We start from the raw sequence: 115,343 nt of genomic DNA on the forward strand, positions 1-115,343 counted from the left end.
AGCGAATTCGACCTGACCCGCGCGCGCGGCAAACCCCTGCGTCTTGCGCGCCAGGGGCCCTTCCAGCGCAAAGGTCGCGGCGACGCGGTCGGCGAGCGAGCGCTTCGGGTCGAATAAGAGCGGTTCGTCTTTCACGGCATCGTCCTTCAGAAGAATTGCGCGAGACCCGAGTCCTGGGACTTCCGGCGCTCTTCGTAGCGCTTTTGAGCGGCTTCGCGCTCCTTCAGGCTTTCTTCGAATTTCTTTTGCTTGGCTTCACGCTCGGCGCGACGCTTTGCGGCCGTGGCTTCCGCCTCGTCCAAGCGCTTTTTCGCTTCGAGCTGCTTGGCGTTGTAGTACGCCTCGTTTTCGCTTTCAAGACGCGCGCGTTCGTCCGCCGCGTTTTCCGATTCGGCCGTCTTCGGCTCGATCGCGAGAGGCTCGGACGGAGCTTTCGGGGTCTTGGGTTCAATCGAAAGGGGTTCCGAGGGTGTCTTCGGGGTCTTGGGCGCAACGCGCACGGGCTCCGAGGGCGCCTTGCGTTCGCGCGGGACGAATTCGATCGGCTCCGAGGGCTTCTTCAAGAGGGGCTTCGGGAGCGTCACGGGTTCGGGCGCGGGCTTGGCGGCTTCGGCCGCGCGTTCCGCCTTGAGTTCGGCGTTTCTCGCCGTACGCACGACATCGTGGGCGCGCATCATCAAGCGACGCACTTCGCGCTCGCGCTCGTAACTCAAACGCTTCGCCTGATCGATGCAACGATTGACGAGGAACTTCCCGTAGCAGTGGAGTCGCACGTCGTCGACCGCTTTTTCAATGCGGGCGAGTTCGCGCTCGCCCTTCGCGATGACCTCTTCGGCTTCGTCCACCGTGCGGATGCGCCCTTCGCCCTTCCACGCGTCGTAAAACGAGTGATCTTCCAGAACGGCCTGCGCCTCGGCTGCCGCGCGTTCGCGACGAGCGAGCTCCTCGTCGGAGGGCGCGGGCCGCTCGGGCTGCGCTTCGGCGGGAGGCAAAAGCTTCGAGCGCATGTCGGTGACTTCAAGCGCGGCGACATTCGCCGACGTCAGGCATCCCGCTGCAACGACCAGCGAGGCCGCAAACGGGACGAGGTGTTCCGAAGGAGAAAAAACGGTCCGAAACATGGGAAAAAGCTCAATGAATGCAGGGAAAACATGCGAGACGTTCGGACGGCCCGCCTCGGTGAGGCCGCAGGGCGCGGGCTTGTCGTCCGAATCGCCCAATCGTCGGGGTCGAACGTAGCCCGAGTGTAGCAAATGGAGGGGCGCTCCCCCGCGCGCTCGGGAGGCGATCGGAAGGCAAGGCACACGCACGGGGCGGGTACGACGCCTCACGGCACGTGCTTTGTGCGCGCTTCCCGCTCGTCGAGGAGCATCCGGTAGCGCGCCACGGGCAAAAGCGCTTCGTCGAGCGCCTCGTGCCAGAAAGCGCGCGAGCGCGGATCGAGTCCCGAGAGTTTCTCAACCGCCACGTGTCGCACGAGCAGTTCGCGCATCGTCGACGAACCCGCATCGAGCCACATCGCCTCAAGCGCCCGTCGTCCCGCCTCGGGATCTTCGAGGTCGCGCAGGCGGCGCGCCACGAGATTCGAGACGAGAAACCCCAATACGTACTGCCAGTCGTAAAAGAGCGTCCCCTGCCGATAAAAGTGCGGCTTGTGCACCCAAACGTACCGGTCCGTCTCCAGTGTCGAATCGCCGAAATAGTGCCGCCAGCTTTCGTCCGAAAGCGCGTTCAGCTCCGCCGCCGAGAGCACCCGGTCGCGACGCTCGCGGTAGATGTGCGCAAGGAGCCGATGCCGGGCCGAGACCGCCAGAAGCAGGTTCGAGATCCGCTGCATCATCAGCCAAAGAAGCGGCTCTTCGTCCCGGGTTGCGGCATCGGATGCTTCCTCCGCCAGACCGCGAACGAGCAGCGTCTCGTAGACGTTTCCGGCGAGTTCGATCATCGAAAGCGGCACGAGCCGATCGCCCGCACTGCGCCTCTGAAGCACCCGATGCAGGTGGCCCGCCCCCAAAAGATGCGTCATCTGCGCTTCGCCCGCCGCGTTCGGGAACGTGTTGGCGATGATGCGCACGGCGCCCGCCGCCGGCATGTTGTCGCACCAGCCGCCGCCCGCTTTCATGGGCAATGTTTGGGCGTTGATCCAGCCTTTTTCGTGCGCCTCTTCGACGAACGCGGCAAAGCCCGGATCCGTGCGACCGAAGACGCGCGCGATGTCGGCGCGCATCACCTCGGGACCGCGTCCCGGCCCCCAGCGTCTCTCCGGCAAAGGGCACAGAAGGTGCGCCACCCGCATCGCACGTACTCCTAGACGGCGCGAGCGAAGCCGTACGGCTTCGCGCACGTCCTCGATGCGTTCGTCGAGCGCCTCGCTCATCGCGACGAAAATCTCCCGCTCGGTACGTTGCGCGAGAAGGGCCGCACCGTAGATGTCGCCCGCAAGACGCACGTTCGCATCCGCCTCGACGAGCTTCACGCGAAAGCCCGTTACGGCGTTCAGAAGATCGGCAAAGCTTGAAGCATGACTCGCCATCCAGCTGTTCATCGCTTCGAACGTCGTGCGACGTAAAACCGGGTCGTCGGAACTCTTCAGTACCGCAACGCTCGTGCCGAAGCTCTGCGACCGTTCGTGCCCTTCTGCGGTCGAGACTTCGATCGAACAGGTGCTCGTCAGATGGGTATGCAGAGCAAGGAGCGGTTCGAAGACGTCGCTCGAGAGCGACGTGGCGAACTCTTCAAGGGGCGGCGCCACGCGGTGGGCGGCCGAGCGGCTCGACTCCGCACGCAGCCTCCAGGCGCGAAGCGCCCGTCGGGCCTCGCCTCTCAACCGGGGCGAATCGACGGGAAGTTCGCACAAAACTTCAAAGAGGGGTTTGGCGCACGCCTCGAGTCGCCGCACGCGTTTGGCAACGCGACTGCGGGCCGATGCGATCGAGCCGTCCGAGGCGTTCAAGGCCAGACGTTCGCGCACGAGCGTCATCAGGGTAGTCGCGCCATCGGTCGTCTTTCCGTAGAGTTCGAGCGCTTCTTCGAGAAGCCGCAGATGCGCCTCCGACGGTTCCCCAGGAAATTCCTCCGCCCCGTTCGACGATCGAAAATCCGCCGCCACCCTCGTCGCCGCCTCAAAAGCGACGGCCGCAAGCTCAAAGGCCCGCGAAAGTATCTCGAAGTCGTCCGCGGCGCTTCGTAACCGCTCCTGCATGATCCCCTCCTTCTGCAATCCCTGCGCATGCGCTGCGTTCGGGCGACGTCGCGCCGGCGAATACTCAGGGGTTTTTACTAGTACCCCTACGGGTTATCCCTCTGCCTCGTTCTACGAGACCCGCCTGACCCGAACGCTTCGTGAGCATACACCGAACGGTCCTACGGAAAAATCCAGGGGTTTTTACTAGCTATTGGCCCGATCTTCCCTCCGACGGCTTCCCGCGTCTCTGCCGATGCGCTCAAACTTCCCACCGCGGTCGGGTGCGCGGCCCCGCTCTGCGCGGCTCTCGGAGACGGATCCCGTCCCGCGCGCACCGCCCCCGATTTTCCCGAAATTTTTCCCAACTCTTCTCCCGGAGTTACCCACCATGATCGGCATTCTCATCGGCACGCTGACGCTCGTTGTCGTCGGTTGGGCCATTCTTAAGGGCAAGTACGCGCCTCTCGTGCTCTTTACGAGCGGCGCCTTCATGCTCGCCTGCGCCGTCTTTTTCGACCTCGGTACGTTCCTGCCCAAAAAGGCGCTTCCGACCGGAAACGACTACCTCGATATCATCGAATTCATTCGCTACATGTTCTCGAACCGCCTGGCGGGTCTGGGGCTGCTCATCATGGTCATGGTCGGCTTTGCCTCCTACATGACCCACATCGGCGCGAACGACGCGTTCGTGAACATCGCGATCAAGCCGCTTTCGGCCATCAAGAGCCCGTACGCCATGGTGTTCGTCGCATTTCTGCTCGGCAAAGCCGTGTCGATGGTGATCACCTCGGCCGTGGGGCTCGGCGTACTGTGTCTCGCGCTCATGGGGCCGGCGCTTGCCGCGCTCGGGATGAACCGCAAGGCGATCGGCGCCGTTTTCGTCACCTCGGGCGCCGCGTCGCTCGTACTGCTCGGCGGCTCGACCGCCGCAGCCGCGAAGGCGTGCGAACTCACGATTCTCGACTACGTCTTTGTCTACAAGATCCCCGCCGGTCTCCCGACGGTGCTGGTGATGGGGCTCGCGCACGTTTTCTGGCAGCGCTACCTCGACCGCAAGGAAGGTTGGGTGCCGACCGAGCATCGCGGCGAAACGCTCGTCTTCGAAGAGGACGTCAAGCGTCCCTCGAGCGCCGCTCCGAAGATTTACGCCTTCCTGCCTTTCCTGCCGATGGTGCTCGTTGTGGTCTTCTCGCGCTACGTGATCGATTCGGTCAAGCTCGACATCTCGGCGCTCATTTTGCTCTGCGTCGTGATCGCGATGTTCTGCGAAGCGCTGCGTTGGAAATTCAACGCCGAAAAACTCGGTGCGGGTCTCAAAGTCTTTTTGCAGGCCATGGGCAAGTCAATGGCGGGCGTCGTTTCGCTCGTGATCGCCGCGGGCGTCTTTGCCGAAGGCTTCAAGGCGCTCGGCATGCTTGACGCGATCGTAAGTCTCGCTTCGACCGTGGGCGCGGGCGGCCTCGGCATGTCGGTGCTCTTTGTCCTCATCACAACCGCCGTCACCGTGATTGCGGGCTCGAACGGGGCGTCCTTCTATCCGCTCGTTGAAATGGTGCCGAAGATCGCCAAGGATCTCGGCGTCAATCCCGTGATGCTCGTTTTGCCGATGCACCAGGCCTCGACCATCGCGCGGCCGCTCTCGCCCGTCGCCGGTGTCGTCGTTGCGATCGCTGGGATGCTCAAGATGAGCCCGCTCGAACTTGTGAAGCGCGCGTCGGTTCCCTGCATTCTCGGTCTCATCGCACACCACCTCTTTGTTTTCTGGCTCTCGCTCTGACGAACACTTTCAAGACCACCCCATGACCTCAGATATCAATTCCGTTTTGCAGGCGCCCTCCTGGACGATGGACGATGCGTACGTCGACATCGGCGCCCCGCGCTACGAAGCAAGCTTCCGGCGCACGGGCGAACTCGTCGACGCGCTCGAAGCATCGAAATCTCCGATCGCGCACGATGCGCTCCCCGCCGCACTTTCCCTCTACGACGAAGCCGTGACGCTTTCCTCGTCGCTCGGCTCTTTTCTGAAGTGCCTCGGCGCAAAGGATTCCGGCAACGACGCGGTTCCCGCGGAGCAGAGCCGCCTCAACGCCCTGACGGCCCGCCTGGAGCGCGCCGCCGAGCCGCTTTTCGCCGCTCTTGAGGAAATCCCTGCCGACGATCCGATCCGCGCCGTTCCTCCCCTTTCCGATTGGGCCTTCGAACTTGAGGATGCCTCCCGCCACTGGAAGCGGCGCCTGAGCGCCTCCGACCGCGACTGGCTCGGCGCCTTCGAAGCCGAAGTTTTCAAGCCTCTCGGGGAAACCTTCAAGACGCTTCAGAAGGGCGTCGACTTCGAAGCCGAAAACGCGCACGGCGAAAAGGAACGGATCCGAGCCGCCAAACTCGTTTCCGTCATCAAGGGCGCTCCCGACCGGACGCTGCGCGCCAACGTGAATGCGGGGCTCAACGCCTCGTACGGCGCCCGAGCCGACCTCTATGCGGCGCTTCTCAACGCGTTGCACGGCTTTCGTCTGGCGGCCTTCGGGCGTGCGGGCGTCGAGCCGCTCTCGGTCTCTCTGCATCAGAACCGCATGAGCGAAGGGGCGCTTCGCGCGATGCGCGGCGCCATCCTCAAGCACATCGACACGGTGCGCGACGCCGTGCGCGTTCGCGCCCCCTACTTCGGCGACACGCGCCTCAAAATCTACGACCTGATGGCCCCCGCCCCCGAACGCGGCAAAACCGAAGTGCCGCCCCTGATTCCCTACGCCGAAGGGATCGGCATCGTGAAATCGGCGCTCGGGAACGTTCACCCCGACATGGCGGCCTTCATCGACATGATGCTCGAGCGCCGCTGGATCGACGCGGTGCTCTCCGACGCGAAGGTGGGAGGAGCCTTCTATTCGCGCTTCAACGAGTTCAAATGCCCTCGCGTTTTTTCGAGCTACACCGGAACGATCACGACCGTGCTTCAGCAGGGGCACGAGCTCGGGCACGCCTTCCACTACTGGGTGATGCGCGACCTTCCGACCGTCCAGACGGAATTCCCGATGACGCTCACGGAAACGGCGAGCACCTTCAACGAAGCGGTCATCCGCGCGCACCTGCTTGAAAAAGCCGCGTCGCGCGACGAGGTCTTCGGCATGCTCTGGCAGGAAATGCGCTCGTGCGCGAACTTCCTCATGAACACGATGGTGCGCATGGACTTCGAGCTTGCCTTCCTCAAGGAGCGCGCCTCGGGGGTTGTGTCCGCGCGCCGCTCGGTCGAACTCATGCGCCGCGCCTGGACGGACTGGTACGGCGACTCGACCGACGGGGCGGACGACTACCTCTGGGCCTACAAACTCCACTACTATAAGACCGATCAGCTCATCTACAACTACCCGTACACCGTCGGCTACCTCCTCTCGCAAGGCCTCATGCACGCGCTCGCAACGAAGGGCAAGGACTTCTATCCCTTCTACACGGCGCTCTTGCGCGATACGGGACGCATGACGGTCGACGGCATCATCGAAAAGCACTTCGGCGCCGACCCTGCGGGCGAAGCCTTCTGGGAAGACTGCCTCGCGGCTCCGCTTGCCGCCGTACGTCGCTTCAAGGCGGAGTTTTCAGACCCCAACGTCCGCTGACGATTTGAAGACACACCGCACCCCACAACCCGACCTTTCCGGAAGGAAACCCCTTCCGGAATTCAACCTTTTAGGAGAATCCTAATGAATCGCACGCTCACCGCGTCGGCCGCTGCCGCCGCGCTCCTTTGCACCGCCGCAACCGCCTTTGCCGCGGACGTTCAGATCTACGGCCGTGTCGACGCGGGCCTCAAGTACGTCCACCAGGAAGGCGGCAAGGACGACTTCACGCTGAATTCGGGCGGCCGCGCCCACAACCGCGTGGGTCTCAACATCAAGGAAGACCTCGGAAACGGTATGGAAGTGAAGGGGTACCTCGAAAACGGCTTCACACTCGACGACGGGTCGCTCGACACCGAAGGTCAGCTCTTCAACCGCCGTTCGATTCTCGCCGTCAAGGGCTCGTATGGCGAACTCGGTCTCGGGCGCATGGGTACCGTGCAGTCGACCGTGTCGCCCTATACGATGGGCCTCATCAAGTACGACCCCTTCGGCACCTCCTACTCGCAGGCCTCGATCGGTTCGACCTTCGCAAACACGAGCCGCATCAACAACGGCATCACCTGGATTTCGCCTCAATGGAACGGCTGGAAGGTCGGCGCCACCTACGGGATGGGCGACTCCTCGGATGAAGAAAAGTGGCAGGACCGCAACCACACGCTCGCGCTCGCCACGGACTACACGGGCGAAAACCTCTACGTGAGCTTTACGTTCGCGAACGTTCAGCGCGCCAACACGAGCACGACCGTGACCGACGACGCGCAGCTCTACGGCACGGGCGGCTGGTTCCGCTTCGTTCCGTCCGCTCGTCTCTTCTGGGGCGTGCAGTACCAGAAGAGCTGGGCCTCCGCCGCGGGCGTGGCCGCCTCCGATCTCTACGTCGATCCCGATGCCGAAACTCCCGAACACATCGACGGGATTTCGGGCGGTTTCGACGGCGTGAGCCTCCTGCTCGGCACCGATTACGTGACGGGTCCCCACAAGGTGATCGGCGGCGTGCAGTTCTTCGACGGCGAACTCGCCGACAACAAGGACGCCGACTACCGTCTGACGGTGCTTGCCGCCGCGTACGAATACAAGTTCGCGAAGACCGTTTGGGGCTACGTCGCCGCGACCACCTCCTTCGGTTCGGGCGACCTCGTGAAGCGCAGCATCGCCGACGCGGACTACGAAAACGACGCCTCCGAACTCATGGTCGGCATCAACTGGAACTTCTGATCGAAGGGCCGACACCCGTCCCGAAACGACGAAAGGGCCCGAATTCGGGCCTCTTTCGATCGTCGACCGTCGGTGAGGAAATAGGCATCGATTCCATCCGACCTCCGGAAGACGCCCCTGCGGGTGCGTTTCCCGGAGGTTTTTTCTCGGGGCTCGCCAAGCGAAGCGAGCGCTTGCTTACGCCGATTACCTCGAGTTACACCGATCTTTCAAGGCCGCTCTCAGTAGCGCTCCGTGACGGCGTTGGTTCCGTCCAGAATCGCCGCCTTGCCGTTTCCTTCCCAGGCACGAATCGCTTTTTCAAGCTTCTCGTCCATGCTTTGCTGGTTCGCGGCGATCCAGACGTTCAGACTTTCGTTGGGTTCGACGAGCTTGCAGCCTTCGATGTCTTTGATGAAGCGCCCGCTCTTCAATTCGTCGGCGGAAAGCGGGCGGAAGGCGAAACGCGCCTTCATGAGCCCGAGTCGAGGCGAGACGGAGACGTAGTAGCGGCGGTTCGGATCGAGTCGGGCGCGCAAAAGGTTCGAGCTTTCGCCGCCGACCACAAACGCGTAGTCGCCAGGCTCCAGCACCTGCTCGATCTTGTGACCCGATTCGAGAATGCCGATCGTTTCGGCCTTCCCATCCTTCTCGTACGCGATCGGCGCGGAAATGGCCATCCCGACATAGCTCGCGCGATAGAAGGTGACGACGCTCTTGCCGGCCGTAGCAACGCGCGCGACCGGCGCGTCGGCGGCGGCTTCGACGGGTTGCATGTAGCGGTAGGTCGAGCAGCCGCTCAAAAGCATCGCGCCCATGGCAAGGGAAAGGAGAAGTTTGACGTTCATGAAAACTCCTGAGGAGGTTGGTGGTGGTGAAAAAACGAGGGAATCGTGGAACAAAGCGAATAGGCGGGCGCCTTGCGGCGTCTGCCGACACACAAAGCCCCGCTTTCCTATCCATTCGGAAAACGGGGCTTTTAGAGTAAGCGACGACTTACTTCATCAAAGCATCGTCACGACCGCATCCTTCGGGAAGCGGCTCTTCGGACGCATGGCGTTCGAGTCGTTTTCGGCACGGTAGCCGAGCGCGAGCGCGACCACCGAACGGCGCTTTTCGGCACGAAGACCGAAGTCTTCGTCGAATCGATCGAAGAAGAGTCCGCCCAAAACGGTCGAGTCGATCCCGAGTTCGGCCGCGGCGAGCGTCGCAAAGCCGAGCGCGATGTGCGCCTGCTCGGAGGCCCATCGCTCGCCCGATGCTTCGGTACGGCAGTAGTTGAGCACGGCGCCGCGCCGCAGCGCGTCGATGTCTTCGAAGGCCGTCCCCGGAGCGAAGCGCCCGTCCGCCTTTTCCGCCTCGAGCAGGCGGTCAAGGTACGCGGGGTTCGTGAGGTCCTTTTCGATCGCAAAGACGATCACGCAATCGGCATCGCGCACGCGCTCCGCGTTGAAGTCCTTCACGGAAGGCATGAGGCGCGCCTTCGCTTCGGGCGAACGTACGACATAGAAGTGCCACGGCTGGATGTTGACCGAGGAGGGCGCAAGACGCAACACTTCAAGAAGCGCGTCGAGCCGATCGTCGGGAATGCGACGCGCCGGATCGTAGTGCTTCGCGGTGTAGCGCGAACGCATGCGCGCCAACAGGTTTTCGACGTCGCTCATCGATTACACCTCGCGAACGATTTCCGTGAGCGCCAGACGGGACTTCGGACGCGTCGCGTTCGAGTCGTTTTCGGCGCGGTACCCGAGACTCACGGCCGCAACGACCTTGAGGCCCTGCGACTTCGTGTCGAGAATACGATCGAGTTCGGCGCAGTCGATCCCTTCGAGCGCGGTCGAGTCGATGCCGTAGCTTTCGGCGGCGGCAAGCAAAAAGCCCATCGCGATGTAGCTCTGAGCCTGCTCCCAGGCGTGGAGCGACTCGGGCGTTTCGGAGTGCAGACCGACGAAGTGGCGACGCCCCGCGTCGAGCCCTTCGATCTTCGTTTCGTCGGCGTAGCGCCCGTCGGCGATTTCCTTGTCAAGCACGCGCTTGAACATCGCTTCGTCGTACGCGTCGCGGATCGTAAAGACGATCACGTCGCTCGCGAGCGTCACGCGCTCGCGGTTGAAGTCGAGAATCGCCGGAAGAAGCTTTTCCTTCTGCTCGGCCGTGCGGGCGTGGAAGTACACCCAGGGCTGCGAATTCACGGACGAAGGCGCGAGGCGCAGCACTTCGAAGAGCTTCTCCATCGTTTCGCGCGGAATCGCTTTCCCGCTGTAGTGCTTCGTCGTGTAGCGGGTGCGGGCGAGTTCAACAAAGTCCATTTGAAATCCCTCCTGTAGGAACCGTCGGACACCGGGAGCTCCGTTGCGAACGTGACGAACGGAAAGTCCCCGGAAAGGTTCAGTTCTCCCCAATCTTCGCACAGTGCGGGTTTTCCGGCACACCACCCGCGGTACGTGTTCGTGCGCTTCGAGGGGCCGCAACACCTCCCGACAAGCATCTCAAGCCCCGTCATGAAATCGTCATGACGTCTTAACGAAAGGATTACCGAACCGATACCGAACCGTCACGGTTCTGTCACGAGGCCTCCCGATAATGGCCCCTGTTTTACCGCATCCCTCGATCTTCGCATCGCTTTCGACCCATGCTCGAGCTCAAAAACATCACCAAGCGCTACGCCGACCGCACGATTCTCGCCGACGTCAATCTCTCGATCCGCAAGGGCGAGATCGTTTCGATCCTCGGTCCCTCGGGTTGCGGCAAAACGACGCTCCTCAACCTCATTCTCGGTCTCACGGACATCACGTCGGGGCGTCTCGTCTACGACGGCGAAGACCTCACCGACGTGCCGATGGAAAAGCGCGGCTTCAACATCGTCTTTCAGGACTACGCGCTCTTTCCGAACCTTAACGCCCGCGAAAACATCACGTACGGTCTCAGAAACTTCCCCGACCGTTCGAGCCCCGAGGAGGTGGACGAACTGATCGACCTCCTCGGGCTTCGGCGCCACCTCGATCAGTCCGTCGACTCGCTCTCGGGCGGTCAGAAGCAGCGCGTCGCGCTCGCGCGCACGCTCGTCATGAAGCCGCGCCTTCTGCTTCTTGACGAACCGCTCTCGGCCCTCGACGGCCTCATCAAAGAGTCGATCAAAGACCGCATCAAAACGATCGCCCGTCAGTTCGAACTCACGACCCTCATCGTGACGCACGACCCCGAAGAAGCGCTCACGCTCTCCGACAAGGTGCTCGTCATCAACGAAGGCCGGATCGCGCAGTTCGCTTCGCCCGTCGAAATCATGGCGAACCCCGCAGACGACTTCATCCGCCGCTTCATCCTTTCGCAGTTGACGATCAAGCGCGACAACATCTTCCGCCTCTTCGGGACGAGCCATCGCACGACGCCCGCCCTCAACCAGGCGCCCGCGCTGCGCTCCGAAGCGATGTAAGGAGAGCCCGATGTCGACCGCTTTTGCCGGAATTCTCGGGTCGGGCTCCGCGCGTTCGGGCGCCCGCATCGAGTACCGCATCGCCTTTGCGGCGATCGTTCTTCTGCTCGGGGCCGCACTCCTTTACCCGATCGCCACCGTCTTCTGGCAGTCCGTCGTGAAGGACGGCGCCTTCACGCTCTTGCACTGGACGACGCTTCTTGCGAAACCCTCCTTCCGGGAGATGATCGGCAACAGCTTTCTCGTCGCGGGTCTCTCGGCCCTGTGCTCGGCCGTGATCGCCTTTTTCGCCGCCTACGGGCTCACGTTTTCGAACGTTCACCCGAAGGTCAAGCGCCTGATGCACGTCGTGCTCCTTCTGCCGCTTTTTCTTCCCTCGATCACGTACGGCTTTGCGGTCATTTATTCGTTCGGCCGCATGGGGCTCGTGAGCCAGTTGCTGGGGCAGCTGCCTTTCTCGATTTACGGCTTCTGGGGGCTTCTGATCACGGATATCGTTTACACGCTCCCGCCCGCCTTTCTCGTTCTCTACAACGCCTTTCGCTACGTCGACCGGCGCTTCGTGATCGTCTCGCGCGTCATGGGCGACTCGCCCTTACGCACCTTCTGGCAGACGGCGCTTCGCCCGACGCTCGGCGCCTGCGTGTCCGCGTTCGTACTCGCCTTCTTTCTCGCCTTCACCGACTTCGGCATTCCCGTTTCGATTGCGGGCGAATACGAAGTGATCGCCACGGCGCTTTATTCGACCATGATGGGCGCGGTACCCGACTTTGGCGCGGGTGCGGTGATTGCGATTTCGATGCTCGTTCCGTCGGCTGCGGCCGTGCTTCTTCTGAAGCGCGCCGACCGGCTCAACTTCCGCTACAACCAGATTTCCGACGCGGCACCCGTGGAAAACCGCCTGCGCGACGCGCTCTGTCTTCTCTATTTCGCCGCAATCGGGTTCGTGCTTCTGTCGATCTTCGCGGTGATCTTCGTCGTGCCGTTCGTCGAATTCTGGCCCTACAAGCCCGTCTTCACCCTGGAGCACGTCAAGAGCGTCCTCTTCGAAGGGGACGTCTGGCCCCTCTACCTTCGCTCGATCGGCGTGGCGCTCGTTTCCGCCGCGATCGGTACGCTCGTTGCGTTCACGGCCGGGATGATCCGGGCGCGATCGGATTTGTCGGAGCGCTGCCGCACGGCGATGGACGGCTTTGCGATCCTCACCTCGACGCTGCCCGGCATGGTGCTCGGCGTCGGCTACCTCTTCGCCTTCAGCGGGACGCCTCTGCAAAACTCGCTCGCCATTCTCATTCTCGCCAACCTCGTGCACTTCCTCGCGACGCCCTACCTCATGTCGACGACGGCACTCTCGAAGATGAACGCCCGCTGGGAGACGACCGCACAGCTGATGGGCGACTCCTGGATGAAGAGCGTTCTGCGCATTCTCGTGCCGAACGCGAAAACGACGCTCATCCAGATGTTCGAAACGTACTTCATCAATTCGATGGTGACGATCTCGGCAATCGTCTTCCTGACGGGCACCCGCACGATGGTGCTCACGACCCGGATCAAAGAGCTTCAGTACTACGAACGGTTCGATGCGATCTTCGTCCTGTCGCTCCTCATTTTCCTCACGAACGTCGTCGCGAAACTCATCCTCGACCGTCTGGCCGAACGTTCCGCCCGGCACTCGCACTAACCCGAAACCGCGAACGCACGTCGTTCGAAAACCCCTCATTTCCCCTCAAAAGGAACAACGCACCATGACCACGCTTTCCACGGTTGCCCGCACGACCCTCCTCGCTTCGGTTGTTTTGGGCCTGGCCGCCTGCAACAACACCGACACGACGAAGAACGCCCCGGAAGCGGCCGCGAAAACCGCCGAAGCCGCGCCCGTCGTCATCTACACGAACGCCGACGAAGAAGCTCAGCAGGCGATGAAAAACGCCCTCGACAAAAACGGTCTCAAGGGCGCCTACCTGATGCAGGGCTTCGGCACCTCGGAATTGGGCGGCAAGCTCGTCGCCGAAGGCAAAGCGATCGAAGCCGACGTCGTCACGATCAGCACGTACTACCTCGAGTCGCTCCAGAAGCAGAAGTCGATGTTTGCGCCTCTCGGCTTTGCCGTTGAAACGCTCTCGCCCGTCCCCGACTACTACGCGCCGATTCTCGGCAACTGCGGGGCGCTCTTCGTGAACACCGAAGTGCTCAAGGCCGACGGCCTCAAGGCCCCGACCTCGATCGAAGAGCTCGCCGATCCCGTCTATGCGGGTCACATCTCGGTGCCCGACATCACCGGTTCCTCTACCTCCTGGCTGATGACCCAGGCGATGATCGCCGCCAAGGGCGAAGAGGCGGGTGCCGCCGTCATCCGCCAGATCGAAAAGAACGCGGGCGCGCATCTTGAAAAGTCGGGGTCCGCTCCCTTGAAGAAGATCCGCGCGGGTGAAGTGGCCGTGGGCTTCGGGCTGCGCCACCAGGCCGTGGCCGACAAAGCAAAGGGCCTCCCCGTCGACTACGTCGACCCGAAGGAAGGGAATTTCACGCTCTACGAAGCCGCGGCCGTGGTCGACAAGGGCGAGAAGACCAACCCCAACGCCCGCAAGGTGGTTGAAACGATCGTGAAGTTCGGTCGCCCCGAACTCCTCACCTACTACCCGGTTGCCCTCTACAAGGGCGAAACCGTGACGGCCGACAACAAGCCCGCGCATCCCGCGAGCTTCTCCGAACCCCTCACGGTCGAACTCCTTCAGAAGCACCAGAAGCTCGTGAAGGGCGAATAACGCCTCACGGAGCCGTGCCGCCCGGCGCACGCGCGCCGGGCCGCTTTTTTCCGATTTTTTCTTTTCATTCGCTTTTCTTCTTTTTCAACCGCCATGTCGAACCGCGACCCCAACACCTACAAGCTCCTCACCCCCGGCCCTCTCACCACCACCCTCACGGTGCGCGAAGCGATGCTCGTCGACCGCTGCACCTGGGACGACGACTACAAGTCGATGACGCAGGACATCCGCGCGCGTCTTCTCAAAATCGCGCACGCGGGCGACGACTACACGGCGGTCCTCATGCAGGGCTCGGGCACGTTCGGCGTCGAATCCGTGCTGAGTTCGCTCCCCGGTGCGAACGATCATGTGCTCGTTCTCGTCAACGGCGCCTACTCGAAGCGCATGTGCGAAATCCTCGCCCGTCACAAGATCGCCCACACGGCGCTCGAATTCGACTGGGCCGAAACGCCCGACACCGCCGCGGTCGAAGCGCACCTTGCCGCGCACCCCGAAGTGACGATGGTTTCGATGGTGCACAACGAAACGACGACGGGTCTTTTGAACGACATAGAGTCGGTCGCCCGCGTCGTGAAGGCGGCCGGCCGCACGATGATCGTCGACGCGATGAGCTCCTTCGGTGCCGTCGACATCGACGTCCCGGGGCTCGACCTCGACGTTGTCGTCTCCTCGGCCAACAAGTGCATTCAGGGCGTCCCGGGCTTTTCCTTCGTCATCGTGAAGAAAGCCGTGCTCGAAGCCTCGAAGGGCAACGCCCGCACGCTTTCGCTCGACCTCTACGACCAGTGGGCAACCCTGGAAAAAGACGGCGGCAAGTGGCGCTACACCTCGCCCACGCACGTCGTGGCGGCCTTCCATCAGGCGCTCCTCGAACTCGAGGCCGAAGGGGGCGTTGCCGCCCGCGGGAAGCGCTACGCCGAAATGAACCGCCGTCTGCGCGAAGGGATGGAAAAGCTCGGCTTCAGGGCCTACGTGACACCCGAACACCAGGGGCCGATCATCACGACCTTCTTCTACCCGTCGGACGACTTTTCGTTCGACGACATGTACGCGGCACTCAAACGCGAAGGCTATGTGATCTACCCCGGGAAGCTCACCGAACGCCCGAGCTTCCGTCTCGGCAACATCGGTGAAATTCACGCCGAAGACGTCGAAGCAATTCTCGAACTCTTCTCGAAGTACACGGCCTCGCACCGCGCCTGACGCGCTCCGTCCCCGCAAGAAACCCGATAACACACCAAGGAATCACACATGTCTCGCATTGAATGCGTCATCTTCGACTGGGCCGGCACGACGGTCGACTTCGGCAGCCTCTCGCCCGTTTCCGCCTTTCAGGAAGCCTTCCGCACGTTCGGCGTCGACGTGACCGAAGACGAAACTCGCGCCCCGATGGGGATGCTCAAGATCGACCACATCCGCACGATGCTCGCCATGCCCGAAGTGGCGAACCGCTGGCGCAGCGTCCGGGGCGCGAACCCGACGGAAGCCGACGCGCAAGCCGTCTACGAACGGTTCGAGCCCGCGCTCATGGCCGTCCTCGACCGACACTGCGATCCGAAGCCGGGGCTTCTCGAGTGCGTTGCCGAACTGCGCGCGCTCGGCATCAAGATCGGGAGCACGACGGGCTTTACCCGTGCGATGATGGACGTCGTCGAACCCGCGGCGCGCGCTGCGGGCTACGCGCCCGACGCCGTCATGACGGCCGAAGATACGGGCGGCTACGGCCGACCCTGGCCTTTCATGATCTTCAATAACATGAAGGTGCTCGGCGTCAAGTCCGTCACGCGCGTTCTCAAGGCGGGCGACACCGTCTCCGACATCGAAGAAGCGCTCGCCGCGGGCGTCATTCCCGTCGGCGTCGTCGAAGGCTCCTCTGTCATGGGGCTCTCCCGCCGCGAATGGGACGCGCTCGACGAAGAAGAGCGCGAAGCCTGCCGCGAAAAGACCCGCGCGGTCTTCGCCCGTGCGGGCGCGCGCTACGTCGTCAACAACCTGGCCGAACTCCCCGCGCTCGTTCGAGCGATCGAAGTTCGATGAGCCTCAACCCCTCGATGCGTCGAGGGGAATGCATCCCATCACGCGCAACGCCCTTTTTCGGGGTGTCGCGCGTTTGCGTTTTTCGGGAAAAGACCGGCCCGAGACGCTTTTCACACCCGATCCGGCACCGCACATCTTTTCGGAGAAACACCGCATCATGGCCTTTCCCTTCCGCCTTCAGTCGGGCGCCGAACCCCGCGCCATCGTTTTCGACCTCGACGAAACGCTCATCGCCTGCGATTCGACCCAATGCTGGACCGAGTGGCTCTACGAGACGGGCACCGTGACGGATCCCGCGTACCGAAACGCGACCCGCTCCATGGTCGAGCGTTACCGGGCGGGAACGCTCGACATCCGCGAATTCCTGCGCGACATGGCGCCCGCTCTCGAAGGCCTCACGCGCGAGGCGCTCGATCGGCTGATCGAGCGCTTCATCACCGAACGCATTCTCCCCAACGTCTATCCCGAAGGGCGCGCGCTCATCGCCGAAGCCCGCGCAGCGGGCTTGCACATCGGGATCATCTCGGCAACGGCCGCCTATCTCGTGCAGCCGATTGCTCTGCGACTCGGCGTGCATGAAGCGATCGGTATCGACCTTGCAACGAAGGACGGCATCCCGACGGACGAAGTCGTCGGCACGCCCTCCTTCCGGGAAGGGAAAATCGCGCGTCTTGCCGAGTGGCTTGAAAAGAAGAACGGCGAGGGGTACTTCACCGAAGGATCGTCCGAAGGGGCGCTTCCGCCCGTGACGCCCGCCGACGTCTTTTTCTTCACGGACAGCCGCAACGACCTGCCGCTGGCTCTGCACGCGGGCGGCTGCGCGCTCGTGAATCCCGATCCCACGATCCGCGCCGAGGGTCTGAAGCGCGGCTGGCCCGTCCTCGCGTGGAAGGTCTCCGACGGCAATCCGGCGTGATGAAGCTTGATGAGGCCTGATGAGCCCCGATCGGGGCTCGATCGAACGTTGATCGGCCCCCGAGGAAAAACCCCGAAATGTGATCCGCATCACGGATGCGCGAAGCGCTTTTTCCGAGAATGAATTTCGACCGTTCGAACGGGCGGGGAAGCCCCCGGGACGACCACCCGACGCTTTCCGCCCTCACGAGCAAAAGGCTCGGTTTTCAAAGGAGAAAGAGATGCTCAATCGTCGTCAGTTCTTGGGCTCGGCCGCTGCGGCCGCCGCCGTTTCGGGTATGACGGGCGCCTCCACGGCGCAGGCCGCGGTGCAGAAAAAAGAGATCGATCTCGTCATCATCGGGGGCGGTCTCGGGGGTCTTGCCGCCGCGAACGCCGCCGTCAACAAGGGCGTGAAGCCCCTCGTTCTCGAAAAGCTCCAGTTCCTCGGGGGCGCCGGGCTCTTCCCCGAAGGGTCGCTCGGCGTCAACACCCGCTACCAGAAGGAGCACGGGATCAAAACGACCGTGCAGCAGGTGCTCGACGCGGCGCTTCAGTACCACCACTACCGGTGCGACCCGGCCGTGCTTCGCGTTCTCATTGAAGAATCGCAGCGCACGATCGACGAAATTCAGGACATGGGCGTCGAATTCCGCGGCATTCGCACGATGTACGACAAGAGCGAATCGCTCATGACCTGGCACCTCTTCAAGGGCGGTGCGGCCGAAGTGATTCGTCGCTTCATCGACAACATCAAGGCGCGCGGCGGCGAAATCCTCACGCAGACGACCGCTCAGAAGCTCGTCGTCGAAAACGGCGCCGTCTGCGGCGTTGAAGCCGTTAACGCGAAGGGCGACAAGCTCATCATCCGTGCGAAGAAGGTGATCATCGCCACGGGCGGCTTTGCCGCCAACAAGGAAATGCTCGCGCAACACGTCTTCGATTCGTCCGCGCTCGGCATGGTCGAACCGATTTGGCTCCGCGGCCCGGTGGTCGACGGCCGCACGGGCGACGGCATCAAGATGGCTCAGCTCGTCGGTGCGGGCGTGGCGGGCATGCACACGGTTGCCGGGAACGCGCCGTACCTCCCCGACGTGCCCCCGATCAACCAGTTCTCGGGCCCGGACGAACTCAAGCAGGGTCGCTGCGCTCTTGCTCAACCCTGGCTCTGGGTCGATCACACGGGTCGCCGCTTCTTCAACGAATCGCGCGGTTCGGTCTTCGTCGACGTCTACAACGCCATGACGAGCGCGGGCGGCGTCCTCTACACGATCTTCGACCAGGAAAAGATGGATCGCATGATTCAGAAGGGGGCTGTTCTGCCCTTCAACGCAATCGTGCTCGCGGACGTGCCGCTTAAGGCCCTTCCGAAGACCTGGGAAATCGGTCGCGAACGCGGATGGGCCTTCAAGGCCGACACGATCGAAGAGCTCGCGCAGCAAATCGGCGTGCCGCCCGAAAACCTCATGGACACGATGAAGAAGGTCAACAGCTACGCCGAAAAGGGCGTCGACCCCGAATTCGGTCGCAAGAAGGAACACCTTGTCAAATTCAACTTGAAGAAAGGTCCCTACTACGCGCTCAAGGGCATCCGCGCCTTCTTCCTGACGTTGGGCGGCGTGACCGTGACGCCCGCCTTCGAAGCGAAGAATCCGCAGGGCGACGTGATCCGCAACCTCTACGTCGTGGGCCAGGACATCGGCGGTCTCTACGACTCGTCCTACGACCTGCGTTGCGAAGGTTCTGCCTCGTCCTTTGCCATGACGTCGGGGCGCGTTGCGGCCGAACACGCGATCGCCGCCATCGAAGCGGGCCGCTGATTCCGGCAGAGAGACGTTCCGGCCATACGGTCGGAACGTCCTCCCCCGCAATTCCACCCCCAGCCCCCGAAAACCCCGTAACCCGCCCCGGTTTGCGGGGTTTTCATTGTGGCGTTGAGAGAGGGACTCGTGCACAATGTGAGCGACTGAAAACGTTCGGTTTATTCGGCAACAAATGCGTTCATCCAACCTGCCATCCCGTTTTCCGGTCGCCCGTTCTCCGTTCGTGTCCGCTTCTTCCTACGCCGCCATGACCGAAATCTCCCTCGACGTCTTTCCCTGCGTGTACGGTTCCATCCCGTGGCTCGTGCCGCCCGACGAACCCGAGGCCGTTGCGTTTTTGCTCGAACACGGCACGCCCGTCGTGTTCGAGCGGGGCGAAAGCATCTTTTTCGGAGAGAAGCAACTGGTCTTTCTCATCGAATCCGGGCTCGTCGCGACGCTTCCCGGACGGGCGGCGGATTACCGCCGCGCGGTGGGGCTTTTCGGACCGCACACGATTCTCGGTGCGGTGCGCGCGCTCGGGCGCGGCTCGCGCGGGATGCCGCTCGACGCGCGGACGCTCACGCGCGTCTCGGCACGGAGCCTTCCGATCGGGGATTTCCTCGCCGCCGTTGAAGCAAAGCCCGAACTCCATATCCGCATGCTACAGAATTGCGTGCGCAAGTCCGAAAACCAGCTCGAAGGCGTCATCGTGAACGACCTTCTGCCCGTCGGCGTGCGGCTCCTCGTCCTTCTCGAAGTTCTGATGCGCGCGGGCGGCGCCCCGGAAGAGCCCGAAGCGGGGTTCGTGCCGCTACCCTTCGACGTAACGGTATCGGACCTGGCGACGATCGTGCACGCCACGCGCGAAATGACGAGCCGACTCCTGTCGGACGCCGTGCGCGAAGGGCTTCTCGACAAAAAGGGACGGCACCTTTACGTCGACCGACAGCGTGTCGCGCACGGAATCGTGCTTGCTCGGCGCGATCCCAAAGGAATCTGCGACGCTTGAGCCTTTCTCAGGGCAGCGTCTCGGGGAGGTGCCGCAGGGGCGAACCCGTATAGACCTGACGGGGACGCGCCAGGCGCAAGTCGTTGGACTCAAGGAGTTCGTTTTTCTGCGCGAACCAGCCGACGGTGCGCGCAATGGCGAAAATCGCCGTAAAGAGCGGCGTCGGAATGCCTATCGCCCGCTGCACGATCCCGGAATAGAAGTCGACGTTGGGGTAAAGGTGCCGTTCGATGAAATAGTCGTCCTCCAACGCAATCCGTTCGAGTTCGAGCGCAAGCGCGTAGGTCGGATCGTCGCGCAGCCCGAGTTCGTCGATCAGCTCGTGACAGATGTTGCGGATGATCCGGGCGCGGGGGTCGTAGTGTTTGTAGACCCGGTGCCCGAACCCGATGAGCCGCGTTTCTTTCGCTTTGACGCGACGAATGAAGTCGGGAATCGCCTTGACGCCGCCCGCCGCGCGCAGGCTTTCGAGCATCCGCAACGCGCTTTCGTTCGCACCCCCGTGGCGCGGCCCCGAAAGACACGCCACCCCCGCCGCCACCGCCTGGTAGGGATTTGCGCCCGCGCTCGCGCACAGACGCACGGTCGAGGTGGAGGCGTTTTGTTCGTGCTCGGCGTGAAGAATGAAGAGCGTGTCGACCGCTTTGACGGCGGCGGGCTTCGGCTCGTAGGGTTCAACGGGGAGCGCGAACATCATCTTCAAAAAGTTCGCCGCGTAGGAAAGCCGGTTGTCCGGGTATTCGAGGGGCCAGCCCATCGAGTAGCGGTAGCTCATCGCAACGAGCGTGGGCATTTTCGCGATCATCATGAGCGCGGCCTCGCGGTGCTGCTCCTGTTCGCTCATCGCAGGATCGAGCGGATAGAAGGCGGCCAGGGCCCCGATCAGCCCGACGAGAATCGACATCGGGTGCGCGTCGCGACGAAAACCGTTGAGAAGAAGCGACACCTGCTGATGCACCATCGTGTGGTGCACGATGCGGCTTCGGAATTCCCGCATTTCCTCCGCGCCCGGCAGCTCGCCTTTGAGCAAGAGCGCCGCCACCTGCAAAAAGTCGCACCGCGCGGCGAGTTCCTCGATCGGATAACCGCGGTAGGTGAGGCGCCCGGCTTCGCCGTCGACGAAACTCACGGCGCTTCGGCATGCGGCCGTACTCTGAAAGCCCGGGTCGTAGGTCGTGAGGTGCTCGGTTTTGTAGAGCGCCGAGGTGTCGATGGCGGGGGCGCCCTCGGTGCCGCGAATCACGTTGAGACGAATGGGGGCGCGACCGTCGTTCAACGTAAGAACGGCCTCGGTCGGGAAGGACGAGACGGAATCGGGGGTCGAAGGCGAAGAATGCGGATCGGTCATGAGCGTGAGTATCGGGCGCGCGGGCGTCCGAGCCGAAAAGAAGCCGAAAAACGCGTGCGGCCCCTCGGTCGGAGGCCCGCGCGCAAACCGCCTCATCCTACGCTTTCGGCTCGACGCGCGCCCGCGGGTTTTCCCTTCCGTCGCGAACTTCGATCCGGGCGGCACGGAGGGGATGCGGGCGGGCGATGCGCTTGGGGCCCGGGGATGCCGTCGGATTTGGACGAACCGTGCGGCAAACGGTACACTCTTTGCTTCGAATGTTCGATTTTTTCCTGACGAGCCCGTCCTCCGAGCGACGCCTGCGACGCCGTCCGAGCCCGGGCCCATACCACGAGGAGAACCTTGTGAAACCTCCCGTTTGCGTTACCGTTACGGGGCCCGCGGGGCAAATCGGCTACGCCGCCGTTTTCCGCATTGCCGCAGGTGCCATGCTCGGGCACGATCAGCCCGTTCATCTTCGACTGCTCGAGCGCGACAATCCGACGAGTCGCTCGAGTCTCAAAGGGCTCATGATGGAGCTCGCCGACTGCGCTTTCCCGCTCCTTGCGGGCATGAGCTCGACCACGGACCCGAAAGAAGCTTTCCGCGACGCCGACTACGCGCTCCTTTTCGGAGCCCGTCCCCGGGGACCCGGGATGGAACGCGCCGACCTCCTGCAGGCCAACGCCGCCATCTTCCGCGAGCACGGCAAAGCGCTCGACGCCGTGGCGAAGCGTTCCGTCAAGGTGCTCGTCGTCGGCAACCCCTGCAACACCAATGCCGCGATCGCCGCGAAGAGCGCTCCCTCTCTTTCTTCGAAGTGCTTCTCGGCGCTTTTGCGCCTTGACCAAAACCGCGCCCGCGCGATGCTCGCCGAAAAGACGGGCGCGCCCGTTCATCAGGTCCACCAGGTGACGGTTTGGGGCAACCACTCCCCGACCATGTTCCCCGACCTCACGCACGCGCGCATCAACGGCATGCGGGCGCTCGACCTCGTCGAACCCGACTGGGTCGAAAACGACTTCATCCCGACCGTCGCCCGACGCGGTTCGGCCGTCCTGCAGGCCCGCGGTGCGAGTTCCGCGGCCTCGGCCGCCGCGGCCGCGATCGACCACATGCGCGACTGGGCTTTGGGGTCTGCGGGCGAATGGGTGACGATGGGGGTGCCGTCCGACGGCTCCTACGGCATCCCCGAAGGGCTCGTTTTCGGCTTCCCTTGCGTGTGCCGCGGGGGCGACTACGAGATCATCCAGGGGATCGGCTTGGACGACGACGCGCGCATGCGGCTCGATCGCACGAAAGAGGAACTGCTCGGCGAACTCGAAGCCGTTCGCCCGATCCTCGAGCGATAAGGCTGCGAGAACATTTCGAGGGGCGTCTCGGGCAGAGCCCCCTCGACGCACCCGAAAACGAACACCCCGAAGTCCCGTCAAGGACGCTCGGGGTGTTTCTTTTTTCGAGCTGCGGTGCCCACCGAAAATTTGGAAGCACCGCGCTCGTTTTGCCTTCGGCCTTGCCGATCGCTTATTCGGCGGGCTCGACCTCAGGCAGAGGCTTCGTGATGCGCACCGACGCAATGCGGTTGCGTTCGAGCTGCAGCACTTCGAAGACAAGCCCTCGGATGACGATTGTGTCGCCCGTTTTCGGCATGCAGCCGAAGTGCTCCAAGAGGAGGCCCGCCACCGTGACGTAGTCGCCTTCATGGTCGACCAAACCCGTCACGTCCACGGTCTGCTCGACCGTCATGAGGTCGGTCGTGCCGTCGGCGATCCAGACGTTTTCGCCCGAGGCGACCATCGCGGCGCGGTCGCCTTCGTCGGGAAAGTCCCCGGCAATCGCTTCGAGAATGTCGTGCGAGGTCGCGAGCCCCTGGATCACGCCGAATTCGTCCGCAACGAGCACGAGCGGCGCGCGCGTTTTCTTGATGTCGCGCATCAGGCGGATCACCGTGATCGTTTCGGGCACCGTGATGACGGGACGCGTCTCGGCGATCGCGCGCAGCTTCTCTGTCGTCATCTCTTCGCGGATCATGTGCTTGGCTTTGACGTAGCCGACGACGTTCTCTAGCGTACCGTCGCAGACCGGGAAGGCGCCGTGGGGCATCGTGCGGATCTGCTCGGCGAGCTCGTCCATGGGCTTACGAAGATTGAGCCAGGCGATGTCGGAGCGCGGCGTCATGATCGTCTTGATCGAGCGGTCCGCAAGCGTCAGAACGCCCTCGACCATATGCCGTTCGTCGTCGCCGAAGGAGTGCGTCTGCGGGGCCATTTGTTCGGCCATCGTCGGCGCTTCTTCGTCCTTACTCGAACTCATGAGGCGAACGATCGCGTGGGTCGTGCGTTCGCGGAAGGGAACGCGCATCAGGTGCTTCGTCGAATTGCGGTTCGCCACCTGGTTGAAGGCTTCGATCATGATCGAGAAGCCGATCGCCGCGTAGAGGTAACCCTTCGGGATGTGGAACCCGAGCCCTTCGGCCACAAGGCTGAAGCCGATCATGAGGAGGAACGACAAACAGAGCACCACGACCGTCGGATGCTTGTTGACGAACTGCGTGAGCGGGCGGCTCGCGGCGATCATGACGATCATGGCCACGATCACGGCCGTCACCATGATGGCGAGTTCGTCGACCATGCCGACCGCCGTGATGATGGAGTCGAGCGAGAAGACCGCGTCGAGAAGGAGAATCTGCGCGATCACCATCCAGAAGCCCGCGCGGGCCGAACCGGAATTTTCCGCGTGCGGACGCGCTTCGAGGCGTTCGTGGAGTTCCATCGTCGCCTTGAAGAGAAGGAACACGCCGCCCGCGATGAGAATGAGATCGCGCGCAGAGAAGGGATGGCCGAACACGCTGAAAAGCGGATTCGTCAGGCTCACGAGCCAGGACATGATCGAAAGGAGCCCGATGCGCATGAAAAGCGCCATCGTGAGCCCGGTATAAACCGCTCGATTCTGTTGGCTTGCAGGAAGTTTTTTCGCGAGAATCGCGACGAAAACGAGATTGTCGATGCCGAGGACGACCTCGAGCACGATGAGGGTGAGAAGACCGGCCCAGAGCGCCGGATCAAACAAAAAGTCCATTCACTTTAATAGGTTGACGTCCGCACCGTCCGAAGGGCGGACCGGGAAAGCCTCCTCAAGAGTCCGATGCGGAACTCTCGAAGAGTCGGAACCCTAAAAATATCAGAGATTTCAAGCCTTATGGGTCGGTGGTTACGCGGGTTTGCACTTTTGCGCGGAGGCGCCTCGGGCGCTTGCGCGCTCCGAAACGAGGCTCCCGGGTAAACGGTCCGTGGTAGGATGACGGCCTTTCGTTTTTCTTTCACCGCTACCCACAATGCCGCTTTCCGAAGCGCGCGAGGCTCACCTCGCCCGACTGTTCGCCCGGGATCCGATTCTCCCGACCGATTCCGCTTGTGTCGCCGACGGCACGCGTGCCGGAGACGCGTTCGACGACTTTTCCCGCAGCACCCGCGGCGCGGCGCTTGTCGTCGACACGAACGTGCTGCTTGACCTCTACTACTGGAAGGATCCCCGTTCGGTCGAACTACGCTCGGCAATCGACGCCGGGCGGCTCGTTCCCGTTCGCGACCGCGCGTCCGTGCGGGAGTTGGCCGAAGTGCTCGACCGTCCCCGATTCGGGCTGGAGTTCGACGCGGTGAGTGCGCTCCTTGAGGCCTGGTGTAAAACGGCTCTCCCCGTTCCCGAAGTGCTCGTCGAGGAAGCGGGCCGAAAGCTCGTCGAAAAGCGCATCCTCTGCCGCGATCCGCTCGATCAGAAGTTTCTGGACCTTGCGGCCGCCGCCCGAGCGCTCGGGCTCGTGACGAAAGACAAGCTCGTTCTGCGCGCGGGAAAGAAACTCGCGCGGCTCGGCGTAAAAACCGCGCTCCCCGAAGACGTCGCGACGATTCTCTCTCGCGCGCCGAAAACCTTCTGACCGCCCGGCTTTCCGGCCTCAGAGCTTGTCGGGACCGTACCCCACAATGCGTCCCGTTTCGGGCATCGGTATGTCACCGAGCGATTCAAGATAGTGAGTGACCACATCCGCGTCGAGCGCGTCGTTCACGGGGATGTGCCGCGCCGCGGCGAACATCGCGAAGTCGTCGCCCCCGTCCGCGATGTATTGGAGAAGCGCCACGCGGTAGTGTTTGTTGGGATCGAGCGGCTGCCAGACTCCCTGCGCGTCGCGCACCTCGGCTGCAAGCAACCGCGAGCCGACGGGCTTTTCGGGATCGACCCGATAGCGCAGGCCCGCGGGCTGCATGAGGCGCGGTCCCTCCACGTCCTCATCCGAGAGACCGTGCTCAAGCGCGGCGAGAATCCCGCGACCGTCGATTTCGACGACGGCGATCGTGTTGCCGAAGGGATGAATTTCCTGGATCGACCCCCGATCGACCTTGCCGACCGGAAGGGACGAGCGTATGGCGCCGCCGTTCACAAGCGCAATTTCAACGCCGTAGGGACGTCCGAACGTGAGGATGGCGTCCGCCGTGAGCAACCCCGAGAGGCACTCTCCCCGACGGCACGAATCGATCCCGTCGGCGTAGCGGTTGGCGTTGCGGGCGACGGGCGTTTCGCGCAACTCCCGCAGCTTTTCCGCGGCGCGCCGCACTTCGGCTTCGAGGCGCGCGTCGCGCGGCATTTCGGGCGCAAGCCGAACGGGCGCCCCCGACCACGCGACCGCACGGCCCGCTTCGAAGCGCACTTCCAGGCGCCCGAGGTATTCGGTCGAGCGCTTCGCCTGCACGACGAGTACCGGATCGCCCGAAGGCGAATGTTCCACCGTCGGGTAGGGACCTTCGGCGTCTTCCTGGTCGCCGAGAAGACTGTGCGTATGACCGCCCACGATGACGTCGATCCCGTCGACCGCGCGCGCAAGCGCCCGATCCTCGGGGTAGCCTTCGTGCGTGATCGCAACGACGATTTCGACGCCTTCGCGCTTCAAGGCTTCGACCGCACGGCGCGCGGCCTCGGCTTCGTCGTCGAACCGGGTCTCGGGACAGGCTTTCGAAATCGCGACGACCTCGTCGTTCGCAAGCCCCACGATCCCGACCTTGACGCCGCGGATCGTTTTGACGACGTAGCCCGGAAGCTTCAGGTCCGAAAGCGCGCAGCCCTTCTCGGGCTGCAGGTTGGCGGCCAAAACGGGAAACGGCTCCTGCTCGATGAAGTCGGCCAGAGCCCGGCAACCGAGGTCGAACTCGTGGTTCCCGAGCGTGACCGCGTCCCAGGGCATGAAGGGGCTCATCGACGCGATGAGGTTCGGGCCCGACGTGCTGAAAAGGAGCGTCCCCTGCCAGCGGTCGCCCGCATCAAGCGCAATGACGTTGTCGGCCGCGGCTTTCGCGTCCCCAACCGCACGCGCGATGCGTGCGTAGCCGCCGAAACACGCCTCGTCGCGGTCGCAGGCGACGCCCCGCGGCGTCACACCCGCCGCAAAGGCGTGCGTGTCGTTGACGTGCAGGATCACAAGATCGAGCGCCTCGCCGGCGTCGCGCGCGTGAGCCGTATGAGCAGGCGCAGCAGCGACCGTCGTCCCGAGAACGAATGAGGAAAGGACGGCGCCCGCGCGGGCGGGCGCGGAGACAAGAGTCGAAAACGACGCGAAAGAGCGCAGCGGCATGTGAGTACGGGGAAAGTGCGGCAAAAATCGACCGAAGGTGCGTCGTCTCGAAAAGTCAACGCGCTTCAGGCCGAAATTCTACGACTCCCGCCGGGGAGTCGCCCCGTCAGAAACAAAACCGCATCACGAGGCTTGCCGCCGAGACGAGCCCCCAGAGGATGATCGCCGCAAAAACCAGATACAACCCGATGCGCATGAACGTGCGAAGCATTCGACTTTCCTTTCGATGGTCGGCGCGACGGGAAAACCGTGCGCCCGTGATGATTACGGCATTTTGCCTATTCGGAACGGGCGACGGACAGTTTTGTGCGCCGCCCGCAGCCGAACATACCTCATTTGCGGGATTGTATTTTGTTGCCGACTGTAATTGTCACCGTAGAATGAATTTTCGGTCGGGTGGTGAAAGTGCTCGAGAACGCAAAGGGGCTTGTGAGGCCCCTTCGTTCGTACCGTGCGTAGAAATCAAAAACCGAGGGCTCCCTCTCCCCCGGGTGGAGAGCCTCGCACATGGAGAACACAACATGGACGAGTTTACCGAGATCGTCCGGAGCATCAACAGTCTGCTCTGGGGCGTCTACTGTCTCATACCCCTGCTCGTTGGCACGGGCATTTATTTCACCCTGAAGCTCCGCCTTGTTCAGATCCGTCGCTTCGGCATGGCCATGAAGCACGTCTTCGGCGGCATCACGCTCTTCGGCAAGCACGCCGACAAGGACGGCATGTCCTCCTTCCAGTCGCTCGCGACCGCCATCGCCGCTCAGGTCGGCACGGGCAACCTCGCGGGTGTTGCAACCGCCATGGCCATGGGCGGCCCGGGCGCCATCTTCTGGATGTGGCTTGCGGCCTTCTTCGGCATGGCGACGATTTTCGCCGAAGCGCTCCTCGGGCAGGTCTACCGCTCGCGCGACGCGCACGGGCACATCCTCGGGGGCCCGGCCTTCTACATCAGTCAGGGTCTCGGCAACAAGCCGCTTGCCGCCTTCTTCGCGGTGGCGATCATCATCGCGCTCGGCTTCATCGGCAACATGGTGCAGGCGAACTCCGTTGCGGACGCCTTCCAGACCGCCTTCGGCGTTCCAGTGTGGCTGACAGGCATCCTCCTTTTCGCGCTCGCGGGCTTCATCTTCATCGGCGGCATCCGCCGCATCGCGAGCTTCGCTGAAAAGATGGTGCCGATCATGGCGCTCGTCTACATCATCGGTTCGCTCACGATCATCGTCGGTCACGGCGACATGTTCTGGAGCGCCCTCAAGTCGATCATCGTCGGCGCCTTCGACCCGGTGGCCGCTACGGGCGGCGTGATCGGCGCGGGCGTGAAGGAAGCCATCCGCTACGGCGTGGCCCGCGGCCTCTTCTCGAACGAAGCCGGTATGGGTTCGACCCCGCACGCGCACGCCATCGCCAAGGTGCGTCACCCGGGCGAACAGGGTCTTGCCGCGCTCGTCGGTCTTTTCGTCGACACGTTCATCGTCCTCAACATGACGGCCTTCGTGATTCTCACGACGGGCGTCCTGGACGGCAAGACGACGGGCATCTCGCTCACGCAGAAGGCTTTCGAAGTCGGCCTCGGGCCGATCGGCAACGGCTTCGTTGCGGTCTGCCTTCTCTTCTTCGCGTTCACGACCATCATCGGCTGGTACTTCTTTGCCGAACAGAACGTGAAGTACCTCTTCGGCAACCGCTGGGTTTCGACCTACCGCGTGATCGTGCTCTGCTTCCTCATGCTCGGCTCCTTCCTGCACGTGAACCTCGTCTGGGAACTCGCCGACCTCTTCAACGGCCTCATGGTGATTCCGAACGTGATCGCTCTGATCGGGCTCTCGAAGGTCGTGGGACGCGTGCTCGACGACTACGAGTCGAACTTCCTCAAGGGTCACACCCCGGCCTACGGCGAACTCTCGCCGAGCGGCGGTCTGCCCCGCACCGAGCACCCCGCCCGTCCCCTGCGCGAAGGCGCCCGCTGGCATACGACGCGCATCCGCACGCACCGCGAACACGAACCGCATCGCGGTGATCGCGCCGAGGGCGAGAAGTAAAATCGAGGTCCTGAGACCTCTCGCGAAGAGCGCACCGTGATCGATGCGTTCCTCGCCACTGAAAAAAACGCCGCGAGTCCGACGGGATTCGCGGCGTTTTTCGCTTTCGAGCCGAGGCTTCTTCAGCGGTTCTCGGACGTCTGTTCGGACGACTTTTCGCCGCCGTTGCCGCCGTTGCCGAGTTCGGACGCGGTTTCGGAGATCTTGTCCCCCGCCTTGCCGAGCGCTTCGCCCACGTGGGCGGCGCCCTTCTTCACGTCCTGGCCGAACCCTTCCACGGTGTTGCACCCGGCCGTACCGAGCGCCGCAAGAAGAGCGAAAAGCAAAGCAATTTTTCGCAGCATGGAGTTTTCCTCGAAATGGGTGCGCGTGCGCGGCACGTGTCCGCGGGCGCCGGATCGGATGTTGCGCGGGCGTTTTGCGGGTGTGGCCTTCAAACCGAAAGGCAAAACCGCCCGGACGGAAACCGTTGGGGCGAACGTTCGGACCGTTTGGAACGTTTGGAACGCTTCGCCCCATCAGCGCATCATAAACGGTCTTTCCCGAAGGAAGCCGAAGAAAACGCGCCGACGAAGGGAGCATTCGGAGCGCTCGGATCGTTCGGACTGCTCGATGCCGGGGATTCGGTCGAAGCCGACGGATCAGACGAAACGGAGGACGAAGCGCCCGAAGCGGAAGGCGAGGTCGAAGCGGCGCCTTGGAAGGATTGCCCGAGCGGAACGTTGAGACCGTTGAGACCCTCGATCGCCTCGAGAGCGTCGCGCGGCTTCGCGGGTTGGTCGACCGCCGCGAGTTCGTCGATTGCCGACATGCACTTTTCCATCTGACGGCTGCGCGTGCCCATCTGGGAGAGCGAATTCTGCGCTTCGTGGAACTTCTTCTCCACGAGCGCGAACTGCGTCGTGAAGAGTTCGAACTCGGTCTTCACGTTCGCAAGGAGCGTCCAGACTTCTCCGCTGCGCTTTTCCATGACGAGCGTCATGAAGCCCATGAGGAGACTGTTGAGAAGCGCCGCGGCGACGGTCGGGCCCGTGGGCGTCACGCGGCACTCGCGTTGCAGTCGCTCGACGAGGCCGGGCGTACGCAGCACCTCCGCATAGAGCCCCTCGCTCGGAAGGAACATCACCGCAAAATCCGTCGTGTACGGGGGTTCGACGTACTTTTCCCGAATCGATTCGGCCTGCTTCAAAATCGCCCGCTCCAATTCTTTGCGTGCCGCGGCCGCGCCGTTCGCGTCCCCCGCATCCGTTGCGGCCTGAAGGCGCTCCCAGGGTTCGACCGGGAACTTCGAGTCGATCGGAAGCCACACGGGCCCCTGACCGTCGCGACCGGGAAGCTTCACCGCGAAGTCGACCGCCACGTTTTTCCCCGGAATGATCCGCACCTGCTTGGCGTACTGTGCGGGCGTGAGGATTTCGGAGACGATCGCTTCGAACTGCGTTTCGCCGAAAAGGCCGCGGGTCTTCACGTTCGTCAAAACGTTTTGCAGGCGGCGGACGTTTTCCGCCATGGCGCGCATTTCTCCGAGGCCCTGCTGCACGAGGGCGAGCTTCGCGTCCACCGTGCGAAAGCTCGTCTGGAGTCGCTCCGTGAGCGTCGCGTCGAGCTTTTCCTGAACGGTCTCGCGGATCTGTTCGAGCTTGCGTTCGTTTTCACCCCGAACGCGCTCCAGGCGCGTTTCCATCATGCTCTGGAGCTCGCGAAACTCGCGGTTGAGGGTCTCGCGCATCCCCGCGAGCGCCGCGTCCGAGGTGCGGGTCCACTCGAGAACCGAGCCGTTGGCGTGCTTTTGCGATTCGACGACGAAATTCATGAGGTTCTGCGTCGAGTGCGCCATGCCGTTCGTCTGAAGGGCGATCTGCTGCAGAATCTCGCGCCGCGAAGCTTCGATCGCCGAGAAGACGGCGTCCGCGTCGCCCTCCTCTTCGGCGCCGCGACGCGCGCTCGAGAGTTGAAGCGAGAGAACGAAACCGAGCAGAACGAGTACACCCGCAAGAAGCGCGGCGATGACGTAAAGAAGGAGCGACGAGGACATGGCCGAAAAGCGAAGAACGAAAACGAGCGGAAAAACATCGGCCGAAATCCCGCGTGGAGAACTCCGGCCGATGCAGTCTAGCGAAATTGTTTTCGACTCGAACGGGTGGACTCAAGCCTTCGGACGATCGTCGCGGTCGTCCGACGTTTCGGATGCGCCGGACGAGGACGCTGCGGCGCCCGACGCTTCATCCGAATGTTCGTCCGCGGCGTGCTTGGGTGCTTTCCTCGCCCGATAGCGGTCGGCGAGCTTTTTCGTCGTGCGTTCGAGCCCTTCGAGAAAGAGGAGCGCTCCTTCTCGAATCTCCCGCTCTTTGTGTTCGGAGATCTTCGGGCGATCGTCGGCCCCGGACGACGCGGTCGGAGATGCAGAATCGGCCTCGGGCACTTCGGGCTCGCCCGCACGACCCCGCACGGCCTGGCGCACGGCGGAGGCAAAGCGCTCGAACCGGCGGAAGCGCCGCGCGTTGAGCCGCTCGGACGAGGCGCCGTCCGCAGCGCCTTCGGTCGTTGCGGCGCCGTCGGCGGATTCGGAGGAGGTGTCGTCCTCATCATCGTCTTCGTCGTCGTCCGCATTCCGGGCGCTTTCGTCCTTGCGGGCCGCATCGGGTTCGGCTTTCTTCGCGTCGCTTTGTGCGAGACTGGCGATCGCCGCCATCGTGAACGCGGCCGAACGGGCGACTTCGTCGCAGACGACCGTCACGCTTTCGTCTTTTTCAAAGAGCACGGCCTCTTCGGCCGTCGGCACGCGCACGACGACGCGGATGCGGTTGTTGAGTTCGCGCGCGAGGTCGATCACTTTGCGCGCGAGAATCGAGTCGCCGAGGGGCAGGACGAGTACGGCGGCCGTTGCAACGTGCGCCTGCACGAGCACCATCGGGTCGGTGGCGTCGCCCGCGATCACGCGGGTTTTCGTCGTTTCGACGACGTCGTCGAGCTGATCCTGAGCGCTGCAGACGAGAATCGTGCGGCGTCGTGCCGCGGAAAGCGCCGTCAGACACCCGGGCACCATTTCGTTGTAGCCCGCCACGATCACCTGGCCCGTGAGCCACTCGCGCGGCGTGTCGGCGGGGAGTTCCGCCATCGGCGCGCGGCGCATGGCGGCGCGCTTCGCCCAGCCGTAGCGGGTGACGAGGCGGTTGCGCACCTTCGGGATGATCGAGAACATCGCCGGGTTGAGCGCGATCGTCAGAATCGAGGCCGCCACGATGAGGCTCAGCATGTGGGTGTCCGCGAGCTCAAGCGAGACCCCTTGGGCGGCCAGGATGTAGGAGAATTCGCCGATCTGCGCGACGCAAGCGGCGAGCACCAGCGCCACGTCGAGCGGCCACTTGAGGAGCACGACGAGCGCGAACGAAACACTCGTCGTCACCCCCATGATGATGAGAACGACCGAGAGCACTTCGTGGGGCTGCTCGATGAAGATGTGCCAGTCGAGCATCATCCCGACCGAGACGAAAAAGAGGACCGCAAACGCGTCCTGGAGCGGCAGCGAATTCTTCGCCGCGCGGTGCGCGTAGCGGCTCTCCTGCATGACCATGCCCGCAAAGAACGCACCCAGAGCGTAACTCACGTTGAAGATCGCACCCGCCCCGTAGGCAATCCCGATCGCGCAGGCGAGTACGCCCAGCGTGAAGAGTTCGCGCGAGCCCGTCATGGCGACGCGTCGGAGAATTTCGGGGAAGATCTTGCGGCCCGCGACGAGCATGAGAACGACAAAGAGCACCACGCCCGCAAGCGTTCGCACGAGGTCGACCGCAACCTGCGTGCCCGTGACGCCGGGTTCGCCGTGGATCACCTGCGCGAAGGGCGGCAGACACACCATGATGAAGACCGTCACGAGGTCCTGAACGACGAGCCAGCCGATCGCCACCTGACCGCTCATGTTGAAAGTGAGACGACGGATTTCGAGCGCTTTCGTGACGACCACGGTCGAAGCGCACGAGAGGCAGAGCCCGAAGACGACGGCGCTCCCGACGTTCCAGTCCCAGACCGTCACGGCGAAAAGCGTCCCGAGGGCGCTTGCGAGCACCATCTGCGAAACGGCGCCCACGATCGCCACGCCGCGCACCTTGTTGAGGTCCGCCACCGAAAAGTGAAGCCCCACGCCGAACATGAGGAGCATGACGCCCACTTCGGCCAACTGCTCGGTCATGCCGACGTCGACGGCGGGCAGCCCCGGGATGAGCCCCACGGCCACCCCGGCAATGATGTATCCCACGAGGGCCGGGGTTTTCAAATATTTTTCGGCCAGATACCCGAAGACGAGGGCGAGACCGAAAGCGGTCACCAAACTGGTGATGAGGGAGAAGCTGTCCGACATGGTGCGGAGATCCGTTCGTGGGTGTGACGGTCGGATTCTAACAAAGCGCCTTTCCGATACCCGTGCCCGATCCTCCGTTTTTCCTTGTTTCTCCGAGCTTTCCCGAATCCGCATCGGGCTTGCGGGCACGATTTCACGGGCCGAAAAAATCCCCGGCGGCCGCACGTGCCGTCGGGGGTTGTCGCGTCGAACCGTCGGAACCTGCTTGAGAGCGCGGGGACGTCGCTTCTTGAGACGCCCCGTGCGTTCTTCGTGTTCCGATGCGGTCTTCGAAAGGACTTACTGCGGGAGCTTCCCGGCCACGCCCTTCACGAGCCAGTTCATCGAGAGGAGATCCTTGTCGGTCGGGGTCTGGCCGGCCGCCACGACTTCCTTCCCTTCGTTCGTGACGACGGGGCCCGTGAACGGATGGAATTCGCGCTTTTCCATGGCGTTGTAGATTTCGCGCATCTTCGCCACGGCTTCCTTCGGAGCCTTGTCGGAGACTTCGACCACGTCGATCATGTGTTCGGGAGCGCCGCCCCAGAGGTTTTCGGGCTTCCACGTACCGGCGAGCTGCGCGTCGATGCGCTTCGAGTAGTACTCGTCCCAGAGGTGCACGACGCCGGCGAGGAGCATCGTCGGGGCGGCCTTCTTCATGGCGGAGTTGTAGGAGATGACCGGAACCTTCGCTTCTTCGCAGGCGGCGGCGACGGCGGTCGAATTGGTGTGGTGCGTGATGACGTCGCACTTCTGGCCGATGAGCGACTTCGTGGCGTCGCTTTCCTTGCCCGGGTCGTACCAGGAGGAGGTCCAGACGACGCGAACTTCGATGTTCGGGTTCACGCTCTGAGCGCCGCGCGTGAAGGCGTTGATGCCCTGGAGCACTTCGGGGATCGGGAAGGCGGCGACGTAGCCGAGGATGTTCGTCTTCGTCGTGGCGCCCGCGAGAATGCCGGCCATGTAGCGGGCTTCGTAGAAGCGGGCCGTGTAGTTGAGGACGTTCGCGGCGGACTGGTAGCCCGTGCAGTGTTCGAAGTGAACGTCCGGGAATTCCTTCGCCACCTTCATGACGGAATTCATGTAGCCGAACGAGGTCGCGAAGATGAGCTTGTTGCCCTGCTTCGCGAGGTCGCGCAGAACGCGTTCGGCGTCGGCGTTTTCGGGGATGTTCTCAAGGCACGTGATCTGGATCTTCGAGCCGTACTTGGCTTCGAGGGCCTTGCGGGCGAGGTCGTGCTGCGAGGACCAGCCTTCTTCGTTGGCGGGGCTCACGTAGATGAAAGCCACCTTGAGGGGGGCGTCCGCGGCGGGCGCGGCCGAAGCGTTCTTCGTCGCGTCGGCGGCGTCCTTCTTCGGTTCGGCCGCCGGCGCCTTGGCTTCTTCCTTACCGCAGGCCGAAAGCATCATCGAGAAGGCGCCCGCGAGCGCGAGCTTGAGAGCAGTACGCTTTTGCATCGTAATGTTTTCCTAAAGAGAAGGGATACAAAGGAAAGAGAAAACGGTGTTGTGCTCGATTGTAGATCGAAGGGCGGCCGCGCAAGCGCGAACCGCCCTTCGTTATGGGTCGTATCAGCCGTGCGGTGCGAACGGCTTCCCGAGGGAAGCGGGCACGTTGAGGCGAATCCACATCGGATTGCGCGAGATGAGCACCAGTACGAGAATCGTTGCGAGATAGGGGGTCATCGACATGAACTGGGGCGGCACCGAAACGCCCATCCCCTGAAGCGCGAACTGCAGCATCGTGACGCCCCCGAAGAGGTAGGCGCCCACGACGACGCGCGCCGGGCGCCACGTCGCGAACGTAACGAGCGCAAGCGCGATCCAGCCGCGGCCCGCCACCATCCCTTCAACCCAGAGGGGCGTATAAACGAGCGAGAGGTACGCGCCCGCAAGCCCCGACATGACGGCGCCGAAAAGGACCGCACCGAATCGGATGAGACGCACGGGATAGCCGAGCGCATAAGCCGACGAGGGCGCCTCGCCCACGGCGCGAAGAACGAGACCCGCGCGGCTCTTGAAGAGGAAGTACCAGACGCCCGCCATCAAAAGGAGCGCGACGTAGACCATCGGGTGAAGCGAGAAGAAGGCTTCGCCCACGAAGGGAATCGACTCCAGACCGGGGATCCCGAGCTCGGCGCGCGAGGGAAGCGCCGCCCCCTGCATGGGCTGCCCGACGAAGGCCGAAAGGCCCGCACCGAAAAGCGCAAGCGCCAGACCCGCCGCGTACTGGTTCGCGTGCATCCCGATCGTGAAGAACGCGAACAGCAACCCGCAAAGGAGCCCCGCGCCCATGCCGGCCAGGAACCCGAGCGCGAAACTCCCCGTCGCGAGCGTCGTGCCGAAGCCCGCCACGGCGCCCAAGAGCATGATCCCTTCGATGCCGAGGTTGAGCACCCCGGACTTCTCGTGAATCAGAATGCCGACGGCGGCGATGAGCAACGGCGTCCCGGCATTGAGGGTCGAGGAAATGATCGAAGCGGCAAGAGACATCTTATTTGCCCTCCTTCGAGAAACCCACCCAACGGAGGCGGTAGAAGATCATGGTGTCGCAGGCAAGAATGAAGAAAAGAAGGAGCCCCTGGTAGACCCCGGTGATCGACGAGGGAAGCCCGAGTCGGCTCTGGGCGAGTTCTCCCCCGAGGTAAAAGAGCGCCATCACGAAAGCGGCGGGAATGCAGCCGAGAGGCGAAAGACGACCGACGAAGGCGACGATGATCGCGGCGAAGCCGTAGCCCGGAGAGATCGTGGGCGTGAGCTGCCCCAAGGGGCCTGCCGCTTCGATGCCGCCCGCAAGGCCCGCGAGAGCGCCCGAAATGAGCATCGAGGCCCAGATGAGCTGCCCCGGGTGGTAGCCCGCGTAACGCGCGGCAAAGGGAGCCATGCCCGACACCTTGAACTGGAAGCCGAGCGCCATCTTGTCCATCAGGAGCCAGATGCCGAGCGCGGCGATGAAGGCGAGAAGGGCGCCCGCGTGAAGGCGCGTGCCTTCGACGAGCATCGGAAGGAGCGCCCCCGAATCGAACAGGCGCGTCTGCGGGAAGCCGAACCCCATCGGGTCGCGCATCGGGCCCTGAACGGCCCAGGCAAGAAGGAGCTGCGCCACGTAGACGAGCATCAGTGAAACGAGAATTTCGTTCGCGTGGAAGCGGTGACGCAAAAGCGCCGTAAGCGCCCCCCAGAGCGCGCCACCCGCCGCGGAAGCGAGCATGACGAGGATGACGAACAGAGGACCGCTCGACGCATCCGCCTGCAGGGCGACCCAGCCCCCGGCGATGGCGCCCGCAATGAGCTGCCCTTCGGCACCGATATTCCAGATGTTCGCCTTGAAGCAGACCACAAGACCGACGGCGCACAGAAGGAGCGGCGTCATCTTGACGCCCACTTCCGTCCAGCCGCGCATCGAGTCGAGCGGCGCAATGAAGAACGTGTAAAGCGCGCGCATCGGATCCTGACCGAGCGCCGCAAAGAGCACGAACCCCGTAACGAGGGTGAGGAAGACGGCCGCGACGGGCGAAACCCAGCGGAGCACCTTCCGGGGTTCCTGGCACGGAACCATCTTGATGGGAAGCTGAATCATCGCGCGACCTCCGCGTCCTTATCCTGGGTATTCTTGAAGGAGGATCCCGGCCAGAGGCCCGACATCCAGCGACCGACCTCTTCGACGGAGATGTCGGCCTTGGGAACCGCAGGCGAAAGGTGCCCGCGGTACATCACCGCAACGCGGTCGGCGATTTCGAAAATTTCGTCGATTTCTTCCGAAACGACGACGATGGCGGCACCCTCTTCGCGAAGACGCATGAGCGCATTGCGAATGACGGCCGCAGCCCCCACGTCGACGCCCCAGGTCGGCTGATTGACGAGCAGAACGCGCGGGCGGTTGAGGATTTCGCGCCCCATGATGAATTTCTGCAGGTTCCCGCCCGAGAGGCTCCCGGCGGCGCGCTTTTCGTTGGGCGTCTTCACGTGGAAGCGCTCGATGACGAGCTGCGCGAAGCGGCGGGCCTTCTCTTCGAGGATGAAGCCGCCGCGCACAAGGTCGTCGCCCGTGAGGTAGGTGTTCGCCTGAAGCGAAAGTTCCGGCACGGCCGCGTGACCCAAGCGCTGTTCGGGAGCGTAACGCAACCCCGCCTTGCGGCGCGCCTTCGTGTCGAGGTCCCCGACGGGCTTGCCGAAAAGAAGCACGTCTTCGGGGCGCGTCGGATATTCGCCCGAAGCGACCGCCATGAGGCGCGCCTGGCCGTTGCCGGAAATGCCGGCAATGCCGACGATTTCACCGGCGTGCACCGAAAGGGTGGCGTTTTCCGTGCCGCACACGCGCTCGTTTCCGGGCGTGGTCACCCCCTTCAGTTCGAAGATCACGTCGCCTGGCGTGCCGTTCGCTTCGCGGATCACCGGCGGCTCCGCGCCGATCATGAGGCGGGCGAGCGACTGCTCGGTTTCCTTCTTCGGATCGACGCTCGTGACGATTTTCCCCGCGCGCAGAACGACGCAACGGTCGGCGAGTTCGCGGATTTCGTCGAGCTTGTGGGAGATGAAGAGAATCGAAACCCCTTCGGACGCAAGCTGATGAAGCGTGACGAAGAGCTTCTTGACGGCCTGAGGGGTCAGCACCGACGTGGGTTCGTCAAGAATGAGAAGCTTCGGGTTCGTCATCAGGGCGCGGATGATTTCCACGCGCTGACGCTCGCCCATCGAAAGTTCCATCACGATCCCGGCCGGATCCACTTCGAGCCCGTAGCGTTCGCCGAGGCGCTTCACTTCCTCGGAAATCTCCGCGATCGACATGGGACGGGTGAGGCCGAGCGCCACGTTTTCCGCCACGGTGAGCGTATCGAAGAGCGCAAAGTGCTGATGCACCATCGCGATGCCGAGCGAGCGCGCTTCGGCCGGGCTCGCCACGTCGAGCTTTTTGCCGTCGAAATACACTTCGCCTTCGTCGGGGCGCGTCGCACCGTAGATGATCTTCATCAGGGTCGACTTGCCGGCACCGTTCTCACCGAGTACGGCGAGCACTTCCCCGGGGTCGATGTCCATCGACACCCCGTCGTTGGCCACGATGCCCGGATAACGCTTCGTGATGTTTCTCAGACTTAAACGTGAATGCATGCGCGATAAGCACCTCCGTCTTTTCGTAACGGAGGGTCCTGGAGGGAGTAAGCATGAACGGACTGCAAATCGCAACAACGACAAAGGGGGCTCGGCCAATCCCGACTCTCCGAACGGATGAGACGGCGACTGAAGCCGAACCCGGCAGTAGACGTTGTAACGGTGCCTGGCCCATGAAAAATTGCAGGCATTTTAGCCGAGAAGACATCGCACCGCTGAGAATTTTCACTCCCCGCGAGCGCTTTTTCGCGGTTTCGTGTCCAATCCCATGTTTATGGTATTTTGAAACCGCACCCTTGATCTTTTGCTTTTCAGAGGATATAGTTCGTTTTCTCTGAAGCGGCTGTAGCTCAGTTGGATAGAGTACCTGGCTACGAACCAGGGGGTCGTGGGTTCGAATCCTGCCAGCCGCGCCAAGTTTTTTCAATCTTCCTCTTCATCGAAGACGGAACGCCTCGGGTTCCACGGAGGGTTGAACGTTACGGCGAGCCTCGACCGCTCCCGTTTCGTACGAGATGCTGCGGAGAAGTGGCAGAGAGGTCGAATGCACACCCCTGCTAAGGGTGCAGGTCCGAATAAGGGCCTCGGGGGTTCGAATCCCCCCTTCTCCGCCATAAACATGAAACCCCGTGCTTTGAAAGTGCGGGGTTTTTTGTTGTCTCCAGGATTTACAAGACTTTCTTCTCCCTGCACCCTCGCGATCTTTCGGTCGTGAACAGGCGTTTTTCGACCGAATTTCAGCAGCCCTGTGGGAAAAATTGTGGGAAAAAATGCTCCGGATTTTCCCACAGGGCGAGCACCCGCTCCGCATCAAAGCCCCGAGCGCTCCCGGCCCCGAAAGCAAAACGCCCCGCGACGAATCGCGGGGCGCGGGATGCCTCTACGGAGTTGCGGCTTCGTTATCGGAGGCCGCGCAGCTTGCTCTCCGTCCAAAAGAGCGCCACGATCGTCTTCACGTCGGTGATGCGACCGTCGCGCGCCATGGCGAGCGCTTCCTCAAGGGGCACGCGCACGACTTCGAGCCATTCGCCGTCGTCGAGCTCCTGCGCCCCTTCGGTGAGACCTTCCGCAAGAAAGACCGCAATGTGTTCGTTGCTGTAGCCGATCGCGTTGTGAAGCGTCCCGAGCGAACTCCAACGCTCGGCGGCGACGCCGCACTCTTCCTTCAGTTCGCGCTGCGCGCAGACGAGTTCGGACTCGTTCGGGTCGAGTTTCCCCGCGGGAATTTCCCAGAAGCTGCGCTTCATCGGGTGGCGCCACTGGCGCTCGAGGAGGATCGAGCCGTCTTCGTAAAGCGCCACGATCGCGGCCGCTCCGGGGTGCGTGAGAAAGAGGCGCCGGCCGGGCGCCCCATCGGGAAGGCGAATCTCTTCGCGCACGAGGTGCATGAAGCGACCGTCAAAAAGCGTCTCTTCGCCCACGGTCGTTTCGGCGAGCGGATCGTCGACGCGTTCGGCGCGGGGCGCGGGATTCAAAAGCGGAAATCGGCTGGCGGTCATCGGTGTTCCTCGTTCGGTCGGGTGAAACGTTCGAGCGAGTATAGCGCCCGAAGGGCCGAGCCAAAACGCGACAAAAGCTCGGCCCCCCGCGGCCCGTTAGAATACGGGCTTCGAAAGTCCATTTGACGCGGCCTCTCGACCGCATCTTGAAACTCATGAGCAAAACGATTCTCAACGCGGACGAACTGCGTTCGCTCGAAGAAAGAAGCGCCAACCAACTCGGCGCCGATCAACTGATGCGTCGTGCGGGCGCGGCCGCGGCCGATCTTGTCGAAGCCCGTTCTCCGGGGCGTCGCGTGACCCTTCTTGCGGGTCCGGGCAACAACGGGGGCGACGCCGTTGCGTGCGCTCTCGAACTGAAGCGTCGCGGGTTCGACGTGCAGCTCGTTCTCCCGACGGGCGAACCCCGCTCGGAACTCGCGCGCACGATGCTCGCCGAGTGGCGCGCCGCGGGCGGCACGACGGAACGCGACCCCTACATGACGGAAAAGGCCGACTGCGTGGTCGACGGCCTCTTCGGCACGGGCCTCGAAAAGCCCGTTTCGGGCGAAGCGCTCGACGCCGTGCTCTGGTTCAACGAACGTCAGGCCTTCAAAGTCGCACTCGACCTCCCCTCCGGGCTCAACGCCGCCACGGGCAACTGGGTGGGCACGATTCCGGGGTGCCGCGCCGACGTGACGATCGCGTTTCTCTCCGTCAAGGCGGGCCTCTACATGAACGAAGGCGCGGACGCCGCGGGCGAAGTCGTTTTGGCCGAACTCGACGTGTCGATGCCGCTCTCGAACCTCTCGGTCGCGGAGACGGACGAATTCGAGCACGTGCTCGCTCCGCGCAACAAGAATTCCCACAAGGGCACCTACGGGCACCTCGCCGTCGTGGGCGGCGACCGCGGGCACGTGGGCGCCGCGCTCCTTGCCGCCCGAGCGGGTCTCGTGACGGGTGCGGGCACGGTGACCGCCGAACTTCTCGCCGACAATGCGCCCGCGCTCGATCCGGCGATGCCCGAACTCATGCTCTCCGAGTCCCCCGTCGACTTCTCGGCCTTCACCGCCGCCGTGATCGGCCCGGGTCTCAGCACGTCGGACGAAGCCAAGGCGCGCCTTTGGGCGGCGCTTGACGCGGAAAAGCCCCTTGTCATCGACGCGGACGCGCTCAACCTCATCAGCGCCGACCTGAAGTTGCAGGACCGGCTCCTTGCCCGCCGCGCGACCACGGTTCTCACCCCGCACGAAATGGAAGCCGCCCGGATGCTGCGACGCGACCTCAAGGGTGTCACCGTCGACCGCGTCGCCGCCGCGCGAGAGCTCGCCGTGCAGTCCGGAGCGATCGTCGTTCTGAAGGGCCCGGGCACGGTCGTCTCGCTTCGGAGCTCCCGCACCTGGATCAATCCGACGGGCTCGCCCATGCTCTCGACCGCCGGGAGCGGCGACGTGCTCGCGGGCATGATCGGGGCGCTCCTCGCTCAGAAGTTCGACGCCGTCGAATCGGTGCTTGCCGCCGTCTATCTGCACGGGCTTTCGGCCGAAGGGCGTTTTGCGGGGTTCCTCGCGGGCGACATCGCCCCCGCGGCCGCCCGCATCCTTGAGAAGATGCGCGGCGAACGCGTGCGTCGCTTCTGACCTCTTCTGACGTTCCGACGCCGGCTCCGCCCGCGAATCGGAACACCTTGACGAAAAGCGCCCTTGCGGGCGCTTTTCTGCTTTTCAGGGTTTGGGTTCAAGTGCGAGCCTGCGTTGCAAGAGCCCGAAGCACTTTTCGACCCCGTCCGTTTCGGCGGACGACGCTTGAAATCGGTCGGATCGGTCTGTCGAATGTAACAAAATTTGTCTTTTGTGGGCGATTTATCCTAGGCATTATCCCTTAGGCACTTTAGGAATAAGGGATTTGTCGGATTTGCCCTGAAATTTCCATCCTACAGCCTGTTACAGGTTTCATATCTCGGAAAACCCTAAGAGGGGGACCCTCGGCTATAGTGAACCCACGGCGCGATGTTGGGTGAATGCAGCGCGTCGTGTTTCTCCTGATAAGGTTGAAAGAAAAATTGAGGGTTGGCCTCGCGAGCGCTGGGAAACGTTCGCGAGGTTTTTTTTCGTCCGAAATCGGGCGACCTCCCGTCCGAAAGGAGAAGCCTGCAAGGTCGGACGGTCAGACGACCCCGGCCTCGACGTCGCTTTTCGCCTCGGGCGCCGCTTCTTTTTGCACCTCGGGCCACGCATCGAGTCGGGCGACCTCCGAGCAGAAGGTGCGGCGCACTTCGCTTGCAAACCAGTTGAGGACCGGATCCGAAACCCGCGGGCGGCAGCGTACGAACACGGGTTCGATCACGCTTCCTTCGACCCGCCCGAGAATCGCCGCGCGTCCTTCGAGCATCAGGCGTCTCGCCCACGAAAAGGGGAGCGTTGCGCGCAACACGTTGGCGCCGAGCATCGCAAGCGCCGTCGAAAGGTTCGCGCACGCGAGAGCGGGCCCTTCCTCACCCGATCCTTCGCCTCCGGGCGCCTCCCTCTTTTCCTCGTCCTTTACGTCCGTCACGCCCGCAACGCACACGCGCCGGCACCCCCGAAGGTCGGATTCCTCAAGCACGCGCACGCGCGCCTCTTCCGCGAGCGGATGCGCGCACCCCGTCACGTGCACGAGCGCGTCGCGCCCGATCACGTCGACCGATGCCTCGTCCGCTCCCTTCGCCGGCAAAGCGCCGAGCGCATCGCGCGTGCCGAACGCCAGGTCGATCCGGTTAGAGAGGAGCGCCGCTTCCAGGTCGTCTCCGAAGGCCGAAAGTTCGAGCGAAAGATTCGGGGCTTTCGCAAGGACGTGTGCGAGCGCCGTGTCGAGGTACGTGAAGTCGAGTTCGCTCCGCGCACCGATGCGGATCGTTTTGGCGATGCTCCCGGGCTCGGGAACCGCGCAGACGAAAAGCTTCCCGTAGCTCGCAAGCATCCCCGCGATCGGAACGTAGAGTTCCATCGCGCGGGTCGTGGGGGTCATGCCGTGGGCGCCCCGCAGGAAAAGGTCCTCGCCGAAGACCTGACGCAGTTTGGCAAGCAAGCGGCTCGCAGCCGGAATACTCACGTTCAATTCCTTGGCGGCGAGCGACAGGCTGCCGCAATCGCACAGGGCTTTGAAAAGCCGCATCATGTCGATGTCGAGGTTCGGGGACGTCATGGCGTGATTCGATAAACGCGTGGAAAAATTCTGCCCCAAGGATACGGGATCGGCTCGACGACCGACAAACCTCTCGCCGCAACCGACGGCCTGCGGTAGGATGAGCACGTTCCCGTTTCTCACTTTTCCGGAGAATTCAGATCATGGCCCCCTGGCCTTTTCTTCGCATCGCCGCGCACCGCGGCTCGGGCACGATGGCTCCCGAGAACACGCTCGAAGGTTTCCGTACGGGCCTTCGTTACGGTTTCAAAGCCATGGAAACGGACGCCATGCTCGCCAAGGACGGCGTTCCCGTTCTGATGCATGACGAAAAGTTCGGCCGCACGATTCTCGACGACGATCGCTCCGTCCCCGAACTGACGAGCCTCGAAGTGCGCACGCTCGACGCGGGCCGCTGGTTTGCGCCGCAGTACGCGGGCGTGCCGCCCGCGGGGTTCGAGCAGGCCGTCCGGTGGTGCCGCGCGAACGACGTCTGGCTCAATATCGAAATCAAGCCCGCTGCGGGTGCGGAACTCGAAACGGGACGCGTCGTCGGTCGGCTGACGGCGGAACTCTACGCGGACCTCGTGCGCGAGGGCGGCGACCGACAGGAACGAATCAACCCGAAGGCGCCGCTTTTCAGCTCCTTCAAGCCCGACGCTCTGCGCGGAGCGCTTGAAACCGCGCCCGACATCCCGCGAGGCTTCCTCGTCGACAAGATCCCCGACAACTGGCGCGAACTCCTTGCGGAACTGCGCTGCGTGGCGCTTCACTGCAACCACAAGCGCATCACGCCCGAGTTCGTGCGCGAAGTGAAGGACCTCGGCTACTGGGTCTTCTGCTACACCGTGAACGACCCGAAGCGCGTCGAAGAGCTCTTCCGCTGGGGTGTGGACGGCCTCTGCACGGACCGGCTCGACCTCGTGCGCCCCTACGCCTGAGCAGCGCTGCGGGAAACGCCGCGGATACCGCCTCAAGAAACGCAAAACCCGAGGACGATCGTTGGATCGGCACCTCGGGTTCTCGAAAAAACGGAGCCTCGACCGCGCGTCGGGGCTCCGTTTTTTTCAAGGGGTCGCCCTTCGGGCCTCAGTCGACCGAGCGCTCGGCCGGGCCCGAATAGGAAGCGCCTCCCACGAAGCTTTCGTCGACGGGGACCTGAACGAGCGGCACGACCTCTTCGTACGCTTCGCCCGTCGCGCCCGAAATGATGCTTCGGAGACCCGACGAGTCGAAAATGCGCACGTGCTTCTGGTTCACTTCGATGAGGCCGTCGTGCGCGAAGCGCGAAAGCACGCGACTCACTGTTTCCAACTTCAGCCCGAGGAAGGAACCGATTTCGGCGCGCGTCATGCGAAGCACGAATTCGGAGCGCGAGTAGCCGCGCTGCTCGAAGCGCTGCGAAAGCGAAAGGAGGAAGTACGCGAGACGCTCTTCGGCGTGCATCGAGCCGAGAAGCAGCATGTGGTTGTTCTGACGGACGACTTCGCGCGCGAGCGTCTTCATGAGGTGCGAGCCGACCGCGTGCACCGCGACCGCACACTCTTCGATGCGGGCGTAGGGAATCACGCAGACTTCGGTGTCTTCGAGCGCGATCAGATCCATCGTGTGCACGGCGTTCGGGATGCCGTCGATCCCGAGCATGTCGCCCGCCATGTAAAAGGCCGAAACCTGTTCGCGGCCGTCGCTGCCCATCACGACCCCTTTCACGAAGCCGAGACGCACGACGTAAAGCGCGCGGAACCGGTCGCCCGCGCGGTAGAGGGGGGCGCCGCGCTTGACGCGGCGGCGCTCGGAGACGAGATCCTCGAGCCGTTCGACCTCTTTGAGCGTCAGGCCGATCGGCAGGCAGGAATCGCGCATGTTGCAGTTGGAACAGGTGACGCGAAGCGTGGACAAGCTGATCACGAACTATTCTCCTCTTCGTCCCGGACGGGACGGGATCGACTTCGCGGGCACCGGGCGCCCGTCGGTCTTCGGGGGTGCTCGTCGGGGGATCACCCCCCGGGCACGTTCGCCCTCAAAGCTTTCGCGGAGTACGGCGGCCTGCTAATGTTGAAATAATATGCGGCGCATACAATGCCGACCGTCGGGATGCGGGTTTCGGACACCTGTCCCGGACCCCTATACCAGCGAGCGGCAGTCACATACCCCTGTGCCTTGATACGAATCAAGGAAGCGGCACGCTTGGGTCGAATAATATCAGCATCCTTAACTTAAGTCATAGCCTCAAAGGAATAAAACAATGACGACTCCGGAAACGAGCGGCGTTGAACTGCCGGAAATGGACCTGTTGCGCAAATTCGACGTACCGGCCCCCCGCTACACGTCCTACCCCACGGCCGACCGGTTCAATGCGTCCTTTGGCGTTGAAGACTACGAGCGCGCGCTTGCGGGCCGCGCCGATGAAAAGCACCCCGCCGACCTTTCCCTCTACGTTCACGTTCCCTTCTGCAACGACGTCTGCTACTACTGCGGCTGCAACAAGATCGTGACGCGCGACCACGGTCGCAGCGCCGAATACATCGAAACGATCGGCCGCGAAGCCGACCTCGTGAAAGAACACATCACGGGCCCGCAGGAGCTCGCGCAGCTCCATTTCGGCGGCGGCACGCCGACGTTCCTCACGAACGACGAGCTCGCGCACATGATGGAAACGCTCACGAAGCGCTTCCCCTTGGCCGCGCGCGGCGAATTCTCGATCGAAGTCGACCCGCGCACCTGCCCGCCCGAAAAGGTGAAAAAGCTCCGCGAACTCGGCCTCAACCGCATGTCCTGCGGCGTTCAGGACTTCAACCCCGACGTGCAGAAGGCGATCAACCGCATCCAGCCCTTCGAAGAAACGAAGGCCACGATCGACGCGGCCCGCGAGTGCGGGTTCGAGTCCGTCAACATGGACTTGATCTACGGGCTCCCCAAGCAGACGCGCGCCACGTTCTCCGAAACGATCGACAAGGTGCTTGAGCTCTCGCCCGACCGCATCGCGCTCTACCACTACGCGCACCTGCCGAACCACTTCAAGGCGCAGCGCCGCATTCTGCCCGCGGACCTTCCCGACACGGTCGAAAAGGTCCACATCATGTTCGACGCGATCACGCGTCTCACGCAGAACGGCTACCGCTACATCGGCATGGACCACTTCGCGAAGGAAGACGACGAACTCTCGCGCGCCCAGATCGAAGGGACCCTGCAGCGCAACTTCCAGGGCTACTCCACGATGGCCGAATGCGACATGGTCGCGCTCGGCGTCTCGAGCATCTCGAAGATCGGCCGCGCCTACGCCTGCAACCCGCGCGAACTCGACGACTACTACGCCGCGATCCGCGAAGGGCGTCTCGCCACGAACCGCGGCTACTGGCTCAACGACGACGACGATCTTCGCCGCTACGTGATCATGCAGATCATGTGCAACTTCGAACTGAAGAAGAAGGACGTCGAAGAGCGCTTCGGCATCAAGTTCGACGAAACCTTCGCCTACGAATGGTCGAAGATGAAGCCCTACGTAAAGCACGGCCTCGTCGAGCTTTACGAAGACCGCCTCGTCGTTTCCGCCAAGGGCAAGATCTTCGTGCGCGCCGTGGCGATGCAGTTCGACCGCTACCTGCGCGAATCCGATCGCGCGGGCGGCTACTCGCGCATCGCCTGATCGCGTCCCGAACGCTTGACGCCGGGGCTTTCGCCAAGCCCCGGCCCGACACCCGAGACCCGCCTTCCGAAAGGAGCGGGTCTTTGCGTTCGGAGAAGAAGCGGGCTCGAAGCGGCGCGTTCCGCAACGGCCCGCCGCGACCGCTTTGCTAAAATGTGTCGCTTCGAACAAGCTTTCCACGGGCGTACCGATCCCCGGACGGGCACGTAACCCTTCGGCCTTCGGGACCCTCGAATTCCAAACATATTTAGATCTCTTATGAAAGTCGCTGACATTCGACGGACCTTTCTGAAGTTTTACGAAAGCAAGGGTCATACGATCGTTCATTCGAGTCCGGTCGTCCCCGGAAACGACCCCACGCTCCTTTTCACGAACGCGGGCATGAACCAGTTCAAGGACGTGTTCCTCGGCTTCGACAAGCGTCCCTACACGCGCGCGACCACCTCGCAGAAGTGCATCCGCGCCGGCGGCAAGCACAACGACCTCGACAACGTCGGTTACACCGCGCGCCACCACACGTTCTTCGAGATGCTCGGGAACTTCTCCTTCGGCGACTACTTCAAGCACGACGCCATCCATTTCGCCTGGGAGCTTCTCACCAAGCACTTCATGCTCCCGGCCGAAAAGCTCTGGGTGACGGTCTACGCCGAAGACGACGAAGCCTATGACATCTGGAACAAGGAAGTCGGCGTCCCGGCCGAGCGCATCGTGCGCATCGGCGACAACAAGGGCGCCCGCTACATGTCCGACAACTTCTGGATGATGGGCGACACGGGTCCGTGCGGTCCCTGCTCGGAAATCTTCTACGACCACGGCGACAGCGTCCAGGGCGGCCCTCCGGGCTCCCCCGACGAAGACGGCGACCGCTACATCGAGATCTGGAATCTCGTCTTCATGCAGTTCTACCGCGACGAAAAGGGCGTGATGCACAAGCTGCCGAAGCCCTCGATCGACACGGGCATGGGGCTTGAACGCATCGCGGCCGTGCTGCAGGGCGTGCACAACAACTACGACATCGACCTCTTCAAGAATCTCCTCGCCGCCGCCAAGGCTGCCGTCGAGAGCGTGAGCGTCGGTGAAGTGGACGCGACGTCGCCCTCCCTCAAGGTGATCGCCGACCACATCCGCGCCTGCGCCTTCTCGGTTGCCGACGGCATTGTCCCCGGCAACGAAGGCCGCGCCTACGTGCTGCGTCGCATCTGCCGCCGCGCCATCCGCCACGGCTACAAGCTCGGTGCGCGCGCGCCCTTCTTCTACAAGCTCGTCGACGCGGTCGTCGCCGAGATGGGCGAAGCCTACCCCGAACTCAAGAACCCGAAGATCGCCGCCGTGCTCGAAGACGAAGAACGCCGCTTCTTCGCGACGATCACGAAGGGTATGGAACTCCTCGAAGACGCGATCGCCAAGTGCACGAACGGGTGCCTCGACGGCGAAATCCTCTTCAAGCTCCACGACACGTACGGCTTCCCCGCCGACCTTACGGGCGACGTGTGCCGCGAACGCGGTCTCACGATCGACACCGAAGGGTTCGACCGCGCCATGGAACGCCAGCGCGCCGCGGCGCGTGCGAGCGCCAAATTCAAGATGGCGGCAGGCCTCGAATACTCGGGCGCCGACACGGTCTTCACGGGGTACGACACGCTCGTTGAAACCGGTGCGAAGGTGATCGGTCTCTACCGCGACGGCGAAGCCGTCGAACACGTCGACGCGGGCGAAGACTGCGTCGTCGTCTTCGACCGCACGCCCTTCTACGCCGAATCGGGCGGTCAGACGGGCGACAAGGGCGAAGCGAAGAACGCCACGTCGCTCCTCGAAGTGCTCGACACCTTCAAGGTGAAGGCGGCCGTCACGGGCGAACACTGCCACGTGCACGAAGGCGGCGTCTCGCTCGGCGACACGTTCGATCTGCGCGTCAACGAAGAGCTGCGCGAAGCCACGATGCGCAACCACTCCGTGACGCACATCATGCACAAGGCCCTGCGCACGGTCCTCGGCGACGGCGTCGCCCAGAAGGGTTCGCTCGTTTCGCCCAAGTCGACGCGCTTCGACTTCTCGTATCCGAAGCCCCTCACGGCCGACGAAATCCGTCAGGTCGAAACGATCGTCAACGCCGAAATCCTTCGCAACACCGAAGTCGAAACGCGCGTTCTGCCGATCGACGAAGCCAAGGAAACGGGCGCCGTCATGCTCTTCGGCGAAAAATACGGTGAAACCGTGCGCGTGCTCAATATCGGCACGTCCGTCGAATTCTGCGGCGGCACGCACGTCAAGCGCACCGGCGACATCGGCTTCTTCAAGGTCGTGAGCGAAGCTGGGATCGCCGCGGGCGTTCGCCGCATCGAAGCCGTCACCGGCACCGAGGCGCTCCGTTTCGTTCAGGAACAGGCCGAACTGCTGAGCGAAAGCGCTCACCGCTTCAAGGCTCCGGTCTCCGAACTCCCCGGCAAGATCGACGACCTGATGCAGACGCAGAAGGCCCTCGAAAAGGCCCTCGAACAGCTGAAGAGCCGCATGGCCGCCAAGCTCGGCGACACGCTCGTCGAGCAGGCCGTCGACGTCAAGGGCGTCAAGGTGCTCGTCGCCCGCATGGACGGCGCGGACGCCAAGGCCCTTCGTGAAACGATGGACAAGGTGAAGGACAAGCTCGGTACGGCCGCGGCCGTGCTCGCGAGCGTCGTCGACGGCCGCGTGCAGCTTGCCGCGGGCGTCACGAAGAACCTCACCGACCGCGTCAAGGCGGGCGAACTCGTCAACTTCGTCGCCCTCCAGGTGGGCGGCAAGGGCGGCGGCAAGCCCGACATGGCCATGGCCGGCGGGTCGGATGCCTCGAAGCTCGACGAAGCGCTCGCTGGCGTTGCGTCCTGGGTCGAAGCCAAGCTCTGAGAAGGACGGGGGACATGACCGTCGAAACGTTTGTCCCGGGTTGCACCCCCTCGGAAGCCTCGAGCGAAACGCTCGATCTTCCGGGACTCGCCTGCCCGATGCCCGTTTTGAAAACCAAAAAGCGCCTCGCCGCCCTGGCGGCGGGCGCACGGTTGCGGGTGATCTCCACCGATCCGCACAGTCTTCGCGATCTGGCGGAATTCTGCCGTCAGACCGGTCACGTGTTGCTCGAACAACACGAAGAGACAACGGCGGACGGCGTTCGTTACGTAACGGACATTCGCAAGCGATACGAATAACGCCCCCCTGACTGCGAGGCCCGGTTTCGACCGGGCTTCGTCGTCTCGGAGGCTTTTTCCTTGTTGATTTTCTCCGATTCCTTTCCCGGAACGTCTTTGCGCGCACCTCCTTCCCGGAGACGCTTTTCGCCATGATCAGCGACCAAACCCGAGGCATCGTCCTCGCGTCCTCCGCCGGCCTGTGCTGGGGTTGCATGAGCGTTGCCGCTCAGTACCTCTTCACGGATCTCGGCTTCACGCCCGAGGACCTCGTCGCACTGCGGCTCCTTGCTTCGGGCGCCCTCCTCATTGCGATCGACTTCCTTCTCAATCCCCGCAACGTCGTCGCTCCCGTCTTGCGGCGCGAGAACCTGCCCGCGGTCCTTCTTTACGGCGCGGGCGTTCTGAGCGGGCAGTACACGTTCTTCCTCTCGATCGCGCACACGAATGCGGGGACCGCCGCGATTCTGGTCGGAACGCAGCCGCTCATGATCCTTCTCTGGCTCGCCGTTCACGACGGGCGACGCATCACGCCCCGAGAAGCTTTTTGTCTGCTTCTTGCGCTTTTCGGCGTCGGCTGCCTCGTGACGAAGGGCGATCTCTCTTCGCTCGACTTTTCGGTTGCGGGCGTCCTCTTCGGGCTTCTGTCCGCCGCCTCGGGCGCCTTTTCGACGATTCAACCGCGAAACGTTTTGAGGCGTATCGGCGCGGGCCTCACGGCGGGCTGGGGACTCTTTGCGGGCGGCTGCATCATGGCCGTCTTCAATCCGCCCTGGGCCGCACGCGTCGCATGGACCTGGGAGGCCGCGGCCGCGTGCTGCGTCGTCATCCTGATCGGCACGGTCGTCGCCTTCTGGTGCTACCTCGCGAGCACCAAATACGTTTCGCCCGCCGTCACGGGACTCCTCGTTTCGTTCGAGCCCCTCTCGGCCGTCGTCCTTTCAGCGCTTCTTCTCGGCGTTACGTTCGGTGCCTGGGAGCTTGCGGGTGCGGGCGCCATCCTCGCGAACCTCGTGCTGCTTTCGCTGCGCCGCTCGCGATAACGCACCGCTTCAAACGGAAATACGCGGCCGGGAGACACACTCCTTTTTCGCGCGATTCTCCCCTTTTTCGCCCCGTCGACGCTCGAATTCATTTTTTTTTGATTTTTTTTCGTCGACCCCTTGCTTTTTTCAAAAAACTGCTGTACTATTCATCTCCTGCAATTGATGAGCGGCTGTAGCTCAGTTGGATAGAGTACCTGGCTACGAACCAGGGGGTCGTGGGTTCGAATCCTGCCAGCCGCGCCAATCAATTTGCAATCCATGTCGTAGGCGCGCGGCTGTAGCTCAGTTGGATAGAGTACCTGGCTACGAACCAGGGGGTCGTGGGTTCGAATCCTGCCAGCCGCGCCAATTTTCCCGAACGGGAAAATTAAGAAGAGTGTTTCGCGAGAAACGCTCTTTTTTTGCGCCTGTTTTTCGAGACAAATCAATCGGTTGCCGTCGCTCAAATCGGTTTCTACGGAGAATTCCCTAGTTTGCCTATTTTTTAAGCAACCTCGTAAGTCTTTGAAACTCCTTCATAAAATACCGTTTTGAACGCTTGTTCCCCAAGTTATGCACAGGTTCTGTGGAGAACTGGGGACAACTTTTCCACGCTCGGTGGAAAAGCCGGAGAGGCTCGGGCGACGCATCCTCCGAACACGCCGTAGACAAAAAGCCCCGACGTTTGTTTGCATCGGGGCTCGGGGTTCGGGAGGAGAGTCAGTCTGCTGTGGACATCTTCCGACGGTCGTAACGGCGGAATTCCACCGCGTACGGACGGTCCGCCGCGGGCTCCAGGCGATCGATCACCTCGTAGGACCATTCGGCTTCGGGCAGCTCCGGAAAGACGGTATCACCCTCGAAGTCCCGATCGAGGACCGTCACCCAGCAGCGCTCCGCTGCGGGAAGCGCCTGACGGTAGATTTCTCCGCCCCCGATCACGAAGATGCGGGGCTCGTTCGCAAGCAGCTCGAAGGCCGCCTCGAGGCTCGTCACCGTTTCGGTCCCTTCGGCCCGGAAATCGGGATTGCGGGTCACCGCCACGTTGCGGCGACCGGGCAGGGGGCGCCCGATCGAGAGACGGGTCTTGCGTCCCATCACGATGGGCGAGCCCATCGTCGTACGCTTGAAAAACGCGAAGTCTTCGGGAATGCGCCAGAGCATGCGGTTTTCCGCACCGATGACGCCGTTGCGCGCACGCGCCACGATGAGTTCGATCATAAAAAAGGGGCGCCCTTGCGCTCGTACGAGCGCGTCTCGGGCGCCGCTCCCTCCGAAAAGAAGTGAATGGAAATGGTTCGGCTCCGTCCAACCGTCAAACGGCCACGGGCGCCTTGATGTGAGGCCACGGATCGTAGTCGACGATTTCGAAGTCCTCGTACCGGTAGTCGAAGATCGAGTCGGGCTTACGCAGGATGTTGAGCTTCGGGTACGGACGCGGTTCGCGCGAGAGCTGCAACTTCACCTGTTCGACGTGGTTGTCGTAGATGTGGCAGTCGCCGCCCGTCCAGACGAAGTCCCCGACGCCGAGATCGCACTGCGCGGCCACCATATGGGTGAGGAGCGCGTAGCTTGCGATGTTGAAGGGGACGCCCAGGAAGATGTCGCACGAGCGCTGATAGAGCTGGCAGGAAAGCTTCCCTTCCGCCACGTAGAACTGGAAGAGACAGTGGCAGGGCGGGAGCGCCATCTCGTCGACTTCCGCGGGGTTCCAGGCCGTCACGATCAGGCGGCGCGAATCGGGATTCGTGCGAATCGCGTGGACGACGTTGGCGATCTGATCGATCGTGCCGCCGTCGGCCTTCGGCCAGGAGCGCCACTGCACGCCGTAGACCGGACCGAGGTCGCCGTTTTCGTCGGCCCACTCGTCCCAGATCGAGACGCCGTTTTCCTTCAGGTAGGCGATGTTGCTCGAACCTTTGAGGAACCAGAGCAGCTCGTGAATGATCGAGCGCAGGTGGAGCTTCTTCGTCGTCACGAGGGGGAAGCCCTCCTCGAGATTGAAGCGCATCTGATAACCGAAGACGGAACGGGTGCCCGTTCCCGTCCGATCGGATTTCGGGGTCCCGTGTTCGTACACGTACCCCATGAACGTTTCGTACTGATTGCTCGGCACGGCACGGGTCCTCTCAAAAAAACACAAACACTCGGCCGCCGCCCTCTTCGGACGACGGCCGGAAACCTACCCGCATTTTAGCGGCTGAACGTGCGTTTATTTTTTCGAGGGCATCCGTGAGGAGGGAGCTGCCGCGTCAATCGACAGGATTCACGGCGCCCGCAAAGGGGTACGGGCCCGAGAAGTCGTCGGGGACGGGGACGAGACCCGTGTGCGTCACCCAGGACGAGTCGATCAGCTTGTGAAGCGCAAAGCCCGGGGGCTCCATGCGGAAGGCGTCTCCTCCTTCGGGCCCGAAATCGAGTTCGATCGAAAGCGCCGCCGGGGGCGCCGTCACGACGACGTTCGAGCCGAACAGGCCCACGATCGAGCGGTGCATGTGACCGGTTGCGAGCCGCACGTCGGGGCGCGCCGCGAGCACCCGCGCGAAGGCGTCGCGGTTCCCGAAGGGTTCGTCCATCTTCGGCATCCCCGAGTGGAGGGGCGTGTGGTGCATGAAAAGGATCGTGGGCTTCGCGACGCCCGCTCGACGGTCCTCGTCGAAGATCGCCTCCAGGCGCGCGAGCGAGGATGCTTTCGCTTCGCCCCAGTGCGTGCCCGGAATCAGGGTGTCGAGCCCCACGACGCGAAAGTCCTCCGTTTCGAATCGGAATTCGACGGGGTCGTTCGCCGCAGCCGCTTCGGACGCCTCCGTCAGTCCCGCGAGGTGCGCGCGCATGGCGCTCCGAGAATCGTGGTTGCCGGGGAGCATCCGCACGGGGGCGGCAAGGTTTGAAAAAACCTCGCGCACGTGTCGGTACGATTCGACGTTTCCGTCGCAGGCGATGTCGCCCGTGACGACGATGAGGTCGACCTCGCGCGCCTTGGCTTCGAGCCAGGGGCGAAGCGCGTCGAGCCGCGAGGCCGTATCGGCTTTGCCGTAGGCGAGCACGCCCCGCGGTTCGACGTGAAGGTCGGTGAGCTGAAGAATCGCGCGCATCGCTCGTTACCCCGGGAAAACCATCAGGTGGGAGCTCTCGACCGTGAGGCGCGCACGCGCGCCCGGGCGGATCGCTTCGCCCGCGCTTGCAAGATTCACCTTGAGAAGTTCTCCGGTGGCGGCCTCGACCGTCACGCGAACGAAATTCCCCATGAAGTGAAGGTCCTTCACCTTGACGATGCGGTCCTCAAGCGCGACGCCCTCGCCCTCTTCGAGCGCTTCAAGGGACGCCACCTCGGGGCGGAAGTAGACGTCGACCGCACCCGTGTGGTTCGCCAGGCCCGCGGCGATGCCGTGCGCAAGGGCGTTTGCGGGCGTCGAAGCACCGAGCCAGGAGAGCATCCCCGACTGGTAGGTGCCGCGCACGCGGTTGCTGCCGCCCACGAACCCCGCGACGAACCCCGAGGCCGGACGACGCCAGACTTCTTCGGGAGTCGCCGCCTGGTGAATGACACCCCCTTCCATCACGACGATTCGGTCGCCGAGCACCATGGCTTCGTCCTGGTCGTGCGTGACGATGACGGCCGTGATGCCGAGTTCGCGCAGGATGACGGCGAGCTCTTCGCGCACCTTGTGGCGGATCTGCGCGTCGAGGGCCGAGAGCGGTTCGTCCAAAAGCAGAATCTTCGGACGGATCGCCAGGGCTCGCGCGAGCGCCACGCGCTGACGCTGCCCGCCCGAGAGAGCGAGCACGTTGCGGCGCTTGAATTTTTCAAGGTTCACGAGCGCAAGCATCTCGTCCACGGTCTTTTCGATCACGGCCTTCGATTCTCCGCGCACCTTGAGGCCGTAGCCCACGTTTTCCGCGACCGTCATGTGGGGAAAAAGCGCGTACTGCTGGAACATGAAGCCGATCCTGCGCTTCTCGGCGGGCACGTGCGTCATGTCTTTGCCGCCCACGACGAGCTGCGACCCTTCGTCGGGCGTTTCAAGCCCCGCGATGATGCGAAGAAGCGTCGTCTTCCCGCAGCCCGAGGGGCCGAGGAGCACCGTGCGGCAGCCCGCTTCGAGGGTGAGATTGAAGGGCGAGAGCACGCGGGTCGAGCCGTAGTGCTTGCTCATGTTCTTGAGTTCGATGGAAACGGATTCGGTCATGATGTCGGTTCGTTGAGTTCGTTCGGTGTGCGTCGCGAAGGGGTCCGGTGATCGGCTCTTCGGGCCGTCGGGCTGTCAGGCAGCCGCCTCGTCCGCGAGGCGGCGCGCTTCGGCGCGCTTTTTGATCCAGTCGGGGAGTGCCTGCATCAAGGAGAGGAGCGGCACCAGGATCACAAGGAAAAGGAACGTGTAGGCGCTCCCCACTTCGAGACGCATCGACGCGTAGCTGTCGGCCATGCCGACGGGGAGCGTCTTCGTATCGGGCGTCTGGAGCATCCAGGAGATGTTGAATTCGCCGAGCGAGACGGTCATCACCATGAGGGCGCCCGCGAGGATGCCGGGCATCGCCACGGGGACGACCACCTGCGTGAACGTGGTCCAGGGGGAGGCGCCGAGCGTGGCGGAAGCTTCTTCGTAGGCCGCAATCGGCTCGACGCGCAGGACCGACATGACGCTTCGCACCATGAAGGGAAGGCAGAACATCACGTGGCCGCAGAGGATGAAGAGCGAGCTGTGTCGGAGGCTCGTGAAACCGCCCCAGACAAGCAGGATCCCGAGACCGATCGCAAGCCCCGGCATCGAAAGCGGAAGAATGAGGGCTTCTTCGAGAAACGCGGCCCAACGCTTGCGCTCTTCGCGAACGAGAATCCAGGCGGCCGGAACCCCGATCGCAACGCAAATCACGAGCGCCCCGCAGGCAAGCCCGAGACTGCGCAGAATCGTGTCGCCGTAGATGTCGAGCACCTTCGCGATCCAGTCCGTCGTAAAGCCCGCTTTCATGCCGCGGAAGGCGTTCTTCATGAAGGCGGTCGCCACCATCTGCACGACCGGCACCATCAGAAAGAGGAGCGTGACGGCCGTGAGCGCCGCCGAAAGCACCGTGGTGGCGCTCAGGTCTTTGAATTTCGTTTTCATTTGTCTTCTCTCCGACTCAGCGGTCGCTCCGACCGCCCGCGAGGCGCGCGAGCACCAGCATCGCCCACGTAATGAGACCGAGCACGACCGAGAGCATGGCGGCCGAGGCGATGTTGGCCGAGAGCGTGAATTCGGTGTAGATCGTAATCGGCAGCACGTTGATGTCGGTCGCGAGCGTGAAGGCCGTACCGAAGGCACCCATCGAAGTCGCAAAGCAGATCGCCCCCGTCGAAAGGAGCGCGGGCATGAGGGCGGGCACCGTCACGTCTTTGAGGATTCGCCAGGAACTCGCGCCCAACGTGCGGGCCGCCTCTTCGTACATGGGTTCGATCTTGCGGGTGGCCGCCATCACGGTCGTCACGACGCGGGGAATCGAAAAGTAGAGGTACCCGAAAAAGAGCCCCGCCATGCCGTAGGCAAAGACGAGCTTGCCCGCGCCGAGCGAGGAGGAAATCATCGAGGCGATGCCGTTGCGGCCGCCCAGCATGATGATCATGAAACCCACGACCACGCCGGGGAAGGAGAGCGGAAGCGTGATGAGGGCGACGACGGCGTTGCGCCCCGGGAAACGGTGACGCTCGAGAAAGAGCCCCGTCAGGCCGCCGAGCACGACGCTCGCGAACGTGACCGCCACCGAAAGAAGCACGGTCGAAACCATGCTCGTCGCGTAGCGCGGATTGGTGAGGATCTGCCCGTAGAGAAGAATCCCCTCCTCGGTCGAGACCGAAGCGGGCAGCAGTCGCAGGACCGGCAACACGAAAAAGGCCGTCAGAACGGCGAGGGCCGGAATAAGAAAGAGAATATGGGTGCGCTTCATCGAGAAGCCCCTCGGCGGAGGGTTCGGAAGGTGGTTCGAAGGACTCGAAGGGGGCGATTGCGAATTCGGAGGCTCGCCCGCGAGTCTCAAAACGAAAGCCGACCCGGGCAAGACCGAACCGGCTTCGGGAAAACGGGTCCGGGCGCGGACCGACCGCGTCCGGGCGCTCGGTGCGTCAGCCCTTGACGGCCTTGAGGTAGGCCTCGCTGAAGGCCACCTGTACGGCCGCCATCTTCGCGTAGTCGACGCTACCCGCACGGGCGTATTCGGAAGCGGGCAGGAACTTCGCCGCCGCTTCGGGAGCGAGCGTTTCGATGTCGCCCACGACCGGACGGAGGTAGTTTTCCGCCCAGTGCTTCTGGCCCTTTTCGGAGAGCACGAAGTCGATCACGCGGCGGCCCGCGTCGGCGTGCGGCGCGTTCTTCACAAGCGACATCACGTAGGGAACCTGGATCGTGCCTTCCGACGGGATGACGAATTCGATCGGCGCCTTGTCGGTGTAGCGGGCGCGGTAGGCGGAGAAGTCGTAGTCGAAGAGGATCGGAATTTCACCCGAGAGACAGCGGGCGTAGGCGGTCTGCTTCGGAACGACCGGGCTGTTCTGCATCAGAGCCTTGAAATAGTCGAGCGCGGGCTTGAAGTCGTCGAGCGTGCCGCCCAGGGCGTGGTTCGCGGCCACGGCGCAGGCGTAACCCACGAAGGCCGACGACGGATCGAGAAAGCCCATGAGGCCTTCGTACTTCGGGTCAAGGAGGTCCTTCCAGCCCTTCGGCACGGGCAGACCGTCGAGCGCTTCGACGTTGACCATGAAGCCCACGGTCCCGGCGTGGATCGACACCCAGGCACCTTCGGGGTCCTTCAAGCCCTCGGGAACCTTCTGCCAGCCTTCGCCCTTGTAGTTTTCGACGAGCCCCTGGTTCTTCGCGTTGATCGCAAAGGAGATGCCGAGGTAGGCGGCGTCGGCCACCGGGTTCTTCGCTTCGGCGATGATCTGCGAAACGGCCTGACCGGAATTCTTGTTGTCCATCGGGACGTCGATCCCCGTTTCCTTCTTGACCAATTCGAGCATCGCGCCCCAACCGGCCCATTCGGCCGGGCAGTTGTAGACGATGGCGCGCGAAGCGGGCGCGGCAAAAGCATTCGAGAGACCGAAACCGTTCAGAAGAAGGGCCGAACCGAGAAGGTTGCGACCGAACTGACGACGCGTAAGCATGGTGTGTCCTTGAAATGAGGGCCCCGGAAGTCGGGAGCCGGGAAAACGGGTGTTTTTGGGTTGCGGCTCATCCTAAGGACGCCCTATGACAGTTCGATGACAAGTCCGTGACGTTCTTTTGACGGCTCACGGGAGGTTTCCCGAACCCGTCCCGACCGCGCCAACGCGTCCCGCGTTGACACCCGCCGAAGTTCGCGCACTCGAGCGCCGAGCCCTTCGGTCGAGGTCGGTCGGCGGATCGGTCGGCGGATCGGTCGGAGAAACTCGCGAAAAATAAATGTATCTCACGTATAACTTTTTCTTGCTTTCCTGCGGCCGCATCCCTATACTTCGGAAAATCTGTATTTCAAATGCATATTTAATTCGGAAACCCCCGTCCGAACGAGATACCGCCCCGTCGTTTTACAAGGAGACCCCGACGATGTTCTGCATCCAGTGCGAACAAACGACCAACACCCCCGAGATGCACGGCTGCGCGTTCCGCGGCAACTGCGGCAAAACGCCCGAGACGTCCGACCTTCAGGACGTGCTCGTCGCGATGCTCGAAAGCCTTGCGGCCCGCGCCCTTACGGCCGAAGCCGAAGGGATCGACATCTCGAAGACGGCGCTCTTCGTGCCGCGCGCGTTCTTCTCGACCTTGACGAACGTGAACTTCGACCCGATTCGCATCACCGCCTACATTCACGAAGCCGAAGCGATGCGCGACGAACTTGCCGCCGCGGGCGCGAAGCGCCCCGATCATCCGCTTGCGGACTTCTCCGTGAAGGGCCTCTGCGCGTCCGCGCTGCCCGCCGCCTGCCGCGAAGCGTCGCTGCGTCGCGAAGAACCCAATGCCGACATCGCGGGCCTGCGCCTTCTCGCCCTTTACGGCCTCAAAGGTACGGCCGCCTATCTCGAACACGCCGCCGCGCTCGACCTTCGCGATGCGAAGCTTGAGCGCCGTGTCCTCGAACACCTCGCTCGCATCGGGTCGCCCGAAGCGGGTGCCGAAGCGCTCCTTGCCGACGCGCTCGAAATCGGGCACCTCAACCTCGACGTGATGGCCGCCCTTGAAAAGGCCAATACGACGAGCTTCGGCGACCCCTTCCCCGCCCAGGTGAATACCGCGCCCGTCAAAGGGAAGTGCATCCTCGTTTCGGGCCACGACCTGCGCGACCTGAAGCTTATTCTCGAGCAGACGGAAGGGAAGGGCATCAACGTCTACACGAACGGCGAACTCCTTCCCGCGCACGCCTATCCCGAACTTCGCAAGTACCCGCACCTCGTCGGCAACTACGGCTCGGCCTGGTACAAGCAGCAGACGGAATTCGCCGAGTTCCCCGGTCCCATCGTCATGACGACGAACTGCATCCTCGACCCGAACCCCGGGCACTATGCGGACCGCATCTACACGCGCAACATGGTCGGCTGGCCGGGCTGCACGCACCTCGATACGGACGACTTCTCGGTCGTCATCGAAAAGGCGCTCGAAATGCCGGGCTTTGCCGCCGACGAACCGAAGCGCACCGTAACGACGGGGTTCGGCCGCGCCGTTCTCGAAGGGGCCGCGGACACCGTGCTGAAGCTCGTGGGTGAGAAGACCCTCCGTCACGTCTTCCTCGTCGGGGGCTGCGACGGCGCGCGCTCGAGCCGCTCCTACTACGCGGACTTCGTCGAACAGGTTCCCGCCGACTGCCTCATCCTGACGCTTGCCTGCGGCAAGTACCGCTTCAACCAGAAGGCGCTCGGCCACGTGGGGGGCCTCCCGCGACTTCTCGACGTCGGCCAGTGCAACGACGCCTACGCCGCCGTGCGTCTCGCGGTGCTTCTTGCGGAAAAGGCGGGCTGCGGCGTGAACGACCTTCCGCTTACGCTCGTTCTTTCCTGGTTCGAGCAGAAGGCGATCGCGATTCTCCTCACGCTCCTCGCGCTCGGCGTCAAGGGCATGTACATCGGCCCGACGCTCCCCGCGTTCCTCACGCCCAACCTCGTGAAGACGCTCGTCGACGCGTACGACCTCCACGTCGTTTCGACCCCGGAAGCCGACCTGAAGGCGATCCTCGGGTAATCGCCGGAGCCCGCGCGCCGGAAAGTGCGCGGGCTCTCAAAAACAGAAGCCGGAAAAAAAGGCGCCGATTTTGCGGACGTTCTCCTCGCAAAATCGGCGCCTTTCTTTGTTATGGCATTACAAAATCACGAGCGGCCCGGCACCGGTCGGCTCGTTTCCTCCCGGAATTCGCCCCCGAAGGCGGTCACGACCCCCGTTTTTTCATAGGCCGTCAACCCCCGGCAGACGATGCGAAGAAGTTCCGCGTCGGAGAGCGCCCCGTGGATCGAGCGGTCTTCGCCGAGGATGCCGAAACGGCGGCAGAGGTGGTCGAGCCCGTTGGGGTAGCCCTGAAAGAGGCTTCGCGCCCAGCGGAGCGTGTCGAAGACCGTGCAACCGAGCATCTCCAAGTTGTCGTAACCCGCAAGAAAGAGCTCGTGATTGATGAACCCCGCGTCGAACGAGGCGTTGTGCGCGACGATTCTCGCCCCGCGCACGAATTCGACGAATTCGGGGGCGATCTCCCGGAAGACGGGTTGCTTTTTCAAAAACGCCGTCGAGAGGCCGTGCACGTTGTAGGCCGCCACGGGCATCGGGCGCTCGGGATTCATGTAGGCGTGAAAGTCCCGCAGGGGCTCGAACGCTTCGTTCACTTCGATCGCCCCGATTTCGCACACGCGGTCGCCGTAGCGGTAGCTGAGACCCGTCGTTTCGGTGTCGAGAACGACGATTCGTTGGGGGTGCGACTTCGGTGCGGTTCGATACATTGAAAATCCTTGATCGGGCTCCCCGGAAGGGGCAAACGTTTGATGATACCGCCGATCGGAAACCGCAACCGAGCTTTCGGGCGGTTGCGCTTTTGCGGCGCGAAGGCGCGCGAACGAAAAAGGCCGCCCTCGGACGTCGGTCGACGCCTCGGGCGGCCTCTTTGCGCGGTCTTTGCGCGGTGAAGTCACGCAAGCGCCGGGGTTACTCCTCGACGAGCGCCTTCACTTCGTTCCCCCACGCGTCGCGCGTCGTCGTGCGGATGCCGAGCAGCACCGCCCAACGGCGTAGCGTCCCCGCGATCACGAAGAGCATGAGCACCATGACGAGGACGGAAAGCGTCGCCAGGAGGTACTGCTGCGCGGGCAGGTACTGGTTGAGGACGAGCCAGATCCCAGCCCAGAACGTGATGATCGTCATGAAGATCCCGGGCACGCCCGTCACCCACGCGTACTGCGTCTTGTTGAGGCGCAGGATCACGGTGGTGCCGATCAGAAGCGTCACGGACGCGAGCAGCTGGTTGCAGATGCCGAAAAGCGGCCAAATCGAGCCGATGTCGCCCGAATAGACGAGGTAGCCCCAGCTCCCCGTAAAGACGAAGGACGTGATGATGATCCCCGGCCACCAGTTCTTGTCGCCGAACTTGGGCCAAACCTTGGCGGCCATTTCCTGAAGGAAGAAGCGCCCGACGCGGGTACCGGCGTCGACGGCCGTCAGGATGAAGACGGCTTCGAACATGATGGCGAAGTGATACCAGTACGCCATCAGGTGTTCCATGAAGGGGATCTGCGAGAAGATGTGGGCCATGCCGACCGCAAGCGAGACGGACCCGCCCGGACGACCCATGAGGCTTTCCTGCACTTCCGCTTCAAGGCGCGGGAGTTCCTGGACCGCCATGCCGAGCGCCTGGAACTTTTCCACGGGCGCGTTGATGGCGAAGTAGTCGGCCGGAACGAGGACGCACGCGGCCACAAGCGCCATCACGGCGACGAACCCTTCCATCAGCATCGCGCCGTAGCCCACGAAGAGCACGTCGCGTTCGTTGCCGATCATCTTCGGGGTCGTACCCGTGCCGATCGTGGCGTGGAAGCCCGAGAGGGCGCCGCAGGCGATCGTGATGAAGATGAAGGGAATGACGGGGCCGCCCACGATCGGGCCGCCGCCCTTGACGAAGTCCGTAAAGGCGGGCATGTGGAAGTCGGGCATCACGAAGGCGATGCCGAGCGCAAGCGCGCCGATCGTACCGATCTTGAGGAAGGTCGAGAGGTAGTCGCGCGGAAGCAAGAGGAGCCACACCGGAAGGACCGAAGCGAAGAACCCGTAGATCGGGATGAGGATGCTCATCGTCTTGCGGTCGATGTTGAGCCACCCGAAGTATTCGGGATGTGCCGCAACCCAGGGGCCCGAAAGGATGCAGAGGAAGAGGAGCACGACGCCGATCAGCGTGGCGCCGCGCACGTCGCCCTTGCGCCAGATCTGCATGTAGAGCCCCATGATGACGGCGATGGGAATCGTCGCCGCCACCGTGTAGGTCGACCAGAGCGAGTCGTGCATGGCGTTGACGACCGCAATCGAAAGGCCCGCAAGCGTCAGAATCAGAATCGAGAGCACCGCCCAGGACGCCACGAACCCCGTGGTCGGGTCGATTTCCTTCGAGGCGATGTACGCGAGACTGCGACCGCGGTGGCGCACCGAGCAAAAGAGCACGACCATGTCGTGCACGCCGCCCGCGAGCACGCAGCCGATCAGAATCCAAAGGAGCCCGGGCATGTAGCCGAACTGCGCGGCGAGAACCGGACCGAGCAGGGGGCCCGCAGCGGCAATGGCGGCGAAGTGGTGCCCGAAGAGCACGTACTTGTCGGTGGCGACGTAGTCCTTGCCGTCGGCGAAGCGAACGGCGGGGGTCGCGCGCTCGGCGTTGATGTTAAGGACCTTTTGGGCGAGGAAAAGCCCGTAGAAGCGGTAGGCGATCGCGAAGACGCACAAAGCCGCAAACACGATGGTGAGCGCGTTGACGCTCGTTGTCGAATCCATGGGGAATCTCCGGCGGTTTTTTGGGGATGGTTGAGGGGTCGTGAGCGCTTCGGAGCCGAAGCGCCCGGTCAAACGTCCCTTAGTCTAACGAGACGGGACTCAGGCGGCGACCGTCGAAAAAAAAGCCTCGGAAGTACTTTCGAGGCTTTCTATGCTTTCGGTGCGCGCTCAGACGCGGTAGGCGTCCGGAATCTCGAGCGTTTCGTGCTTCCCGGAAAAGACCCCGGACCAGCCCGCCATCACCTGAATGTAGTCTTCGGCGGGAAGCTTGCGACCCGCCGCCTTTTCGGCCGCGTCCAAAGCGGTCAGCTTTTCGACGCATTCGAGGTAGCAGCGAAGCGCGAGCACGATCGTCGTGTCGTCGTCGATCGCGTCGACCGTACGGCCGTTCGCCCAGAGAGCGAGCTTCGCTTCGATTTCCTTTTTGAGCGCGCGGCGCAGGTGGGCCGCAAGCGCCGCTCCCGCCCAGCCGTTGGCGACCACGCGGGAAGGATCGGCACGCCCCGCGAGAATCGAGCAGAGGTCTTCGAAGAATTCTTCGGCCTGCGCTTCGACCGCCTTGGCGTCTTCGTGCTCGGGGGCGTTCGTTTTGAGCCAAACGTGCTGCATGTGCGCGATGCCGAGCTCTTCGAGGACGAGGAAAACCGTGTCCTGATTCGTCAAGTCGACCGCGTCGTGAGGTTTGAATTCGGTGTTGGTCATGGAATGATCCTTCGCGAAATGAACACGGAGAGTACGCCCCGCGCTCGAAACAGAAATCAGTTGCCGTCCTTGAGGAGTTCGTCGGGAACGTTGAATACGGGAATTCCTTCGGAGCGCAGCTCCTCGGCGTCCTCTTCGGTACACAGACCGCGGATCCCGCCCGGTCGGCTCGTGCGCCCGTCGGCCAAGGCCCGCGCTTCTTCTTTGAAATTGCGACCGACGTCCTCGGCGTCGCGCACGGCCTTCTTAAGCGCCGCGTACGCTTCGCGCTGCAGGGCGCCGAGTTCGCGCTCGCGGCGGCGTTCGACGTCTTCTGCGACGTCTGTGCGGGTCGTGCCCGTCGCGCGGGCGACGCTCGGAGCGCTCGGGCGCTTTTCCACCACGGCGCCCCCGCAAACGGGACACGCAAGGCGCCCCGCGGCCGATTCCGCCTTCCAGTCGAGGTCCGACTTGAGCCAGCCTTCAAAGAGGTGTCCGTTCGAGCAAAGAAAGTTGAAAACTTTGAGCGCCATGAGTGTCCGAAACAGGGGGACGTTGCAGAAACCGGGAAAAACGCGTCGACGCGACGAGGAGCCGCGGCGGCACCTCGTCGAGCAAACTCTGCGGAAGTATAGGCAAGGCGGCCGCAGGGCGTGCAATAGGCGGCAGTCGGCCTCCCGAGATACCTCCGAAACGGCACCGGAAACGCCCCCGAACGGCCTCCGGAAGGGGGGGGGGCGGCTTCGGTCAAGAGAAAAAATTTCTTTCGACACGTGACAAAAACGATTTTTCGTGCTATAGTTCGTCTTCTCAGTTCGGGAGATTCCCTTGAGCCGACATCTTCGTCACCACGAGATCGGCCGACATGACTGAGCGCATCAAGGAAGGATGGCAGAGTGGTTGATTGTACCGCCCTGGAAAGGCGGCATACGGAAATTCCGTATCGAGGGTTCGAATCCCTCTCCTTCCGCCAAGATTCAGCACTTAGCGGTGCGGGCGTCGTATAACGGCTATTACCTCAGCTTCCCAAGCTGATGACGAGGGTTCGACTCCCTTCGCCCGCTCCAGTCGCACACAACCCCGTTCGATTCGAACGGGGTTTTTGTTTATGCGCCGCCCGTCCGAAGGACGCTTGAATTCGGGCGCGCCGACCGCTATCGTACGGAACACCCGACCGTTTGCCGCGCCCGCTCCCTTTGCGGGGCGCGCCCTCGGGCCGGGCTTCGTATGGAACTCACTACGGAGACGGCACGCTTTCGCCCCCGCGAAGGCCGCCGCCGCTTTATGACCGATCACGCACGACGCCGCACGGTGAATCTCGCCGCCCGTTTTCTCGGACAAGCCAATCAACTCATCACCTCGGAACTCCTCGCGGCGGGCTGCGACGGGATCGCGCCGAGCCACGGCGACATCTTCCACGCCCTCTTTCGTTACGGTCCCCTCACGATGAGCGAGATCGCTCGACGCATCCACCGTACGAAACCGACCGTGACGGCGCTCGTCGACAAGCTCGAGCGCCTCGGCTACGTGCAAAAACGCGCCTCCGATCACGACCGGCGCAGCACCTACGTGTCGCTCACCGACGAAGGGCTCAAGCTCGAACCCGTCATCGACGCGATTTCCGAAAAGCTCGCGCGCCTCTCGGAACAAAACCTCACGCCCGAAGAGGCCGACCGGCTCGAAGCGCTCCTCGCGAAACTCACGGGCGACGCCGCGGAGCTTGCGCTCGATCGTCCTCAACCCGCTTTCTGACACCGACCGCCATGGACCGACTCATCACACTCGACACGGAAACGACGGGACTTGACGCCGCGAACGGCGACCGCATCATCGAAATCGGCTGCGTTGCTCTTGACGGGCGCATCGTCACCCACAAACCCGAAGACGCCCTGCAGCTCTACGTCAACCCGGAGCGCGACGTCCCCGACGAGGCCGTCGAGATTCACGGGATCACGAACGAATTCCTCGCCGACAAGCCGACCTTCGTCGAAGTGGCGGACCGCTTCCTCGACTTCGTGCGCGGCGCGACCCTCGTCATTCACAACGCCGCGTTCGACACGGGCTTTCTCGACATGGAGCTCGGTCGCATCGGCCGCGGGAAGCTCTCCGACTACTGCAAGATCGTCGACACGGTGAAGCTCGCCAAGCAGCTGCTCCCCGGGCGCGCCGTGAGCCTCGACAGCCTGTGCCGCTACTACGAGATCGACAATTCGTCGCGAACCTTCCACGGGGCACTTCTCGACGCGGAACTCCTCGCGGAAGTCTACGTCGCGCTCACGCGCGGGCAGGACGTGCTCGAAATGCACAACCCCGACGCGGACAACCTTCCCGCCATTCCGAAGAATCTCGTCGTCGTGACCGCCACGGCCGAAGAGCTCGCGGAGCACGAACGCATCCTCGACATCGCCGAAAAGAAAGCAAAAGCCGCCGCCGCGTGGCGCAAGCTCGGCACCCCGACGACGGAAGGGGAAGCCTGATCCGCAGATCGGGAGCGGCCGAGACGTCGCTCTTCGCTTCCGATCTCGACGCGCATCGACGCCGTCGACCCCCGAAGCCCGGACCTCGTGTTCGGGCTTTTTCGCGTCTTGCATCCCTTCGAAGCAGGCCCCGAAAAGTCCGATCAAAACACGGCTTTTGTCGACAAGATTCGTACTTATTCGCCTTCCCTGCCGATAGTTTCGCGCCACCGTTCAACCAATGGGCCGATTTCGCCAACATATTGAAATATCTCGATATTTTTTAGATTAAAAACGACACCAGGCCCGATTCTGCGCTATATTCCGCCCTAACGACGGCGAAAACGAAGCGACCCGACACGAGGCCGCCCGACGCCCCCAACTCTCAAACCGCGTACGACGCGCAACCGCACCTTTTTCACGGAGAATCCGTCATGTCGATGAAGAAATTCGTTCTAGGCGCCTGTGCCGCCGCCCTGATGAGTACCGCTCTTTCGGGTGCCGCCCTTGCCCGAGATCTGCTGCGCGTCGGCACCGAACCGACCTTCGCGCCGTTCGAATTCCTCGATACGGAAACGAAGCAGTTTGCGGGCTTCGACATGGACCTCATCCGTGCCGTCGCCGACAAGGCGGGCTACGACGTTGAAATCCTCAACATGGGCTTCGACGCCCTCATCCCTGCTCTGATGACGCGCTCGATCGACGTGATCGCCGCGGGCCTCTCGATCACCGAAGAACGCGCCAAGCGCGTCGACTTCACGAAGCCCTACTACACGGCGGGCCTCTCGATGCTCGTTCGCAAGGGCGATGCCCAGAAGTACCCCGACTTCAAGGCTCTTGAAAACCAGCGCATCGCCGTGCAGATCGGCACGACGGGTGCCGACACCGCCAAGGACATCAAGGGCGCCAAGGTTGCCGCCTTCAATACGACGAGCGAAGCGTTCATGGACCTCGCCACGGGCAACTCCGCCGCCGTCGTGCACGACCGTCCGGTGCTTGCGTACTTCCTCAAGACCCAGGCCAAGAGCGCCGGCACGATGCAGCTCCAGCCCGAAATCCTCGACGCTCAGAGCTACGGCTTCGCGGTTCGCAAGGGCAACAAGGAGCTTCTCGAAAAGCTCAACAAGGCCTACGACGAACTCGTCGCCTCGGGCGAAGTTCAGAAGATCCACGACAAGTGGTTCGCTCAGTAACCGCCCGACGCGTCGTTCGAGCCTCGAACATGTGAAACGGTCCGGTCGGGCGCCTTTCGGGCCCGGCCGGTATTTTTTGAAGGGGTGCGATTTTCGCGCCGAGCGGCTCAAACCCGCTACAATCCGTCGATTCACCTTTTTCGGCGATTCCCGGCCCCGCGTCGTCTCAGCCCCGAACGACGTACAGGTTCACTACAGAAAAACTTAAAGGTCCGCCATGGAATTTGATTTTTCGCTCATCCTCAACAGCTTCCCCCTGTTGTTGCGCGGTGCGGCGCTCACCCTTGAGATCACGGCCCTCTCCGTCGGTCTCGGTCTCGTTCTCGGCCTGATCCTCGGCCTCTCGCAGCTCTCGAAGAAGCCCTGGCTGCGCTGGCCCGCGAAGGTATACGTCGACTTCATCCGCGGCACCCCGCTTCTGATTCAGATCTTCATCATCTACTTCGCGCTTCCGAACATCATCGGTTCGCGCATCGACCCCTTCATCGCCGCCGTTGCGGCCTGCTCGCTCAACTCGGGCGCCTACATCGCCGAAATCTTCCGCGGCGGCATCCAGTCGATCTCCCAGGGTCAGTTGCGCGCGGGCCTCTCGCTCGGCATGACCTACGGTCAGACGATGCGCTACATCGTGCTGCCGCAGGCCTTCAAGCGCATCATCCCGCCGCTTGGCAACGAATTCATCGCCATGTTGAAGGACTCGTCCCTCGTCTCGGTGATCGGCTTCGAAGAACTCACCCGCTCCGGTCAGCTCGTCATCGCCGAAACCTACGCCACGATGGAAATCTGGGCCGCCGTCGCGCTCCTCTACCTCATCATGACGCTCTCGATTTCGCAGCTCGTGAGCTTCGTCGAACGGCGCTACCGCCTCTCCGACGAACGTTGACCGCCCTTGACGGGCGCTCCTCCGACCGGGGGAGAACGGGGAGCGACGCCCGCGCGACGCTCCCCGAATTTTTTTGTCCCTTTTCAATTGCGCGCCCTTCGGTTCGCAGGTAAAATGCCCGCTTTCACGGCTCGAGTCTCAACGCTCGTGTCCGCAAGTTTTAAATTCAATTTCTATTACAGGAATTCAAATGTCCGTTGAAATGAACAAGTCTGAGATCGTTGCCAAGTTCCAGCGCGCCGAAGGCGACACCGGGTCTCCCGAAGTCCAGGTCGCTCTCCTCACGGCCCGCATCAACCACCTCACGGATCACTTCAAGGTTCACGCCAAGGATCACCACTCCCGCCGCGGTCTTCTCCGCATGGTTTCGCGCCGCCGCAAGCTCCTCGACTACCTGAAGCGCACCGACCTCAACGCTTACCGCACGCTGATTGACGCGCTCAATCTCCGTAAGTAAGACGGATCATTTCTCTCAGACAACGGCCTGCCGATCGACGACAGGCCGTCGTCGCATTTGCCACCATCACTCCCCACCGGTCGATCGTTGACGACGTTTCCATCCGTCATCGCGTTGCGCCATGAGCCCTCTCCCGACTCGCGAGTCGGCTGATGCCGCAGCGTGGTGCGGGGCCCGCCCCCACTCACAGGCGGATGTCAACCGTCAGCGACGACCCCTCATTAAGGAGCATTCTCCATGACGATGTTCAACAAGGTTTCGAAGAGCTTCCGCTTCGGCGACTACGACGTCACGCTCACCACGGGTGAAATCGCCCGCCAGGCCACGGGCGCCGTCGTCTGCCAGATGGGCGACACGGTCGTGCTCGCGACGGTCGTCGCCAAGAAGGAAGCCAAGCCCGGTCAGGACTTCTTCCCCCTCACGGTCGACTACATCGAAAAGACCTACGCCGCCGGCAAGATCCCCGGGGGGTTCTTCAAGCGCGAAGGCCGTCCCTCCGAAAAGGAAACGCTCACCTCGCGTCTCATCGACCGTCCGATTCGTCCGCTCTTCCCGGACGGCTTCTTCAATGAAGTTCAGGTCATCATTCACGTCCTCTCCGCGGACCCCGCCGTCGATCCGGACATCCCCTCGATGATCGGCGCCTCCGCCGCTCTCGCCGTCTCCGGCATCCCTTTCCGCGGCCCGATCGGTGCCTGCCGCGTGGGCTACATCAACGACGAATTCAAGCTCAATCCGTCGCCCGCCGAACTCAAGGCCTCGCGCCTCGACCTCGTCGTCGCCGGTACGGAACGCGCCGTGCTGATGGTTGAATCCGAAGCCGACATCCTCCCCGAAAAGACGATGCTCGAAGCCGTCATGTTCGGTCACCGCGAAATGCAGGTCGCCATCAACGCGATCAACGAACTCGTCGCCGAAGCCGGCAAGCCCGCCTGGGATTGGCAGCCCGCTCCGAAGAACGAAGCGCTCATCGCCCGCATCGGCGAAATCTGCGGTCAGGGTCTCAAGGACGCCTACGCCATCCGCTCGAAACAAGCCCGCACGGAAAAGCTCCGTGAAGTCTACGCCGCCTGCGAAGCACAGCTCGCCGCCGACGCTGAAGCCGCCGGAACGGACGTTCCCGACATGAACGAAGTCCACGGTATTCTCTTCGAAATGGAAGCGAACATCGTGCGCTCGAACATCCTCAACGGCGAACCCCGCATCGACGGCCGCGACACGCGTACCGTTCGTCCGATCGAAATCCGTCAGGGCGTCCTGCCCCGCACCCACGGTTCCGCCCTCTTCACCCGCGGCGAAACCCAGGCGCTCGTCACGACCACGCTCGGCACGAAGCAGGACGAACAGATCATCGACGGTCTCTGCGAGGAATACCACGACCGCTTCATGCTCCACTACAACATGCCCCCCTTCGCCACGGGCGAAACGGGCCGCGTGGGCTCCCCGAAGCGTCGTGAAATCGGTCACGGCCGTCTCGCCAAGCGCGCTCTGAAGGCCGTCCTCCCGACGCCCGAAGAATTCCAGTACACGATCCGCGTCGTTTCCGAAATCTGCGAATCGAACGGCTCGAGCTCGATGGCGAGCGTCTGCGGCGGCTGCCTCTCGATGCTCGACGCGGGCGTGCCCCTGAAGGACTACGTGGCCGGCGTCGCCATGGGTCTCATCAAGGAAGGCAACAAGTTCGCGGTCCTCACCGACATCCTCGGCGACGAAGACCACCTCGGCGACATGGACTTCAAGGTGGCCGGTACCGCCGAAGGCGTCACCGCCCTCCAGATGGACATCAAGATCGAAGGCATCACGGCCGAAATCATGCAGGCAGCGCTCGCGCAGGCCCACGAAGGCCGTCAGCACATCCTCGGCAAGATGCACGAAATGGCCGGCGGCGGTGCCAAGGACCTCTCCGACTACGCGCCCCGTATGGTCTCCTTCAAGATCAATCCGGAAAAGATCCGCGACGTGATCGGCAAGGGCGGCTCCACGATCCGCGCGCTGACGGAAGAAACCGGCACGACCATCAACGTCGAAGACGACGGCACGATCACGATCGCGAGCCCCGATACGGCCCGCGTCGAAGAAGCCCGCCGCCGCATCGAACTGATCACGGCCGAAGTCGAAGTCGGTCAGGTCTACGAAGGCACGGTCCAGCGCCTGCTCGAGTTCGGCGCCATCGTCCAGCTCCTGCCCGGCAAGGACGGTCTGCTCCATATCAGCCAGATCGCCAACGAACGCGTCAACCAGGTTTCCGACTACCTGAAGGAAGGCCAGAAGGTTCGCGTCAAGGTGATCGAAGCCGACGAAAAGGGTCGCGTTCGCCTCTCCATGAAGGCTCTTCTGAAGGAAGAAGCCCGCAAGAGCGAATAATCGATCCCGTCGATCGCACGGCCCCGAAGCCCGGTCTTCGGGGCACGCCGACAAAGCCTCTTGAGCGTGTCAGAACGCCTCAAGGGGCTTTTCTTTTGTGCGTCGGGCTTTCCTTCCGGGCGGCACGCGGGAAGGCCGCCCTCAAACTTTTGGTAAATCCGAGCCCTTGATTTAAGAGAAAACCGTTAAAATGCCGGGATTAGTCTCCGGATGTTTTGCCTTTCGGAGAGCTCCGCCTTTTTTTCACCCGATTTTTCTGAAGGAAGCTCGTCACGTGCGCGACAAGATCGTCATTGCCAACTGGAAGATGAACGGCTCCCGCGAAGCGAACCGAGCCTGGATCGAGTCGTACCGCGCTACGGGCGTCCGACCGGACTGCCGCGTCGTCGTGTGCGCGCCTTCCGTGTACCTGGCGGAGCTCGCCCCCGCGTGCCGCGAACTCGGCATCGAACTCGGTGCCGAAGACGTGAACGAAAACGCCTCGGGAGCCTTCACGGGCGAAGTGTCCGCGTCGATGCTCGCCGACGTGGGCGCCTCCTGGTGCATCGTCGGTCACTCCGAACGACGTCACATCTACGGTGAAACCGACAACCGCGTGGCCATGAAGGCGCTGGCGCTCGCCAAGGCGGGGCTGCGTCCGATCGTCTGCCTCGGCGAAACGCTCGAAGAGCGAGAAAAGGGCATGACGGAAGCCGTGGTCCTGCGACAGTTGAACGCCGTCCTCGCCGTACTTCCTCCCGCCAAGTGGGGCGCCGTCGCCTACGAGCCCGTTTGGGCGATCGGCACGGGTCGCACCGCCACCCCGGAAACGGCCCAGACCGTGCACGCCTCGATCCGTCGCCGACTCGGCTGCTACGCGAGCGAAGGCGCCGACCGTCTGCCGATTCTCTACGGCGGCAGCGTCAAGCCCTCGAACGCCCGGGAACTTTTCCGTCAACCCGACATCGACGGCGGCCTGATCGGCGGCGCGGCCCTCAAAGCCGAGGACTTCGTCGCCGTCGTCGAAGCCGCCCGCAAGGGCGACTGATCCCAAGCCGTCCCGAACTCACGAATTTTCTCTTTCGACAACCAAGGTACAACCCACCATGCATTTCCTCCTTAGCATTGCGCTCGTTCTGCAAATCATCTCGGCTGTGGTCGTGATCGTGCTCGTCTTGATGCAGCACGGCAAGGGGGCCGATCTCGGCGCTGCGTTCGGCAGCGGCGCTTCGGGCTCCGTTTTCGGCGCCACGGGCAGCGCCAACTTCCTCTCGCGCTCGACCGCCATTGCGGCCACGGTCTTCTTCTGCTCGACCATCGCGCTCACGCTCGCTTCGGGAGCCTTCAACAAGCGCGCCCAGCAGCCCGTCGGCGGCGTTCTCGGTACGATCGAACAGTCGGCATCCCAAGAACAGGGTATGCCTGTAAGTGAAAATACTACTCCCGTGAACCAGATTCCTCAGTAAAATACGACTTCTCTTCTGAACGAGACCTCAACTCAACACCACTTCGGAAGAGAAAAATCTGAGACGCTGCGGTCGTGGCGAAATTGGTAGACGCACTATCTTGAGGGGGTAGCGGAGAGATCCATATGAGTTCAAATCTCATCGACCGCACCATCTTCCTTTCGGAAGATGCCCGATCGGACTTCGGTTCGACGTAAGCGGCGATCGTCTCGGTACAATTTGATTTTCGCGGTCGTGGCGAAATTGGTAGACGCACTATCTTGAGGGGGTAGCGGAGAGATCCATATGAGTTCAAATCTCATCGACCGCACCAGTTTTACTGGGGTATAGCCAAGTCCGGTTAAGGCAGCGGATTCTGAATCCGCCATGCGTAGGTTCGAATCCTACTACCCCTGCCAGATCTACGGGTCGGAGCACTGCTCCGGCCCGTTTTTCTTTTGTTTTCCGCTTTTGTTTCCCGCGTTTGCCTTGACGAATCGCCCCCGTCGGGCGCACACTCGGAATTTTTGCTCCTCCGGTTAGTCCCATGCGAAGCTTCTGGATGCTTGCGGCCTCCCTCTTCTTTTCCCTGATGGCGGCCTTCGCGAAGTTCGGCACCGACGCGTTCGGCGCGTACGAGCTCGTCTTTTACCGTCAGCTCTTTGCCACGCTCGTACTCTACGGCTTCGTCGTCGCCCGCGGACGCACGCTTCGCACGCCCTACCTCGGGAGTCACTTCAAGCGCAGCATCCTCGGCACCGCCGCGCTTCTGATTTGGTTTTACGCCATCGCGCACCTGCCGCTCGGCACCGCGATGACGCTCAACTACACGAATCCCTTGTGGATGGCGGCGATTGCAGTCGTGCTCGCCCTGCGCCGTCACGACCCTTTGGAGTGGAAGCTGCTTCTGTGCGTCGTTCTGGGCTTTTTCGGGATCACGCTCGTCCTCAACCCGGACGTACACTCGGCGGACTTCCTCCCGGGGCTTATCGGCCTCTCGTCGGGGTTCCTTGCCGCGCTCGCGCAGTTCCAGGTGCGACAGATGACGGAACTTCACGAACCCGAGTGGCGCATCGTCTTTTACTTTTCGCTTACGGGGACCGTCGCTTCGCTCGTCTGCCACTTCCTCTTTGAAGGGCCCATGACCATGCTCACCTTGGAAAACGGCTGGCCCGTCCTTGGGATGGCGGTCTCGGGGATCCTCGCTCAGCTCAGCATGACGCGCGCCTGGAGCGGCGAAAGCATCCTTTTGACGAGTTCCCTCCAGTACGCCGCCATCGTCTTTGCGGCCGTCTTCGGATGGATGTTCTTCGACGAGCCGATCAGCCTCTGGGCCGCGCTCGGCATTCTCATCATCACGGTGGCAGGCGTGGGCGCCACGCTCGAAACCCGTCGGAAAATGCGCAAGAGTACCGGGGGCGAACCGCATCCGGCCGTCCCTTGCAGGGCGAATCCGAAAAAATCTTGATTTTTTCTTAGAGACCTTGCTTTTTTCAAAAACATGAGGTATCATTAAATTCTTCCTTGATGAGGAAGCCTCACTTCCGGTGACGCAAGGATGAAAATTTGAAAGGCTGCGGTCGTGGCGAAATTGGTAGACGCACTATCTTGAGGGGGTAGCGGAGAGATCCATATGAGTTCAAATCTCATCGACCGCACCAGTACTGGGGTATAGCCAAGTCCGGTTAAGGCAGCGGATTCTGAATCCGCCATGCGTAGGTTCGAATCCTACTACCCCTGCCAGATTCCAAAAAACGGTGCTTCGCTCGAAGCACCGTTTTTTTTATGTGTTCGGCGCATGTAGTTCGGGGGCCTTCCCGCAAACAAGACCGGTTCGCTCGACACATACGAAGCGAACCGGGGTACGTTCGAGACTACGGGGCGGGCGCGGCTCGAAAGCTCGAACGCTCCTCCCCGAGAGTCGATCACTTGAGGGCGGACGGGAGAATGAGGCTCTTCACGTCAACGCTCTTTTGCATCATGCCGTTTTCAAGCAGGAACGCCTGGTCCTTTTCGAGCGAGGCGATGTCGGCGTCGGTGAGCGTGTCGTAAAAGCCCGAGCCGTCGTAGAGCTTCGCCGCTTCTTCGACGGTGACGCCCTGAGCCTTGGCGCCGATGCGAAGGGCTTCGTCCTTGTTGGCACGGATCCAGGCCAGAGCCGCGCGGTTCACCGCAACGACGCGGTCGTAGGCTTCCGGATACTGTTGGGCGAACTCGCGGCGAACGGTCATGACGAGGTTCGGGTCGACGTAGCCGTCGCAGGTGACGATCGTCTTCGCGCCCGCGTCGTTCGCCTTGAGGATGAGGTTCGCGGCGAGAAGCGCGGCGTCGGCCTTGCCGGCTACGACGGCCGTCATGGCGGCCGCGGGGTCCATGTTCACGAAGTCGACGTCGGAGATGGAAAGCCCTTCCTGCTTCAGAGCCGCAACAAGCAGCTGATGGAGGACGGTCCCCTTCGGGCCCACCACCGTCTTACCCTTGAGGTCCTTCACGGAGAGGGCTTCGCCAGGCTTGCCGACGATCGCGAAGATCCCCTTCGGGTGCGCCACACCCGTCGCCACCGCGATGGGGTTCCCGGCACCCGCCGCCATCAGAAGGCTCGCCGTATTCATGACGGCCGAGAAGTCCAGATCGCCCGACGCCATCGCCTGACCCTGCTGGGCGCCCGAATTGATGACGCGCCAGTCGATCTTGACGTTCTCGTTCTTGAAGGCTTCTTCAAGCATGCCGCGCTCCTTCATGACGATGTTCTGAAGGTTGAAGGGCGCCTTCACGTACGTGATGCTGATCGATTCGGGGAATTGGGCGGCGGAAAGGGCCGCCGAGGCCGCCATGAGAAGCGCGGCCGCAATGCTCTTGATACGCATGAATGATGTTCCGAAAGATTGGAATTAGAGAATCAAATGAAAAGGTCGAGCCCGTTCCGTACGCGGCGGGGGATCGGGCCCGGCCGCTCGGAAAGGCGTGTGTTTATTGTAGCGACGCCCCTCCGAGGAGGCGCGTGAGGATCCGCTCTTCGAGCGCCGCCGCTTCAAGGCCCGCCTCGCGCTCTGCGGGGTCCGAGACGGCGGGTTCCGTCACGAGGCGCCCCGCTTCGAGAATGCGGATTTCGTCCCCGAGTCGCACGGCCTCGCGCACGTCGTGCGTGATGAGAAGGACCGTCATCGGGCGTTCGGCAAGAATCGTGCGGCAGCGCCGCTGAAGGGCCGTACGGGTGAGCGCATCGAGCGCCCCGAAGGGTTCGTCCATGAGGAGCACCTCGGGGTTGCGCGCGAGCGCCCGCGCAAAGCCCACGCGCTGCGCCATGCCGCCCGAAAGCTCCTCGGGGCAGGCGTCGGCCCTCTCGCCGAGTCCCACCACGTCGAGAGCCGCCAGAGCCCGCTCGCGCCGCTCGGTTTCGGGAACGTGCAGAATCCCCATTTCGACGTTTTCGACGACCGTCTTCCAGTCGAGAAGCATCGGGCTCTGAAAGACGATCCCGATCGCGGGACGAAGCGCTGCGGCGCCACTCCCCGCTTTTCGCTCGAAACGCACGCACCCCGCCGTAGGCGCCGAGAGGCCCGCCACGATTTTGAGGAGCGTCGTCTTCCCGCAACCCGAGCGGCCGAGCAACGCCGTCACGCGCCCCGCGGGGAAGGTGTCCGTGAGGGCCTCAAAGGGCGCGGTGCCGCCCGGGAAGGTTTTCCCGAGCATTTCAATGCGCACGGCGGGAAGATCGTGCTCGGAGGCCTTGTGAGAGGCGGAAGCGGCGGCGTGCGAAGCGTTTTGGGACGTCGGAGGCGTCACCGGGGGAGTGAGACTCTTCGTGCGGCGCATGCGCGCTTCGAAGTATTCGGCTCCCTTCTGAAAGAGAACGTCGCAGAGAATGCCGAGGAGCGCAATCGTAAGCACCCCCACGAAGACGACGTCGGTGCGCGCCATGCTCGATGCGTCTTCGATCAGGTAGCCGAGGCCCGAGGCCGCCGCAATGAGTTCGGAGCCGATCAGGGCGCGCCAGGCGTAGCCGAAGCCGAGTCTCAGGCCCGTGAGGAGCCCTCCGATGGCCCCGGGCACGTGGATGTGCCGCAGGCACTCGCCCGGCGTCAACTCGAACGCACGAGCGTACTCGCGCCAGCGTGCTTCGACGGCCCTCAGGGACGAAAGCGCGTTGAGATAGACGGGAAAGAAGCTCGAAAGGACGACGATCGCAAGCTTCGGAGCTTCGCCGATCCCGAGCCAGAGAATGAGAAGCGGCACGAGCGAGAGGGGCGGCACGACGCGAAGGCTCTCGAGCACGATCGACGCCCCCTCTTCCCATCGACGTCGGCGGTAAAAGAGGAAGGCGAGAAAGAGCGCCGCCGCGGCCGAAATGAGAAAGCCCGAGACGACGCGCGCCAAGGAGGCCGCCGCGTGCTTGGCGAGCTCCCCCGTCTCCAGAAGTTCCGCCGCCGCACCGAATACGCGCACGGGCGAGGGAAGGAGTAACGGCGGAAAAAGGCGCGCTTCGGCCGCGAGGTACCAGGCAAGGAGAATCAGCAGCGGAAGAAGCGCGCGGCGCGCGACGCCGCCGAGATCGACGCCCGACGGGCGCTTCTCGGGCGAAGTCGAAAAATCGTCCTTGCGAACGAAAGGCGTGGGCGTTGTCATGGCGTGCGAAGTCCTCCGGAATTGCGGGTGCATGTTACGGAATGAGTGTAGCGCCCGAAGAACGTTCGGTCTTCCGTAAATGAAGAACGGGCGCGGAAATCCGCGCCCGTCGGTCGTCTTGCCCGCGAGCGGGTCGAGCCCGCTCGGGGAGGTCATCCTCAGATGAGGAAGAGCATGTCGACGAGGAAGAAGGTCGGGAAGAGGATCCCCACCGACCAGAGCATGTAGCCGAAGAAGGTCGGCATCTTCACGCCGCGTTCGTGGCAGATCGCAACCGTCATGAAGTTCGGAGCGTTGCCGATGTAGGTCACGGCCCCCATGAAGACCGAGCCCATCGAGATCGCCATCAGGGTCTGGGCGTCTTCGGTCATGAGCACCGTGGGATCGCCCCCCGCGAGGTTGAAGAAGGCGAGGTACGTAGGCGCGTTGTCGAGGAACGCCGAGAGCGTGCCCGTCAACCAGAAGAAGACCGTGTTGTTGAACGTGCCGTCTTCGAACGTGACGAGCGACACGAGCGGAGCGAAGGCCCCGTGGTTGCCGGCGCGCAGCATTTCAAGCACGGGCACGATGCAGCAGAAGATCCCGAAGAAGAGCTTCGCGACTTCGAGGATCGGGTCCCACGTGAAGTGGTTGGCTTCGCGCGTCGCCTTCGCGGTGAGCGCAAGCGACAAACCCGCCGTCACGATGAAGATCGCGTCGCGCGCGAGGGATTCGTAGGCGAAGTGAACGCCCAGGAGCGTGACTTCGGAGCCCGAGCGCCAGAAGCCCGAAAGGAGCACGCCGCCGATGATGAAACCGAGGAAAAGGATGTTGATCCCGCCGTCGATACCGAAGGGCTTCGTGTCTTCGGGCGCCTTGAAGCCGTCGGCCACATCCTTCTTGAACATGGCGGAGTCGATCGCGAAGTAGATCCCGAGAAGAATCGCGCACGCGAGGAGCCACGGAAGCAGAAGGTGTTCGGCCGTCCAGAAGAAGTTCACGCCCTTCAGGAACCCGAGGAAGAGGGGCGGATCGCCGAGCGGCGTCAACGCACCGCCCACGTTCGCCACGAGAAAGATGAAGAAGATGAAGGTGTGGAGCTTGCGCTTGCGGCCCTCGTTCGCCTGGATGAGCGGACGGATGAGGAGCATCGCCGCGCCCGTCGTCCCCATGAAGTTCGCGAGCACCGCGCCGAGCGCGAGAAAGCACGCGTTGACGATCGGACGACCCACGAAGGTGCCGCGCACGTGAATGCCGCCCGCCACGATGAAGAGCGCCCCCACGAAGATGAGGAAGGGCACGTAGTCGACGAGCAGGATGTGGATGATCGCATCGAGCCCCGTGCCGACGCCGAGGAAGCCCATGAGGGGAACCGCACAGCAGAGCGCCCAGAAGACGGCGATCTTGCCGAAGTTGTGATGCCAGAAGTGGGGAGCGAAAAGCGGGAAGAGCGCGATCGAGAGCAGAATGCCCGCAAACGGGACGGCCCAGGCCAAACCGAGTTCGGCGCCGTTGAGGCCCGCCGCGAACGAAGCCGCCGGCAAGAGGGCCCCGATCGCCGCGAGAGAACGCAGAAGCGTCGTTCGAGACACGAGTGGACTCCTTTATGTGTCGTTCGTCCGATCCCCGGGGGATGCGGGAGGGTACGGCACCGGTGAATCCGCCGACCCGAGGGGAGCCGGAAGACGTGCCGAAACCCTGAACGGGATCGAACGTTCTTGGTTGGAGAAAGGTGTGCGTCGGAAAGGAGGAGAGGGCTCTTTGCGACCCTTTCGCTCGTGGGGCTGAACGCCCGTCCTTTCCGATGCGCGCCAAAAGCGTAGTGGCATCCGAACGGTGTCGGACGACTTGAGAAAATACACCGAATCGGCCCCGAACGGTGAGAAAAAGCCCCCGAAAAAAAGGTTTTTTCAGAGGCTTTTTCGTCTTTCAAACTACGACCGCGCGCCTTAGGCGATCCCGAAGACCTGTCGCAGGTACGCGAGGTACCCTTCGTCCTCGCACATGCCCTTTTCGGGGGCGTCGGAAATCTTCGCGACGGGCTGCCCGTTTGCCTTCACCATCTTGATGACGACGTTGAGGGGCGCGGGGCCGCGGTCGTTCATGAGGTTCGTGCCGATCCCGAACCCCAAGCGCACGCGCCCGTGGAAGCGCCGATAGAGTTCGATCACCTTCGGGATCGTGAGTGCGTCGGAGAAGATGAGCGACTTCGTGCGCGGATCGCACCGGTTCGTGCGCCAGTGTTCGATCATGCGCTCGCCCCAGACGAAGGGGTCGCCCGAATCGTGGCGCGCCCCGTCGAAGAGCTTGCAAAAGTACATGTCGAAATCCTTGAGGAATGGCTCCATCCCGTAGACGTCGGAGAGCGCAATGCCGAGGTCCCCTCGGTATTCTTTCGCCCACATCTCGAAGCCGAATACCTGACTGTCGCGCAACCGCGGACCCAAGGCCTGGCAGGCCTGAAGGTATTCGTGCGCCATCGTGCCGAGCGGAATGAGCCCCAGCTCCTTCGCGAACATCACGTTGGACGTCCCCGAAAGCTGCGAGCCGAGGTCGTGCTTCAGGATTTCGATCACGCGGCGCTGCCACGAGCGCGAGAAGCGCCGGCGCGTGCCGTAGTCGGAAATGTGAAGGTCCTCGTTGTCGGGCTCCTCTTTGAGGAGTCGGATCTTCTCGCCGAGGCGCCGCAATCCCTCCTCTTCGGAGAGGTCCGGGTAGAGGCGGCGAAAGTACACCTCGTTGACGATCGCGAGCACGGGAATTTCGAAGGGAATCGTGTGGAGCCACGGCCCCGCGATGCGGATATCGATCCCGCAGGGAAATTCGTCCGAGGGTCGGATGTCGACGTACTTGCGCTTCAGGTGAAAGAGGCTCAGAAACTCGATGTAGTCCGACTTCATGAAGCGAAGCGACGCAAGGTACGCAAGCTCCTCGTCGGTGAAGTAGATCGACGTGAGGTGGTCGATCTCGGCCGCGATCTCGTCGATCATCGGACGAAGGTCGACGCCGGGCGTACGGCACTTGAAGCGGTACTCGACCTCGGCGGCCGGGAACTGGTGCAGCACGCACTGCTGCATCGTGAATTTGTAGAGGTCCGTGTCGAGAAGCGACTGAATGATCATGAAAGCCTTTCTTCGAAAGTGTCGGGGCGCCCGTGCGCCCCGACGTCGTGAACCTCATTGTAGAGGGGGGGAGCGAGTCTCGGGCTCCCCTCTCGGATTTTCCGATCGTTTCGAACGGTTGAGCGATGCCCCGACGTCTCAGAGTGCCGAGAGCTTCGCGAGTGCCCGACGGTAGGTCTCCAACCCCTCAAGCACTTCGCGATCGAGCCCCTCGTCGGCGGGCATCAGGCGCGCAAGCCGCTCGTTGAAGTGTTCACCGCGCTTCCACTCGAGAACGCCGAGGAGTTCGTCCGCTTCGTCGGGGTGATTGCAGTGCAAAAGCGCGTCGCACCCCGAATCGAGCGCGCGGCGGGCGCGCTGCGCAACGGTGAGGTTCCCGACCGCTCCCTTCATCGAGAGGTCGTCCGAGAAAAGAAGCCCCGTAAAGCCCAATCGGTCGCGAAGGATCGTGCGAAGCAGTTCCGGCGAATAGGTGGCGACTTCGCCCCCGAAGGCCTTGTAGGCGACGTGCGCCGTCATCGCGGCACCGAGCGACGGGGCGAGCGCTTCGTAGATTGCGAGGTCCGCTTCAACGGCTTCGCGCGGCCGTTCGTCGACGGGAAGCGCCACGTGGCTGTCGGCTTCGGCCCACCCGTGGCCCGGATAGTGTTTGCCGCACGCCGACATGCCCGCTTCCGCGAGCCCGGCCGTGAGGGCCGCGCCGTGACGGATCACCGCCTCGCACGTCGCCCCGAGCGCGCGGTCCCCGATTACGCCCGAGCGGCCGTAGTCGATGTCGAGCACCGGCGCAAAAGTCATGTCGACGCCGCAGGCGCGCAACTCCGCGCCGAGCACGAACCCCGCCGCCCAGAAGGCCGAGGGGCCCTTTTCGCGCAGCGTCGCCATGGCGGGGACGTGCGTGAAGCCTTCGCGAAAGCGCTGTACGCGCCCCCCTTCGTGGTCGACCGCAATAACGATGCCCGGGCGCTCGGCGTGGATCTCCGCGCAAAGCGCCGCGAGCTGCTCGCGCGAAGCGTAATTGCGCGAAAAGAGAATGACGAGGCCCGTCAGCGGATGACGAAGTCGGGCGCGTTCGCGCTCGGTGAGTTCGAGCCCTTCGAGGTCGATCGTCACGGGGCCGAGCGTCGCGGCGCGCTCAAGATTGCGTTTCGTAAGCATGGCGTAGTATGTCCTTCGGTGTCCCGGGCGAATGCCGCTCCCGACCGTCGGACGTCGCCCTCAGAGGCGCGTGAGCTCTCCGAGAATCCGGCGGGTGTGCATCGTGCGGGGTCCCAGGTGAAACTGAATGAGCTCTCTCAGAATATCACGCGCCGAACGCACTTTGGCGGGCGTCGAAAAGTCGTCCGCAAGGAGCGCCGCGACGGCCTCGGCCGTGTAGCGACCCGCTTTGGGAGAAAGCGCTTCGGGCGGCAGACTCCCTTCGACGTGGAGCGCCCCGTCGCTCACCACATAGCGCTCCGTGCGGGAAAGTTCTCCCCGGCCCGCGACGTTCGGACCCCAGCCGAGAATCGTGAGAAGCCCCTTTTCAAAGCGCCGCAGCCGCGCGGAACGCGCGGTTTTGTCGTCGTCCGAAAGGGCGGCCAAGGTCGTGGCGTAGAGTTCGAAAAGGCCCTCGTGCCGGTCTTCGCGCTCCGTCAATCGCAAAACGAGCTCGTTCATGTAGAAGCCCGAAAGGAGCGCTTCGCCCGTCGGGGGCGTCATCGTCCCCATCCAGTCGGCTTTGACGAGGACCTTCGCTTCGTTGCGGCCCGACCACGCAAAGCGCAGGGGAGCAAAGGGCGTCAAGAGCCCCCGCACGAGAGAGGAGGGCCGCTTCGCACCCTTGGCGATCAAAAAGACCCGGCCGTAATGCACGGTAAGCGCGTCGACCAAGAGGCTCGACTCGCTCCAGGGGTAGGTGTGGAGCACGAAGCCGAGCTCGTCGACGACGCGCTTGGGCATCGCCGCGCCTTTTGCCGCACGCGCTTCGGGCGAACGCACAAGCTCCAGGATGCGTTCGGCGCTCTTACGCCGATAGAGCACGTCGGCGAGCGTCGACGGACGCTCCGTCGACGGGAGGCGCCCGCGGCGTGCGGCTGCGGGCGCTTCGCGTTCGTCACTCATAGCCGAGCGTCTTCAGAGCCTTCACGTCGTCGGACCAGCCGCGGCGCACGCGCACCCAGACTTCGAGGTGCAGGGGCTTGCCGAGCATCTCGGCGATGTCGGCGCGTGCAAGGCGTCCGATTTCGCGCAATTTCGAACCGCCTTCCCCGATCACGATCGGTTTGTGGCTTTCGCGCTCGACGATGAGGGTCGCGATGATTTCAGCCGCCTCGTCCGTTTCGTTCCAACGGTCGATCGTGACGGCGATGCCGTAGGGAAGTTCGTCGCCGAGAAGACGGAAGGCCTTCTCGCGGATCGTCTCGGCGGCCAAGTACCGGGGCGAGCGGTCCGTGAACATGTCGGGGTCGAAATAGGGAATGCTCTTGGGAAGGAACTTTTCGACTTCGCCGAGAAGGTCGTCGAGCTGACGCCCCTTTTCTGCCGACACCGGAACGATCGCCGCGAAGGGGAACTTCTGCATCGATTCCGCCATGAGAGGCAGCAGCTTGTCGCGTCCCTTCAGGAGGTCGACCTTGTTGATGGCGAGAACGACGTTCTTCGCCTCCTTCGGGAGGAGCTTCAGGACTTCAAGGTCTGCGGGGCGCCAGCCGACCGACTCCATCACGAAGACGACCGCGTCGACTTCACCGAGGGTCGAGCGGACCGTACGGTTCATGCGGCGGATGAGCTGCGAGCCCACCTTCGTCTGGAAGCCCGGCGTGTCGACGAAGATGAACTGCGCCTCGGGCTTCGTGACGACGCCGAGCACGCGGTCGCGCGTTGTCTGGGGCTTTTTCGACGTGATCGAGACCTTTTCGCCGATCAGGTGGTTGATGAGAGTCGACTTCCCGACGTTGGGGCGACCCACGACGGCGACATACCCGCAGCGGAAACCCTCGGGCACGCTCGGCATCGCGGGCTTCACCGCGGCGGCAAGCATCGCTTCGAAGTCGACTTCGCCCGATTCGTCCGCGGTGACGCGTTCGAGCATTGCGGGCGCTTCGGTCGTTTCGTTCGTGTCGGTCAACTCGGGAGCTTCCGGCGTCGTCGGCTTTTCGTTCAATTCGGTCATGGTTCCTTACTCCTTAGCGACGGGCATGGGGCATCGTCGCGAGGCGCTTTTCCGCTTCGACGATGGCGGCTTCGGCCGCTTCCTGCTCGGCCGCGCGGCGCGACGTGGCGCGCCCCGTCGTCACGACGTCGAGCGCCGCGATGCGGCACTCGCATTCGAAATGCCGTTCGTGCGCGGCACCCGAGGTGTGCAAAATGGCGTATTCGGGACGCGCGAGGTGCGCGCCCTGGAGCAACTCCTGAAGGCGTGTCTTCGGGTCCTTGCCGAGGGTTTCGGGCTTCAAGCTCGTCAGAATCGGTTCGTAGACGCGAAGCACCACGCCTTGCGCGGCGTCAAAGCCCGCTTCGCGAAAAACGGCGCCGAAAATCGCCTCCATTGCGTCCGCAAGAATCGAAGCGCGGCGCGGGCCGCCCGTTTTCAATTCCCCCTCGCCCATACGAAGAAATTCGGAGAGTTCGAGGCGCTTGGCGATTTCGTGCAGGGTCTTTTCGCACACGAGGTTCGCGCGCACGCGCGAAAGCTCCCCTTCCGTGAAGTGTTGGTCGCGCAGAAAGAGCGCGTAACCGATCACGCAGTTGAGCACGGAGTCGCCGAGAAACTCGAGGCGCTCGTTGTGTTCCTGCGCGAAGCTGCGGTGCGTGACCGCACGGCGAAGAAGCTTCTTATCGGCAAAGACGTAACCGATGCGCTCCTCAAGAAGCGAAAGATCGTTCATCCAATTTCGGGCGCGCTCCCGGGCTCGTCGCTTCGGAAATGCGCGCGCCGCCTCCAGTTCGTAGTGCGGTGTGACGCGGCCGCTCGCCGCGATGCGAGGACGCGTCCCGCAGGTTCAAAAGAATCGGTCCCCGGGCTCGGGGCTTGAAGCCCGCCGCAGGGACCGAAGCGACCGCTCAGCGGAAGCCGCCCACGCGGCTCATGTCGCCGAAGTTCGCCCAAATAAGAACGGCGCGGCCGACCAGGTCTTCGTCGGGCACGAAGCCCCAGTAGCGGCTGTCTTCGCTGTTGTCGCGATTGTCGCCCATCATGAAGTAGTGCCCTTCGGGGACGGTGCAGACGAAACCGCGCGCGTTGTAGTCGCAGGACTTTTCCTTGCGCAGGATCCCCTGGGGGGGAACCCACGAAGGACGGCGGCCGTCGCGGGCGATGAGGTGGTTCACCTCACCCAACTGTTCGTCGCGCTCTTCGAGCGTGATCATCGTCGAGTCGTCGACGAAGTCGCGGCTCCCGGTCTGCTTTTGTTCGACACCGTTCACGTAGAGCACCTTGTCGCGGTACTCGACCGTGTCGCCCGGCAGGCCGACGACGCGCTTGATGTAGTCGACCTGCGTATCCATCGGGTACTTGAAGACGACGACGTCGCCGCGCTCGGGCGAGCCCACGGGGATGATCTTCGTGTTCGTCACGGGCAGACGAATGCCGTAGTCGAACTTGTTGACGAGGATGAAGTCCCCGATGTGAAGGGTCGGCAGCATCGAACCCGAGGGAATGCGGAAGGGCTCGAACAAGAAGCTGCGCAACAGGAACACGACCGCGATCACGGGAAAAAGCCCCGCCGTGTATTCGAGCCACCAGGGCTGACGGAGAATCCTTTCACTCAGGCGATTGCGCTCGTCGATCACGGTCGCGTCGCCGCGGTCGATCGCTTCGCGGTTGTCCGCTTCGAAGCGGCGCGCTGCTTCCTCGGCCTTGCGGCGACGCTCCGGCAGAAACTTCCACCGCTCCGCCACCCAGAAGAGGAACGTCACGCACGTGAGAACGAAAAGAATGAGTGCAAAGTTCACGACCGACTCCCGAAGTTATTTTTCGTCGACCTGCAGGATGGCGAGGAACGCTTCCTGCGGGATTTCAACCGACCCGACCTGCTTCATGCGCTTCTTGCCGGCCTTCTGCTTTTCGAGGAGCTTGCGCTTTCGGGTGATGTCCCCGCCGTAGCACTTCGCGAGCACGTTCTTGCGAAGGGCCTTGACGTTTTCGCGCGCGATGATGTTCGCGCCGATCGCAGCCTGGATCGACACTTCGTACATCTGACGCGGAATGAGGCCGCGAAGACGCGTCACGATTTCGCGACCGCGCGCAACGGCGTTCGAACGGTGCAGAATCGTCGAGAGGGCGTCGACCTTCTCGCCGTTGATGAGCATGTCGACGCGCACCACGTCCGAAGCACGGTATTCCTTGAACTCGTAGTCCATCGAGGCGTAGCCGCGGGTGAGCGACTTCATGCGGTCGAAGAAGTCGAGCACGATTTCCGCGAGCGGCAGATCGTACGTGAGATGCACCTGACGGCCGTGGTAGGCAAGGTTCGTCTGAACGCCGCGCTTTTCCTGGCAGAGCTTCATCACGGCGCCCACGTATTCGTTCGGGACGAAAATCGTCACCTTTTCAATAGGCTCGCGAATCTCTTCAATCTTGTCGACGGGCGGAAGCTTCGAGGGGTTTTCAACCTGAAGGAGTTCCCCGTTCGTCATGAGTACTTCATAGACGACGGAAGGCGCCGTCGTGATGAGGTCCATGTTGTATTCGCGTTCGAGTCGCTCCTGGACGATGTCCATGTGCAAAAGCCCCAGGAAGCCCGCGCGGAAGCCGAAGCCGAGCGCCTGCGAGACTTCGGGCTCGAACTTGAGCGCCGCGTCGTTGAGTTGGAGCTTCGTGAGCGCGTCGCGAAGCGCTTCGTACTGATTCGATTCGACCGGATAGAGGCCCGCAAACACCTGGGGCTTCACTTCCTTGAAGCCGGGCAGAGGCGCCTCGGCGGGCTTGGCGGCGTGCGTGATCGTGTCGCCCACGCGCGCGTCCTTCAGTTCCTTGATGCCCGCGATCACAAAGCCCACTTCGCCCGCGGTGAGCTCGGTGCGCTGCTGGCTCTTCGGCGTAAAGACACCCACCTGTTCGACGAGGTGGTTCGCCCCCGTCGCCATGAGCGACACCTTGTCCTTCGGACGGATCGTGCCGTTCACGACGCGCACGAGCATCACGACGCCCACGTAGTTGTCGAACCACGAGTCGATCACGAGCGCCTGAAGGGGAGCCTTCGGGTCGCCCTCGGGCGGCGGCACGTCGCGCACGACGCGCTCGAGAATGTCGTCGATCCCCATGCCGGTCTTCGCCGAACAGGGAATGGCGTCCGTCGCATCGATCCCGATCACGTCCTCGATTTCTTCGGCGGCGCCGTCGGGATTCGCGCTCTGAAGGTCCATCTTGTTCAAAACCGGAATCACCTCTACGCCCAGATCGATCGCGGTGTAGCAGTTCGCCACGGTCTGCGCTTCGACGCCCTGCGTCGCGTCGACGACGAGGAGCGCCCCTTCGCAGGCGGAAAGCGAGCGGCTCACTTCGTAGGAAAAGTCGACGTGCCCCGGGGTATCGATGAGGTTGAGTTCGTAGATTTCGCCGTCCTTCGCCTTGTACTTGAGGGCCGCGGTCTGCGCCTTGATGGTGATGCCGCGTTCGCGCTCGAGGTCCATGCTGTCCAGGACCTGTTCGCTCATTTCGCGGTCGGAGAGGCCCCCGCAGCGCTGAATGAGTCGGTCGGCGAGCGTGGACTTGCCGTGGTCGATGTGGGCGATGATCGAAAAATTCCGGATGTTTTGCATCGTCAACTGAGATGAGTGAAAGCTTTCGCGTGGTGGGTCCGCTTCGCGGGAAGGACCGCACGGGCGGCGCGCGCCGACGATTCCGTCCGCGTTAACGCGCGTCGGAATCGTTTTTCCCGGGTCTCCCCTCCGAGGGCGCCGCAGCCTCTCTGAAGCGGGCGCCCGTCGGGCGGACGAAAAATCTATGGAACCGAATTCGGGCCGCACGGTGTCGGACGGCGTCCCGTCCTTGCGGCTGAGAGATGTTGCGAGTTGTCGACGGACACGACGCCCGTCGGGTTCGGAGGACGTCATTTTAGCGAAGTTACCCCGTCGACGGGCGTATCGCACGATTTCCTAACGAAAAAAGCACCCCGGACGAAGCGTGCGTCGGGGTGCTTTTTCAAAGCGTTCGGCTCGCAAAGTACCTGTCGGCCCCTGCGAACCGTGCCTGACGGCCCTTAGGCCGTCCAGCGCTTGTAGATGACGGTGGAGTTCGTCCCGCCGAAGCCGAACGAATTCTTCATCGCGTAGCGGATCTCCATCGGACGCGCCGCGTTCGCGCACACGTCGATGTCGCACTCGGGATCCTGCTCGAAGACGTTGATGGTGGGAGGCGAAATCTGCTCTTCGAGGGCCTTCACGGTGAAGACCGATTCGACGCCGCCCGCACCCCCGAGAAGATGCCCGGTCATCGACTTCGTCGAATTGACGACAAGCCCCTTCACGGCGTCGCCGAAGACTTCCTTGATCGCCTTCACTTCGTTCACGTCACCGACGGGCGTCGACGTCCCGTGCGCGTTCAGATACTGAACGTCCGCAGGCGTGATCCCCGCGTTGCGAAGCGCCATTTCCATGCAACGGCGCGGACCGTCGGTCGACGGGGTCGTGATGTGGTAGGCGTCGCCCGTAAGGCCGTAGCCCACGACTTCGGCGTAAATCTTCGCTCCGCGGTTGAGCGCGTGTTCGAGCTCTTCAAGAACGAGCACGCCCGCGCCTTCGCCCATCACGAAGCCGTCGCGATCCTTGTCGAAGGGGCGCGACGCGGTCTTCGGGTCGTCGTTGCGGCGCGAGAGCGCGTGCATCGCGTCGAAGGCCCCCATGGCGAGCGGATGAATGGTCGACTCGCACCCGCCCGCGATCATCACCTTCGCGTCGCCGCGGCGGATGATGTGCATGGCTTCGCCGATCGCGTGAAGACCCGTCGAGCAGGCGGTGACGTGGGCGATGTTCGGACCCTTGAGGTTCTTCATGATCGCAAGCTGCCCCGAGGTCATATTGATGATGCAGCCCGGGATCATGAAGGGCGAAATGCGACGGGCGCCGCGGTCGCGCAGCGCGTCGTGGTTCGCGCAGATGACGGGAATGCCGCCGATGCCCGCACCGATCGCAACGCCCGCTTCGGGCGAAAGCTCGTCGGTGATTTCGAGCTTCGCGTCTTCGAGCGCCATGAGACCCGCGGCAACGCCGAAGTGCACGAAGCGGTCGAATCGACGGACTTCCTTCACGCCGAGATAGGCGGAGGCGTCGAAGTCCTTCACTTCGCCGGCAATCTGGCAGCCGAGGATCGAAGCGTCGAAACTCTTGACCGTATCGATCCCGCTCACGCCGGCGAGCGCGTTTTTCCAACTCGTTTCCAGATTGTTCCCGATGGGCGAAACCATGCCGAGGCCGGTAACGACGACACGACGATTCATAGCTAATCACGGCCCCGTTCCCAAGCGCACGACGCGCGGCCGCGGCGGGAGAGGAGGCCGACTCCTTGTACGGTTAGTTTGAATTCGACCGCCAAGCTCGCATTGGTGGAGCGGTTCGCGGCCACGCAGGACCGCACGCGAAAAAACGTGCGGCTTGAATACGCTCGATAAAGAGGGCGGCCCCGAGGGGAATCCGCCCGAAAAGAAGAATCCCGGCCGAGCATGCCGGACGACCGTTCGTACGTTTGTACGGGCCGCTTTGCAAAGAACGCCGCGCGATCGTAGTACGCGTAGCGCGTGCTTGGCAAAGCCGTCCGCCGCACGGATTAGCGCAAAGAGGGTAAAAGCGCCCTCCCGATAAGCGAAGTGGGACCGAATCGGTCCCACTTTCACTTCGAATCCGACGTCGGAAAAGAGCGACCGAAGCCGCTCCTCTTCCAAGCGTCCTTCCGAACCCGCTTACTTGGCGGCAGCGGCCTTCACGAAGTCGATGGCCTGCTGAACCGTACGGAGGTTTTCCTGTTCGGTGTCGGGGATTTCGATGCCGAAGGCATCTTCGAGGGCGAGCGACATTTCAACGGTCGTGAGGCTGTCGGCGCCGAGGTCTTCGATGAAGGAAGATTCGTTCTTGATGTCTTCTTCCTTGATGCCGAGCTGTTCGGCAACGATCTTCTTCACCTTCTGTTCGATTTCGTCCATTTTGATAACTCCGCTTAAAGGGAAAGGTCCCCCGACGATTCGGGGATTTCGGAACCCTCTGCGGGTCCGTAGCGGGAGTCGGGCACGCGGCCTTTCTCCCCGTTGATGAATTCGTGAATTTTATCAGAGTGATTGCGCCCCGTCCAAGTCGACGGGTCCCTTTGCACTCTGCGAGGGCGTCAGCCCATGTACATGCCGCCGTTGACGTGGAGGGTCGTCCCCGTCACGTAGCCGCCCGCGTCGGACGCGAGGAAAAGGCACGCGTTGGCGATGTCGTCCGTCACCCCCAGACGACCGAGCGGGATCGTCTTGACGAGCGCTTCCTTCTGCGCTTCGGGGAGCACCCTCGTCATGTCGGTGTCGATGAAGCCCGGGGCCACGCAGTTCACCGTGATGTTGCGAGCCCCCATTTCGCGCGCCAGGGCCTTCGACATGCCGACCAAACCCGCCTTCGCCGCGGCGTAGTTCGCCTGACCGGGGTTGCCCGCGGCGCCCACGACGGACGAGATGGAGATGACGCGGCCGAAGCGCTGCTTCATCATCGGGCGCAGGCACGCGCGCGCAAGGCGGAAGGCGGCCGTGAGGTCGGTGTCAATCACCTCGTCCCATTGCTCGTCCTTCATGCGCATCGCAAGCGTGTCGCGCGTGACGCCCGCATTGTTGACGAGAACGTCGATGCGACCGTATTCGGCGACGATGTCATCGATCGCCTTCGCGCACGCGTCGGCGTCGCACACGTTGAGGACGATCCCCTTGCCGCGACCGCCCGCCGCAACGACCGCCGCGCCGATCGCCGCGGCGCCCGCTTCCGAGGTGGCCGTACCGACGACGACGGCACCCGTCTTGGCGAACCCTTCGAGAATCGCCGCGCCGATGCCGCGCGAGGCGCCCGTAACGAGGACGACGCGGTCTTGAAGCGCGTCGGGAGCAAAAATCATCTTGTCCATGGCTGTCAATCCTTTTGCGCTCGGTTTCAGGCGAGCTTTTGGAGAAGAGCGTCAAGCGACGCCTGGTCGTAGAGCGAATGTACGTTCATTTCGGGCGCGATGCGGCGCACGAGGCCGACGAGGACCTTCCCGGGGCCGCATTCGACGACGTCCGTGACGCCGTCGGCCTTCATGCGTTCGATCGTCTTCACCCACTGCACGGCAGAAGCGGCCTGAGCGGCGAGCTTCGCGCGAATCGCATCGGGCGTCGTGTGGAGCTCGGCGTCGACGTTCGCGATCACGGGAAAGCTCGGAGCCGACACCGGGGTCTCGGCAAGACGCTCGGCGAGCCGCTCGGCGGCGGGCTTCAAAAGCGACGAATGGAAGGGGGCCGAAACGGGAAGTTCGATCGCACGACGCGCGCCGCGCGCCTTCACGCATTCGATCGCACGGGCCAAAGCCGCCTTTTCACCCGCGACCACCACCTGGCCGGGCGCGTTGAAGTTGACCGCTTCGACGGGCCCTACGGAACGCGCTTCTTCGCAGGCGGCGAGCACCTCCTCGTCCGTGAGACCGATCACGGCGGCCATGCCGCCCGTGCCGACGGGAACGGCGCTTTGCATCGCTTCCGCGCGGAAGCGCACGAGTCGCACGGCGTCTTCGAGCGTGAAGACGCCCGCAGCCGTCAGGGCCGAGTATTCGCCCAACGAGTGGCCGGCCGTCACATCGGGCTTGCGCCCGCCCGCGGCGAGCCACGCTTCGTAAAACGCCACCGAGGCGGCGAGCATCGCAGGCTGCGTGTTCACCGTAAGACCGAGCGTTTCCGCGGGACCTTCGGCGATCAGGTTCGAGATCGAAAACCCGAGAGCGGCGTCCGCTCGGGCAAGAACGCCTTCGACGGTCACGTTTCCGGCAAAGCCCGAAAGCATTCCGACCGACTGACTCCCCTGTCCGGGGAAGACAAAAGCAATGCGCATGAGTTCGTTCGTCGTAGTTGGGGAAAAGGAACGTGGCGGAGAGTGTAGCAACGCCGCAGGGCTCGAAGATCGTCCGTATTCCTGATGCGTGTTACCCGCAAGAAGGCTATCGATCTTCGAAAAAGGGGAAATTACCAACGCACGAGCGCCGACCCCCAGGCCATGCCCGCACCGACCGCCTGCAAAAGGACGAGTTCGCCCGGGCGAACCATGCCCGACTTCGCCGCACGGTCCAGAGCGAGCGGCACCGAAGCGGCCGACGTGTTCCCGTGTTCGGCCACGGTCTTCACCATACGCTCTTCGGGAATGCCGAGCTTTTTCGCGACCATCGACATGATGCGAAGGTTCGCCTGGTGCGGGACGAACAGCGCCACGTCTTCGGTTTTGACGCAGGCGAGATTCGCCACTTCGCGGGCACTTTCGGTCAACCCTTCGACCGCAAGCTTGAAGACCTGGCGGCCGTCCATGCGAATGAAAGGGTCGCCCGCCGTGCGACCGTGTTCGATGCGCGCATTGAGGCCGAGCACGGTTTCGTCGTAGCGGCCGTCGGCGTACATGCGGGCGGCCAAAACGCCCGGGTCGCTCGAAGCCTGCAGCACGACCGAACCCGCCCCGTCACCGAAAAGAACGCAGGTCGAGCGGTCCTTCATGTCGATCACGCGCGAGAGCGTCTCGGCGCCGATCACGATCGCCGCACGGTAAGGACCCGCGCGCAGCATCGCGTCCGCGGCGTTCAGAGCGTAGATAAAGCCCGCACACACCGCCTGCACGTCGAAAGCCGCACAGCCTGCGGCGCCGAGCGCCGCCTGAACGTGCGCGGCCACGGACGGAAAGACCATGTCGGGCGTAGTCGTCGCGACGATGATAAGGTCGATGTCGGAAGCGGCAAGCCCCGAGGCCGAAAGCGCGTCGCGCGCGGCCGCCACCGCAAGGCTCGTGGTGGACTCCCCGGCGGCGGGGTCCGCGAAGTAGCGCGACTCAATGCCGGTGCGCGTGCGGATCCATTCGTCGTTCGTTTCGATGCCCTCGCGCGCAAGTTCTGCGGCGAGATCGTCGTTCGTCACTCGTCGGGCGGGCAGAGCCGAGCCCGTGGCAAGAATGCGTGAGTACATGTCCGTCTCCTTGAGGAACGGGGTCGTCCCGTTCCGGCGTATTCGGGGATTTCTTTCGTTGCGGGGATCATACCGCGGCGAAGCGCTCCGACCGAGCGCCCCGACTCATCCGTTTGGCCCCAACGCGTAACCAAATCTTGCGCTCCCGCGACGGAGCTTTCGGAAAAGCCAAATGAAAAAAGGGACCCTCTCGGATCCCCTTTTTCTTCGGCTTTTCGACCTCTGTTCGGAAACACTCCCCGAAGCCGCCGCTCGTAGCGCTCTGCTCTCCGGAACCCTTCACGCGAGAGGCACTGCCACTCGCCGTGGGGGACTGCAACAGTCTTTGGCCTTAACGCGCAAAGCGTTGCGGAAAGAGCCGTACGAGCTCGGGCACCGCAGGAGGAAGCTTCTTGTTCCCGCCAAAGGTGCCGACCGCGAAATTATTCGTCGGCCTTGGTGGCGATCACCTTCTTGCCGCGGTAGTAACCGGTCGGGCTGATGTGGTGACGGCGATGCACTTCACCGGTCGTCGCTTCGATCGCGGTGGGCGGATTGGTCAAAAAGTCGTGAGCACGGTGATTACCGCGCTTGCTGGTGGATTTCTTGTTCTGCTGAACAGCCATGGCAAACCCCACGTGATATACGAGTGATGTTGAGCATGTCCGCGCCGAGCACTCGTAGACTCAGCCACGGACTTCCGGAAATGGGGTCCGTCAAGCACCGAGGCGCCCGAACGGAAAGTGGCGAATTTTAGCAAAAGCGCCGCACTTTATCAGCTGCACGACACGATTTTTTTGAAAACCGTGTTGCGCAAGCCGATAAGGAAAGAGGGAAGTCTTTCGACCTCCCTCTTTCTGAAAATCTGGAGCGGGAGACGAGTCTCGAACTCGCGACCTCAACCTTGGCAAGGTTGCGCTCTACCAACTGAGCTACTCCCGCGCGTCGTAGGAGGAATGATGAATCCGAAAAAGGATTTGGAGCGGGAGACGAGTCTCGAACTCGCGACCTCAACCTTGGCAAGGTTGCGCTCTACCAACTGAGCTACTCCCGCATCACATCTGTCCTGCGAAGAATTTGAATTATACATGAGCTTTTCGTTTTGTCAAGAGCAAAATGAAAAAAGTTCAAAAAAAAGTTTTTTCGCTCCCGGCCTTTTCTCGGGCCTCTCTGCCCTTCGAAAAGCCGGAAGAAACCCGACCGCGACGTGACGGCCGCACCCGAGCGCGTCGATGGTACGGCCCTCAGAACGCATGCTCTTCCTCGGCATCCGCAGCACGTCGCTCGTCGCACGGCTTCTCCGGAAAAAGAAAGAGCCGGAACTTTCCGAAGCTCCGGCTCCACGTTCGGTGGTCCTCGAGACGGGAATCGAACCCGTACGCCCTAACGGGCGGCGGATTTTAAGTCCGCTACGTCTACCAATTTCGTCACTCGAGGACGGGCAACGCCCATGAAAAAAGGAGAGAAACAGATGCGTTTCTCCCCTTTCCATTTGAATTCTGGAGCGGGAGACGAGTCTCGAACTCGCGACCTCAACCTTGGCAAGGTTGCGCTCTACCAACTGAGCTACTCCCGCATTTCTGGAGGCGCGAGGCGGAATCGAACCGCCGTGAACGGATTTGCAATCCGGTGCATAGCCACTTTGCTATCGCGCCATTTTCATGGAGCGGGAGACGAGTCTCGAACTCGCGACCTCAACCTTGGCAAGGTTGCGCTCTACCAACTGAGCTACTCCCGCAACTGAGAAGACGAATTATACGTGGATTTTCGAAGTTGTCAAGGGTCCGAAATCAAAAATCCTAAAAAATTTTTCGTAGGGCCCGGAACGCATGCCGAAACAACCGGGCGCAGCGACTCGGCCCCCTCTTCTCGCCTTCCGTTCGGTCCGGGAGACGCCGGGTGTGCGCCGAACGCAGCCGTACGGCATCCGCCCTTCTTCGTCCTTCTCCACCCTCCTTCACGCCTCGCGGCGTCCGTACGCAGCCCGGGAGCGCGGCGCCGTCGGTTCCCCCCGTTCCTCCCGTTGAGCCCTCAGCCTTGACGCAATCCGCTTGGAGCGCCCGAGGTTCGTCCGAGGGTCGCCTTGTGCGGTCGCGCACGCCGTCGAGGTATGCCGACGCGTCCCGGTTCGGAGTCGCTCGGATTTCGAACGGGTTTTGCGAGTGGACCGCATAAGAAAAGCCCCCGGTCCGAAGATCGGGGGCTTTCGCGATTGAATCGCACGATCGGACTCAGAGTCCGATCGGTGCATCATCCCTCGTTAGATGAACATGCAGGCGAGGAAGCCGAGAGCAACGCTCAGAACGATGGCGAGAACGCCCGGGATGAAGAAGGAGTGGTTGAAGACCCACTTGCCGATGCGGGTGGTACCCGTGTAGTCCATCTGGACCGCGCCGAGCAGCGTCGGGTAGGTCGGCAGAACGAACAGGGCGGAAACCGCAGCGAACGTGGCGACGAGCATGTAGGAGTCACCGGGGTTCGCAGCCGTGATGCCGAGGGCGGCAACGACGGCCGGCGTGATGGCCTTGGCGGTAGCAGCCTGCGAGTAAAGGAGCATGGCGGCGAAGAAGAAGATCACGGCGAGGAGGGCCGGGTAAGCGGCAACGGTCGTCGCAGCGAATTCCTTGATTTCGTTGGCATGACCGGAGACGAACGTGTCACCGAGCCAGGCCACGCCGAGCACGCAGACGATGGCAACCATACCGGACTTGAAGACGCTCGTATCGGCGATGCGACCGATTTCGATCTTGCAGAGGATGGTCGTGAACATGCCAACGAGGAGCATGAGGCTCATGATGGCGGCGTCGCGGCCGACAACAACGTTTTCAATCAGACCGACAGCGGGCGAGATCGCGGAGGCATAGAGCACCACGGCGATAACGCCGATGAGGAAGATGAGAACGGAGAGCTTGGCATAGGGCTTGAGCGGCGTTTCCGTCGTCTTGGCGGCGGTCTGGTTCACGAGGCCCTTGGCGAGACGTTCCATATAGACCGGATCGCTGTCGAGGTCCATATTGGAGATGAGCGTCATGATGAAGGCGGTGAGCATGCAGCCGACGAACGTCGTCACGATCCAGATACCGAGCAGAGCGGGGTAGGACCAGCCGAAGCCTTCGAGAACGCCCGACATGTAGATCACGGCGGCGGAAACCGGCGAGGCCGTAATGGCGATCTGCGAAGCCACGACGGCGATCGACAGAGGCACGCACGGACGGATGTGCTGTTCCTTCGACACTTCAACGATAACCGGGATCATCGAGAAGGCGGTGTGGCCGGTACCGGCGAAGATCGTCAGGACGTACGTGACAACCGGGGCGAGGTAGTTGATGTACTTCGGGTTGGCACGAAGGATGCGTTCGGCGATGCGAACGAGGTAGTCGAGACCGCCCGCGAGCTGCATGGCGGAAATGGCCGAGATCACCGACGCGATGATCAGGATCACGTCCCAGGGAATGTTACCCGGCTTCATGCCGAGGAAGAGACCGAGAATAAGCACGCCCGCGCCGCCGGCATAACCGATACCGATGCCGCCGAGGCGAACGCCCAAGAAGATCGCGCCGAGAAGCACGATGATCTGAAGAATAAGCATGAGGTCCATGATCACTCCAGATAAGTAGTTGAAATATTTCCTCTCTCATGCGAAGCGCTTTGTGTCGGGAAACGCTCCGCAACGGGTCGACGAAAAAACGGGTGGGTTTTTCCGAGGACCCTGCCTTTTTGCCGCCGGCGGGCTGCCCCGACGGCGGCGGTGAAACAAGACCGTCGCCCTTGGTCGAAGGGCGACGGCTTTTCTCATACGATTACTTTTCGAACTTCGGGTTGATCAGGTTTTCGTACGTGAAGGTCTTGTCCCACTGTTCCTGGGTCATCATGCCCTTTTCTTCGACAACGAGCTGATGGAGCGACTTGCCGGTAAGGAAGCCTTCGCGAGCGACGTTGGCGCAGGGCTTGTAGCCGAAGTGCGGCTTCAAGAGGGTCACGATGCCGAGCGAACCCATGACGAGGTCCTTGCAGCGGTCGGCATTGACGACGATGCCGTCGATGCACTTTTCACGCAGCGCGTTGCAGGCGTTGGTCATGACCTTCATCTGCATGTAGAGCGCGAACGTGATCACCGGTTCCATAACGTTCAGTTCGAGCTGGCCGGCGGAAGCGGCGAGCATGACCGTCGTGTCGAGACCGATGGCGAGGAACGAAGCCTGGTTCGTGACTTCGGGGATAACCGGATTGACCTTGCCCGGCATGATCGAGGAACCGGGCTGGAGCTGCGGCAGAACGAGTTCGGAGAGACCCGTACGCGGACCGGAAGCAAGGAGACGGAGGTCGTTGCAGACCTTCGTGAGCTTGACGGCGAGGCTCTTGACGGCGGACGAGAGGGCCACGTAGGAGCCGCAGTCGGACGTCGCGGCGATCAGGTCGTCGCTGTTCTTGAAGTCGATGCCGGTGATTTCAGCAAGGTACTTGACGGCGAGGGCCGGGTATTCCGGGTGAGCCGTAACGGTCGTGCCGATGGCGGTGGCGCCGAGGTTGACGACCTTGAGGTGTTCCTGAGCTTCGCGGATGATCGTCAGTTCGTCTTCGATCGTCTTGCCCCAGCCGTGGAATTCCTGGCCGAAGGACATCGGGACGGCGTCCTGAAGGTGCGTACGGCCCATCTTGAGCACGCCCTTCGTTTCTTCAGCCTTGCGGTAGAAGGCGTCGCGGAGGTCTTCAACGGCCTTCACGAGCACGCGGCTGCGAAGGATGAGCGAGAGGTGAAGAGCGGTCGGGTAGGTGTCGTTCGTCGACTGGCCGAAGTTGGCGTGGTCGTTCGGGGAGACCTTCTTGTCGCCCTTGGCGAGGCCGAGGTGTTCGCAAGCGAGGTTGCAAATCACTTCGTTGCAGTTCATGTTGGTCGACGTACCGGCACCGCCCTGGAGCCAGTCGGTGACGAACTGGTCGTTGTACTTGCCGGCGATGAGCTGTTCGGAAGCCCAGATGAGAGCGTCGGCGACGTCGGCCGGGATGCAGCCGAGTTCCTTGTTGGCCATCGCGGCGGCCTTCTTCACGTAGCCGTAGGCGATCGCGAAGAACGGTTCCTGGGACATCGGCATTTCCGTGATGTGGAAATTCTGCTTGCCGCGCATCGTCTGGACGCCGTAGTAGACGTCATCAGGAATCTCGAGTTCGCCAAGGAAGTCGCTTTCAATACGGGACATTTTTTTGCTCCTCAAAAAATCCCGGCGGCGGAAGTCTGGTCGTTTTGTCGGCCGGCGATGCTTCTCGCCACCATTGAAATCCCCTGATCGGTACCGCGGGAACTTTCCCTCGGTTTGGTCCTCCAATCAGGTTCCGGTTGAGCCGTTTCCGTCCGGGACCTCTTTGTCCTACCTCGTAGGAGGTAACCCTTAAGAGGTCCCGAAGGCGGTAACGGCTATATATTACTGCTTAATCGGCTTGATGGGGATAGCCTTTTTATGGGGGCTCGGCAAAACCTTGTCGTAGCCGCGCATACCCTGTTCAGCCATCTTACGACGAATGAACGCGATCTGGGTCTTCAGGGGAAGATCCTTCGGGCAGAAGTCGTGGCAGGCAAGCAGCGACATGCAGCCGAAGACGCCCGAGTCGTCGCCGATCACTTCGTAGTAGTCGGCGTCGTTGCGGTCGTCGCGCGGGTCGAGACGGAAGCGGGCGATCTTGTTGATGCCCACGCCGCCCACGAAGTCCGGGCGGATGCGGACCGTACCGCAACCGGCGATACAGCAACCGCATTCGACGCAACGGTCGAGCACGTAGATGTCTTCGGCGAGCTGCGGATCCATCGGGACTTCCTTCTTGCGAAGGTCGACCTCTTCTTCCTTCATGTGCACCCAGGCTTCCATGCGCTCGGACATATCGCGCATCCACTTGCCGGTGTTGACCGAAAGGTCGCCGATCAGCTCGAACGCAGGCAGCGGAGCGAGCGTGAATTCGGTCGGCAGGTCGCGGGTGAGCGTACGGCAGGCCAGACCCGGCTTGCCGTTGATCATCATGGCGCACGAGCCGCAGATGCCGGCGCGGCAGACGAAGTCGAACTGAAGCGTCGGATCCTGATGATCGCGCAGTTCGTTGAGCGCGATGAAGAGGGTCATCGAGTCGGATTCTTCGAGCTCGTACGTCTGCATGTGCGGCACGCTCTCAGGATCCTGCGGGTTGTAGCGCAGGATGCTGATCTTGAGCATGCGATGCTTTTTGGTCTCTTGAACTTGGCTCATTTAGCTTTCAGCTCCAAATTAATCGTTCAGGGGTTCGTCGATGCGTTCGTTCTTGCCGAGCAGACGCTTCGGCAAGAGGTGCTGATACGGCATCAGAGCGTTCTGGATGGCGAAGCGGTCGGCGCCTTCGGCTTCCATCTTCGCGCGGATCGCGTCGACTTCGGCCTGACGCTTGGCGGATTCGGGGTTCTCGATGTAGTTCTTGACACCGTAGCCGCGGAAGCCCGGGGGGAGTTCCATCTTGCTGATGTCGAGATTCTGGTACGAGAGCGTCGGCAGCGTGTCGCCTTCCTTCCAGGTGGCGATCGTGCGGTTGAGCCAATTCACGTCGTCGCGAACCGGGTAGTCTTCGCGGAAGTGCGCACCGCGCGATTCCTTGCGGTTGAGAGCGCCCGCGGCCACCGTGAGGGCGACGCGGAGCATCTTCTGCGTGCGGTAGGCGTAGACGAGTTCGGGGTTCGGACCGGCAACGTCCTTGACGGGCACGTTGAAGGAGCGCTTGTAGAGGTCTTCGAGCTCGGCAACGGCGCTTTCCATGTCGGAGCCGCGACGGAAAATACCGATCTTCGTCGTCATGATGTCCTGCATGCGGGTGCGGATCTTGACGGCGTCTTCGTTGCCGCCGTTCGTGACGAAGGCCTTGAGGCGGGCTTCTTCCTTGGCGAGCGCGTCGTAGATGACCGAGGTCGGGATGTCGATGCCGTTTTCGGGCTTGTCGCAGAAGTCGGCGATGAATTCGCCGACGATCATGCCCGCGACGACCGTTTCGGCAACCGAGTTGCCGCCGAGACGGTTGAAGCCGTGCATGTCCCAGCACGCGGCTTCGCCCGCGGCAAAGAGACCCTTGAGCGTCGGGCTTTCACCGGTCGGGTTCGTACGAACGCCGCCCATGGTGTAGTGCTGGGCCGGACGAACCGGGACCCATTCCTTCGTCGGGTCGACGCCGAGGAAGTAGTGGCAGATTTCGTAGACTTCGCGCAGCTTGTGCTTGATGTGGTGTTCGCCGAGCAGCGTGATGTCGAGCCAGATGTGTTCGCCGAAGCGGCTCTTCACACCCTTGCCCTGAGCGATGCGTTCTTCCATACGACGGGAGACGACGTCGCGCGAGGCGAGTTCCTTCTTTTCCGGTTCGACGTCCGGCATGAAGCGATGGCCGTCGACGTCGCGCAAGAGACCGCCGTCGCCGCGGCAGCCTTCCGTCACGAGAATGCCGGCGGGGAAGATGCCGGTCGGGTGGAACTGGATGGCTTCCATGTTGGAGAGCGTGGCGACACCCGTGCCGAGCGCGAGGTCGTAGCCCGTGCCGTCGCAGATCACGGCGTTCGTCGTGACGCGGTAGATACGGCCCGCACCGCCCGTGGCGATGGCAGTGGCCTTCGAGACGTAGGCCATGAGTTCGCCCGTGATCAGGTCGCGGACGATGGCACCGTAGCAACGCTTGCCGTCATGGATGAGCGAGAGCGCTTCGACGCGTTCGATAACGGGAACCTGTTCGGCGATGATGCGGTCGGAAACGACGTTGAGCATGGCGTGGCCCGTGCAGTCCGACACGTAGCACGTACGCCACTTCTTCGTACCGCCGAAGTCGCGCTGGGCGACGAGGCCGGCGGCTTCCTTGCGTTCCGTAATCGTGACCTTTTCACCGTTGATGATCACCTGACGGTCGCCCGGGGTGATACGGCTCCAGGGGCAGCCCCAGGCGGCGAGTTCGCGCACGGCCTTGGGCGAGGTGTTGACGAACATGCGGACGACTTCCTGGTCGGCACCCCAGTCGGAGCCGCGGACCGTATCGCCGAAATGGACGTCTTCGTTGTCGCCGGCACCCTTGATCACGTTACCGAGGGAAGCCTGCATGCCGCCCTGAGCGGCCTTCGAGTGGCTGCGCTTCGGCGGAACGAGCGAAAGGACGATCGAGTCATGCCCACGGCGCTTGGCGGCAACGGCCATACGCAGACCGGCAAGACCACCACCGATCACGAGCACGTCGGTGTAGATAATTTTCATAGATAATCCTCGGAAAACCCGCCGTCGGCGGGCGGAATGACCGCCCGGGACCCCGGCCCGGTTAGCCATCCAGTCTCACAACTCACCCTACTTGGAGCCGCCGCAACGCTCGAAAACGCCGCAGCCGCCGATCACACCGTTGTTCCGCCGCCCAATGCCCGTTCAAAGGGGCTTCCCGAAACGAAGAAGGGAACAACCTTCGTCGCGGGGTCTCCGACGCGGTCCAACCGTGCAGTCCCTTTCAGAGATATCGTCCTCCAAGGCGGACTGTTCGTTCGTCGCACCCTCTCCGCGGCTCGGGGCCGCGCGGCGGATTCGACGACGATGGATCCTTTTCGGGCCTTTCGACCCGGCAATTCGATCTGAGTCGCTGTTCTCCTAAAAGCGGCGCAGACGAACTGAAAACGCCCGTGTACGACAGTGTCGACATCTAAGACATTTCACCCATAAGTGTAAGGCAACCTTGCACCTGCGAGATAGAACCATCGAACGAGGCCTTCTTGAAAATACGTATTCTTACGTATGACAATCGGCTTTTTCAGGTCCTTTGTCCTTGTTGCGTCCAAACTTATCGACATCAGGTGCGCCGAGTGTAGCCGCCGTACATCTCGGGACCTATAAGGAGAAACCCCTATCTTCTCTCCTTCTTTTGACATAACCCCCCTCTTTCGGCGGGCCTGTACAAACGGTTCTTCGGTTTCCCGCAAAGCCAACATCGACGGGGCTTAGCGGGCAACTCTACGATTCGCCCGCTCGATCTATAAATCTTTCGAATTACCTCTAAAGGAATAGGACATAGCCCGATAAATACGTAGACTTGTAAAAGAAAGTCTCCGAGGCCCTTTGTTCCTTGGTATGTACGCATAAATACTTAGTTCCGCTTTCGACGGTATCCAACACGCGGCGGCACCGATCGAACGTCGTCCCCTCGGTCGATTTTTCCGCACGAAAAACGCGCGTCCGACGCGTTTTTTGCTTCCAATAGTTTTTGTTGATCGCCTCACTAACTATCAATGTTCTTTTTCCGATAGAATACCGATTCGACCTACGTTTTGAGTACGACCGCACGGCGCGCGCAACCGATTTTCGATAGAAAAGTCCGAGCGTCGTCCGTCCTTCGTCTCCCCGAGCAACTCTTCATCGTCATGGCGAACACCCACACTTCCACGTCCCGCTACGCGCAGGAATTCGGCGCGGCTTCGTCCGAAACCTCTGCCGCGCGGCCCCGAAAGGGTGCCGCGGGGAGGACGGCGGGCGTCATTCGTCAGGAAAAGCTCGCTCCGCTCTCGGAGCGCCTCCGCAAGCTCGGGCTCGTTTCCGACTGGGACTTCGTCCTGCACCTTCCGTTGCGCTACGAAGACGAGACGCGCATCACGCCGATCGGGCGTCTCAACCCCGGAGAAGTGCAGCAGGCGCAGGGAACCGTCGAACGCTCGGGCTTTGTCGCCACACCCCGCGGTCAGCAGTTTTCCGCGATTCTCTCGGACGGCACGGGACGCCTTCAGTTGCGCTTCATCCACTATTACCCGAGCATTCAGTCGCAGTTGCAGCCCGGTAAAACCGTTCGCGTTTTCGGAGAGCCGCGCGAAGCTTTCGGCGGGGGTCTTGAAATCGTTCATCCCCGGATCAAGCCCCCCGTGAGTCGCACGGACAACCTCCCGCAGGCGCTCACCCCGATTTACCCCTTGGGCGAAAACATTCAGCAAAAGTGGCTTCGCAAGCGCATCGACCGCGCGATGCTCGACTTGCAGGTCGAAGATCTCGTGCCCGTCGCCGTTACCGAGCGGCTCGGGCTCCCGCGCCTTCGCGAGTCGCTCGAGTACCTCCACAATCCCCCCGCCGACGCGTCCGCCGACGCGCTTCGCGACCGAACAGACCCGCACTGGGAGCGACTCAAATTCGACGAACTCCTCGCGCAGCAGATTTCGCTCGGGGAAACGCGGCGCCTTGCGCGCAAGGCGGTCGCGCTGGTGCTCGCGCCCCGGGCGGACGCGAACCTCATCGTTCGCTTTCGCGAGCACCTGCCTTTTGCACTTACGGGCGCGCAGGAACGCGTCTGGAAGGAAATCGCCTCGGACCTCGCACGGCCCGAACCCATGCACCGACTCGTGCAGGGGGACGTCGGGAGCGGCAAAACGGTCGTCGCGGCGCTGGCCGCCCTTCGCGCCGTTGAAGCGGGCTATCAGGCGGCCCTCATGGCCCCGACCGAAATCCTCGCCGAACAGCACTTCAAAAAGCTCGTCGATTGGTTGACGCCGCTTGGCATTCGCACCGCGTGGTTGACGGGGCGGTTGAAAGCCGCCGAAAAGCGCCGCGCGCTCGAAGAAATCGCCTCGGGCGAAGCGCGCATCGTTGTGGGGACCCACGCCCTCATTCAGGACGGGGTGAGGTTTGAAAACCTCGGTCTTGCGATCGTCGACGAACAGCATCGCTTCGGCGTCGCGCAGCGCCTCGCGCTTCGCACGAACGGGGCGGCGGGCGTTGAGAGCGAATCGGGCGAGACGGTTGAAGCGGATGCGAATGCCGCGAAACCCCACCTTCTCATGCTCTCGGCGACCCCCATTCCGCGCACGCTGGCGATGAGTTACCTCGCGGACCTCGACGTGTCCGTGATCAACGAGTTGCCTCCGGGGCGCACGCCCGTCACGACGAAGACGATTCGGATCGAGCGGAAAAACGAAGTCGTTGCGCTTGTGCGCGCGGTCGTTGCGGAAGGACGCCAGGCCTACTGGGTCTGTCCTCTGATCGAAGAAAGCGAAGCTCTCGACCTGACGCCCGCCGTTCAGGCGGCCGAAGAACTGCAACGGGCGCTTCCCGACCTCAAAGTGGCGCTTCTTCACGGTGCGATGAGCGCTCCCGAGAAAGAAGCCGTCATGACCGCTTTCGCTTCCGGGGAAACCGATTTGCTCGTTGCCACTACTGTGATCGAAGTGGGTGTCGACGTTCCGAACGCCACCCTCATGGTGATCGAACACGCCGAGCGGTTCGGACTCGCACAGCTGCACCAGTTGCGCGGCCGCGTGGGACGCGGAGCCGCCCGCAGCGCTTGTCTCCTGCTTTACGGGGGCGAACTCTCCGAACTCGGGCGCGAGCGCCTCAAGATCATCCGCGAAACGACGGACGGGTTCGAAATCGCCCGACGCGACTTGCAGTTGCGCGGTCCCGGGGAATTCCTCGGCGAACGTCAGTCGGGGATGCCTTTGCTACGTTTTGCCAATCTGGAAACGGACGGGGCGCTCCTTGAAGCCGCACGACGCGAAGCCGAGCGGTGGTTGCGCGAAGACCGCGACCGCGCGCTTGCCCACGCCCGACGGTGGTTCTCCGCCAAAGCCGAATTTCTTGCCGCCTGAAGTTTCTCGGGCACGCCGAATTTATTTTTCGTACAACGCTTTTTCCATTTGACCTCACATCGCCATGACTCTTACCGAACTGAAGTACGTACTCGCCGTGGCCCGCGAACGCCACTTCGGCCGAGCCGCCGAACGGTGCTGCGTGAGCCAGCCGTCGCTTTCCGTTGCCGTCAAGAAGCTTGAAGACGAACTCAACGTCAGCATCTTCGAACGCCGTGCGAACGACATCTCCATCACGCCCATCGGAGAACTCATCATCGAGCAGGCCCAGCGCGTGATTTCCGAAACCGAACGGATTCTCGAAATCGCCGAAAACGGGCGCGATCCCCTGACGGGTCCGCTGCGCGTGGGCGTCATCTACACGATCGGGCCGTACCTTCTGCCGCCCCTCATTCGCGAACTCTCGAACGACGTTCCCAAGATGCCGCTCTACATCGAGGAGACCTATACGTCGGAGCTTCTTCACAAGCTGCGCACCGGGCTTCTCGACGTCGCCATCATGGCCGACACGATTTCCGACACGGGCTTCATGACGCGCGAGCTCTACCAGGAAGACTTCGTCGTGGCGATTCCGTCGCATCACCCGTGGGCGAACCGCAACTACGTGGGCCCGAACGAACTCAAGGATCAGACGATGTTGCTTCTCGGTGCGGGCCACTGCTTCCGCGACCAGATCCTCGGCGTCTGCCCGGACCTTCGGAAGCCCGTCTCCCGCCCCGACCTCCCGAGCCGCGAAGCGAAGGCGAAAGCCAAGGCCCGCCGCATGGTCGAAGGCTCCTCCCTGCAGACGATCTGCCACATGGTCGCGCAGGGTCTCGGCATCACGGTTCTCCCCGCCTCGGCCGTTCCGTACCTCTCGTGCCTGCCGACGCCGATTCACATCATCCCCTTCAAGAATCCGGCGCCGCACCGCCGCGTCATCATGGTCTGGCGCAAGACCTACACGCGCACGGCCGCGATCGACGCCATCTACGAGAGCGCGAAGCGCCTCACCTTGAACGGGTGCGTGCCCCTCGATACGCCGCCCCGTCTGCGTTAAGCTCCACAAAGGGAAAGGGGGCAAGCCTCTTTCCCTTTCGATCCCCACCGAACTCGCGAGCAACGCATGACGGATACGCCTCCACGCACGCCCCTCGACCGCAACACGGCCCTCAATTTCGCGCGGTCCCTGTCCTTCAACGAGAGGCTCGACCTGCTCCTGCGCATTCTTTTTACCGCAGCGGTCGCGGTGGGGTGCTACTACATCGTCGAACCCTTTCTTACGGCCATCCTGATCGCCGCGATTCTTTCGGTCGTCACGTGGCCCCTATTCGCGCGGATTCGAAATTCCCTCGGCCACGCCGCAACGCCCGCGGCCTTCCTGATGATCACGGCGATCATCGTCGTCATCCTCATTCCGCTCTCGGTGCTCCTTCTCGTCGTCGCACAGCAGATTCCGAAAGCAGTGACGCTCGTCGCCGACTGGGTGCGCGACCCGATGCCCATTTTGCAGGCCGTCAAAGACACGCCCTACGTGGGCGAGTGGCTCTACGAGCAGGTGATGACGGCCATCGATCCCTCGACTCTCGGGCACACGATCGAGCAGATCATTCAACCGGCGACGCAAGTCGTTCTCGGCACCGCGCTCAACGTCAGCAACGGCCTCGTGCAGCTCGCGCTCGTCACCTTCATCGTCTTTTTCTTCTACCGCGACGGCGCCTGGTTCTCGGACCGCATCGCCACGATGCTCGAACGCGTCTCGGGCGGGATCCAATCCGAAATCCTCGACATCCTCACGAACACCACCCGCTCGGTCGTGCTCGGCATCGTCGGGACCGCACTCTGTCAGGGGGTCGTGGCGGGGATCGGGTTCTGGATTGCAGGGGTGCCGGGGGTGCTACTCCTTTCGAGCGCCGTCTGCATCGTCTCGGTTGTTCCCATCGGACCGCCTCTGGTGTGGATTCCCGTTGCGATTTGGCTCTACACGAAGGGGGAAGTCGGCATGGCGCTTTTCCTCTGCGCCTGGGGCTCGATCGTCGTGGCACTCGTCGACAACCTCGTGCGACCGCTTCTCATCGCCCGCGGCTCGACCCTCCCCATGGGGCTCGTCTTTCTCGGAGTTTTCGGCGGGGTGATTTCGTTCGGATTTCTGGGGCTCATCCTCGGGCCGCTCCTTCTTGCGATCGGCATGGCCATGTTCCAGGCCTGGCTCAAGTACCCGGTGCACCGTGCCGAAGCCGCCGAAGCCGCAGAGGCTTCCGGGGCGATTGAGCCGCCCTCCTCCGGCACGACGTCCGGCACGGCCTCGGACGACCGCACGAACGCCCCGTAAGCGTCGCTTGTCGCGCCGCTGCGCGAAGTCGAACTTCACACCCCAACGCCCGCGAAGCTTCCGGCTTTGCGGGCATTCTTCTTGGTCTTCGAGCGCTTGAGAGCGGCAAGTCGGAAGCATTCGGACGGGAACCCCGGTGCTCCGTCGGGCCGTTCGGACAAGCGGACGACGGACGCTTCGAGGGCGCAGCGCTGCTCGGGGAGGCGCTTTCTCAACCGTATGCCCGAACGTTCGGCGGACGGTCGATGAGGCACCGCGCAGAGCGAACGGCAGGAGGCTTTCGAAGTGAAGGCGCGCCGGGGGGCCGAAGAGGCTCGACGAGAGCCGATCCAAACCCAAAAACGACGAAGGGACGAGCCGCGCGAAGCGGATCGTCCCTTGCAAAGAGAGTCTCCCCGAACGTTCGCACTCGGGGAGTCGTGCGAATCCCGATCAGACCATCAGGAGCGCACAGGCAATGACGGCCACCGTCATCGGAAGCGCCGTACGCTTCACGACTTCGATCGGGCTCACCATGGCGATACCGGAGACGAGAATCGTCACGCCGGCGATCGGCGACATCGTACGACCGGCAGCGCCCGTCAGGAAGGCGAGGCCGCCCAGACCTTCGATCGTCATGCCGAAGTCGGCCGCGTGCGGGGTCACGGTTTCGTTGAAGGCGAGCGTCGCAGCGTCGCCCGAGCCGGTGATCACGCCCATGATCCACGGACCGATCGAGCCGCCCCAACGGGCGATGTCGTTCGAGTCCTTGAGCATCGAGACGAAGGCGTCGATGAGGCCCGCGGAGCGAAGGCCGGCGGCGAAGACGCCGGCGGCGATGATGATGCCCATCACGTCGGCGTAGCCCTTGCCCGTACCGTTGAAGAATTCCTTCGTGAAGTTCTGCGGATTGGCGCGACCGACGACGAGGCCGATCACGGCACCGAGCACCATGGCCTGCGCAACACCCATCTTCATCGCGGGAACCCAGATGTTGCCGACGAGAAGAAGCGTGATCGGGATGATCGGAACGAGCGCGTTGAGAGGATTGGGCTTGAAGTCCGGCTCGTTCTTCTGGAGCTTCGATTCGTCGACGCGGGCTTCGGTCGAGCCCTTGTGGTCGCCGAGGACGAAGCAGACGATGAGGATGCCGACCACCGAGATGGCGCCGATCATGAAGGAGTAGGGCGCATGGTAGGCAATGAAGTCCATGACGTCCATCTTGGCCATGTTGGCGACGTACGGGTTGTGCGAGGTACCCGGCGAGAGGTACGAACCGATCGTACCGCCCAGAACCGCGGCGGCGGCCGCAGCGGGCTTGATGCCCGCACGGAGCATCACCGGAATGAGGGTCGAACCGACGGCGGCGGCGCAGCCCGCGGCCGAAGGAATGGCGATGTTCACGAAGAAGGTGATCGTCGTGCACACCGGGATGAGGAAGATACCGAGGCCGCGAATCGGGCTCGCCAGGTAGTGAACGAGCGAGCGGTCAGCGCCCGTGTATTTGGCGACGTACGCAAAGCCCATCGACGAGCAGATCGCCATGACGAGGCTCGAGTTCGTCATCGATTTGGCAAAGGCGTCGAGGCCGCCCATCAGGTCCCAGGAAATGATGCAGAGGAAAAGACCCGACGCGATCAGCACGAGACGCGTTTCGTAGCGTTTGATGAGGGCCCAGACGGCCACACCCACGACCACCAAGGCAATCCAAGCGTTAATGCCCATAGTGATACTCTCCTAATGTTTTGTTTTTGCGGTCCGAGCCCGGGCTCCGAAAAGCGCGCGGTGCTGGGCCGCTTTCAATCGATCCGTTCTTCCGTTTGTCAAGACTTTCCAAGGGGTCCGCTTTGACAAACGGTTGCGGTGCTTGTGCAAAGTATGCCGAATCCGGAAACTTTTCTTTACGGGGCTTACCCTAGAAAAACGGAATTTCTCCAGGATTACCGCGCGTTTTTTGACCGAACAGGCATCCGAATATTCGACGGGGTGCCTCAGATCGAGAGAATCGTGCGGCGGTAGTGGCGCAGTTCGTCGATGCTTTCCGCGATGTCGGAGAGGGCCTGGTGCTTCGTCGACTTCGTGCCAACCCAGACCTTGTCGGGCGCCCAGCGGCGGGCGAGTTCCTTGAGGGTCGAGACGTCGATCGAGCGGTAGTGGAAGTAGCGCTCCATTTCGGGCATCCAGCGCGCCATGAAACGGCGGTCCTGACCGATCGTGTTACCGCACATCGGGCTCTTCCCCTCGGGAACGAAGCGGCGGAAGACTTCCACGAAGCGCTTGGCGGCTTCTTCTTCGTCGACGGTGCTCTCCAGCACGCGCTTCACAAGGCCCGACTTCGTATGCGTTTCGGTGTTCCACGCATCCATCCCGTCGATCACCGAGCGGTCCTGACGGATCGCGATGACGGGGCCCTCGTGCAGGATGTTGAGGTTCTTGTCCGTGATGATGGCGGCCACCTCGATCACGCGGTTCACTTCGGGCTGCAGGCCCGTCATTTCCATGTCGATCCAGATGAGGTTGTCGTCCGCATAGGACGGGTCGCGCTGAGGAACTTCGACCATGAGTCGCTCCTTCTTCGTGGGTTAAACGGCATCTTCGCCGCGGGAGCGCTCGAGCGCCCCCGCATCGTGCCGCCATTCTAACGAGGCCGAACGCGGTCCGAAAAAACCTTCGGGCGGAAAACCCCTGATAATGTCGGATTCGAGTTACTTTTTCCGGAATCGTCCGCGAGGACGATTTTGTTCCGCCCGGCCGCCCGCCTGCTTGTTCCATGACACTCTCGGCAAACAACTTCGAACACCTCTTTCTCGGCGCGCTCGCGCTCTTCGTGGTCCTCGAATGCGTCCTCACGATGCTGCAGACCCATGCCGCGGACCGTGCCGCCCGGCACCTGCCGGAACCCTTCGTCGGACGACTCTCCGAAGCGGCGCACCGCAAAGCGGCCGACTACACGGGCGAAACGGCGCAGGCGGCGCTTCTTCTCACCTTTCTCGGCGCGGCCTTCGCGCTTCTCATGACGTTCGGGCACGGACTCACCTTTCTGACGGCGCTTGCGATGGGGCTCTCCTCGAACATGCTCGTCGTGCAGTGGACGCTCCTTGCGCTCCTGCTCGGTGCGGCCGCGCTCCTGGAATTTCCCTTCGGCTGGTTCGCGCGCTTTCGCGTTGCCGAACGCTACGGCTACATGCGACGCGAGCGCGGACCGTGGCTTGCGCGCACCGCGCGCGAAACGCTCGCGGGCTGGCTCGTCGCGTTGCCGCTCGTCGCCGTTCTCATGGCGCTTCTTGAAGCGACGGGCGAATACTGGTGGGTTGCGGGCTGGGTGCTCTGGGTCCTCTACCTCGTGTGGCGCTGGGGCTTTTCGACGGCGAAGGGCCTCTTTTGGGGGCGCCGCGCGAAGCCCGTCGACGATCCGGCGCTCGTTGCGCTCGCGCGGGACTACCTCGCGGCGCTCGGGATCGAAATGACGGACCTTTGCATCATGACGCGTCCCCGCTCCTGGGACCATTCGCACCTCGTGCTCGCAGGGTTCGGGCGGCGTCGCCGCGTCGTACTCTTCGCACACGCGGCCGCGCGCCTCTCGCGCGGCGAACTCCTTGCGCTTCTCGCGCACGACGTCGGCCACATCCGCCACGGGCACGCGTTTTTGCGCGTCGTCCTTTTCTCGCTCGTGGGGGCGCTCCTCTTTTGGGCGGCGGGGCAGTTCGGCGACTCGCCCGAATTCTATGCGGGCTTCGGTTTGGCGGACGTGCCGCTCGATCGCCCCGGCACGCATGCGGGCTTCATGATCGCCTGTGCGATCGTGGCCTTCCCCGTACTTTTTTATCCGCTTCGACCCGTCGTCAATCTTTTTTCGCGCCTCATGCAGTACGATGCCGATCGGTTCGCCGCACAAGTCGCCCGACCCGACGACCTCGTGCGAGCTCTCGTGCGACTGCACCGCGACTACGCGACGACGCTCGCGCCCTCGCGCCTTTATTCGCTCTTTCACTACCGGCGGCCTCACGCCGGGATGCGCATCGAAGCAATTCTGACGCGGGCGAAAGCCGAGGGTCGGCCGCTCGACGAAGCGCGTTTCCCGTACGGATTTTCGGTGTTGCTCGCCGAGCTCGACAGGCCCGTTCTCGAGCGCTCCGCGCTCGCGCGGGCGCTTGCCGACGGAAGGGAAGAGCGGGAAGAAACTGAAAGTCGCAGAACGGTCGACGAAGCGCTCGACGACCGCCGATACGCCGTGGGGCTTGAAGTCGGCAACGATCCCGCGGGGGCCGAGGGCAACCTCAAAAACGACACCGCGGCCGCCCTCCGAACGACGAAGGACGAGGCGGTTCCCGACTTTCTTCTCCGAACGCCTCCGAAAACGCCTTCCGTACCTGCCGAAAAGGCCGATGGAGAAGGCAACGAAGACGACGAAACCCCAAAAACCGAAACAACCAAAGAAGGCGACGGCGCCCGTGCGAAAAACAACGCCGACACCGCACTTTCTCAACCCGGTGCAAAGGATTCCTGACCGATGGCCAAGCCCAAATTCTCCGAGAACCGCTCCCGCAACGCGCGGGGGCGCGCCGATCAGCAACCCGCAACGACGCTGCCGCTCGTCACGGGACGCGTGACGGCTTCGCACGGCCGGCACTTTTTCGTCACGACCCCCGAGGGCGATCGCTTCGAAGCGCACCGTCGCGGCAAAAAAGGGGACGTCGTCGTGGGCGACATCGTCCGCTGTACGCCCCCCGCGTCGGGCGTCTGTGCAATCGAAGCGATCGAGCCGCGCGCGAACCTTCTGTACCGCTCGGACGAGTGGCGCGTCAAAACGCTTGCCGCCAACATCGATCTCGTCTGCATCGTTTTCGCCTCGCGCCCGACCTTCAACCCCTGGTTCATCTGGAAGGCGCTTCTTGCCTCGCACCAGGCAGGTATTCCCGCGCTCGTCGTTCGCAACAAGTGCGACCTTCCGGACGAGAACGACGCCGCCCGCAAGCAGATCGACCTTCTGCGCTCGATCGGTCACGACGTGATCGAAGTGTCCGCAAAATCCGAGCCCGACGTGACCCGCTCGACGCTCCTGCCGCGCCTTACGGGGAAGGCGTCGCTCCTCGTCGGTCAGTCGGGGATGGGGAAGTCGACGATTCTGAATTTGCTCGTTCCCCACGCGCAGGCCGCGACGCGGGAATTTTCCGAGGCGCTTGACCTCGGCAAACAAACCACCACCGCGGCCCGGTGGTACGACGCCGAAGCCGACGACTGGCGCGGCGCCGTGATCGACACGCCGGGCTTTCAGGAGTTCGGTCTCGCGCACCTGGCGTTGAACGACATCCTGCGTGCCATGCCCGACATCGCCGCACACGCTTCGGGCTGTCGCTTCTTCAACTGCCGTCACCTGAAGGAGCCGGGCTGCACGGTGAAGGCCGCGCTCGAACGGGGCGAAATCGACCCTGCGCGCTACGACTTTTACCGCGCGGTGGCGCAAGGCGCGGATACGCTGCCGCTTTGACGTCCGAAGCCCGACACTCGACGCGAGGCGGCTTCCCGGAGGTCGTGCTCGGTCTCCCGACCGCCTCGGCGACCGTCGTGTAATTCGAAAGAGGTAGCGCCATCCCTCCTTCGGCGCCTTTCGGCAACTCGGGTTCGCGCCTACAATCGACTTTCGCCCGTCGCTTGCCGGAGAACCCTTTCCGAAGCTCCGAAGCGGCATCCGCCCCCATTCACCCCCAAGGATTTACGCCCATGGCCGTTGCCCGCACCATTCCGATTGAGCCCGCCGAGAACGCGATCCGCACGCTTCCCGTCCCGCAAACGGGCGACGTGACACGCGAAGGGGGCTTTTGGCGCGATCGGCTCGGGCGTCCCCTGCACGATCTGCGCATCTCGGTGACGGACCACTGCAATTTCCGTTGCCGCTACTGCATGCCTAAAGAGGTCTTCACCTCGCGCCATCGGTTTCTCGCGATGACGGAACTCCTCACCTTCGAGGAAATCGAGCGGCTCGCGGCGATCGCCGTGCGCAACGGCGTCGTGAAGCTGCGCCTCACGGGCGGGGAGCCGCTCCTGCGCCGCGGCATCGAAACGCTTGTCGAGCGCCTTGCCGCGCTGCGTACGCCCTCGGGCGAGCCGATCGACATCGCCATGACGACGAACGGCTCGATTCTCGCCAAAAAGGCGCGCGCGCTTGCCGAAGCGGGCTTGAAGCGCGTGACGGTGAGTCTCGACGCCATCGACGAAGACATCTTCCAGGGCTTCAACGACGTGGGATTCCCGGCCGCCAAGGTGTTGGCGGGGATCGACACGGCGCTTGCCGAAGGCTTCCAAGTGAAGGTGAACACGGTCGTGAAGCGCGGCGTCAACGAAGCCGAAACGGTTCGCATCGCCGAACATTTCCGCGGCACGGGCGTCATTCCCCGCTTCATCGAATACATGGACGTCGGGACTTCGAACGGCTGGCGCATGACCGAGGTTGTTCCCTCGCGCGAAACGCTCGACCGGATTGCCGAGCGGTGGGCGGTCGATCCGATCGACCCCAACTACCCGGGCGAAACCGCTTCGCGCTGGCGCTACCGCGACGGCGCGGGCGAATTCGGCCTCATCAGCTCCGTCACGCAGGCCTTCTGCCGCGACTGCTCCCGCGCCCGGCTCTCGATGGACGGGCGCCTCTACCTCTGCCTTTTCGCAACGCAAGGGTACGACCTGCGCACGATGCTGCGCGGCGGCGCCACGGACGAAGAAATCGAAACGGCGCTCGGCCGCATCTGGAGCGCACGCGAAGACCGCTACTCGGAATTGCGCTCGCTCGGGCTCGCCCCCGACCGCCCGAAAATCGAAATGAGCTACATCGGCGGCTGAGTCCGCCCGGGGGCAACGGTCGTTTCGAACGCGAATTTCTTGAAATCTACGGTGTTTTCCCTAGATTTCCGACAACGCGTCGAAGCGTCTGCCCCTATACTGAAAGTTTCGGGGCCGACGTTTATACGCTTCGGCCCCGTTTTTTCGCCCGTTCGCACTCCGCCCGGGGCGGTCCCCCGCCGCCCGCCGTACGGATCGCACGCCACTCATAACAACAACGACGATCGCATGTTTTCGAATCCCACTGCCGTTACATTCATCGGGTACCTCGTCCTGATGGTGGGCGTCGGCGTCTTCGCCTATCGCTACACCCGAAACTATTCCGACTACATCCTCGGCGGCCGCTCGCTCGGCGGCATCGTGACGGCGCTCTCCGTGGGCGCCTCGGACATGAGCGGGTGGCTCCTGATGGGGCTGCCCGGCGCCGTCTTTCTGAGCGGGATTTCGGAAGCCTGGATTGCCGTCGGCCTGATTCTCGGCTCCTGGCTCAACTGGCACCTCGTTGCCGCGCGTCTTCGCGTCTATACGGAAAAGACCCACAACGCGCTCACACTGCCCGACTACTTCACGCACCGCTTCGAAGACGAGAAGAATCTGCTTCGCATCATTTCCGCGCTCGTCATTCTCATCTTCTTCACGATTTACTGCGCGTCCGGGGTCGTCGCGGGGGCGCGGCTCTTCGAGAACACCTTCGGGATGCCCTACGAAACGGCGCTCTGGGTCGGGGCCGTCGCCACGATTCTTTATGTCTTTTTCGGGGGGTTCCTCGCCGTTTCCTGGACCGACACGATTCAGGCCGCGCTCATGTGCATCGCGCTCATCGTGACGCCGATTGCGGTCATGATGGACCTCGGGGGTCTCACGAGCGCGACCGATGCCGTCGCGACCGTCAACCCGGCGATGCTCGACATCATGCGCGGACAAAATTTCATCGGCATCGTGAGCCTCCTTGCCTGGGGTCTCGGGTACTTCGGGCAGCCGCACATTCTCGTGCGTTTCATGGCCGCGCGTTCCATCGCCGTCATCCCGAACGCGCGCCGCGTCGGGATCCTCTGGATGTTCTTCTGCCTGGCGGGCGCCGTGGGCGTGGGCTTTTTCGGCTCGGCCTACTTCGCCGCCCACGTCGATCAGGCAGCGCTCGTGACGGAAAACCACGAACGCGTCTTCATCGTGCTTTCGGGCGTGCTCTTCAACCCCTGGATTGCGGGCGTGCTGATGTCTGCCATTCTTGCGGCCGTCATGTCGACCCTCTCCTGCCAGCTCCTCGTCTGCTCCTCGACCCTGACGGAAGACTTCTACCGCTCGTTCCTGCGCCCGAAGGCGACGCAGCGCGAATTGGTCTGGGTGGGACGCTCGATGGTGCTCCTCATTTCGGCCCTCGCCGTCTGGATGGCCCGCGATCCGGAGAGCCTCGTTCTGTCGCTTGTTTCCTACGCCTGGGCGGGCTTCGGCGCCGCGTTCGGTCCGGTCATCCTCATGTCCCTCTGGTGGCGTCGCATGACCCGCAACGGGGCACTCGCGGGGATTGTGACGGGTGCCGCGACGGTGCTCGTCTGGAACCACTTCGCCTGGTTCGGGCTCTATGAAATTCTGCCGGGGTTCGTTTTCGGGATCGCCGCGATCGTGATCGTGTCGCTCCTTGACAAGGCTCCGTCGAAGCACGTGACCGATCAGTTCACGGAGGTCGAGCGGATCGTGCGCGACCGCACGGCTTCGAACGAAGCGGCCGCCTCGTAAGGCACGGGGCGGCACATTCCCGGGGCCGGTCGCGCTCGATGCGCGGCCGGCCCTTTTTGCGACTTTTTTTTTCGACGCCTTTTCGCCCCCTTGCGGTCCCTTTCGATCCCTCTCGGCCCATTTCGGCTCAAGCGCCCGCCCCTCTGAGGCAAATCACCTATGCTCGGGTCGGTTTGGGCGTACAATGCTTCGCTCGGCGTGAAAACGCCCTCTTTTTCCCCATTTTCCCGTCGGACCGCGCCACGAGGCCGATCCGCAGAGATCCGCCCATGAACTACGACGAGCTCTCGCCCGAATCCCCCGATTTCGACCACGCCCTCTACGAAGTTTTGCAGCTCCTCCTTCCCCTGCTTGCGAGCTCCATTTCCGACACGGACCACCAGAGCATCAGCGCGGTGTTGCTGCGCCATTACGCGCGGGACGTGGCCAAGTTTCAGAAGCACGTCGACTACTACCTCGCGGAAAACCGGAACATGTATTCCGATAGGACCTACGAGGACCTCCGAAGCTACCTCCTGAGCGACATTTACGACCGCCCCATCCACGTCGTCAACAAGGACGGCACCGTCACAACGATGCACGGGATCGGGGTGATGTGCTACGCCTACGAGGAAGGGGAACTTCGCAAGAACGAGCTGACCGAAGCCGAGTGTGAAAAGTTCCGCGATCTGCTCATGAAGCACTATTTCGACGATTCGACCTGCACGATTCGCGTCGTCTCGCAGCTCGTCTCCTTGAATTCCACGATCCTTTCCAACGACGCCTCCTACTACGACATGCTGCATGCGGCCGCCGCTCCGCGCTC

90 protein-coding genes and 15 tRNA genes (2 of these 105 running past the window's edge) are annotated in these 115,343 nt (G+C 62.9%); 47 read left to right on the forward strand and 58 right to left on the reverse strand.

Annotated features, from left to right (window positions below; translation table 11 throughout):
* The 3 genes from S6FBBBH3_RS09330 to S6FBBBH3_RS09340 all read right to left on the reverse strand — a co-directional run.
* A protein-coding gene (locus S6FBBBH3_RS09330) for an ATP-dependent DNA helicase (RefSeq protein ID WP_232008782.1) crosses the window boundary here: on the reverse strand, positions 1 to 135 show its beginning. The gene continues 2,001 nt to the left of window position 1, outside the view; 135 of the gene's 2,136 nt are visible here — the first part of the coding sequence; it begins with the start codon at positions 133 to 135; the stop codon falls past the left edge of the window.
* A gap of 11 nt (positions 136 to 146) precedes the next feature.
* A complete protein-coding gene (locus S6FBBBH3_RS09335) occupies positions 147 to 1,121 on the reverse strand; it encodes a hypothetical protein (protein ID WP_123957693.1) in 975 nt (324 codons plus the stop codon).
* A gap of 206 nt (positions 1,122 to 1,327) precedes the next feature.
* The gene (locus tag S6FBBBH3_RS09340) at positions 1,328 to 3,202 is read right to left on the reverse strand and encodes a M3 family oligoendopeptidase (protein WP_120177486.1); all 1,875 of its coding nucleotides are present in this window, start codon (positions 3,200 to 3,202) and stop codon (positions 1,328 to 1,330) included.
* A gap of 370 nt (positions 3,203 to 3,572) precedes the next feature.
* Between S6FBBBH3_RS09340 and dcuC (S6FBBBH3_RS09345) the strand changes: the two genes are divergently transcribed.
* The 3 genes from dcuC (S6FBBBH3_RS09345) (at position 3,573) to S6FBBBH3_RS09355 (ending at position 8,010) form a co-directional block, all read left to right on the forward strand.
* Complete coding sequence (gene dcuC, locus S6FBBBH3_RS09345; RefSeq protein WP_120177487.1) at positions 3,573 to 4,961, forward strand: C4-dicarboxylate transporter DcuC; 1,389 nt, start codon at positions 3,573 to 3,575, stop codon at positions 4,959 to 4,961.
* Between the two features lie 22 nt (positions 4,962 to 4,983).
* The gene (locus S6FBBBH3_RS09350) at positions 4,984 to 6,792 is read left to right on the forward strand and encodes a M3 family metallopeptidase (RefSeq protein ID WP_120177488.1); all 1,809 of its coding nucleotides are present in this window, start codon (positions 4,984 to 4,986) and stop codon (positions 6,790 to 6,792) included.
* Between the two features lie 84 nt (positions 6,793 to 6,876).
* Positions 6,877 to 8,010 carry a porin gene (locus S6FBBBH3_RS09355; protein WP_120177489.1) on the forward strand — a complete coding sequence of 378 codons (1,134 nt, stop codon included), beginning with the start codon at positions 6,877 to 6,879 and terminating at the stop codon, positions 8,008 to 8,010.
* Between the two features lie 221 nt (positions 8,011 to 8,231).
* Here the strand turns inward: S6FBBBH3_RS09355 and S6FBBBH3_RS09360 are convergent, their stop codons facing one another.
* The 3 genes from S6FBBBH3_RS09360 to S6FBBBH3_RS09370 form a co-directional block, all read right to left on the reverse strand.
* Positions 8,232 to 8,837, reverse strand: a complete 606-nt coding sequence (locus S6FBBBH3_RS09360; protein WP_120177490.1) for a hypothetical protein — start codon at positions 8,835 to 8,837, stop codon at positions 8,232 to 8,234.
* A gap of 156 nt (positions 8,838 to 8,993) precedes the next feature.
* Positions 8,994 to 9,653 carry a nitroreductase family protein gene (locus S6FBBBH3_RS09365; protein ID WP_120177491.1) on the reverse strand — a complete coding sequence of 220 codons (660 nt, stop codon included), beginning with the start codon at positions 9,651 to 9,653 and terminating at the stop codon, positions 8,994 to 8,996.
* Between the two features lie 3 nt (positions 9,654 to 9,656).
* On the reverse strand, positions 9,657 to 10,298 hold the full coding sequence (locus S6FBBBH3_RS09370) for a nitroreductase family protein (protein WP_120177492.1): 642 nt from the start codon (positions 10,296 to 10,298) through the stop codon (positions 9,657 to 9,659).
* Positions 10,299 to 10,621: 323 nt separating this feature from the next.
* Between S6FBBBH3_RS09370 and S6FBBBH3_RS09375 the strand changes: the two genes are divergently transcribed.
* The 8 genes from S6FBBBH3_RS09375 (at position 10,622) to S6FBBBH3_RS09410 (ending at position 19,932) form a co-directional block, all read left to right on the forward strand.
* Complete coding sequence (locus S6FBBBH3_RS09375) at positions 10,622 to 11,422, forward strand: ABC transporter ATP-binding protein (RefSeq protein WP_120177493.1); 801 nt, start codon at positions 10,622 to 10,624, stop codon at positions 11,420 to 11,422.
* Positions 11,423 to 11,432: 10 nt separating this feature from the next.
* Positions 11,433 to 13,103: an ABC transporter permease subunit gene (locus tag S6FBBBH3_RS09380; protein ID WP_120177494.1), complete on the forward strand. Its 1,671-nt coding sequence runs from the start codon at positions 11,433 to 11,435 to the stop codon at positions 13,101 to 13,103.
* 64 nt (positions 13,104 to 13,167) lie between these two features.
* Positions 13,168 to 14,187 (forward strand): ABC transporter substrate-binding protein, encoded by a 1,020-nt coding sequence (locus S6FBBBH3_RS09385; protein WP_120177495.1) that lies wholly within the window; start codon positions 13,168 to 13,170, stop codon positions 14,185 to 14,187.
* Between the two features lie 93 nt (positions 14,188 to 14,280).
* Positions 14,281 to 15,390 (forward strand): 2-aminoethylphosphonate--pyruvate transaminase, encoded by a 1,110-nt coding sequence (phnW, locus tag S6FBBBH3_RS09390; protein WP_120177496.1) that lies wholly within the window; start codon positions 14,281 to 14,283, stop codon positions 15,388 to 15,390.
* 48 nt (positions 15,391 to 15,438) lie between these two features.
* Complete coding sequence (gene phnX, locus S6FBBBH3_RS09395) at positions 15,439 to 16,224, forward strand: phosphonoacetaldehyde hydrolase (protein ID WP_120177497.1); 786 nt, start codon at positions 15,439 to 15,441, stop codon at positions 16,222 to 16,224.
* Positions 16,225 to 16,381: 157 nt separating this feature from the next.
* Positions 16,382 to 17,140, forward strand: coding sequence for an HAD family hydrolase (locus tag S6FBBBH3_RS09400; RefSeq protein WP_170143907.1), 759 nt, complete (start codon positions 16,382 to 16,384; stop codon positions 17,138 to 17,140).
* Between the two features lie 220 nt (positions 17,141 to 17,360).
* A complete protein-coding gene (locus tag S6FBBBH3_RS09405; protein WP_120177499.1) occupies positions 17,361 to 18,938 on the forward strand; it encodes an FAD-dependent oxidoreductase in 1,578 nt (525 codons plus the stop codon).
* A gap of 226 nt (positions 18,939 to 19,164) precedes the next feature.
* Entirely contained in the window at positions 19,165 to 19,932 is a 768-nt protein-coding gene (locus S6FBBBH3_RS09410; protein WP_123957694.1) for a Crp/Fnr family transcriptional regulator, read from the forward strand.
* A gap of 7 nt (positions 19,933 to 19,939) precedes the next feature.
* On the opposite strand, the gene S6FBBBH3_RS09415 is transcribed toward S6FBBBH3_RS09410, so the two are convergent.
* Positions 19,940 to 21,280, reverse strand: coding sequence for a citrate synthase (locus S6FBBBH3_RS09415; RefSeq protein ID WP_120177889.1), 1,341 nt, complete (start codon positions 21,278 to 21,280; stop codon positions 19,940 to 19,942).
* Between the two features lie 344 nt (positions 21,281 to 21,624).
* On the opposite strand from S6FBBBH3_RS09415, the gene S6FBBBH3_RS09420 reads away from it, so the two are divergent.
* Positions 21,625 to 22,611, forward strand: coding sequence for a malate dehydrogenase (locus S6FBBBH3_RS09420; RefSeq protein WP_120177501.1), 987 nt, complete (start codon positions 21,625 to 21,627; stop codon positions 22,609 to 22,611).
* A 172-nt stretch (positions 22,612 to 22,783) separates the two neighbouring features.
* Here the strand turns inward: S6FBBBH3_RS09420 and S6FBBBH3_RS09425 are convergent, their stop codons facing one another.
* Complete coding sequence (locus tag S6FBBBH3_RS09425; RefSeq protein WP_120177502.1) at positions 22,784 to 24,337, reverse strand: TerC family protein; 1,554 nt, start codon at positions 24,335 to 24,337, stop codon at positions 22,784 to 22,786.
* 256 nt (positions 24,338 to 24,593) lie between these two features.
* On the opposite strand from S6FBBBH3_RS09425, the gene S6FBBBH3_RS09430 reads away from it, so the two are divergent.
* The gene (locus S6FBBBH3_RS09430) at positions 24,594 to 25,193 is read left to right on the forward strand and encodes a PIN domain-containing protein (protein WP_120177503.1); all 600 of its coding nucleotides are present in this window, start codon (positions 24,594 to 24,596) and stop codon (positions 25,191 to 25,193) included.
* A gap of 18 nt (positions 25,194 to 25,211) precedes the next feature.
* On the opposite strand, the gene S6FBBBH3_RS09435 is transcribed toward S6FBBBH3_RS09430, so the two are convergent.
* The gene (locus S6FBBBH3_RS09435) at positions 25,212 to 26,879 is read right to left on the reverse strand and encodes a bifunctional metallophosphatase/5'-nucleotidase (RefSeq protein ID WP_120177504.1); all 1,668 of its coding nucleotides are present in this window, start codon (positions 26,877 to 26,879) and stop codon (positions 25,212 to 25,214) included.
* A gap of 521 nt (positions 26,880 to 27,400) precedes the next feature.
* Between S6FBBBH3_RS09435 and S6FBBBH3_RS09440 the strand changes: the two genes are divergently transcribed.
* Entirely contained in the window at positions 27,401 to 28,915 is a 1,515-nt protein-coding gene (locus tag S6FBBBH3_RS09440) for an alanine/glycine:cation symporter family protein (RefSeq protein ID WP_120177505.1), read from the forward strand.
* 122 nt (positions 28,916 to 29,037) lie between these two features.
* On the opposite strand, the gene S6FBBBH3_RS11465 is transcribed toward S6FBBBH3_RS09440, so the two are convergent.
* The 7 genes from S6FBBBH3_RS11465 to S6FBBBH3_RS09475 form a co-directional block, all read right to left on the reverse strand.
* Positions 29,038 to 29,259, reverse strand: coding sequence for a hypothetical protein (locus S6FBBBH3_RS11465; RefSeq protein ID WP_408646486.1), 222 nt, complete (start codon positions 29,257 to 29,259; stop codon positions 29,038 to 29,040).
* A gap of 182 nt (positions 29,260 to 29,441) precedes the next feature.
* The gene (locus S6FBBBH3_RS09450; protein WP_120177506.1) at positions 29,442 to 30,950 is read right to left on the reverse strand and encodes a DNA recombination protein RmuC; all 1,509 of its coding nucleotides are present in this window, start codon (positions 30,948 to 30,950) and stop codon (positions 29,442 to 29,444) included.
* A 111-nt stretch (positions 30,951 to 31,061) separates the two neighbouring features.
* The gene (locus tag S6FBBBH3_RS09455; protein ID WP_120177507.1) at positions 31,062 to 33,272 is read right to left on the reverse strand and encodes a cation:proton antiporter; all 2,211 of its coding nucleotides are present in this window, start codon (positions 33,270 to 33,272) and stop codon (positions 31,062 to 31,064) included.
* A 279-nt stretch (positions 33,273 to 33,551) separates the two neighbouring features.
* Positions 33,552 to 34,709 carry a BMP family ABC transporter substrate-binding protein gene (locus tag S6FBBBH3_RS09460; RefSeq protein ID WP_120177508.1) on the reverse strand — a complete coding sequence of 386 codons (1,158 nt, stop codon included), beginning with the start codon at positions 34,707 to 34,709 and terminating at the stop codon, positions 33,552 to 33,554.
* 114 nt (positions 34,710 to 34,823) lie between these two features.
* Positions 34,824 to 35,744, reverse strand: a complete 921-nt coding sequence (locus S6FBBBH3_RS09465; protein ID WP_120177509.1) for an ABC transporter permease — start codon at positions 35,742 to 35,744, stop codon at positions 34,824 to 34,826.
* A gap of 1 nt (position 35,745) precedes the next feature.
* Positions 35,746 to 36,831, reverse strand: coding sequence for an ABC transporter permease (locus tag S6FBBBH3_RS09470; protein WP_120177510.1), 1,086 nt, complete (start codon positions 36,829 to 36,831; stop codon positions 35,746 to 35,748).
* Positions 36,828 to 38,360, reverse strand: a complete 1,533-nt coding sequence (locus tag S6FBBBH3_RS09475; protein ID WP_120177511.1) for an ABC transporter ATP-binding protein — start codon at positions 38,358 to 38,360, stop codon at positions 36,828 to 36,830. The genes S6FBBBH3_RS09470 and S6FBBBH3_RS09475 overlap by 4 nt, the downstream gene beginning before the upstream one ends.
* A gap of 339 nt (positions 38,361 to 38,699) precedes the next feature.
* On the opposite strand from S6FBBBH3_RS09475, the gene S6FBBBH3_RS09480 reads away from it, so the two are divergent.
* Positions 38,700 to 38,776, forward strand: a tRNA-Arg gene (locus S6FBBBH3_RS09480).
* Between the two features lie 106 nt (positions 38,777 to 38,882).
* Positions 38,883 to 38,974, forward strand: a tRNA-Ser gene (locus S6FBBBH3_RS09485).
* A gap of 285 nt (positions 38,975 to 39,259) precedes the next feature.
* Here S6FBBBH3_RS09485 and S6FBBBH3_RS09490 read toward each other — a convergent pair.
* Positions 39,260 to 39,859: an NUDIX domain-containing protein gene (locus S6FBBBH3_RS09490; RefSeq protein ID WP_120177512.1), complete on the reverse strand. Its 600-nt coding sequence runs from the start codon at positions 39,857 to 39,859 to the stop codon at positions 39,260 to 39,262.
* Positions 39,860 to 40,014: 155 nt separating this feature from the next.
* On the opposite strand from S6FBBBH3_RS09490, the gene S6FBBBH3_RS09495 reads away from it, so the two are divergent.
* Entirely contained in the window at positions 40,015 to 41,478 is a 1,464-nt protein-coding gene (locus S6FBBBH3_RS09495) for an NAD(P)H-hydrate dehydratase (protein ID WP_120177891.1), read from the forward strand.
* A gap of 526 nt (positions 41,479 to 42,004) precedes the next feature.
* On the opposite strand, the gene S6FBBBH3_RS09500 is transcribed toward S6FBBBH3_RS09495, so the two are convergent.
* Positions 42,005 to 43,021: a LysR family transcriptional regulator gene (locus S6FBBBH3_RS09500; RefSeq protein WP_120177513.1), complete on the reverse strand. Its 1,017-nt coding sequence runs from the start codon at positions 43,019 to 43,021 to the stop codon at positions 42,005 to 42,007.
* Positions 43,022 to 43,164: 143 nt separating this feature from the next.
* Here S6FBBBH3_RS09500 and ugpQ point away from each other — a divergent pair, with 143 nt between their 5' ends.
* A complete protein-coding gene (ugpQ, locus tag S6FBBBH3_RS09505) occupies positions 43,165 to 43,941 on the forward strand; it encodes a glycerophosphodiester phosphodiesterase (RefSeq protein WP_170143909.1) in 777 nt (258 codons plus the stop codon).
* A gap of 148 nt (positions 43,942 to 44,089) precedes the next feature.
* Here ugpQ and S6FBBBH3_RS09510 read toward each other — a convergent pair whose 3' ends face one another.
* On the reverse strand, positions 44,090 to 44,905 hold the full coding sequence (locus S6FBBBH3_RS09510; RefSeq protein WP_120177892.1) for a helix-turn-helix domain-containing protein: 816 nt from the start codon (positions 44,903 to 44,905) through the stop codon (positions 44,090 to 44,092).
* A 340-nt stretch (positions 44,906 to 45,245) separates the two neighbouring features.
* Here S6FBBBH3_RS09510 and hemN point away from each other — a divergent pair, with 340 nt between their 5' ends.
* The 6 genes from hemN (at position 45,246) to S6FBBBH3_RS09540 (ending at position 51,201) form a co-directional block, all read left to right on the forward strand.
* A complete protein-coding gene (gene hemN, locus S6FBBBH3_RS09515) occupies positions 45,246 to 46,646 on the forward strand; it encodes an oxygen-independent coproporphyrinogen III oxidase (RefSeq protein ID WP_120177515.1) in 1,401 nt (466 codons plus the stop codon).
* 258 nt (positions 46,647 to 46,904) lie between these two features.
* A complete protein-coding gene (gene alaS / locus S6FBBBH3_RS09520; RefSeq protein WP_120177516.1) occupies positions 46,905 to 49,529 on the forward strand; it encodes an alanine--tRNA ligase in 2,625 nt (874 codons plus the stop codon).
* Positions 49,530 to 49,543: 14 nt separating this feature from the next.
* Positions 49,544 to 49,828 carry a sulfurtransferase TusA family protein gene (locus S6FBBBH3_RS09525; protein WP_120177517.1) on the forward strand — a complete coding sequence of 95 codons (285 nt, stop codon included), beginning with the start codon at positions 49,544 to 49,546 and terminating at the stop codon, positions 49,826 to 49,828.
* A gap of 131 nt (positions 49,829 to 49,959) precedes the next feature.
* Positions 49,960 to 50,850, forward strand: coding sequence for a DMT family transporter (locus S6FBBBH3_RS09530; RefSeq protein ID WP_120177518.1), 891 nt, complete (start codon positions 49,960 to 49,962; stop codon positions 50,848 to 50,850).
* A gap of 169 nt (positions 50,851 to 51,019) precedes the next feature.
* Positions 51,020 to 51,096, forward strand: a tRNA-Arg gene (locus S6FBBBH3_RS09535).
* A 28-nt stretch (positions 51,097 to 51,124) separates the two neighbouring features.
* Positions 51,125 to 51,201, forward strand: a tRNA-Arg gene (locus S6FBBBH3_RS09540).
* Positions 51,202 to 51,552: 351 nt separating this feature from the next.
* Here S6FBBBH3_RS09540 and S6FBBBH3_RS09545 read toward each other — a convergent pair.
* The 7 genes from S6FBBBH3_RS09545 to S6FBBBH3_RS09575 all read right to left on the reverse strand — a co-directional run bounded on the left by S6FBBBH3_RS09545 (position 51,553) and on the right by S6FBBBH3_RS09575 (position 57,967).
* Positions 51,553 to 52,053 carry a dihydrofolate reductase gene (locus S6FBBBH3_RS09545; protein ID WP_120177519.1) on the reverse strand — a complete coding sequence of 167 codons (501 nt, stop codon included), beginning with the start codon at positions 52,051 to 52,053 and terminating at the stop codon, positions 51,553 to 51,555.
* Positions 52,054 to 52,147: 94 nt separating this feature from the next.
* The gene (locus tag S6FBBBH3_RS09550) at positions 52,148 to 52,948 is read right to left on the reverse strand and encodes a thymidylate synthase (RefSeq protein ID WP_120177520.1); all 801 of its coding nucleotides are present in this window, start codon (positions 52,946 to 52,948) and stop codon (positions 52,148 to 52,150) included.
* A gap of 136 nt (positions 52,949 to 53,084) precedes the next feature.
* Positions 53,085 to 53,927 carry a metallophosphoesterase gene (locus S6FBBBH3_RS09555; RefSeq protein ID WP_120177521.1) on the reverse strand — a complete coding sequence of 281 codons (843 nt, stop codon included), beginning with the start codon at positions 53,925 to 53,927 and terminating at the stop codon, positions 53,085 to 53,087.
* Between the two features lie 6 nt (positions 53,928 to 53,933).
* The gene (locus S6FBBBH3_RS09560) at positions 53,934 to 55,022 is read right to left on the reverse strand and encodes an ABC transporter ATP-binding protein (RefSeq protein WP_120177522.1); all 1,089 of its coding nucleotides are present in this window, start codon (positions 55,020 to 55,022) and stop codon (positions 53,934 to 53,936) included.
* Positions 55,023 to 55,097: 75 nt separating this feature from the next.
* Positions 55,098 to 55,937 carry an ABC transporter permease gene (locus tag S6FBBBH3_RS09565; protein WP_120177523.1) on the reverse strand — a complete coding sequence of 280 codons (840 nt, stop codon included), beginning with the start codon at positions 55,935 to 55,937 and terminating at the stop codon, positions 55,098 to 55,100.
* 16 nt (positions 55,938 to 55,953) lie between these two features.
* Positions 55,954 to 56,754: an ABC transporter permease gene (locus tag S6FBBBH3_RS09570; protein WP_120177524.1), complete on the reverse strand. Its 801-nt coding sequence runs from the start codon at positions 56,752 to 56,754 to the stop codon at positions 55,954 to 55,956.
* 175 nt (positions 56,755 to 56,929) lie between these two features.
* Positions 56,930 to 57,967, reverse strand: coding sequence for an extracellular solute-binding protein (locus S6FBBBH3_RS09575; protein WP_120177525.1), 1,038 nt, complete (start codon positions 57,965 to 57,967; stop codon positions 56,930 to 56,932).
* Between the two features lie 421 nt (positions 57,968 to 58,388).
* Here S6FBBBH3_RS09575 and hcp point away from each other — a divergent pair, with 421 nt between their 5' ends.
* Positions 58,389 to 60,014, forward strand: coding sequence for a hydroxylamine reductase (hcp, locus tag S6FBBBH3_RS09580; protein ID WP_120177526.1), 1,626 nt, complete (start codon positions 58,389 to 58,391; stop codon positions 60,012 to 60,014).
* A gap of 125 nt (positions 60,015 to 60,139) precedes the next feature.
* Here hcp and S6FBBBH3_RS09585 read toward each other — a convergent pair whose 3' ends face one another.
* From S6FBBBH3_RS09585 to S6FBBBH3_RS09600, 4 genes are all read right to left on the reverse strand, one after another.
* Complete coding sequence (locus S6FBBBH3_RS09585; protein WP_120177527.1) at positions 60,140 to 60,760, reverse strand: exonuclease domain-containing protein; 621 nt, start codon at positions 60,758 to 60,760, stop codon at positions 60,140 to 60,142.
* A 202-nt stretch (positions 60,761 to 60,962) separates the two neighbouring features.
* Positions 60,963 to 62,792, reverse strand: coding sequence for a carbon starvation CstA family protein (locus S6FBBBH3_RS09590; RefSeq protein ID WP_120177528.1), 1,830 nt, complete (start codon positions 62,790 to 62,792; stop codon positions 60,963 to 60,965).
* A gap of 168 nt (positions 62,793 to 62,960) precedes the next feature.
* Positions 62,961 to 63,494, reverse strand: a complete 534-nt coding sequence (locus tag S6FBBBH3_RS09595; RefSeq protein ID WP_120177529.1) for a hypothetical protein — start codon at positions 63,492 to 63,494, stop codon at positions 62,961 to 62,963.
* Between the two features lie 56 nt (positions 63,495 to 63,550).
* Positions 63,551 to 64,006 carry a DUF1178 family protein gene (locus S6FBBBH3_RS09600; RefSeq protein ID WP_120177530.1) on the reverse strand — a complete coding sequence of 152 codons (456 nt, stop codon included), beginning with the start codon at positions 64,004 to 64,006 and terminating at the stop codon, positions 63,551 to 63,553.
* Between the two features lie 349 nt (positions 64,007 to 64,355).
* On the opposite strand from S6FBBBH3_RS09600, the gene S6FBBBH3_RS09605 reads away from it, so the two are divergent.
* The 14 genes from S6FBBBH3_RS09605 (at position 64,356) to S6FBBBH3_RS09675 (ending at position 73,911) form a co-directional block, all read left to right on the forward strand.
* Positions 64,356 to 64,446, forward strand: a tRNA-Ser gene (locus S6FBBBH3_RS09605).
* A gap of 19 nt (positions 64,447 to 64,465) precedes the next feature.
* Positions 64,466 to 64,540 (forward strand) — tRNA-Gly (locus S6FBBBH3_RS09610).
* Between the two features lie 217 nt (positions 64,541 to 64,757).
* Positions 64,758 to 65,225, forward strand: a complete 468-nt coding sequence (locus S6FBBBH3_RS09615; RefSeq protein ID WP_170143910.1) for a MarR family winged helix-turn-helix transcriptional regulator — start codon at positions 64,758 to 64,760, stop codon at positions 65,223 to 65,225.
* Positions 65,226 to 65,236: 11 nt separating this feature from the next.
* Entirely contained in the window at positions 65,237 to 65,950 is a 714-nt protein-coding gene (gene dnaQ, locus S6FBBBH3_RS09620; RefSeq protein WP_120177532.1) for a DNA polymerase III subunit epsilon, read from the forward strand.
* A gap of 413 nt (positions 65,951 to 66,363) precedes the next feature.
* Positions 66,364 to 67,122, forward strand: a complete 759-nt coding sequence (locus S6FBBBH3_RS09625; RefSeq protein WP_120177533.1) for a basic amino acid ABC transporter substrate-binding protein — start codon at positions 66,364 to 66,366, stop codon at positions 67,120 to 67,122.
* Positions 67,123 to 67,339: 217 nt separating this feature from the next.
* Entirely contained in the window at positions 67,340 to 68,005 is a 666-nt protein-coding gene (locus S6FBBBH3_RS09630; RefSeq protein WP_120177534.1) for an amino acid ABC transporter permease, read from the forward strand.
* 190 nt (positions 68,006 to 68,195) lie between these two features.
* A complete protein-coding gene (gene rpsO, locus S6FBBBH3_RS09635) occupies positions 68,196 to 68,462 on the forward strand; it encodes a 30S ribosomal protein S15 (RefSeq protein ID WP_120177535.1) in 267 nt (88 codons plus the stop codon).
* Positions 68,463 to 68,699: 237 nt separating this feature from the next.
* Complete coding sequence (gene pnp / locus S6FBBBH3_RS09640) at positions 68,700 to 70,826, forward strand: polyribonucleotide nucleotidyltransferase (RefSeq protein ID WP_120177536.1); 2,127 nt, start codon at positions 68,700 to 68,702, stop codon at positions 70,824 to 70,826.
* Positions 70,827 to 71,100: 274 nt separating this feature from the next.
* Positions 71,101 to 71,853 carry a triose-phosphate isomerase gene (gene tpiA, locus S6FBBBH3_RS09645; protein ID WP_120177537.1) on the forward strand — a complete coding sequence of 251 codons (753 nt, stop codon included), beginning with the start codon at positions 71,101 to 71,103 and terminating at the stop codon, positions 71,851 to 71,853.
* Positions 71,854 to 71,911: 58 nt separating this feature from the next.
* Complete coding sequence (secG, locus tag S6FBBBH3_RS09650) at positions 71,912 to 72,271, forward strand: preprotein translocase subunit SecG (RefSeq protein ID WP_120177538.1); 360 nt, start codon at positions 71,912 to 71,914, stop codon at positions 72,269 to 72,271.
* 68 nt (positions 72,272 to 72,339) lie between these two features.
* Positions 72,340 to 72,424 (forward strand) — tRNA-Leu (locus tag S6FBBBH3_RS09655).
* A 75-nt stretch (positions 72,425 to 72,499) separates the two neighbouring features.
* Positions 72,500 to 72,584, forward strand: a tRNA-Leu gene (locus S6FBBBH3_RS09660).
* Positions 72,585 to 72,797: 213 nt separating this feature from the next.
* Positions 72,798 to 73,718: a DMT family transporter gene (locus S6FBBBH3_RS09670; protein WP_120177539.1), complete on the forward strand. Its 921-nt coding sequence runs from the start codon at positions 72,798 to 72,800 to the stop codon at positions 73,716 to 73,718.
* A 108-nt stretch (positions 73,719 to 73,826) separates the two neighbouring features.
* A tRNA-Leu gene (locus tag S6FBBBH3_RS09675) sits at positions 73,827 to 73,911 on the forward strand.
* Between the two features lie 264 nt (positions 73,912 to 74,175).
* Here the strand turns inward: S6FBBBH3_RS09675 and S6FBBBH3_RS09685 are convergent.
* The 26 genes from S6FBBBH3_RS09685 to S6FBBBH3_RS09810 all read right to left on the reverse strand — a co-directional run bounded on the left by S6FBBBH3_RS09685 (position 74,176) and on the right by S6FBBBH3_RS09810 (position 100,327).
* A complete protein-coding gene (locus tag S6FBBBH3_RS09685) occupies positions 74,176 to 75,117 on the reverse strand; it encodes an ABC transporter substrate-binding protein (RefSeq protein ID WP_120177540.1) in 942 nt (313 codons plus the stop codon).
* A 103-nt stretch (positions 75,118 to 75,220) separates the two neighbouring features.
* Positions 75,221 to 76,876, reverse strand: coding sequence for an ATP-binding cassette domain-containing protein (locus tag S6FBBBH3_RS09690; RefSeq protein WP_170143911.1), 1,656 nt, complete (start codon positions 76,874 to 76,876; stop codon positions 75,221 to 75,223).
* Between the two features lie 158 nt (positions 76,877 to 77,034).
* Positions 77,035 to 78,429 (reverse strand): sodium:proton antiporter, encoded by a 1,395-nt coding sequence (locus S6FBBBH3_RS09695; protein ID WP_197714315.1) that lies wholly within the window; start codon positions 78,427 to 78,429, stop codon positions 77,035 to 77,037.
* A gap of 375 nt (positions 78,430 to 78,804) precedes the next feature.
* On the reverse strand, positions 78,805 to 79,977 hold the full coding sequence (gene pncB / locus S6FBBBH3_RS09700; protein WP_120177543.1) for a nicotinate phosphoribosyltransferase: 1,173 nt from the start codon (positions 79,975 to 79,977) through the stop codon (positions 78,805 to 78,807).
* Positions 79,978 to 80,115: 138 nt separating this feature from the next.
* Positions 80,116 to 81,135: a beta-N-acetylhexosaminidase gene (gene nagZ / locus S6FBBBH3_RS09705; protein ID WP_120177544.1), complete on the reverse strand. Its 1,020-nt coding sequence runs from the start codon at positions 81,133 to 81,135 to the stop codon at positions 80,116 to 80,118.
* A gap of 60 nt (positions 81,136 to 81,195) precedes the next feature.
* Positions 81,196 to 82,080, reverse strand: a complete 885-nt coding sequence (gene recO, locus S6FBBBH3_RS09710; protein ID WP_120177545.1) for a DNA repair protein RecO — start codon at positions 82,078 to 82,080, stop codon at positions 81,196 to 81,198.
* Complete coding sequence (era, locus tag S6FBBBH3_RS09715; RefSeq protein WP_232008862.1) at positions 82,073 to 82,972, reverse strand: GTPase Era; 900 nt, start codon at positions 82,970 to 82,972, stop codon at positions 82,073 to 82,075. The genes recO and era overlap by 8 nt, the downstream gene beginning before the upstream one ends.
* Before the next feature lie 172 nt (positions 82,973 to 83,144).
* Positions 83,145 to 83,846 carry a ribonuclease III gene (gene rnc, locus S6FBBBH3_RS09720; protein ID WP_120177547.1) on the reverse strand — a complete coding sequence of 234 codons (702 nt, stop codon included), beginning with the start codon at positions 83,844 to 83,846 and terminating at the stop codon, positions 83,145 to 83,147.
* Between the two features lie 175 nt (positions 83,847 to 84,021).
* Positions 84,022 to 84,912: a signal peptidase I gene (lepB, locus tag S6FBBBH3_RS09725; RefSeq protein WP_120177548.1), complete on the reverse strand. Its 891-nt coding sequence runs from the start codon at positions 84,910 to 84,912 to the stop codon at positions 84,022 to 84,024.
* Positions 84,913 to 84,927: 15 nt separating this feature from the next.
* Positions 84,928 to 86,721 carry a translation elongation factor 4 gene (lepA, locus tag S6FBBBH3_RS09730; protein ID WP_120177549.1) on the reverse strand — a complete coding sequence of 598 codons (1,794 nt, stop codon included), beginning with the start codon at positions 86,719 to 86,721 and terminating at the stop codon, positions 84,928 to 84,930.
* A 440-nt stretch (positions 86,722 to 87,161) separates the two neighbouring features.
* Positions 87,162 to 88,397: a beta-ketoacyl-ACP synthase II gene (gene fabF / locus S6FBBBH3_RS09735; protein WP_120177550.1), complete on the reverse strand. Its 1,236-nt coding sequence runs from the start codon at positions 88,395 to 88,397 to the stop codon at positions 87,162 to 87,164.
* Positions 88,398 to 88,856: 459 nt separating this feature from the next.
* Entirely contained in the window at positions 88,857 to 89,096 is a 240-nt protein-coding gene (gene acpP / locus S6FBBBH3_RS09740) for an acyl carrier protein (RefSeq protein ID WP_120177551.1), read from the reverse strand.
* 179 nt (positions 89,097 to 89,275) lie between these two features.
* On the reverse strand, positions 89,276 to 90,043 hold the full coding sequence (gene fabG, locus S6FBBBH3_RS09745; RefSeq protein ID WP_120177552.1) for a 3-oxoacyl-ACP reductase FabG: 768 nt from the start codon (positions 90,041 to 90,043) through the stop codon (positions 89,276 to 89,278).
* A gap of 26 nt (positions 90,044 to 90,069) precedes the next feature.
* Complete coding sequence (gene fabD / locus S6FBBBH3_RS09750; RefSeq protein WP_120177553.1) at positions 90,070 to 90,999, reverse strand: ACP S-malonyltransferase; 930 nt, start codon at positions 90,997 to 90,999, stop codon at positions 90,070 to 90,072.
* A 131-nt stretch (positions 91,000 to 91,130) separates the two neighbouring features.
* Entirely contained in the window at positions 91,131 to 92,111 is a 981-nt protein-coding gene (locus S6FBBBH3_RS09755) for a beta-ketoacyl-ACP synthase III (protein WP_120177554.1), read from the reverse strand.
* 422 nt (positions 92,112 to 92,533) lie between these two features.
* Complete coding sequence (gene rpmF, locus S6FBBBH3_RS09760) at positions 92,534 to 92,716, reverse strand: 50S ribosomal protein L32 (RefSeq protein ID WP_120177555.1); 183 nt, start codon at positions 92,714 to 92,716, stop codon at positions 92,534 to 92,536.
* Between the two features lie 240 nt (positions 92,717 to 92,956).
* Positions 92,957 to 93,032 (reverse strand) — tRNA-Gly (locus S6FBBBH3_RS09765).
* A 36-nt stretch (positions 93,033 to 93,068) separates the two neighbouring features.
* Positions 93,069 to 93,144: transfer RNA gene (locus S6FBBBH3_RS09770), tRNA-Gly, on the reverse strand.
* A 296-nt stretch (positions 93,145 to 93,440) separates the two neighbouring features.
* Positions 93,441 to 93,527, reverse strand: a tRNA-Leu gene (locus tag S6FBBBH3_RS09775).
* A gap of 63 nt (positions 93,528 to 93,590) precedes the next feature.
* A tRNA-Gly gene (locus tag S6FBBBH3_RS09780) sits at positions 93,591 to 93,666 on the reverse strand.
* A 5-nt stretch (positions 93,667 to 93,671) separates the two neighbouring features.
* A tRNA-Cys gene (locus S6FBBBH3_RS09785) sits at positions 93,672 to 93,745 on the reverse strand.
* 7 nt (positions 93,746 to 93,752) lie between these two features.
* Positions 93,753 to 93,828 (reverse strand) — tRNA-Gly (locus S6FBBBH3_RS09790).
* A 522-nt stretch (positions 93,829 to 94,350) separates the two neighbouring features.
* Positions 94,351 to 95,688 carry an anaerobic C4-dicarboxylate transporter gene (locus S6FBBBH3_RS09795; RefSeq protein WP_120177556.1) on the reverse strand — a complete coding sequence of 446 codons (1,338 nt, stop codon included), beginning with the start codon at positions 95,686 to 95,688 and terminating at the stop codon, positions 94,351 to 94,353.
* Between the two features lie 202 nt (positions 95,689 to 95,890).
* Positions 95,891 to 97,288 carry an aspartate ammonia-lyase gene (locus S6FBBBH3_RS09800; protein WP_120177557.1) on the reverse strand — a complete coding sequence of 466 codons (1,398 nt, stop codon included), beginning with the start codon at positions 97,286 to 97,288 and terminating at the stop codon, positions 95,891 to 95,893.
* Positions 97,289 to 97,510: 222 nt separating this feature from the next.
* Positions 97,511 to 98,323 (reverse strand): fumarate reductase iron-sulfur subunit, encoded by an 813-nt coding sequence (locus tag S6FBBBH3_RS09805; protein WP_120177558.1) that lies wholly within the window; start codon positions 98,321 to 98,323, stop codon positions 97,511 to 97,513.
* 18 nt (positions 98,324 to 98,341) lie between these two features.
* Positions 98,342 to 100,327 carry a fumarate reductase flavoprotein subunit gene (locus S6FBBBH3_RS09810; protein WP_120177559.1) on the reverse strand — a complete coding sequence of 662 codons (1,986 nt, stop codon included), beginning with the start codon at positions 100,325 to 100,327 and terminating at the stop codon, positions 98,342 to 98,344.
* 1,145 nt (positions 100,328 to 101,472) lie between these two features.
* On the opposite strand from S6FBBBH3_RS09810, the gene recG reads away from it, so the two are divergent.
* The 3 genes from recG to S6FBBBH3_RS09825 all read left to right on the forward strand — a co-directional run bounded on the left by recG (position 101,473) and on the right by S6FBBBH3_RS09825 (position 105,988).
* Entirely contained in the window at positions 101,473 to 103,677 is a 2,205-nt protein-coding gene (gene recG / locus S6FBBBH3_RS09815; protein ID WP_120177560.1) for an ATP-dependent DNA helicase RecG, read from the forward strand.
* Between the two features lie 64 nt (positions 103,678 to 103,741).
* Positions 103,742 to 104,716 carry a LysR substrate-binding domain-containing protein gene (locus S6FBBBH3_RS09820; RefSeq protein WP_120177561.1) on the forward strand — a complete coding sequence of 325 codons (975 nt, stop codon included), beginning with the start codon at positions 103,742 to 103,744 and terminating at the stop codon, positions 104,714 to 104,716.
* 66 nt (positions 104,717 to 104,782) lie between these two features.
* Complete coding sequence (locus tag S6FBBBH3_RS09825; RefSeq protein ID WP_120177562.1) at positions 104,783 to 105,988, forward strand: AI-2E family transporter; 1,206 nt, start codon at positions 104,783 to 104,785, stop codon at positions 105,986 to 105,988.
* Positions 105,989 to 106,420: 432 nt separating this feature from the next.
* Here S6FBBBH3_RS09825 and dcuC (S6FBBBH3_RS09835) read toward each other — a convergent pair whose 3' ends face one another.
* Together dcuC (S6FBBBH3_RS09835) and orn are read right to left on the reverse strand one after the other, a co-directional pair.
* The gene (gene dcuC, locus S6FBBBH3_RS09835) at positions 106,421 to 107,692 is read right to left on the reverse strand and encodes a C4-dicarboxylate transporter DcuC (protein ID WP_120177564.1); all 1,272 of its coding nucleotides are present in this window, start codon (positions 107,690 to 107,692) and stop codon (positions 106,421 to 106,423) included.
* Between the two features lie 266 nt (positions 107,693 to 107,958).
* A complete protein-coding gene (orn, locus tag S6FBBBH3_RS09840) occupies positions 107,959 to 108,528 on the reverse strand; it encodes an oligoribonuclease (RefSeq protein WP_120177565.1) in 570 nt (189 codons plus the stop codon).
* A gap of 209 nt (positions 108,529 to 108,737) precedes the next feature.
* On the opposite strand from orn, the gene S6FBBBH3_RS09845 reads away from it, so the two are divergent.
* The 5 genes from S6FBBBH3_RS09845 to S6FBBBH3_RS09865 form a co-directional block, all read left to right on the forward strand.
* Entirely contained in the window at positions 108,738 to 110,474 is a 1,737-nt protein-coding gene (locus S6FBBBH3_RS09845) for a M48 family metalloprotease (RefSeq protein WP_120177566.1), read from the forward strand.
* A gap of 3 nt (positions 110,475 to 110,477) precedes the next feature.
* Positions 110,478 to 111,455, forward strand: coding sequence for a ribosome small subunit-dependent GTPase A (gene rsgA / locus S6FBBBH3_RS09850; RefSeq protein ID WP_120177567.1), 978 nt, complete (start codon positions 110,478 to 110,480; stop codon positions 111,453 to 111,455).
* Between the two features lie 233 nt (positions 111,456 to 111,688).
* Positions 111,689 to 112,801, forward strand: coding sequence for a GTP 3',8-cyclase MoaA (gene moaA / locus S6FBBBH3_RS09855; protein WP_120177568.1), 1,113 nt, complete (start codon positions 111,689 to 111,691; stop codon positions 112,799 to 112,801).
* 228 nt (positions 112,802 to 113,029) lie between these two features.
* The gene (gene putP, locus S6FBBBH3_RS09860; RefSeq protein ID WP_120177569.1) at positions 113,030 to 114,538 is read left to right on the forward strand and encodes a sodium/proline symporter PutP; all 1,509 of its coding nucleotides are present in this window, start codon (positions 113,030 to 113,032) and stop codon (positions 114,536 to 114,538) included.
* A gap of 269 nt (positions 114,539 to 114,807) precedes the next feature.
* Positions 114,808 to 115,343, forward strand: the 5' portion of a protein-coding gene (locus S6FBBBH3_RS09865; RefSeq protein WP_120177570.1) for a hypothetical protein. Its footprint extends 769 nt past the window's final position; only the first 536 of its 1,305 coding nucleotides appear in the window; it begins with the start codon at positions 114,808 to 114,810; the stop codon falls past the right edge of the window.

It is taken from the genome of Sutterella megalosphaeroides (assembly GCF_003609995.1).
GTDB lineage: Bacteria > Pseudomonadota > Gammaproteobacteria > Burkholderiales > Burkholderiaceae_F > Sutterella > Sutterella megalosphaeroides.

Coding starts and splice junctions, on each gene's coding strand:
- rnc (WP_120177547.1), bottom strand. CDS start 83,846: ATGAACGATCTTTCGCTTCTTGAGGAGCGCATCGGTTACGTCTTTGCC.
- hcp (WP_120177526.1), top strand. CDS start 58,389: ATGTTCTGCATCCAGTGCGAACAAACGACCAACACCCCCGAGATGCAC.
- lepA (WP_120177549.1), bottom strand. CDS start 86,721: ATGCAAAACATCCGGAATTTTTCGATCATCGCCCACATCGACCACGGC.
- rpsO (WP_120177535.1), top strand. CDS start 68,196: ATGTCCGTTGAAATGAACAAGTCTGAGATCGTTGCCAAGTTCCAGCGC.
- pncB (WP_120177543.1), bottom strand. CDS start 79,977: ATGATCATTCAGTCGCTTCTCGACACGGACCTCTACAAATTCACGATG.
- ugpQ (WP_170143909.1), top strand. CDS start 43,165: ATGGCCCCCTGGCCTTTTCTTCGCATCGCCGCGCACCGCGGCTCGGGC.
- dcuC (WP_120177564.1), bottom strand. CDS start 107,692: ATGGGCATTAACGCTTGGATTGCCTTGGTGGTCGTGGGTGTGGCCGTC.
- S6FBBBH3_RS09465 (WP_120177509.1), bottom strand. CDS start 35,744: ATGTCTCTTGCCGCTTCGATCATTTCCTCGACCCTCAATGCCGGGACG.
- S6FBBBH3_RS09400 (WP_170143907.1), top strand. CDS start 16,382: ATGGCCTTTCCCTTCCGCCTTCAGTCGGGCGCCGAACCCCGCGCCATC.
- era (WP_232008862.1), bottom strand. CDS start 82,972: ATGCCGAGCGTGCCCGAGGGTTTCCGCTGCGGGTATGTCGCCGTCGTG.
- rsgA (WP_120177567.1), top strand. CDS start 110,478: ATGGCCAAGCCCAAATTCTCCGAGAACCGCTCCCGCAACGCGCGGGGG.
- fabD (WP_120177553.1), bottom strand. CDS start 90,999: ATGCGCATTGCTTTTGTCTTCCCCGGACAGGGGAGTCAGTCGGTCGGA.
- S6FBBBH3_RS09560 (WP_120177522.1), bottom strand. CDS start 55,022: ATGACCGAATCCGTTTCCATCGAACTCAAGAACATGAGCAAGCACTAC.
- S6FBBBH3_RS09375 (WP_120177493.1), top strand. CDS start 10,622: ATGCTCGAGCTCAAAAACATCACCAAGCGCTACGCCGACCGCACGATT.
- S6FBBBH3_RS09615 (WP_170143910.1), top strand. CDS start 64,758: ATGACCGATCACGCACGACGCCGCACGGTGAATCTCGCCGCCCGTTTT.
- rpmF (WP_120177555.1), bottom strand. CDS start 92,716: ATGGCTGTTCAGCAGAACAAGAAATCCACCAGCAAGCGCGGTAATCAC.
- S6FBBBH3_RS09500 (WP_120177513.1), bottom strand. CDS start 43,021: ATGACGTCCCCGAACCTCGACATCGACATGATGCGGCTTTTCAAAGCC.
- S6FBBBH3_RS09800 (WP_120177557.1), bottom strand. CDS start 97,288: ATGTCCCGTATTGAAAGCGACTTCCTTGGCGAACTCGAGATTCCTGAT.
- S6FBBBH3_RS09690 (WP_170143911.1), bottom strand. CDS start 76,876: ATGACAACGCCCACGCCTTTCGTTCGCAAGGACGATTTTTCGACTTCG.
- fabG (WP_120177552.1), bottom strand. CDS start 90,043: ATGGACAAGATGATTTTTGCTCCCGACGCGCTTCAAGACCGCGTCGTC.
- S6FBBBH3_RS09385 (WP_120177495.1), top strand. CDS start 13,168: ATGACCACGCTTTCCACGGTTGCCCGCACGACCCTCCTCGCTTCGGTT.
- S6FBBBH3_RS09475 (WP_120177511.1), bottom strand. CDS start 38,360: ATGCATTCACGTTTAAGTCTGAGAAACATCACGAAGCGTTATCCGGGC.
- phnX (WP_120177497.1), top strand. CDS start 15,439: ATGTCTCGCATTGAATGCGTCATCTTCGACTGGGCCGGCACGACGGTC.
- S6FBBBH3_RS09350 (WP_120177488.1), top strand. CDS start 4,984: ATGACCTCAGATATCAATTCCGTTTTGCAGGCGCCCTCCTGGACGATG.
- pnp (WP_120177536.1), top strand. CDS start 68,700: ATGACGATGTTCAACAAGGTTTCGAAGAGCTTCCGCTTCGGCGACTAC.
- S6FBBBH3_RS09430 (WP_120177503.1), top strand. CDS start 24,594: ATGCCGCTTTCCGAAGCGCGCGAGGCTCACCTCGCCCGACTGTTCGCC.
- phnW (WP_120177496.1), top strand. CDS start 14,281: ATGTCGAACCGCGACCCCAACACCTACAAGCTCCTCACCCCCGGCCCT.
- nagZ (WP_120177544.1), bottom strand. CDS start 81,135: ATGCTTACGAAACGCAATCTTGAGCGCGCCGCGACGCTCGGCCCCGTG.
- S6FBBBH3_RS09795 (WP_120177556.1), bottom strand. CDS start 95,688: ATGGACCTCATGCTTATTCTTCAGATCATCGTGCTTCTCGGCGCGATC.
- orn (WP_120177565.1), bottom strand. CDS start 108,528: ATGGTCGAAGTTCCTCAGCGCGACCCGTCCTATGCGGACGACAACCTC.
- S6FBBBH3_RS09530 (WP_120177518.1), top strand. CDS start 49,960: ATGATCAGCGACCAAACCCGAGGCATCGTCCTCGCGTCCTCCGCCGGC.
- S6FBBBH3_RS09425 (WP_120177502.1), bottom strand. CDS start 24,337: ATGGACTTTTTGTTTGATCCGGCGCTCTGGGCCGGTCTTCTCACCCTC.
- S6FBBBH3_RS09555 (WP_120177521.1), bottom strand. CDS start 53,927: ATGCGCGCGATTCTTCAGCTCACCGACCTTCACGTCGAACCGCGGGGC.
- S6FBBBH3_RS09625 (WP_120177533.1), top strand. CDS start 66,364: ATGTCGATGAAGAAATTCGTTCTAGGCGCCTGTGCCGCCGCCCTGATG.
- S6FBBBH3_RS09380 (WP_120177494.1), top strand. CDS start 11,433: ATGTCGACCGCTTTTGCCGGAATTCTCGGGTCGGGCTCCGCGCGTTCG.
- S6FBBBH3_RS09565 (WP_120177523.1), bottom strand. CDS start 55,937: ATGAAAACGAAATTCAAAGACCTGAGCGCCACCACGGTGCTTTCGGCG.
- S6FBBBH3_RS09450 (WP_120177506.1), bottom strand. CDS start 30,950: ATGTCCTCGTCGCTCCTTCTTTACGTCATCGCCGCGCTTCTTGCGGGT.
- S6FBBBH3_RS09415 (WP_120177889.1), bottom strand. CDS start 21,280: ATGACCGATCCGCATTCTTCGCCTTCGACCCCCGATTCCGTCTCGTCC.
- dcuC (WP_120177487.1), top strand. CDS start 3,573: ATGATCGGCATTCTCATCGGCACGCTGACGCTCGTTGTCGTCGGTTGG.
- S6FBBBH3_RS09600 (WP_120177530.1), bottom strand. CDS start 64,006: ATGGCGCTCAAAGTTTTCAACTTTCTTTGCTCGAACGGACACCTCTTT.
- S6FBBBH3_RS09360 (WP_120177490.1), bottom strand. CDS start 8,837: ATGAACGTCAAACTTCTCCTTTCCCTTGCCATGGGCGCGATGCTTTTG.
- putP (WP_120177569.1), top strand. CDS start 113,030: ATGTTTTCGAATCCCACTGCCGTTACATTCATCGGGTACCTCGTCCTG.
- recG (WP_120177560.1), top strand. CDS start 101,473: ATGGCGAACACCCACACTTCCACGTCCCGCTACGCGCAGGAATTCGGC.
- S6FBBBH3_RS09685 (WP_120177540.1), bottom strand. CDS start 75,117: ATGCGTATCAAGAGCATTGCGGCCGCGCTTCTCATGGCGGCCTCGGCG.
- moaA (WP_120177568.1), top strand. CDS start 111,689: ATGGCCGTTGCCCGCACCATTCCGATTGAGCCCGCCGAGAACGCGATC.
- S6FBBBH3_RS09670 (WP_120177539.1), top strand. CDS start 72,798: ATGCGAAGCTTCTGGATGCTTGCGGCCTCCCTCTTCTTTTCCCTGATG.
- S6FBBBH3_RS09335 (WP_123957693.1), bottom strand. CDS start 1,121: ATGTTTCGGACCGTTTTTTCTCCTTCGGAACACCTCGTCCCGTTTGCG.
- S6FBBBH3_RS09525 (WP_120177517.1), top strand. CDS start 49,544: ATGACCGTCGAAACGTTTGTCCCGGGTTGCACCCCCTCGGAAGCCTCG.
- hemN (WP_120177515.1), top strand. CDS start 45,246: ATGACGACTCCGGAAACGAGCGGCGTTGAACTGCCGGAAATGGACCTG.
- S6FBBBH3_RS09810 (WP_120177559.1), bottom strand. CDS start 100,327: ATGAAAATTATCTACACCGACGTGCTCGTGATCGGTGGTGGTCTTGCC.
- acpP (WP_120177551.1), bottom strand. CDS start 89,096: ATGGACGAAATCGAACAGAAGGTGAAGAAGATCGTTGCCGAACAGCTC.
- dnaQ (WP_120177532.1), top strand. CDS start 65,237: ATGGACCGACTCATCACACTCGACACGGAAACGACGGGACTTGACGCC.
- S6FBBBH3_RS09490 (WP_120177512.1), bottom strand. CDS start 39,859: ATGACCGCCAGCCGATTTCCGCTTTTGAATCCCGCGCCCCGCGCCGAA.
- S6FBBBH3_RS11465 (WP_408646486.1), bottom strand. CDS start 29,259: ATGCTGCGAAAAATTGCTTTGCTTTTCGCTCTTCTTGCGGCGCTCGGT.
- S6FBBBH3_RS09570 (WP_120177524.1), bottom strand. CDS start 56,754: ATGAAGCGCACCCATATTCTCTTTCTTATTCCGGCCCTCGCCGTTCTG.
- S6FBBBH3_RS09805 (WP_120177558.1), bottom strand. CDS start 98,323: ATGAGCCAAGTTCAAGAGACCAAAAAGCATCGCATGCTCAAGATCAGC.
- S6FBBBH3_RS09435 (WP_120177504.1), bottom strand. CDS start 26,879: ATGCCGCTGCGCTCTTTCGCGTCGTTTTCGACTCTTGTCTCCGCGCCC.
- S6FBBBH3_RS09370 (WP_120177492.1), bottom strand. CDS start 10,298: ATGGACTTTGTTGAACTCGCCCGCACCCGCTACACGACGAAGCACTAC.
- alaS (WP_120177516.1), top strand. CDS start 46,905: ATGAAAGTCGCTGACATTCGACGGACCTTTCTGAAGTTTTACGAAAGC.
- fabF (WP_120177550.1), bottom strand. CDS start 88,397: ATGAATCGTCGTGTCGTCGTTACCGGCCTCGGCATGGTTTCGCCCATC.
- S6FBBBH3_RS09755 (WP_120177554.1), bottom strand. CDS start 92,111: ATGTACTCACGCATTCTTGCCACGGGCTCGGCTCTGCCCGCCCGACGA.
- S6FBBBH3_RS09495 (WP_120177891.1), top strand. CDS start 40,015: ATGAGCAAAACGATTCTCAACGCGGACGAACTGCGTTCGCTCGAAGAA.
- S6FBBBH3_RS09455 (WP_120177507.1), bottom strand. CDS start 33,272: ATGTCGGACAGCTTCTCCCTCATCACCAGTTTGGTGACCGCTTTCGGT.
- S6FBBBH3_RS09845 (WP_120177566.1), top strand. CDS start 108,738: ATGACACTCTCGGCAAACAACTTCGAACACCTCTTTCTCGGCGCGCTC.
- recO (WP_120177545.1), bottom strand. CDS start 82,080: ATGAGTGACGAACGCGAAGCGCCCGCAGCCGCACGCCGCGGGCGCCTC.
- S6FBBBH3_RS09440 (WP_120177505.1), top strand. CDS start 27,401: ATGGACGAGTTTACCGAGATCGTCCGGAGCATCAACAGTCTGCTCTGG.
- S6FBBBH3_RS09405 (WP_120177499.1), top strand. CDS start 17,361: ATGCTCAATCGTCGTCAGTTCTTGGGCTCGGCCGCTGCGGCCGCCGCC.
- S6FBBBH3_RS09460 (WP_120177508.1), bottom strand. CDS start 34,709: ATGCAAAAGCGTACTGCTCTCAAGCTCGCGCTCGCGGGCGCCTTCTCG.
- S6FBBBH3_RS09820 (WP_120177561.1), top strand. CDS start 103,742: ATGACTCTTACCGAACTGAAGTACGTACTCGCCGTGGCCCGCGAACGC.
- S6FBBBH3_RS09585 (WP_120177527.1), bottom strand. CDS start 60,760: ATGTATCGAACCGCACCGAAGTCGCACCCCCAACGAATCGTCGTTCTC.
- S6FBBBH3_RS09355 (WP_120177489.1), top strand. CDS start 6,877: ATGAATCGCACGCTCACCGCGTCGGCCGCTGCCGCCGCGCTCCTTTGC.
- S6FBBBH3_RS09630 (WP_120177534.1), top strand. CDS start 67,340: ATGGAATTTGATTTTTCGCTCATCCTCAACAGCTTCCCCCTGTTGTTG.
- S6FBBBH3_RS09575 (WP_120177525.1), bottom strand. CDS start 57,967: ATGCTTACGCGTCGTCAGTTCGGTCGCAACCTTCTCGGTTCGGCCCTT.
- S6FBBBH3_RS09340 (WP_120177486.1), bottom strand. CDS start 3,202: ATGCAGGAGCGGTTACGAAGCGCCGCGGACGACTTCGAGATACTTTCG.
- S6FBBBH3_RS09470 (WP_120177510.1), bottom strand. CDS start 36,831: ATGATTCAGCTTCCCATCAAGATGGTTCCGTGCCAGGAACCCCGGAAG.
- S6FBBBH3_RS09595 (WP_120177529.1), bottom strand. CDS start 63,494: ATGACCAACACCGAATTCAAACCTCACGACGCGGTCGACTTGACGAAT.
- S6FBBBH3_RS09365 (WP_120177491.1), bottom strand. CDS start 9,653: ATGAGCGACGTCGAAAACCTGTTGGCGCGCATGCGTTCGCGCTACACC.
- S6FBBBH3_RS09825 (WP_120177562.1), top strand. CDS start 104,783: ATGACGGATACGCCTCCACGCACGCCCCTCGACCGCAACACGGCCCTC.
- secG (WP_120177538.1), top strand. CDS start 71,912: ATGCATTTCCTCCTTAGCATTGCGCTCGTTCTGCAAATCATCTCGGCT.
- S6FBBBH3_RS09545 (WP_120177519.1), bottom strand. CDS start 52,053: ATGATCGAACTCATCGTGGCGCGTGCGCGCAACGGCGTCATCGGTGCG.
- S6FBBBH3_RS09590 (WP_120177528.1), bottom strand. CDS start 62,792: ATGGATTCGACAACGAGCGTCAACGCGCTCACCATCGTGTTTGCGGCT.